This is a genomic window from Pseudarthrobacter sp. DSP2-3-2b1 (assembly GCF_049895945.1).
GTDB lineage: Bacteria > Actinomycetota > Actinomycetes > Actinomycetales > Micrococcaceae > Arthrobacter.
On sequence record NZ_JAFCTI010000003.1, the window covers coordinates 1 to 115343 of the forward strand.

Below are 115343 nucleotides of genomic sequence, written 5' to 3' on the forward strand. Positions count from 1 at the left end.
CAGGAAATTTGAGAAGGGCTGTCCTTAGTACGAGAGGACCGGGACGGACGAACCTCTGGTGTGTCAGTTGTACTGCCAAGTGCACCGCTGATTAGCTACGTTCGGATGGGATAACCGCTGAAAGCATCTAAGCGGGAAGCTCGCTTCGAGATGAGATTTCCATACACCTTGTGTGTGAGAGGCCCCCAGCCAGACCACTGGGTTGATAGGCCGGATGTGGAAGCGAGGACTAACGACTCGTGAAGCTGACCGGTACTAATAGGCCGATAACTTACACCACACACCAATGCGTGAACGGCATTCAAAAGACGTTCACACCAAGCACTGGTAAAAAGATAACAAGACTGCTTGCGTCCACTATGTGGTTCCCAACCAACAAACCCAGGTTTGATGGCCGGAACCAACAACTAAATAACAACACCACAGTTGTAACACCAGATTTCCCACCCCACGCCCCAGGGCGCCGCGGGTGCGGAGCAAGGGTTACGGCGGTCATAGCGTGGGGGAAACGCCCGGTCCCATTCCGAACCCGGAAGCTAAGACCCACAGCGCCGATGGTACTGCACCCGGGAGGGTGTGGGAGAGTAGGTCACCGCCGGAACATCATTCACGGCCAGGCCCCGACACACACGTGTCGGGGCCTGACCCATTTAAAACCCACCCCCAACCACAACGCTCTGGCACACCCCACACCAATTCCCCCGACGCTCTGGCACTACCCGCACCAATTTCCACGACGCTCTGGCACTACCCGCCGCAGCACCCCACCCGCCGCCGTCGTCCCGCCCCAAAAAAACTGCCGTGCGTCCCACCAAACGGCGCGACAACTGCCAGAGCGTCCGCCCAACCGGCGCATCAACCAAACGGCGCATCAACTGAGAGAGCGTCCGCCCAAACGGCGCATCAACTGAGAGAGCGTCGGCCGAAACGCCGCATCAACTGCCAGAGCGTCCGACGAAACGGCGCATCAAGTGAGAGAGCGTCGGCTGGGAGTGTGAAGATTCCCACGACGGCGGCCTGGGGGCGGATTCATGTAATGAGTCGCTGGGGACTCGCCTAGAATTGACTACAGATGTACGGACTTCGAAGCGCTTGATTTCGGGTTGCGTAGGATAACGAAACACGGAACGAGCGGCTGCGATTGCGCCAGTGGTCGGCTCACAACAGGAGGAATCCCCATGGCTGAGCACAACGGCGGCAACCGAGGCGGCAATGACCGCGGTCCTTTCCGCGGAGCCAACAACTCCGGCGGAGAACCGCGCGGATTCCGATCCCGTGAAGGCCGGGATTCCGAGGCCCCGAAGCGGGCGCCGGGCTCTGGCGATCGTAAGCCGTTCAGTGGTGGCGGGGAGCGGAAGCCTTATGGTGACCGCGACAACAAGTCCTTTGGTGACCGTCCCCGCCGCGAAGGTGACGGCGAACGACGCAGCTCCGGCGCAGGGGAGCGCAAGCCCTTCGGTGACCGCGACCGTAAGCCCTTCAGCGGTGGCGGCGAGCGTAAGCCTTACGGTGACCGCGACAACAAGTCCTTCGGTGACCGTCCGCGCCGTGAAGGCGACAACGACCGACGCAGCTCCGGTGGCGGCGAGCGGAAGCCTTACGGTGACCGCGACAACAAGTCCTTCGGTGACCGTCCGCGCCGTGAAGGGGACGGTGAGCGTCGGACCTTCGGTGGCGGGGAGCGGAAGCCCTTTAGCGGCGGAGCAGACCGTAAGCCCTTCAGCGGTGGCGGGGAGCGGAAGCCCTACGGTGACCGCGACAACAAGTCCTTTGGTGACCGTCCGCGCCGCGAAGGCGACGGTGAGCGTCGTGGGTTCTCCGGCGGCGAGAACCGCAAGCCCTTCGGTGACCGCCAGGACCGGGCACCGCGCAGCTTCGACCGCGGCGATTCAGGCCCCCGCCAGTTCGGCAGGGACCGTGCCGAGGACCGTCCGGCCCGTGTTCCCAACGCACGTGATCTCCGCAGCGCCAACCGCCCCGACCGTGAACGTTCCCCCCAGATCGACGAGGACGTTACCGGCAAGGAGCTTGACCGCGCCACCCAGCACCAGATCAAAACCCTGGAAGACAACAGCGCTGAGTGGGTTGCCCGCCACCTGGTGATGGCCGGACGCCTGATTGACGACGAGCCCGAGCTCGCTTTCCAGCACGCCCTCGCCGCAAGCCGCCGTGGTGGCCGGCTCGCAGCAGTACGCGAGGCCGTGGGCCTGACCGCCTACGCCGCAGGCCACTACGGGGAAGCGCTCCGCGAATTCCGTACGTACCGCCGGATCAGCGGATCGAATGTCCATCTTCCTGTCATGGCAGACTGCGAACGCGGACTCGGCCGGCCGGACCGGGCCCTGGACGTAGTGCGTTCCGAGGAAGCCAAGGACCTGGACGCTCCGGGCAAAGCCGAGCTGGCCATCGTGGCCGCCGGTGCCAGGACGGACCTCGGTCAGCTTGACGCAGCCGTTGCAGAACTCGAGATTCCCCAGTTGGACATCAACCGTGCCTTCTCCTACAGCCCCCGCCTGTTCCGCGCCTACGCTGACGCACTGGCTGGAGTAGGCCGCGGGGAGGAAGCCAAGAAGTGGCAGAAGCAGGCCGTTGTGGCTGAAAATGCCCTGGGCCTTGGTGTGGATGAGGAACCGGATATCGTGGACCTCGGCTGGGACGAGGAAGAGGAAGCCCGCGAGGAAGCACAGCGCCGGCGCCTGCTCGAACGTGCCGCCAGTGGCAGCGAATCCGGGACGGCTGGCTCAGCGGCGGCAGCCGGCGCTGCAGTGGCCGCCGCTGAAGCGGTTGAAGAACCCGCAGCAGGCGTGGATGCGGAACTCGATGACGTTGAGTCCGGCTACTTCGAATCCGACGATGCCGAGTCCGATGAGGATTCAGTGGAGAACGACGAACTGGAGTCCGGCGCATCTGACATCGAAGAACCCGGTAACGATCAGCACGGCGAAGACGGGCACCACGAAGAAGCGCACGCAGACCGCGATGACACCGGCCACTCCGAAGGACGGGACAGCTAACCCGTTATGACTGCAGTTCCACTGATTTCCCTGTTCGACGCGTTACTGGCGGACTTGGACGGCGTGGTCTACGCCGGCCCGCATGCCATTCCGGGTGCGGTGGACTCGCTCCAGCAACTTGCTGGATTGGGCATCGGCCTCGGGTATGTCACCAACAACGCGTCCCGCTCGCCCGCGCAGGTGGCTGCCCACCTGCGCGAGCTCGGGGCGCCGGCCGAAGACGAGCAGGTAGTCAGCTCCTCGCAGGCCGCAGCCGAGCTGCTGGCTTCATTGCTTGCCCCCGGAGCGAAGGTCTTGATAACGGGCAGTCCGGCCCTGGCCGAGGAAATCGAACTTGTGGGCCTGACCGCAGTCCGGAGCCAGGCGGAAGGTCCGGTGGCTGTGGTCCAGGGCTTCAGTCCTGAGATCGGCTGGAAAGACCTGGCCGAGGCTGCCTACGTGGTGTCCGGCGGTGCGCTCTGGGTGGCCACCAACACGGATATGTCCATCCCACAGGCCCGCGGGATCGCGCCCGGCAACGGGACGCTGGTGGCGGCAGTGGCGGCAGCCACGGGCGAAAAACCGCGGGTTGCCGGAAAGCCGGAGGCGCCCCTCTTCCACGCTGCCGCGAAACGGCTGGCCGCGGACCGCCCGCTGGTTGTGGGCGACAGGCTGGACACTGACATCCTGGGCGGCAACAACGCCGGCTTCTCCACGGTTGCCGTCCTCACCGGCGTCGACACGCTGGAAACGGTCCTGGCCGCACGCACGGACGAACGGCCGAACTACCTCATCGCGTCCCTGGGCGACCTCCACCAGCCCTATCCTGATGTTGACCAGAACGACGGCGTCTACCGCTGTGGCCGCGCAACGGCTCAGGTCACCGGCCAGACCGTGAGCATCCAGGGAGCCGAGGATGACCTGGACTCATGGCGTGCCGCGTGTGCGGCCTGGTGGGCCGCCGTCCCGGACACCGCTGAAGCACTGGCGCCAAAACTCGAATGGCACACTCATTAGACTGGTCCAATGACTGAGCTGAACCACAAAAACCAGCCCGAAGCAGCCCAGCCAGCACCGGAATGGCCCGAAGCCTCCGCAGAGGGCATCGACGATCCTTCGGTCGCGGCCATCGTGACCGCTCTGGACGGGGTCCAGTCCTTGCCCGTGGCTGAACATGAAACTGTTTACGGTGAGCTGCACGATGCCCTGCTGCAGGCTCTGAACGAAGACGCCCCGCTGGCCGAGGGCAGGTCCTGAGCGTGGCACGCCTCGACCAGGCATTGGTTGCCCGCGGGCTGGCGAGGTCCCGGACGCACGCGGCAACCCTTATCGCCGAGGGCAAAGTGAGTTCCGCCGGGCAGGTCCTTTCCAAGGCGTCCCTCCAGGTGGACGAGGAGAAAGAACTTGCCGTCCAGCACACCGAGGAAGACAGCTACGTCAGCCGTGCCGGCCACAAACTGGCCGGTGCCCTGGACGCTTTCCCGGACGTCACCGTTGAGGGCAAGCGGTGCCTGGACGCAGGCGCGTCCACCGGCGGCTTCACCGAAGTGCTGCTGCGGCGGGGTGCGGCACATGTGGTGGCGGTCGACGTCGGGCACGGCCAGCTGGTCCCGCAACTGCGCAGCGATGACCGCGTTGCGGTGCATGAGGGCATGAACGTCCGCTACATGACACCGGAGGACATCGGCGGACTGGCCGAACTGACCGTGGCTGACCTCTCCTTCATCTCGCTGACCCTGGTGGTCCTGCCGCTGGCCTTATGCACGAAACCGGGCGGTGACCTGGTGCTGATGGTGAAGCCCCAGTTCGAGATCGGCAAGGACCGTCTGGGACGTACGGGCGTGGTGAATTCCGAGCGGGAACGCCGGATGGCAGTGGAAAAGGTCGCCAACGCAGCGCTCGACGCCGGCCTGGACTTACGCGGCTTGGCGGCCAGCCCGCTGCCGGGCCAGGACGGAAACGTCGAATACTTCCTGTGGATAACACGCAGGATGACTCAAGACCTGCCTAAGATCGAAGAGCGCCACGCAGCCATTGAGAAGCTGCTTGGACCAATCTGGCCGAACCACTAGAAAGCGGAACCCGATGAGCAGGCGAGTACTTGTCCTTGCCCACACTGGCCGCGAGGAAACATTGAAGGCTGCCTGGGAGGCCTGCGCCCAGCTGCATGACTCCGGCATTGTCCCGGTGATGCAGGAATCCGAGCTCGCAGACATGGAGAGGTTTTTCGGGCACCTCACGCAGCCGGTGGAGGTCCTGCATGACCACGTCAAGCTGCCGGACGTTGAGCTCGTGATGGTTCTCGGCGGGGACGGGACCATCCTGCGCGCCGCGGAACTGGTGCGGGAAGTGGACGTGCCCCTGCTCGGCGTGAACCTTGGCCACGTGGGGTTTTTGGCCGAAAGTGAGCGCGCCGACCTCGCCCAGACCGTGGAATGGATTGCCCGGCGCGACTACACGGTGGAAGAGCGCATGACCATCGACGTCCAGGTCTGGGTCCGCGGCCAGAAAATCTGGCACACCTGGGCACTGAATGAGGCAGCCATCGAGAAGGGCAACCGCGAACGGATGCTGGAGGTGGTCACCGAGGTGGACGAACGGCCGCTGACCTCGTTCGGCTGCGACGGCGTGGTGCTGGCCACTCCGACGGGCTCCACTGCTTACGCATTCTCAGCCGGCGGCCCGGTGGTCTGGCCGGAGGTGGAAGCCCTGCTGATCGTTCCCATCAGCGCCCACGCGCTGTTCGCCAAGCCGCTGGTGGTGTCCCCCCGCTCGCGGCTGGCAGTGGAAGTCCTCAACCGCACTGATGCCCAGGGTGTCCTGTGGTGCGACGGCAGGCGCTCGGTAGACCTGCCGCCCGGAGCGCGTGTGGAAGTCACGAAGTCCGCCACACCGGTCCGGCTGGCCAGGACCCATCAGACGCCGTTCTCGGCCCGGCTGGTCCGCAAGTTCGAGCTCCCCATCCACGGCTGGCGGGGACCCGTTCCCCAGTCTGAAGCCATCCACACCGGGCCCATTCCGATCGTCCGGACGCCCCGGCCCATGCCCCCGCTCCAGGTGCCCTCCGGGGACCATTCAGACGACGAAACCGATCCCGCGACTGCAAAGTGAACCATGCTTGAAGAACTGAGAATCCGCGATCTGGGCGTCATCACCGACGCCACCCTGCCGCTGGGCCCGGGCCTGAGTGTCGTCACCGGCGAAACCGGTGCCGGCAAAACGATGGTGGTCACCGCCGTCGGACTCCTGCTCGGAGCCAGATCCGACGCCGGGGCCGTCCGCAGCGGGGCAAAGAGCGCCACTGCGGAAGCCGTCCTCAAGCTCGACACGGGGCACGCCGCGGTTGCCCGGGCACTGGAGGCGGGGGCGGACGTTGAAGAGTTCGACGGCGGCGCTGAACTCATCCTTGCCCGGCGCCTCGGTGCCGACGGGCGAAGCCGTGCTTTCCTCGGCGGACGTGCCGCCCCGGTGGGCGTCCTCGCCGAAATCGGCGAAACCCTGGTGGTGGTCCACGGCCAGTCGGACCAGATCCGGCTGAAAGGAACCGCAGCGCAGCGTGGCGCCCTGGACAAGTTTGCCGGCGAGGCGCTGGCGGGTCCGCTGGGAACCTATCAGGGGCTGTACAGCCACTGGAAGACCAGCCAGGCCGAACTGGCCTCGCTCCGCAGCGCCGCACGCGACAGACTCCGTGAGGCCGAATCGCTGGAAGCCGCCCTGGCTGAAATCGACGACGTGGATCCGCAGCCGGGGGAGGACGAGTCGCTCAAAGCCGAGGCCGTGAAACTTGCCAACGTTGAAGAGTTGAGGATCGCCGCAAATACCGCGCATCAGGCGCTCATCGCCGAGGACTACGGCGACGCAGGGGACGCCACCACGTTGGTGGATGCCGCGAAACGGACGCTTGAACATGTGGCCGAGCACGATGCCGAGCTGGGGCAGGCCGCAGCGCGGCTGGCCGAAGTGGGCTTCCTGCTCAACGACATCGCCACTGAGCTGGCCAGCTATCAGGCCGGCCTGGATTCGGAGGGGCCGGAACGGCTCGCCGAGATTGAGGGCCGGCGTGCTGACCTGGCCAAGCTGGTCCGCAAGTACGCCCCGAGCATCGACGAGGTGCTGCTCTGGGCGGAAAACGCCCGGGTCCGGTTCGATGAGCTGCAGGACGATTCGAGCAGAATTGAGGCGCTGGAGGCGGACGTTGCCGGCACTGAGGCTGAGCTCCGGAAGCAGGCGGCGGCCGTCAGCAAGATCCGTGCCAAGGCCGCCAAGGACCTCTCCGCCCGTGTCAGTGCCGAGCTCAAGGCATTGGCCATGGCCGATGCCACGCTGGTGATCACCCGGGAGGCAGCAGCGAACCTGATGCCGTACGGGGCGGACGAGATCACGTTCCTTTTGCAGCCCCATTCAGGTGCGCCCGCGCGTCCGCTGGGCAAGGGCGCATCCGGCGGCGAACTCTCCCGGGTGATGCTCGCCATTGAGGTGGTGCTCGCCGCCGTGGATCCGGTGCCCACATTTGTTTTCGACGAAGTGGATGCGGGCGTCGGCGGCAGGGCGGCCGTCGAGATCGGCCGCCGGCTGGCCATGCTGGCACAGCACGTCCAGGTCCTGGTTGTCACCCACCTGCCACAGGTTGCCGCTTTCGCGGACCAGCACATCACCGTCACCAAAACTTCGGTCAGGGGAGCCGACGGCGGCACCGCCACCGGCTTCACGTCCAGTGATGTTCGCCTCCTCGACGGGCCAGAACGGGTCAGGGAGCTCGCCCGGATGCTCGCCGGCCAGGAGGACTCCGAATCAGCGCAGGCGCATGCCCAGGAGCTGCTGGACGATGCAAAGCTGTTGCCGCAACGGGCCTAGCAAGGGTCATTAGGCGCGTCAACCCCTTGATCGCAGGCGTGACGCCCTGCACACTGGAGCATTTGGGGAACAGTTCCTGATCCGGGAAAGGCTCAATTGATGATAGGCTCAAATTCCGTGGTGCAGCGATCAAATTCCCGTGTAAATTCCCGGTTCCCGGGCTCATCCAAGACGACCAAACACATCTTCGTAACCGGTGGTGTGGCGTCCTCGCTCGGTAAGGGACTGACGGCTTCAAGCCTCGGTCACCTGCTGCGGGCTCGCGGCCTGTCTGTAACTATGCAGAAGCTCGATCCCTATCTGAACGTGGATCCGGGCACGATGAACCCCTTCCAGCACGGCGAGGTCTTCGTCACCGACGACGGCGCCGAGACGGACCTGGACATCGGGCACTACGAGCGCTTCCTCGACGAAAACCTTGAGGGCTCGGCCAACGTCACCACCGGTCAGGTGTACTCCACCGTGATCGCCAAGGAACGCCGCGGCGAGTACCTGGGTGACACCGTCCAGGTCATCCCGCACATCACCGATGAGATCAAACGCCGCATGCGCCTGCCCGCCGAGGGCAAGAATGCGCCGGATGTCATCATCACCGAGATCGGCGGAACGGTGGGCGATATTGAGTCCCAGCCCTTCCTCGAATCAGCCCGCCAGGTCCGCCAGGACATCGGCCGCGGCAACGTCTTCTTCGTCCACGTTTCCCTGGTCCCGTACATCGGGCCGTCGCAGGAACTGAAGACCAAACCCACGCAGCACTCCGTGGCAGCCCTCCGCTCCATCGGCATCCAGCCGGAGGCCATCGTGATCCGCTCGGACCGCGAGGTCCCGGAACCCATGCGGGCCAAGATCGGCCGCATGTGCGATGTCGATATCGAAGCGGTCATCGGCTGCCCGGACGCACCGAGCATCTACGACATCCCCAAGACCCTGCACACCCAGGGCCTGGACTCCTACATCGTCCGCGCCCTGGACCTGCCGTTCAAGGATGTTGACTGGACCAGCTGGGATAAACTGCTCGAAGCAGTCCACAACCCCAAGCACCACGTGGAAATCGCACTGGTGGGTAAGTACATCGACCTGCCCGACGCCTACCTGTCCGTGACGGAGGCCCTGCGCGCCGGAGGCTTCGCCAACGAAACCAAGGTCAAAATCCGCTGGGTGCCGTCCGACGAATGCGAAACCCACGAGGGCGCCGTTGCGTCACTGGACGGCGTGGACGCCATCTGCGTCCCCGGCGGCTTCGGCATCCGTGGCCTCGAAGGCAAGCTGGGCGCCCTGAAGTATGCGCGGGAAACCCGGCTGCCAGTGCTGGGCCTGTGCCTGGGCCTGCAGTGCATGGTGATCGAATATGCCCGCAACGTGGTGGGCCTCGAGGGCGCATCCTCCAGCGAATTCGAGCCGGACTCCAAGTACCCGGTCATCGCCACCATGGAAGAGCAGTTGGACATCGTGGAGGGTAAGGGCGATCTCGGCGGCACCATGCGCCTGGGCCTGTACGAGGCAAAGCTCGACGCCGGCTCCGTCATCGCCGAGACCTACGGCACCACCGAAGTCAGCGAACGGCACCGCCACCGCTACGAGGTCAACAACAAGTACCGCGAGCAGATCGCCGCCGAGGGCCTCGTCTTCTCCGGGACGTCTCCGGACGGCAAGCTGGTCGAATACGTTGAGCTGCCCCGCGAAGTCCACCCGTACTACGTAGCCACCCAGGCCCACCCGGAACTCAGCTCGCGCCCCACCCGGCCGCACCCGCTGTTCGCCGGATTGGTCAAGGCTGCGCTGGACCACCAGAACGCACAGGACGTGCTGGCCATCAAGCCTGTACGCACGGTTGCCGCCAAGTAAATACCGACGACCCTGAGGACGGCGCGATGCCCGGAATTCCTGAAACCCCCTCTGCTGCCCGGAGGGTTTCGGATGCACCGAGCCCGCGCCGTCTTCTGTCCACGGAAAAGGTCTACAAGGGCCGGATCTGGGACGTTGTCAGCGACAGCTTCAAGCTGAGCGAAGCGGGCGATGCCCTGACCCGCGACTACATCGACCATCCGGGTGCTGTGGCCGTCCTGCCGATGAACAGTGCCGGTGAGGTCCTGCTGATCAAGCAGTACCGCCACCCCGTGGGGATGGATCTGTGGGAAATCCCGGCAGGCCTGCTGGACGTGCAAGGCGAGGACTTTGTTGTCGGCGCCGCCCGCGAACTTGCCGAAGAGGCGGACCTTGCAGCCGCGCAGTGGAATGTCCTGGCCGACTTCTTCAACTCACCGGGCTCCTCCAGTGAAGCCATCCGGATTTACCTGGCCCGTGACCTCACGGACGTTCCCCATCACGAGCGGCACGAACGTACCGACGAGGAAGCCGAGATCGAATTCCACTGGATCAGCCTGGACGACGCCGTCGCGTCAGTCCTGGCGGGCCGGCTGCACAACCCGTCCGCCGTCGTCGGAATCCTGGCCGCCGCCGCAGCGCGCGCTGACGGCTTCGCCGGGCTGCGCCCCGCGGACGCACCCTGGCCCGCGCACCCCAGCCAGCGTTAATGTCCGCAGAAATCCAGGCAGAAGCCGCCGCGCCGCCGGCGGTGCCCCCAACCGCACCGCCCACAGCCATCGAGCGTGCCATCACGGAGTACCTCCAGCACATGGGCGTCGAGCGGGGGCTGGCATTGAACACGCTCTCGGCCTACCGCCGTGACCTGACACGCTACGCCCGCTACCTTGCGGCGGAGGGCTGCCAGGCGCCGGGCCAGATCACCCGCCATCACGTCACCGGCTACGTCATGGCCCTCACGGACGGATCCGACGGCGGCACGGCCCTGGGCATCAGATCTGCCGCCAGGACCGTGGTGGCCGTCCGGGGACTGCATAAGTTCTGGGCCCTTGAAGGCCTCACCCCTACGGATCCCGCCAGCGACGTCCACCCGCCCCTGCCCGGCAAAAGGCTGCCCAAGGCCATCAGCGTGGACGAAGTCACCAGAATACTGGAAGCAGCCGGGGCCGACACGGCCACCGGACTCCGGGACCGGGCCCTGCTGGAGTTCCTGTACTCCACCGGTGCCCGGATCAGCGAAGCCGTGGGCCTGGACGTGGACGACATCTCGCTGCAGGAACCGGAATCCGGCCCGGCCATTGTCCGGCTGTTCGGCAAGGGCTCGAAGGAACGGCTCGTCCCGCTCGGATCCTACGGGGCGCGGGCACTGGACGCCTACCTGGTCCGCGGCCGCCCGTTGCTGGCCGCGAAGGGCAAAGGCACACCCGCGCTGTTCCTTAATGCCCGGGGCGGAAGAATCAGCCGACAAAGTGCCTGGACCATCCTGAAGGCGGCGGCGGACAAAGCCAACATCACCAAGGACGTCTCCCCGCACACCCTCCGGCATTCCTTCGCGACGCACCTGCTCGAAGGCGGCGCAGACGTCCGCGTGGTGCAGGAACTGCTGGGCCATGCTTCAGTCACCACCACCCAGGTCTACACCCTGGTCACGGCCGATACCCTCCGCGAAATCTACGCCGCCGCCCACCCCCGGGCACTGGGTTAGCCATGGCAGGGGTGCCGGTCACGCTGTGCTTCCTGACCCGTGAGCTCGACGGCGTGCCACAGGTCCTGCTGGGGCTGAAAAAGACCGGTTTCGGCCGCGGCAAAGTGGTGGGGCTGGGCGGTCACGTGGAACCGGGGGAAACCGACGCCGAAGCCGCGTGCCGCGAAGTCCACGAGGAGTCCGGCGTGGTGGTCCTGCAGGAAGACCTCCGCGACGCCGGCGTAGTCACCTTCGATTTCCCGGCCCGGCCCGAATGGAACATGAGCACCCGGCTGTTCGTGGCGGCCCGCTGGGCCGGGGAGCCGGCCGAGAGCGCGGAGATCCTGCCGGAATGGTTCGACGTCGGGGCCTTGCCGGTGGAGCGAATGTGGCAGGACGCGGCGCACTGGCTGCCCCTGGCCCTGAGCGGGACGGTGCTGCGCCTCACGGTGGTCCTCAATGGGGACAGCGAAACCGTGCGGGAAGTCCTGGACTACTCAAACCTCTGAGGCAACGGTCCGCTGCAGCCAAACGAATGGCGGGCCGGCCACCCCACAAGGGTGACCGGCCCGCCGCCGGTTTTGGCGTCGTCGTACGTTCCTGTCCGATCAGGGGACGTGCCGCTCCTCAACTCCGTTGTATTCGCTCAGGGGGCGGATCAGCGAATTGGAATCGAGCTGCTCCATGATGTGGGCCGTCCAGCCGGTGATGCGGCTGGCGACAAACAGGGGAGTGAACGTCTGGGTATCAAAGCCCATGAGGTGATAAGTGGGGCCGGCAGGGTAGTCGAGGTTGGGCTTGATGGCCTTGGCCTCTTCCATGGCGCTTTCCAGGCCGTTGTACAGCCCCAGGAGCTCGGGACGGCCGTAGTGGGCGATCATTTTGTCCAGGGCAGCCTTCATGGTTGGCACCCGGGAATCGCCGTGCTTGTACACACGGTGGCCGAAGCCCATGACCTTCTTCTTCTGCGCCAGGGCATCCTCCATCCACGCCTTCGCGCGGGCAGCGGCCTCGTCCAGGGACTCTTCGGAACGGATCCCGATCTCATCGAAGGTGTGCATGACTGCCTCGTTGGCGCCGCCGTGCAGCGCACCCTTCAGGGCGCCGATAGCTCCGGTCACAGCGGAATGGAGATCCGAAAGCGTGGAGGTGATGACGCGCGCCGTGAACGTGGAGGCGTTGAAGGAGTGCTCGGCGTACAGGATCATCGAAACGTTGAATGCCTCCACAACCTCGGGCACTTGTTCCTCACCGAAGGCCATCCACAGGAAGTTGGCGGAGTACCCCAGGTCATCGCGGGGTTCCACGGCTTCCTGCCCGTGGCGGCGGCGCTGATCGTAGGCAACCACCGCGGGCATCGCCGCGAACAGGTCCACGGCCTTGGCCATGTTCGCCTCGCGTGAGGAATCCTCCGCCAGCGGATGCCGCGCACCCATGACCGAGGCCGCGGTCCGGCAGACATCCATGGGATGCGAGCTGGTGGGGAGGGCATCGACCACCTGCTTCACCACGGGGTCCAGGGCGCGCCCGGCCCGTTCGCGTGCGGTGAACTCTGCCAGCTGCTCCGCAGTGGGCAGTTCACCGTTCCAGAGCAGGAACGCCACTTCCTCAAAACTGCACCTCGCAGCGAGCTCCTGCACCGGATAGCCCCGATACAGCAGGGAATTGGTGTCGGGGTTGACCTTCGAGACGGAGGTGTAGTCCACCACGACGCCGGCGAGACCCTTTTTGATGTCCTGTTCAGCCATGCTGAAACTCCTTTGTTCCTGTCGCCTGTTGTGCCGGCCGGAGCCGGAAATGTGGGGGTGGGTCAGTTGGTTCCGGGGATCTGGAAATTGAAGACCCCCGTGTCGAAACGGTTGTAGGCCTCATAGTCAACGAGGTCGTACAAGCGCGAACGGGTCAGCATGTGTGGGACCTGTGCCTCCTGGGTTCCGTCAGCCTTAATCGATTCCAGCGTACGCTCCGCGGCCCCCATGGCACTACGGAGGAGGGTCACCGGATATATCACCATGTTGACCCCGACGCCGGCGAGCTGCTCCACGGTGAAAAGATCGCTCTTGCCGAACTCGGTCATGTTGGCCAGGACCGGCACGTCCACGGCATCGCGGATTGCCTGGAACTCGCTCAGGTCCCGCATGGCTTCCGGGAAGATGGCGTCCGCCCCCGCCTCCACCAGCGCCTTTGCCCGCGACTGCGCCGCTTCCAGCCCGTCCGTGGCGCGGATGTCCGTCCGCGCCATGATGAGGAAGTTCGGATCGCGGCGGGCATCTGCTGCGGCACGGATGCGTTTGGTGGCGGTATCCACGTCCACCACGTTTTTGCCATCCAGGTGGCCGCAGCGCTTCGGGTTGAACTGGTCCTCGATGTGGCAGCCGGCCAGTCCCGCGTTTTCGAGCTCCTGGATACTGCGGGCCACGTTCATGGGCTCGCCGAACCCGGTGTCCGCATCCACCAGGCAGGGCAGATCAGTCATCCGGGCGATCTGCCCGGCCCGGGTGGCCACCTCGGTCAGCGTAGTCAGGCCGATGTCCGGCAGGCCAAGATCGTTGGCCAGGACAGCGCCGGAGATGTAGACACCGGCGAAACCCTTTTCCTCGATCAGCCGGGCAGAGAGCGGGTTGAACGCGCCCGGGAACTGGGCGATGGTCCCGGAGGCCAGGAGTTCGCGGAGGCGGATCCGCTTCTGCTCCGGCGTGGTGCTGGAGTAGAGCATTTAGAACAGCCCCTGGGGTGCGTTGCTGAGGTCGATGACGCCGGGCGCTGCCGTGATGTTCAGCTGCTCCAGCTCGCCCGGGCCCAGGTCCGGAAGGCTTTCGGCCGCTGCGAGGAAACGCTCGATCTCCGCTTCCTCAACCAGTCCTGCGGCCAAAGTGCGGAACTTGTTGATGTACTGCTGGCGGGCGAAGGGCCGGGCACCGAGCGGGTGGGCGTCGGCCACGGCGATCTGGTCCGTGACCACCGTGCCGTCGTTAAGGGTGATCTCCACGGATCCGCCGAAGGCCTTCTCTGCGATGTCCAGGGAGTGGTAGCGGCGTGTCCACTCCGGATCCTCCTCCGTGGTGACCTTGTGCCACAGCTCCACGGTGTCCGGGCGGCCGGCGCGTTCGGGGGAGTAGGAGTCCACGTGGTGCCAGGCCCCGTCCTGCAGGGCAACGGTGAAGATGTACGGGATCGAGTGGTCCAGGGTTTCACGGCTGGCCGTGGGGCTGTACTTCTGCGGATCGTTCGCGCCGGAACCGATCACGTAATGCGTGTGGTGGCTGGTCTTGATCAGGACCTGCTTCACGTTGGCGGCATCCGTGGTTTCCGGGTGTTCCCGGTGAAGCTTCCGGGCCAGGTCAATCCACGCCTGGGCCTGGTACTCAGCAGAGTGTTCCTTGGTGTAGGTGTCCATGATGGCGCGCTTCGCCTCGCCGGCCTCCGGAAGGGGGACCTCGTAGGAGGCGTTGGGGCCGTCCAGCATCCAGGCGATCACGCCGTCTTCGCCCTCATAGATCGGCACGGGGGAGGTCTGGCCGCGCATGGACCGGTCCACGGCTTCGACGGCCATCTTGCCGGCGAACGCGGGTGCGTGCGCCTTCCAGGTGGAGATCTCGCCCTTGCGGGACTGGCGGGTGGCCGTGGTGGTGTGCAGCGCCTGGCCCACTGACTGGAAGATGGTTTCGACGTCGAGGCCCAGGAGGGTGCCGATGCCGGCGGCGGCGGAGGGGCCGAGGTGCGCCACGTGGTCGATCTTGTGCTTGTGCAGGCAGATCGCCTTGACCAGGTTGACCTGGATCTCGTACCCGGTGGCGATGCCCCGGATCAGGTCTTTACCGCCCGCACCCACGTGCTGTGCGACGGCAAGGATCGGCGGGATGTTGTCCCCGGGGTGGGAGTACTCAGCGGCGAGGAACGTGTCGTGGTAGTCAAGTTCGCGGACGGCCACGCCGTTGGCCCATGCCCCCCACTCAGGGGAAACTTTGTCCGTGATGCCGAAGACGCTCGCGCCCTTGCCGTTGGTGGTCGGTGAGTGGGTCAGGGCCTGCGCCCGGGCCGCAACAATGGGGCCGCGGTTCAGCGAGGCGATGGCAACAGAGGCGTTGTCGATCACCCTGTTGATCACCATTTCGGTGACCTCGGCGGTCACCTCCACAGGATCAGCGGCGACAACGGCGATCTTGTGTGCCAGCTGGTCCTCGCGGGCAAGGTTCTCTTCGCTTTTGTAGACACGGACGTGGTTGAGCTTGACCATGATGCTCCTCTAATGCGGGATGTGAGTTGCTTTGACGTGGGAAAGACTGCGGTGCAGGTGCATGGTGGTGGCCGCTTCGGCGAGCTTGGCGTTGCCGGCAGCTATGGCCTCGGCGATCGCTGCATGCTCCAGGGCTGCGGCGTGAAGGCGCCGGGCGTCGTCGGCGGCGAGCCGGCGGACCCGCACCAGATGGACGCGCAGGCTGCGCATAGCCTGGGCGAGGTAGGAATTTGAGATGGCGGAGTCGATCGCTTCGTCGAGCCGGCCCACCAAAGCGTAGTAGTCGTGCAGGGCAGGATCCGCGCCGGTGATGAGTTCCGGGGCACGGAGCAGTTCGGCATGCAGCTGCTCGAAGACTGCGCGCTCGCCGCGTTCGGCGGCCAGCGAAGCCGCCCGGCCCTCCAAAGTCAACCGCAGCTCGAACATCTCATCGATGTCGTCCAGGGAAATATCGGTGACGACGACGCCGCGGCCGCCCGCCGCCGTCGTCAGTCCCTCTGCGCTGAGCCGGCTGAGCGCCTCCCGGAGTGGGGTGCGTGAGACACCGAGGCGTTCGGCCTGTTCCACCTCTGCCAGGACGGTTCCCGGTGCCAGGCGCCATTCAATGATGTCATCGCGCAGTGCGGCGTAAGCCTTATCGCTGGCCCGCATCACTGCCTCCTTCATTGTTGGCTGACCGGGTGGTAATGCTCCTTAGTGTATACACAGCCTTGATATTTGGCGAGCATCCGCGTGCCTGGCCGACAAATAACCGATTTGTGTATACATAAACCCTTGTGCAGTGCTCCGCCGCCGGGCTAGCATGGGCCCCATCACAACGGAGTGGACGGGATGCAATTCATGGGTACCAAGAGCTATCAGAACAGCTACGAACAGAGCCTGGCGAAGCCTGAGGAATTCTGGCTGGGTGCCGCCGCGAAGATCTCCTGGACCGAACCGCCGCAGCAGGCCGTCGACTCCAGCACGGTGCCGCTGTTCAAGTGGTTTCCTGACGGCGTCCTGAACACTTGCTATAACGCCCTGGACCGTCATGTGGAGGCCGGGCGCGGAGGCCAGGACGCGCTCATCTATGATTCCGCGATGCTGGGGATCCAGAGGCGGTTCACCTATGCCGAACTGACCGGACTGGTGGCCCGGTTCGCGGGCGTGCTCCGCAGGCATGGAGTCGGCAAGGGCGACAGAGTGGTCATCTACATGCCCATGATTCCGGAAGCCGCCATCGCAATGCTGGCCACGGCACGGCTGGGGGCAGTGCATTCTGTGGTGTTCGGCGGCTTCGCCCCCAAGGAACTGGCGGCCCGCATCAGGGACGCCGCTCCGGCCATGGTGGTGACCGCATCCGGCGGGATCGAGCCCTCCCGCCGGATCGAATACCTTCCCGCGGTGGCGGAAGCACTGCAGCTGGCCGGAGTACCTGACCTCCCGGTGATCGTCAGGTCGCGGGAGGGCTTCACATCCTTACTCCCGGACCACGCCGGCTGGTTGGACTGGGACGCCGAGATGGCCACGGCCGAGCCGGCAGCACCCGTGGACGTCAAGGCAACGGACCCGCTCTATATCCTCTACACGTCGGGAACCACCGGCAGCCCCAAGGGAGTGGTCCGGGACAACGGCGGCCATGCGGTGGCGCTGAGCTGGACCATGGAAAACATCTATGACATCGGGCCCGGCGATGTGATGTGGACAGCCTCCGATGTCGGCTGGGTGGTGGGGCACTCCTACATCGTGTACGGCCCGTTGCTGGCCGGGGCCACCACAGTCCTCTATGAAGGAAAGCCGGTGGGCACCCCGGATGCCGGGGCCTTCTGGCGCGTGATCGAGGACCACAAGGTCAATGTGCTGTTCACCGCGCCCACCGCGTTGCGCGCCATCCGGAAGGCCGATCCCGAGGCGAAGCTGTTGCAGGATCATGACATCTCCAGCCTGCGGACACTCTTCGCGGCGGGGGAGCGGCTGGACACCGATACCTTCCACTGGGCATCGCAGTCCCTGGGCGTGCCGGTGGTGGATCACTGGTGGCAGACGGAGACCGGCTGGGCCATCTGCGCCAACCCGCGGGGGCTGGAGGCGCTCCCCATCAAGGCAGGTTCCCCCAGCGTCCCGATGCCGGGGTTCCGGCTCAACATCGTCGACGGACTCGGGGAGGAAGTCGCTGCCGGGACAGAGGGCAATATTGTGCTCGGTCTGCCACTGCCACCCGGGACGCTGACCACGCTGTGGGGCGACGACGAACGCTACGTCTCCTCTTATCTCCAGGCATTCGAGGGCGTCTACGCCACCGGTGACTCGGGCTACCGCGACGAGGACGGCTACGTCTTCGTGATGGGCCGCACCGACGACATCATCAACGTGGCAGGGCACCGGCTCTCCACCGGTGCCATGGAACAGGTCATCGGGCGGCACCCGGCGGTGGCTGAGTGCGCCGTGATCGGCCTTGCGGACCCCTTGAAAGGCCAGCGTGCCAGCGGCTACGTGGTTCTCAAATCGGGGGTGGACGTGGCTGAAGACATCCTTGTCAAGGACCTGATCGCGCTTGTCCGCCGGGACATCGGAGCTGTGGCGGACTTTAAACATGTGGCAGTGGTGGAGGCCCTGCCCAAGACCCGCTCGGGCAAGATCCTCCGCAAGACCATGCGGCAGATTGCCGACGGCGAGGAGTACGTTGTCCCTTCCACCATCGAGGACGCCGGGGTGATCGATCAATTGATCGGGACCCTGCGTCCGGGCGCCGCCGGGAACTGAGTCAGCGGCCGCTCCAGCGGTATTCATTCTCCGGCCGGCCCGGGGTGCCGTAGCGCGGCATCCGTGAGACCGTTCCGGCGTCGGCCAGGTACTCGAGGTAGCGCCGGGCGGTCACCCGGGACATGCCCAGCGCCGCCATCACCTCGGTCGCGGAGACGGCGTCGGCCTGCTGCTTCAGGAAGTCCTGGACTGACCCGAGGGTGGAGACGGAGAGCCCTTTTGGCAGCGGCAGTTCCGACGGCGCGCGGAGGCTCGCGAACGCCTGGTCCACCTCGCTCTGGGAAGCCCCTGTCCTGCCGCCGCCCGCCACCGGTGAGGCAAGTTGCTGGCGGAACAGGCGGTAGCTTCCCAGCTTGTCAGCGAACGTGGCGAACGTGAAGGGCTTGATGAGGTACTGGACCACGCCGATCGCCACGGCACTTCGGACAATCGCCAGTTCGCGGACGGCGGTGATCGCGATGATGTCCGCCAGGATTCCTGCAGCGCGCATCCGGCGGGCGATGTCCAGCCCGTGGAGGTCCGGCAGGTTCATGTCGAGCAGGACGAGCTCCACGGGGTCCCCCGAGGCCTGGAACTCGGACAGGAGCCGCAGTGCGGACTGCCCGTCGGGAGCTGTTCCCGCGAGCTTAAAACCCGGCAGCCTGCCCACATAGGCGGCGTGCGCCGCGGAGGCGACCGGTTCGTCCTCAACAACCAGGACGCGGATATCGCTCACTGGAACTGCTCCTCTTTGTCGGGTCCGGTTGCCGCAGCGGGCAGGAAGACATGGAACTGCGCGCCGTCCATGCCTGTGATCGTCATGGTACCGTCCAGCCGCTGGACGGCCTGCCGGACGAGGGCCAGGCCAATGCCGCGGCCGAACGGCCCCGAAGCCTTGGTGCTGAAGCCGTGCCGGAAAATATCGTCGACGGCGGCGGGGTCCACGCCGGGGCCTGAGTCCTTGACAGTGATATCCAGGCCCTCGGCGTCCGATTCCACTGTCAGCTCCACCTTCTTGGGTGCCGCCCCGTCCGCCGCTGCGTCGATGGCGTTGTCCAGGAGGTTGCCAAGGATGGTGACAAGGTCCTGGACTGCCAGGCCGGCAACGGATGCCGATCCTTCGGTAGCGAGTGTCAGCTTCACTCCGCGTTCGTTGGCTTCGGCGGCCTTGCCCATGATCAGGGCGCTGAGGACCGGCTCATCGACGGAACTGAGCATCTCGTCGGTCAGCTGCTGGCTGAGTTCCAGGTCCTTGGTGGCGAACTCCAGCGCCTCGCCCGTGCGGCCCAGCTCGAGGAGTGAAACCATCGTGTGGAGCCGGTTGGCGTGCTCGTGGGTCTGCGCTCGCAGGGCGTCCGAGAGGGTCCGCATGGTCTGCAGTTCGCTGCCAAGGGCTTCGATTTCGGTGCGGTCCCGGAGCGTGGCCACCGTTCCATAGACCGGCGTCCTGCCGCGCAGGCCGGGGAGTGCCGGGCCCTTGGCAGGTCCCTGGTTGACCACCAGGATCCGCGATCCGGTCAGCACAATTTCGTCGTGGGCGAGGCGGCCGGATTCGAACAGCGCCCGCAGGCCCTCGTCCAGCGGCAGTTCTGCCAGGGACGGCGGACGGGTTGGATCGTTGCTGCTCCGCTCCGCCAGGCCCAGCAGCTCGGCCGCCTGATCGTTGTACATCACCACCCGGCCCTTGGTGTCGATGAGGATCAGCCCTTCCCGCACAGAGTGCAGCACCGATTCGTAGTAGGCGAAGAGCTGGGCCAGCTGCTCCGGCCCCCAGCCACGGGTGACCCTGCGGAGGTAGCGCCCCAAAAACCACGACGCCAGCGATCCGCCGATCAGCAGGGTGAGGCCGATCGCCAACAGTGCAGGCAGCCGGCCGGCGAAGGCGACATCCACCGTCCGGACTGTGACGCCGGCGGCCACGAGCGCCCGGACGTTATTTCCCGAGTCCAGGACCGGGACGATGGTGCGGACCGACGGGCCCAGCGTCCCTGCGGTCACCTCGGTGAACACTTCGCCCCTGAGGGCGGCGTCAATGGTGCCGATGTATGGCCTGCCGAGTTCCTCACTGCGCGGATGCGTCCAGCGTGTCCTGTCCGGCGCCATGATGGTGAGGAAATCAATGCCGGCGCCGTCCATGACCTTCAGCGCATACGGCTGCAGGGAAGCAGAAGGATCCTGCTGGTCCGCGGCTTCGAGGACCAGGGGATTGGCGGCCACCGAGGCCGCCACGCCGGCCATACGCTGCCCGGCCTCTTCGTAGGCGCGGTCCCGGGCGTCGACAAAAGTTGCTGTGCCCACAATCGCAATGAAGGCCACGACAATCAGCAGGTTGGCGACAAACAGCCTGCGGGCGATACTCCAGCGGTGGATCATCAGTACCTCCCATGACCAATATGAACGCAACGGTGAGCTGCGTCACGGCGTGCCCAATGATGGATATCACACCGGACCGACGCGATGAGCCCAGAGCCTGCGCCGCAGCGTCTATCAGATTATCCACAAAGGAGACACATCATGGCCTCTCAACGAGGAGAGTCAGCAGCGCCTGCAAAGGCCGCCCGCAAGGGCCTGGACAAATCCCACTACCTCTACATCGCCGTCATCGCCGCCGTCATCCTGGGTGCCTTGGTCGGTCTGCTGTTCCCCGAGGTCGGCAAATCCCTGAAGCCGCTGGGCGACGGCTTCATCAAGCTGATCAAAATGATGATTGCGCCGATCATCTTCTGCACCATCGTCCTGGGCATCGGCTCCATCGCCAAGGCGGCAACAGTGGGCAAAGTGGGCGGGCTCGCGCTGGGCTACTTTGTCCTCATGTCCACCTTCGCCCTGGGCATCGGCCTGGTAGTGGGCAACCTGATCCACCCCGGTGAAGGTTTGAAGCTTGCGGCATACGACCCCAACAAGAAGGCAGAAGTAGACAGCACCGTTTCCTTCCTCCTGGGCATCATTCCGGGCGACATCCCCGTCCTGCCCACACTTTTCGCCGCCATCCTGGTGGGCTTCGCCCTCCAGAAGATGGGCCCGCAGGCCACTCCCATCCTCAAGGCGATCGGCCACGGCCAGGTTCTTGTCTTCCGCATCCTGATCATGATCATGTGGCTTGCCCCGGTGGGTGCCTTCGGCGCCATCGCCGCCGTGGTCGGAGCCACCGGCTTCCAGGCTATTGTCAGCATGTTCACCTTGATGGCCGCCTTCTACATCACCTGCGCCCTGTTCATCATCATCATCCTCGGCGGACTGCTGCAGGTTGTGACCGGAGTGAACATCTTCAAGCTCATGAAGTACCTGGGCCGGGAATACCTCCTGATCTTCTCCACGTCCTCCTCTGAAGCGGCCCTGCCGCGCCTCATCGCCAAGATGGAGCACCTCGGAGTCTCCAAGCCGGTTGTCGGGGTCACCGTTCCCACGGGCTACTCCTTCAACCTGGACGGCACCGCCATCTACCTGACCATGGCGTCGCTGTTCGTGGCCAACGCCATGGGCACGCCGCTGGACCTGGGCGCCCAGGTGTCCCTGCTCATCTTCATGATCATCGCTTCCAAGGGCGCAGCCGGTGTGACCGGCGCAGGCCTGGCGACGCTGGCAGCAGGGCTTCAGGCACACAAGCCCGAGCTCCTGGGCGGCGTGGGCATGATTGTCGGCATCGACCGCTTTATGTCCGAAGCCCGTGCGCTGACCAACTTCACCGGCAACGCCGTCGCAACGCTGCTGATCGGAACCTGGGTCAAGGAAATCGACAATGACCAGGTGGGACGTGTCCTCTCCGGCGAGGTCCCCTTCGACGAACAGACCATGATTGCCGGTCACGGTGACCCGGCAGACCACACTGCCACCGACGCAAAGCCTGTACCTGCCACCGTCTAGGAAGCTTCAACAGCTCCACCGGAATGCCCGTCCAGCCCTCGGCAGGACGGGCATTCCTGCGTCCAAGCACCTAACCTTCGACCTCAACCAGAGGGTCAAGGCTCAACATTTGTGCAATGTCAAGTTCCGCCGAATACCGTGTCGGCCCCTGTAGCCTTGAAAGAAGAAGGAACGGCGCTGGGTATCCAGCGGCAGGAAGTCACCGTCATCGAAAGTGTGGATAGATACGTGAGCAGCGAACAGGGTTCGGCAACTCTGGAGGGCACGGAACTCGATCTGGAAGACGCCGTGATGGGCCCCACAGGGCGTCCGTACCGCGAATTCCCGGAACCCGCGCCGCTGTCCTCCCACGGTCCGGCGCGCGTCATAGCCATGGTCAACCAGAAGGGTGGCGTCGGCAAAACCACGTCCACCATCAATCTCGCGGCGGCCCTGGCTGAATACGGCCGTAAGGTTCTGCTGGTTGACTTTGACCCCCAGGGCGCGCTCTCTGCCGGCCTCGGCATCAACCCGCATGAACTGGACCTCACGGTCTATAACGTGCTGATGGACCGGAAAGTGGACATTCGTGACGCCATCCACCACACGGGTGTTGAGAACGTTGACCTGCTGCCGGCCAACATTGACCTCTCGGCCGCTGAAGTCCAGCTGGTCAACGAGGTAGCCCGCGAACAGGTCCTGGACCGGGCCCTGAAGAAAGTGGAGGACGATTACGACGTCGTCCTCATCGACTGCCAGCCGTCACTGGGCCTGCTGACGGTCAACGCCCTGACCGCTGCCCACGGCGTCATCATTCCGCTGATCTGCGAGTTCTTTGCACTTCGCGCCGTTGCCCTGCTGGTTGAAACCATCGACAAAGTCCAGGACAGGCTGAACCCCCGCCTGCAGGTGGATGGTGTTCTCGCCACCATGTACGACTCCCGCACGCTGCACAGCCGGGAGGTCATTACGCGGCTGGTGGAGGCTTTCGGTGACAAGGTCTTTGAGACTGTCATCAAGCGTTCCATCAAGTTCGCCGATGCCACTGTTGCGGCTGAGCCGATCACCTCCTATGCGGGGAACCATATCGGCGCCGATGCCTACCGCCGCCTGGCCAAAGAGCTGATTTCCCGCGGCGGCGCACCCTAGCCACACCGTGGCCGAGACCAAACCCGGCTTCGAAGTCCGGCTGGCCAATTTCACCGGTCCCTTCGACCTCCTGCTCGGCCTGATCGCCAAGCACCAGCTGGATATCACCGAGGTGGCGATCGCCACCGTCACCGATGAGTTCATCAAATACATCCGGAACCTCCAGAAACTGGGCGAGGACTGGGCGCTGGATGAAGCGAGTGAGTTCCTGGTCATTGCCGCCACGCTCCTGGACCTCAAGGCGGCCAGGCTCCTGCCGGCCGGCGAGGTGGAGGATGACGAAGACATCGCCCTGCTCGAGGCGCGGGACCTCCTCTTCGCCAGGCTTCTCCAATACAAGGCGTTCAAACAGGTGGCCGGCCTGATGTCAGAGACCCTGGAGCAGGAGGCCCAGCGGTTTCCCCGCCAGGTGGCCCTCGAAGAACACTTTGCGGCCATGCTTCCGGAACTGGTGTGGAAGCACTCGCCCCACCAGTTCGCGCAGCTGGCCGAAGCCGCCCTGAAACCGAAAACCGCCGCGCCCACCGAAGTAGGTCTCGACCACCTGCACGGCGGCACCGTCAGCGTGAAGGAGCAGGCAGAGATCCTGGGCCTGCGGCTCCAGCTGGGGAAGCCGCTGTCGTTCCGGGCACTGATCGCCGACGCGGAGTCCACCCTTATTGTTGTGGCCCGGTTCCTGGCGTTGCTGGAGCTGTTCCGGGAAAGGGCGGTGTCCTTTGACCAGCTTTCGCCGTTGGGGGACCTCACAGTGCACTGGACGGTTGACGGCCAGGACTGGTCCGTCGAAAACCTGAGCGAAGAATATGAGGAGCAGCCGTGACCGCCGACACTTCGAACCCTGAGGACGAGGGCGTTGTGGACCTCCATGACCTTCCCGGCGGCGCGAAGGCCGCGCTTGAGGCTGTCCTCATGGTGCTGGACCAGCCGGCAACGGCAACCGAGCTGGCAGCCGGCCTGAAGCTGACGGTCGCCACCGTCGAAGGGCTCTTGGCGGAACTGCAGCGCGATTATAGCGGCTATACTGTTAAAGCCCCGGACATGGACGAGACCAGCGATGCTGCTTTCAGCGCCAGCCCCCGGGGTTTTGAATTGCGGAACATCGCCGGTGGTTGGCGGATCTACTCGCGCACGGAGTTCGCTGACATTGTCGGACGGTTCGTGCTGGAGGGACAGACAGCCAGGCTCACGCAGGCAGCGCTGGAAACACTCGCTGTCATCGCGTACCGGCAGCCTGTCTCCAGGGCCCGGGTGTCTGCGATTCGAGGAGTCAATGTCGATTCTGTCGTACGGACATTGACCCAACGCGGGCTGATCGAAGACTCGGGTCACGATCCCGAGTCGGGAGCAATCCTCTACCGGACCACGTCGTATTTCCTGGAACGGATGGGAATCGGCTCAGTGGCGGAACTTCCTCAGCTCTCACCCCATCTTCCGGGGCTGGAGGGCATCGCGGAGTTCTACGACGCCGACAGAATGTAGGCGGGCAACCGCCTGCGCGCAAGAGTATTCATAAGGGCAGATAAATTCTGCATGGCTGGCTAGGGTTGTTGTTGGACAACTTGCCGGCCAACATATCGAAGGACGGGTCATGACACAGGCGGGACGCCAGGGTTCACCACGTAACAGTTCGGGACGCAACAGTTCAGAACGCAATGCAGGACAAGGCGGCGCGAGCCGCGACGCATCGGCGAGCCGCGACGCATCGGCGAGCCGCGACGCATCGGCGAGCCGCGACGCATCGGCGAGCCGCGACGCATCGGCGAGCCGCGACGCATCGGCGAGCCGCAGTGCATCGGCCAGCCGCAATCCGGCACAGGGCGGCGCCAGCCGCAATCCGGCGCAGGGCGGCGGATTCCGCGCCGGCGCAGGCAAGCGCAACGCCGGATTCGGCGGCGGCGGAGAGCGCCCGTACGGCGACCGTCCGTACAAGGCCCCGAAGCCGCGCGAGGAGCCGTTCGTCGATCCCGGCGATGCCCCTGCCTCCCCGGCGGGCCGCGACGGATCCGACAGGAAGCCCGCAGGGCAGTCCTCACGGAAGCCCGCAGCGCGCAAGCCGGGTGCCAAAAAAGAGCCCGGAACTCCCGGTGCCCTCAAGCCAAAGCCACGCTCAGCCAGGCCCGGCGCGGCAGCATCGCGTGCTTTCGGCAGCGAACGGTTCGGGCAGAACCTTGGCCCGGTCCGCAAGCCATCGCGCAAGCGGGGCCCGCGGGGCGCTGTCCCGCAGTCTGACCTGCACGACGCCGACGGCGTCCGGCTGCAGAAAGTCATGGCCCAGGCCGGCGTGGCTTCACGCCGCGTCTGCGAGGAAATGATCGCCGAGGGCCGGGTCGAGGTGGACGGCCAGGTAGTCACCGAGCTTGGTGTCCGGATTGACCCCGAGACCGCCATCGTCCACGTCGACGGCCTGCGCATCCAGCTCGATGACAACCTCGTCTACATGGTCTTCAACAAGCCCAAGGGCGTTGTCTCCACCATGGAGGACCCGGACGGCCGTCCCTGCATCAGTGACTTCGTGCGGAAAACCCACCAGGGCGAACGGCTCTTCCACGTGGGCCGCCTGGACGTTGCCACCGAGGGCCTGCTGCTGCTGACGAACGACGGCGAGCTGGCCAACCGGCTCACCCACCCCTCCTACGAGGTCCCCAAGACCTACCTGGTCCAGGTCCGCGGCCCGTTCCCGCAGGGAATCGGCGCGCAGCTGCGCGAAGGTGTGGAACTCGAGGACGGCATCGCCTCCGTTGACTCCTTCAAGCTGGTGGACTCCACACCCGGCCACGTACTGATTGAGGTAGTCCTGCACTCCGGCAAGAACCGCATTGTACGGCGCCTCTTCGACGCCGTCGGCTTCCCCGTCCTGCGCCTGGTGCGCGTCAAGGTGGGTCCCATCGGGCTGGGTGACCAGCGCCAGGGCAGCATCCGCAACCTTGGCAAGCAGGAAGTCGGCCACCTGCTGGCATCCGTAGGGCTCTGAGGCATGTCCGCATTCCGCTCGCACGGGCGTGGACACCTCAACGGCCCGGTGGTGGTGATTGGCACCGGACTGCTCGGTGCCAGCATCGGGCTGGGCCTGCGGGGACGCGGCGTGCCCGTGTTCCTCTCTGACCCGTCGCCCACCAACCAGGCCGTCGCCGTCGACATCGGTGCAGGCCAGCCTTTGGAGCACCTCGGCGACGAAACACCCGAACTTGTGGTGGTGGCAGCACCGCCTGACGTGACGGCCGACGTCGTCGCCAAGGCCCTGGCCGGTTACCCCGGTTCAACCGTGGTGGACATCGCCAGTGTCAAGGCAGCAATCCTGGCGGAGCTCCGCGGCCGCGGGGTGGACCTCACCCGTTACGTGGGTACCCACCCCATGGCCGGACGTGAAAAGTCCGGACCGGTTGCCGCCCGCGGGGAGCTTTTTACGTCCATGCCCTGGGTGGTGTGCCCGGGCCCTGAATCCTCGGAGGCCGCTGTGCAGACGGCGCGGTCGCTGGCAACGGACCTCGGAGCCGTTGTTTCGCAGTTCAGCCCGGAGGAACACGACGAAGCAGTGGCACTGGTTTCCCACCTGCCCCAGGTGATGTCTTCGCTGCTGGCCAGCCGGCTGCAGGGAACACCCCTTCATGCGCTGTCCCTGAGCGGGAACGGGCTCCGGGACGTTACCCGGATCGCGGCAAGCGACCCCACCCTCTGGGTCCAGATCCTGGGCGGCAACGCCCGGAAAGTCGTCGATATCCTCTACGGTGTCCGCGAGGACCTGAACCGCCTCATCGGCACCCTGGAGGACCCAACGGCGCCCGGCGCGCGGCTTGATCTGGCGCAACTCATCAGCGAAGGCAACGCCGGGCAGGCCCGCATCCCGGGCAAGCACGGCGGCCCCCCGCAGGCGTATGCATGGCTGACAGTCCTTGTTGACGACAAACCTGGCCAGATCGCCAGGCTCCTCACGGAAATCGGCGAGATCGGAGTCAACGTGGAGGACCTGCGGCTGGACCACTCCTCGGGCCAGAATGTGGGCATGGTGGAACTCTCTGTACTGCCGAACAAGCACGACCACCTGATCGAAGCACTCAACGACCGCGGATGGCGGGTACTCCAGTAATGACACAGGAACTTCTTGACACCCTCCCGGCGCTGCGCGTCGGCAGGCCGCTGGTGGTCGCCATCGACGGTCCTTCCGGTTCCGGGAAGTCCAGCGTGAGCAGGGAAGTGGCCCGCCGGCTGCACCTTGCTTACCTGGACACCGGTGCCATGTACCGGGCACTCACCTGGTTCTGCGTCAACAGCGGAATTGATCTCAACGACGCCGCCTCGGTGGAGCAGGCGGCCAGGGACCTTGTGCTGGAACTGAGCACCAGCCCGCAGCAGGAATATGTGCGTGTTGACGGAGCAGACGTCACCGACGCCATCCGCGAGCCCGCCATCTCCTCGGCCGTCAGTACCGTGGCCACCACCCTGGGCGCCCGGACTGAACTTATCCGGCGGCAGCGTGAACTGATCGAAAAGCACCACCGCCGCATAGTGGTGGAGGGCCGGGACATCACCACCGTCGTCGTGCCCGGCGCCGAAGTGCGGATGCTGCTCACTGCCAGTGAAGAGGCCAGGCTTCGCCGCCGCGGCGTCCAGCTGGGCGGCAGCCAGGACGCGGAGCAGTTGGCCGCCCAGGTGACCGGGCGCGACGCCAAGGATTCCACCGTGGTGAACTTCACCCAGGCCGCCGATGGTGTTGTCACCCTGGATTCCTCTGACCTGGACTTCACCGAGACTGTGGACGCCGCCCTCGTGATTGTCACCAAGGTGCTGAACCGTGACTGACGGGGCAAGGCTGCCTTCGGGCTGGACCATGACCTGGAGCCGGCCTGTCGGCTGGATCCTGGACCACCTGGTGTACCGGACCACAGTCACCGGGAAGGACAACGTCCCCACCGGCGGGCCGGTCATTTTTGCCGGCAACCACATCAGCTTCCTGGACGGGCCGGTGATGTTCGGTGCAGCGCCGAGGCGCATGCACATCCTGGTCAAGAAGGAGATGTTCAAAGGTCCGCTCGGACAGATCCTCCGCGCCTCCGGGCAGCTCCCGGTGGACCGTTCCGGGGACCGGGCGGCGCTGCTGCTCAGCAAGGACATGCTCGACGCCGGCCGTTGCATCGGGATTCTCCCGGAAGGCACCCGGGGGAGCGGCCAGGCAACGGACATCAACAACGGGGTCGCCTGGCTGGCCCTGAACTCGGGGGCCCCCGTGGTTCCCGTGGCGATTCTCGGCACGAGGACCGGCGGGGAACACCTCGACACAGTCCCCAGGCCGGGGCGGCGGTTCCACGTCAGCTTCGGCAACGCCCTGACACTGAGCCGCAACCCCGGCGAAACAGGCCGTGCTTCAATGGACAGGGCGGCAATGGAAATCCGCTCTGCGCTAGCGGGGCACGTCCAGGACACAATCCACCACAGTGGGCAGCCTTTGCCCCATGCGGATTTCAGCACGAACCTCACAGCAGTAGCCGGGCCGCCGGCAGATGACCACTAAGGAAAGCGCAATGAGCGATACGACTCAAACCTCCGGCCACTCCGGCGCCGGCGAAGACGAATACACGCCCACCGGCACGGACCAGGTGGCCGAACGGCTGGCCGCCATTGACGACGACGAAGCGGAGATGCGCGCAGCGTCACTCCGGGCCGGCCTGGCAGACTACGACCTCGATGAGGAAGACGCCGCCCTGCTGAGCGGGGACTACGATGACGAGGACTTCAGCGGTCCGGTCAAGCTCGATCCTGTCCTTGCCATCATCGGACGCCCCAACGTGGGCAAATCCACGCTGGTAAACCGCATCCTCGGCCGCCGCGAGGCCGTGGTTGAAGACACCCCCGGCGTGACCAGGGACCGCGTGATGTACTCCGCCAGCTGGAACGGACGCAACTTCACCCTGGTGGACACCGGCGGCTGGGAGCACGATGCCCGCGGCATCCACGCCCGGGTTGCCGAACAGGCCGAAATGGCTGTGGAACTCGCCGACGCCGTCCTGTTCGTTGTTGACTCCGCCGTAGGCGCCACCGCCACGGACGAGGGCGTCATGAAGATGCTCCGCCGCAGCAAGAAGCCGGTCATCATGGTGGCCAACAAGGTGGACGACTTCGCCCAGGAAGCAGACTCCGCGACCCTCTGGGGTCTCGGTTTCGGCGAGCCGTACCCGGTATCGGCCCTGCACGGACGCGGTGTGGCAGATCTCCTGGATCACGTCATGGACACCCTTCCCGAGTTCTCCACCATTGAGGGCCTGGAACGCTCCGGCGGTCCGCGCCGCATTGCCCTGATCGGCCGCCCGAACGTGGGCAAGTCCTCCCTGCTGAACAAGCTGGCCGGGTCCGAGCGGGTAGTAGTGGACAACACCGCCGGCACCACCCGTGATCCGGTGGATGAGTTCATCGAACTGGGCGACCGGACCTGGCGCTTCGTGGACACGGCCGGCATCCGGCGCCGCCAGCACATGGCACAGGGCGCCGATTACTACGCCTCCCTCCGGACCCAGGCCGCCCTCGAAAAGGCGGAGGTCGCCGTCGTGCTCCTCGCCGTTGACGAGGTCCTCAGCGAACAGGACGTCCGCATCCTGCAGCTGGCCATTGAGTCCGGCCGGGCATTGGTCCTCGCGTTCAACAAGTGGGACCTGCTCGACGACGAACGCCGCACCTACCTGGAACGGGAAATCGAACAGGACCTGGCCCACGTGGCCTGGGCACCCCGGGTCAACATCTCGGCCCTGACCGGCTGGCACAAGGACCGCCTGGTGCCTGCCCTCGACCTCGCCCTGGAAAACTGGGACAAGCGCATCCCCACAGGCCGGCTCAATGCGTTCCTCGGCGAGCTCGTGGCCGCGCATCCGCACCCGGTCCGCGGTGGAAAGCAGCCGCGCATCCTCTTCGGCACCCAGGCCTCCAGCCGCCCGCCGAAGTTCGTCCTGTTCACCACGGGTTTCCTGGACCCGGGCTACCGCCGGTTCATCACCCGCCGGCTCCGCGAAACGTTTGGTTTCGAGGGCACGCCCATCGAGGTCAACATGCGGGTACGCGAAAAGCGCGGCAAGAAGCGTTAATTCCGACACACCCGGGGCGCGCAGGCGGCAAAGTGTCATTGGCAAGCTCCGGAATCGTGTAAGCTTTTCAAGGTGGTTCAGCCGGACTGCTGAGTGGAAATCCTGGCTAACACTTGGATGAAACGCAGCGGAGAACGGCGGAACTGACGGGCTGTAGCGCAGCTTGGTAGCGCACTTGACTGGGGGTCAAGGGGTCGCAGGTTCAAATCCTGTCAGCCCGACCAACATAGAAGCGCCCCGGAGAATCTTTCTCCGGGGCGCTTTTGTTTTGTGCCGGCTTATTTCAGGAACTTCGAGGTCCGCCGGTCCGCGAGGACCTTGCCCTTGGTCTGGCAGGTGGGGCAGTACTGCAGGGCCGAGTCCGCGAAAGACACCTCACGGACCGTATCGCCACAGACCGGGCACGCTTCGCCTGTGCGGGCATGGACCCTCATATGGCTGCGCTTGACGTCCTTGAGTTCACTGGGCGGCTTGCCCTCGGCCTCTGCCAGTGCTGTGCCGAGGATGCTGTGGATGGCGTCATAGAGCACCTGGACGGTCCCGCGGTCCAGGGACTTGCCCGTTGCAAAAGGGGAAATTTTGGCGGCATGCAGGATCTCGTCGCTGTAGGCGTTGCCGATACCCGCAATCACGCTCTGGCTTCGCAGGAGGCCCTTGATCTGTTGTGAACTGGATCCCAGGATTTCCGCCAGCGTATCGGCGTCGAATTCCTCGCTGAACGGGTCGGGCCCGAGCGCGGCGATGCCGGGAACGTCCTGCGGGTCGCGGACAACATAGACCGCCAGGCTCTTCTTGGTCCCCGCCTCCGTAAGGTCCATGCCGTGATCGCCGTCAGGGCCGCTGAACGCCAGCCGGGCGGCGATGGGGCTCTTGCCAGGCCGGACCTGGGTGCCGGTGGGGGAGTCGGTGAACCGGACCCAGCCTGCACGCGCCAGGTGGAACACGAAAGACGGCCCGTCCGTGTCGATGCTGACGAATTTGCCGAACCGCCGTACCCCGGCGACTTTGTTGCCCTCCAGCGCCGTGTAGGGCGGATCGGCCGTCTTCAGCACCGCAAAGGAAGCGATCTGGACTTTCTGGATGACCGATCCCCGCAGATGCGAGTCAAGGAATCCGGCAAGGCCTGCAACCTCGGGCAGTTCCGGCATGGCTACCTGCGGTTGGCCGGGGTGTCAGTGGCTGCCCCCGCGTCAGGATTCGTCCCGGGGGCAGCCGCTTTTGCCGCCGCCTTTGCGGCCAGGGTGCGCTCAGAGTCGGCCTTCTTCAAGGCCTTCACCTTCTTGCCGCGCTGCCGCCAGATCCTCCAGAAAATCACGCCAAGAACAAATACGACGGCGGCGGCGATGGCCGAGACCTGCGTCCAGAGCGCGAACCAGGTGGCTTCGGTGCCAAGGATGCGCTGTCCGTTGTGGGCCGCTTCGGAACTGCCGAACATGATTCCGGCAGTGAGGAGGTTGGGCGTGGCAAGTGCCACGGCTACCAGCAGAAGGGCGAGCTTCCAGCCCCAGGCCAACGACTTCCGGGTCGCCTGCCAGGCCACCATCAGAGGCACCAGCGTGAAAATGAAACCGTAAGACATCCCCATCAGGATCCCGGCCCCGAGGTCGCCCTGGACCTGATTGCGGATGACGTTTGCCCACCAGACCGGCAGGATTGCCGCCAAGGCAAAGTAGGCAATGACGAGGACCAGTAACGCTGCAGCGACAAGAATGATCCGGGCTGCCCAATTGCCCCTCTTCCTGGGCGTTTCCAGTCCACGTTCTCTCATGGGTCCCATCATGTCAGAATCCTCCTCGAACGCCTGTGGACTTGTGCCTATACTTTCACCGGCGGCTTGTTTTCCTGGCCCCGTTGACATTGGTGTTTGACCCGATGAAAGGCCCCTGATGAGCAACATTCCCGAAGACCTGTCCTATACCGCCGAGCACGAATGGGTGTCTGCACCGAACGCCGACGGTGTGGTCCGAGTGGGCATTACGGATTTCGCCCAGGACGCACTCGGGGACGTTGTCTATGCCCAGATGCCGGAAGCCGGCACCAAAGTGACCGCAAATGAAGTGGTGGGCGAAGTGGAGTCCACCAAGAGCGTGAGCGACATTTATGCCCCCGTCAGCGGTGAAATCGTGGCCCGCAATGAGTCCCTCGACACTGATTCGGCCCTGATTAATACAGATCCTTATGGTGATGGCTGGCTCATGGAAGTCAAACTCGCCGAAGCCGACGCCATGGAATCGCTGCTCAGTGCATCCGAGTACGAACAGCAGGTAGGCTGAACGTAACGGGTTACCGGGTCCGGCTGATGGATGTCTTCGCACGTCAGTGGCCGGATCGGTTCCCGTCACGGATCTGCGAGGCGCATCCGTCAGGGTAATTGTTGATTGCAGGCGTGAGAACTGCAGCGAAAGAGGAGGAATCCATGGCTGGCCATAAACAGGACCCTGCCGAAGGCAAGTACGGCAACGGTGCGGCCAGGGCTTCGGAGACCACCTCGATTCATCTGACCCCCGTCACCGACGAACCCACCATTGCCCCCAGGCTTTCCAGTGAGGAACGCCTGTCCGTGGAGGCCCTGCCTGCCGGCTCCGCGCTCCTGATCGCGCACAGCGGCCCCAATGCGGGTGCCCGTTTCCTGCTTGACTCGGACGTCACTGCTGCCGGACGCCACCCGGATGCCGATATCTTCCTCGATGATGTGACCGTTTCGCGCCGGCACGTAGAGTTCCGCCGCACACCCCGGAGCTTCGAAGTAGTGGATACCGGCAGCTTGAACGGAACCTACGTTAACCACGACCGCGTGGACAGCGTGGAACTGAAGTCCGGAAACGAAGTCCAGATCGGCAAGTTCCGACTCACCTTCTACCTGAGCCCTGCCCGCGCAGCAGGCCGCGCCTGATCCCGGGACATTCGCCTGTGGCAATGGCACAGCCGGAAAGCCGGGGACCCCAGGTTCTGAACATTGGGGAAGTCCTCGCCCAGCTCAGCGGGGACTTCCCCGGAATGACTGCATCCAAAATCAGGTTTCTCGAGGAAAAGGGCCTGATCAATCCCCGCCGCACGCCGGCAGGATACCGGCAGTACTCTGAGGGCGATGTTGAACGGCTGCGCTTCGTCCTCGCCCTTCAACGGGACCAATACCTGCCCCTGAAAGTGATCAAGGACTACCTTGACGCCATTGACAAGGGGGAGCGCCCGGAGAACCTGCCGCCCGGCGTCGTGGTTTCGCCCCGGATCGTCTCTGACGAACTGGCCGCGGAGCTCCAGAGCCGGGGCCGCAGGCTCAGCGAGGAGCAGTTGCGGACCGAATCCGGCGCCAGCGTGCCGCTGCTCCAGTCGCTGCTGAGCTTCGGACTGATCAGCCACAGCAACGGCAGCTTCGATGAGCACGCGCTGCAGGTGGCCCGTGCCTGCGTGCAATTGGAAAGCCACGGCCTGGAACCGCGCCACCTGCGGCCCTTCCAGGCTGCCGCAGAGCGTGAATTCGGGCTTGTGGAGCGGGCAGTTGCCCCGCTTGCCTCACGGAAGGACTCCGCGTCCCAGGCGCGGGCTGCCGAGGCGGCCCGCGAAATCAGCGACCTTTGCCTGACCCTGCACCGGGCATTGGTCCAGGACCATATCTCCCGTATGGACATCTGATGATCGAAGTCGAAATCGTAGGCGTTCGCATTGAACTGCCCTCCAACCAGCCGCTGGTACTCCTGCGTGAGATTCACGGTGAGCGCCACGTGCCCATCTGGATCGGCACGCCGGAAGCCAGCGCAATTGCCTTGGCCCAGCAGGGGGTTGTCCCTCCCCGCCCCATGACCCACGATCTCCTGGTGGATGTTGTGGAATCCCTCGGCCACTCCGTTGTCAGTGTGAACATTGTGGCAGTGGAAGACAACATCTTCTACGGCCAGCTTCAGTTCGAGAACGGCACCACGGTCAGCTCCAGGGCCTCGGACGCCCTGGCGATTGCACTGCGGGCCAAATGCCGCATCTGGTGTGCCGACTCCGTGATGGATGAGGCCGGCGTCCGGATCACCGAACACGATGAGGGCGAGGACGCGGAGCCGGGTCCCATCGTGGACGAAGAGAAGGAACTGCGGCGCTTCCGGGAGTTCCTGGACGACGTTGAGCCAGAGGATTTCGACGGCTGAGGTCACGTTAAGGTTAAAGTTGAGGCTGAAACTTACGACACGCCCTGGCCTAAGGCCCGACGTCTTTGACCTTGGGTCGCAGCAGGCCTAACGTCGAAGGTATCAAGCTCCCATTGCTTACAGCAGCCGCGCAAGTCACACTGTAGAGTACGACTCCCGCGAAATTACATGCATGGACTTCATGCCTGCACAGGCTGTTGCGGTGTTCCCCGGGAGTTTCTGACAAGGAGGATCCAGGTGAGTCCCAAAGGCGAAGCAGGCGGGCTGAAGCAACCCACAACCGCTGGTGTGGCTGTGCCCGCGAGCGGTGCCCAGGGCCTGCTGTTCACCGAGGACCTCCCCGTTCTGGACGAGGACGCAGGGTACCGCGGTCCCACAGCGTGCAAGGCGGCCGGCATCACCTACCGCCAGCTGGACTACTGGGCGCGCACCGGGCTGGTTGAACCGGCCGTCCGCGGTGCTGCAGGTTCAGGCTCCCAGCGCCTGTATGGTTTCCGGGACATCCTTGTCCTGAAGGTGGTCAAGCGGCTCCTGGACACCGGCGTTTCCCTCCAGCAGATCCGCACTGCCGTTGAACACCTGCGCGAACGCGGGGTGGAGGACCTGGCGCAGATCACCCTGATGAGTGACGGTGCGAGCGTCTATGAATGCACGTCCGCGGACGAGGTCATCGATCTCGTACAGGGTGGCCAGGGCGTTTTTGGCATCGCCGTCGGACGGGTCTGGCGCGAGGTGGAGGGCAGCCTGGCGTCCCTTCCCAGCGAGCACGCCGTGGAGCAGTCCTTTCCCGACGATGAACTGAGCAAACGGCGGGCCAAAAAGATCAGCTGAATAACACCCTAAACAACCAAAGAGGCCACCCCCGCGCTGAACTTCAGCGCCTGGGTGGCCGCTTTGTTGTGCGGCCACTTTATTGTGCGGCCGCTGGGCCGCTAACGCTGCGTGCGGTTCCGCAGGCCGGCGCCGGCGGCCATCACGTTGACCAGCAGGGCATCGAACAAGGCAGCGGAGGTCTTCGCCGACTCGCCGGGCCAGTGATGCACGGGATGGGCAGCACCCTGGATCTGCTGCCAGTTGGCCTGTTCGGGAATGCGCGGGCTCAGCAAGAGGTCACCGAACATCGATTCCATCTCGGCCAGCCGGTAGGTGTGCTCGGACGAGCCCGTACGCACGCGGTTGGCTACGATGCCCGCGGGGGAGAGGTTCGGGGCAAATTCCTGCCGGAAGAGCTGGATGGCCCTCATGGTCCGTTCTGTGCCGGCCACTGAGAACAGCCCGGGCTCCGCAACCAGGGCGACTTTGTCGCTGGCGGTCCATGCCATCCGCGTCAGCCCATTCAGTGAGGGCGGGCAGTCGATGAGGACCAGTTCATACCTACCGGCTGTCGCCAGGACCGCGGAGAGCCTGCGGAGATCGCGGCGGCCGAGATCGGGCCGGTCATAGATGCCTGTGTAGGCCGAGCCCACAGCAACGTCCAGGACGGCCGGGCCGGATCCGTTGGAGTGCGCCCGGGCAGTCCAGCTGCTTCCCACCACATTGTCTGCCAGCTTCGCCCGGCGCGGGCTCTTAAGCATCCGGCCGATGTCCAGCTGATCCGCCGGCTGCACGCCCAGGGCGGTGGTCGCATCCGCGTGGGGATCGAGGTCCACGACCAGTGTGGGGATGCCTGCGGCAAGCGCCGCAGACGCCAATCCTGTGGTGACGGAAGTCTTGCCGACTCCACCCTTGAGGCTGCTGATGCTGACTACTTGCACTTGTGAGACCAAAACCTAACGCCGGCTGCCGTGTTGGGGGTAATGTTTGCTCCGGCAGTGCCGAAGCCGGGCGGCTCCAGCTCCTGCCGCCCCACCCATCATATGTTGATTGTGCCGGTGAATCCTGCCTTCCGGGTACGCGGCATGGCATCGCGGAAAGTGGGTGTGGCCAGGCCTGCCGGCTTCCGTCGGACCTTGCGGGACATGACGGAGGTTTCTGTGACTGTGGCCACAATGATTTGTGTTTGTCTGCGCGGCTCCTAGACACTGTGACCACCTACCGATACACCCGCAATGATGCAGGAGAAGTATGTTTTCCAAAATTCTGGTGGCCAACCGCGGCGAAATCGCGATCAGGGCCTTCCGCGCCAGCTACGAGCTGGGCGCAAAGACCGTTGCCGTCTTTCCGAATGAAGACCGAAACTCGATCCACCGCCAGAAGGCCGATGAGGCATATCTGATCGGTGAGGAGGGCCATCCCGTCCGGGCGTACCTGGACGTGGCTGAGGTGGTGCGGGTTGCCAAGGAATCCGGCGCCGACGCCATTTACCCCGGATACGGCTTCCTGTCCGAAAACCCGGACCTCGCACGCGCAGCACAGGAAGCGGGCATCACGTTCGTTGGTCCGCCGGCAGAAGTGCTGGAACTGGCCGGCAACAAGGTGGCGGCCCTGAAGGCGGCAAAAGAGGCCGGCGTTCCTGTCCTCAAGTCCAGCCAGCCGTCCAAAGACCTTGACGAGCTGATCGCCGCAGCAGACGAGATCGGGTTCCCCATCTTCGCCAAGGCCGTCGCCGGCGGTGGCGGGCGCGGCATGCGCCGTGTGGACACCCGTGAGGCCCTGCCCGAAGCCCTCCAGGCGGCCATGCGTGAAGCCGACGCCGCATTCGGCGATCCCACCATGTTCCTGGAGCAGGCAGTGCTTCGCCCGCGCCACATCGAGGTACAGATCCTGGCCGATGCCGAGGGCAACGTCATCCATCTGTTCGAGCGTGACTGCTCCATCCAGCGCCGCCACCAGAAGGTCATCGAGATCGCGCCCGCGCCCAACCTGGACGAGGGCATCCGCCAGGCTCTCTACCGGGACGCCGTCAAGTTCGCCAAGGCACTGAACTACGTCAATGCCGGAACAGTCGAGTTCCTGGTGGATACCGTCGGTGAGCGCGCCGGACAGCACGTGTTCATCGAAATGAACCCCCGCATCCAGGTGGAGCACACCGTCACTGAGGAAGTGACCGATGTTGACCTGGTCCAGGCCCAACTGCGCATCGCTTCGGGCGAAACCCTCGCGGACCTCGGGCTCTCACAGGAGACCGTCCAGCTCAAGGGTGCGGCGCTGCAGTGCCGTATCACCACCGAAGACCCGGCAAACGGGTTCCGGCCCGACGTCGGGAAGATCACCGGTTACCGCTCCGCCGGCGGTGCCGGTGTAAGGCTCGACGGCGGCACCGTTTACTCGGGTGCCGAGATCAGCCCCCACTTCGACTCCATGCTGGTCAAGCTCAGCTGCCGGGGACGCGACTACCCGGCGGCAGTAGCCCGTGCCCGCCGTGCCCTCGCCGAGTTCCGCATCCGCGGTGTGTCAACCAACATCTCATTCCTGCAGGCGGTCCTGGACGACGCCGATTTCATTGCCGGCGACGTCGCCACCAACTTCATCGATGAGCGTCCACAGCTGCTCAAGGCCCGCGTCTCCGCCGACCGCGGCACCAAGCTGCTCACGTGGCTGGCCGAAGTGACCGTCAACAAGCCCAACGGCGAGCTGAAGGTGCACTCCGATCCGGCAGCCAAGCTTCCCGCCGTCGGTGACCGTCAGCCCTCCGCGGGTTCCCGTCAGCGGCTGCAGGAACTCGGCCCCGAGGGCTTCGCCAAGGCGCTGCGTGAGCAGACTGCAGTGGCCGTCACTGACACCACCTTCCGCGATGCCCACCAGTCGCTGCTGGCCACGCGTGTGCGCACCCGGGACCTCGTTGCCGCTGGTCCCGCTGTCACCGCTCTGCTTCCGGAACTCCTGTCCGTCGAGGCCTGGGGCGGTGCCACGTACGATGTGGCGCTGCGTTTCCTGGGTGAGGACCCCTGGGACCGCCTGGCTGCACTCCGGAAGGCGCTGCCGAACGTCTGCCTGCAGATGCTGCTCCGCGGCCGCAACACCGTGGGCTACACGCCGTACCCGGAGGAAGTGACGGAGGCTTTCGTCAATGAGGCAGCGGCCACCGGAATCGACATCTTCCGGATCTTCGATGCCCTGAACGACGTAAACCAGATGGCTCCGGCCATCCGCGCGGTCCGTGCCACGGGAACAGCTGTTGCAGAAGTGGCCCTGTGCTACACCGGCGACATGCTGAACCCGGACGAGAAGCTCTACACGCTGGACTACTACCTTGAACTGGCACAGCGGATCGTGGACGCCGGCGCGCACATCCTGGCCATCAAGGACATGGCAGGGCTGCTGCGTCCTGCCGCAGCCGCCAAGCTGGTTGCCGCACTGCGTGAACGGTTCGATCTCCCAGTCCACCTCCACACCCACGACACCGCGGGCGGCCAGCTGGCCACCCTGCTGGCAGCAGTTGACGCCGGCGTGGATGCCGTGGATGTTGCCTCCGCTTCGCTGGCCGGCACCACCAGCCAGCCGTCAGCCTCAGCCCTCGTGGCAGCCCTGGCCCACACCCCCAGGGACACCGGGCTGGACCTGGACGCCGTCAGCTCCCTGGAACCGTACTGGGAGGCTGTGCGCCGCGTCTACGCGCCGTTCGAGTCCGGCCTGCCCGGTCCCACCGGCCGCGTCTACAAGCACGAGATCCCCGGCGGCCAGCTCTCCAACCTGCGCCAGCAGGCCATGGCGCTGGGCCTGGGTGAACGCTTCGAAGCCATCGAGGACATGTACACGGCAGCAGACCGCATCCTGGGCCGCCTGGTGAAGGTCACGCCCTCCTCCAAGGTGGTGGGCGATCTCGCCCTGCACCTGGTGGGCCTCAACGCCGACCCTGCAGACTTCAACGAGAACCCGCAGAATTACGACATCCCCGATTCGGTCATCGGCTTCCTCTCCGGGGAACTCGGCGATCCTCCAGGCGGCTGGCCGGAGCCTTTCCGCACCAAGGCGCTCCAGGGCCGCAGCATCAAGGTCCGGGACGTGGATCTCAGCCCCGAGGACAGCGCCGCGCTCAAGGGAGACTCCAAGACCCGGCAGCACACGCTGAACAGGCTGCTCTTTGATGGCCCCACCAAGGATTACCTGAAGAGCGTGGAGACCTACGGCAACATTTCCGTCCTCGATACCCGCGACTACCTGTACGGACTTCAGCGCGGCGCCGAGCACGAAATCCAGCTGGAGAAGGGCGTGCGGCTGATCGCCTCGCTCGAGGCGGTCTCCGAACCGGACGAGAAGGGCATGCGCACCGTGATGTGCACGCTCAACGGGCAGTCGCGGCCCGTTGTGGTCCGGGACCGCTCCGTTGTCAGCAACGTCAAGGCCGCCGAGAAAGCCGACCCCGCGCAGCCGGGGCACGTCGCCGCACCGTTTGCCGGAGCTGTTACGGTCACCGTCAAGCCGGGTGAGACCGTCAACGCCGGTGACACTGTGGCAACCATCGAAGCGATGAAGATGGAAGCTTCCATCACGACGCCGGTGGGCGGCAAGGTCTCCCGGCTCGCCATCTCAGCCGTAGAGCAGGTCCAGGGCGGAGATCTCCTCCTGGTCGTGGAGTAGCGCTTAAACACAACGCGGGGTCACTTCCGCCAGTCCGAGTCGATCGGAAGGGCGGGAAGTGACCCCGCGTTTTTCGTTTCCGCGCTTAGCTGCGGGGAGCGCCGTACATTTCTTCGATGACGTTTTCAAAGTCCTTCATCACCTGGGCGCGCTTGACCTTCATGGAGGGGGTCAGGTGGCCGGAGGCTTCGGTGAAGTCTGACGGGACGATCCGGAAGGACTTGATGGCCTCAGCCTGGGATACGGACGCGTTCGCCTGCGTGATGAGGTCCTGCACTGCTGCCTTGACCACGGAATTATCCGTTGCCTCCTCAAGGGTTGTGGAGGCCGGAAGACCGTGGCGCTGCAGCCAGCCTGGCAGGGCTTCCTGGTCCAAGGTCACCAGGGCGCCGATGAAGGGCCGGTTGTCACCCACCACCAGGACCTGCGAAACCAGCGCATCGGCGCGGATCTGGTCCTCCAGGAGGGCCGGGATGACGTTCTTGCCGCCCGCGGTGACAATGATTTCCTTCTTCCGGCCCGTGATCCACACAAAACCGTCGTCATCGAGGCGCCCGATGTCTCCGGTGCGCAGCCAGCCGTCATCAAAGGTCTCCGAAGAGAGGTCTTCGCGGTTGTAGTAGCCACGCATCACGCAGACGCCCTTGGCCAGGATCTCGCCGTCTTCAGCGATCCGGACCGAGTTGCCTGGCAGCGGCTTGCCCACCGAGCCAATCTTGATCAGCGCGGGGGTGTTCACTGAAATGGGGGCGGTGGTCTCTGTCAGGCCGTAGCCCTCAAGGATCTGCATTCCGATGCCCTGGAAGAAATGGCCGAGCCGTTCGCCCAGGGGTCCGCCGCCGGATACCGCGTGGGCAACGTTGCCGCCCATGGCTGCACGCAGCTTGCCGTAAACGAGTTTGTCGAACAGGGCGTGGCGGAGCTTGAGGCCAAGACCAACATGGCCGGCCTGCCGGGCCTTGGAGAAGGCAATAGCGGTTTCCGTGGCCTTGTGGAAGATCGCACCCTTCCCGCCGTCCTCAGCCTTGGTCAGCGCCGAGTTGTAGACCTTCTCGAAGACGCGCGGTACGGCAAGGATGAACGTGGGCTGGTAGCTCTGCAGGTCGGCGAGAAGGTTCTTGATGTCCGGCGTGTGCGCCACTGTGGCACCGCCCGCCACTGCAAGGACGGAGATGAAGCGGGCAAAGACGTGCGCCAGCGGGAGGAACATGATGGTTTTGGAGTTCTCGTTGACGACGTCGCTGAGGATGGCCAGGGCGTTGTCGGAGAGTTCCACAAAGTTACCGTGGGTCAGTTCGCAGCCCTTGGGCCGGCCGGTAGTGCCGGAGGTGTAGATGATCGTGGCGATGTCCGTCAGCTTGGCCGACGTCCGCCGGGCCTCAAGCTCGGCATCGCTGACCCCGCGCCCGGCCTCGCGGACGGCGTCCAGCCCGCCGCCTTCAAGCTGCCAGACGTGCTGCAGCGCCGTCAGCCCCTCTGACGTGGCGGCCTGCCGGATGATGTCCTCGTGGTGGGCGGCCTCGCCGAACGCTGCGACGGCGCCCGAGTCACCGAGGTTCCAGGCGACCTGGGACGGCGATGAGGTCTCGTAGATCGGAACCGGGACCGCGCCGGCGAACCAGATGGCGAAGTCAACCAAGGCCCATTCGTAGCGTGTGCGGGACATGATGCCCACACGCTCGCCGGCCCCCACACCGCTGGCTATCAGGCCCTTTGCAAGCGCGGAGACGTCGGCCAGGAAGTCCTTGGCGGAAACATCCTGCCAGGCGCCTGCGGAGTCCAGCCGTGAGAACAGCGAAGGGTTGCTGGCCTTGCCGGCTTGCCGCAGCAGCAGATCGGTGATGTTGGTTTCCGGGGGGACCACAACCAGCGGCGGAACACTGAATTCGCGCACTATAGCTCCTTTGATATCCATAGACCCGCACAGGGTATGCCTAAAGACTAATACGCCTGCAACGTGGCCGTGCAGTATTCAACCTACTGGCGAGTAACTTAGGAGTCAACGCCCGGGGAAAGGGCTGTCCGCGCGGCCTCCGGTGGTGACCTGCCCCGCCGCATACAATGAGGGACTATGTATGCACCGCCCCACGGCGATCAGGCCGGTTCTCTACGACGTCAAGTGCCCTGGCGCCGACGGCAACAGGCGGTGCAGGTGCGGCCGGGTCTGGGGCAAGGCTTCCGCGAACACCTGCGGTTGGGGCGCAAGGGGCTGGCGATCGGCATCGATATCGGCGGTACCAAAGTGGCCGGTGGAGTGGTGGACGCTGAAGGCAGGATCCTCAGCGAAACCCGGCGCTCCACCCCCGGCAGCGATCCCCGCGCCGTGGAGAAGGTCATCGTGGAGGTGGTGGAGGAGCTGGCAGCCGGCCACCGGATCTCTTCGGTAGGTATCGGAGCAGCCGGGTGGATGGACCTCGACGCCGGCACGGTACTGTTCAGCCCGCACCTTGCCTGGCGCAATGAACCCCTGCGTGCAAACCTGCAGAGCCTGCTGCGCCGGCCCGTACTGCTGACGAACGACGCCGACGCCGCAGCCTGGGCGGAATGGCGCTTTGGTGCCGGGAAGGGTGAGGACAGGCTGGTGTGCATCACCCTGGGCACCGGGATCGGCGGCGCCATGGTGATGGATGGCCGGGTGGAGCGCGGCCGCTTTGGCGTGGCCGGCGAATTCGGCCACCAGATCATCATGCCTGGCGGACACCGGTGCGAATGCGGAAACCGCGGATGCTGGGAGCAGTATGCCTCCGGGAACGCCCTGGGACGTGAAGCCAGGATCCTTGCACGGGCCAAATCGCCGGTGGCCCACGAACTGTTGGCCGCCGTTGACGGAAACACGGACCGGATCACCGGGGTGACTGTCACCGAACTCGCCCTGGCCGGCGACGCTGCGTGCCGGGAACTCCTGGACGAAGTGGGGGAGTGGCTGGGCCTGGGCCTGGCCAACCTGGCCGCGGCCCTTGACCCGGGGCTTTTTGTGATCGGTGGGGGACTCTGCTCGGCCGGCGATCTCCTGTTGGAGCCGGCGCGCAAAGCCTTTGCCCGAAACCTAACCGGCCGGGGTTTCCGTCCTGCCGCGGGGATCGAGCTGGCAGCCCTCGGACCCAACGCCGGCCTCATCGGAGCCGCTGACCTGTCCCGCGTCAGCAGCCGGATGCGCAGCTGAGGGCAGCAGGCCGGCCAGGCACCCGTGCCGGTGGCGCCCGCTAGACGCGTGCGCCGTCGTCGTTCTCGTCTTTTTCCTGGGGGAGCTTCATGACCAGATACACCACGGCGAGGACAAACACCGCCACGATGCCCACCACCGCCAGGACAGGGGCGGACCGCCAGAACATTGCGGAAAGGACCAGCGCAATAGGCGCACCCACGGCACCCAGCCAGGCCAGCATGGTCAGCGGATCCGTTCCAGCCAGGCTCGGCGGGTCCTCGGGAACGAAAGCTCCGTCGTCGGCCTCCACCTCGTAGTCACGCGGACCTACGGAGGCGGAACTGGTGGCTTCGGAAGCCTCGTGGTGCCCGCCCGTGCCGTCCTGGTCCTCGGCGCGGGCGCCCGGCGCGGACGCGAGCCGCTCGGCGGCCGACAGTTCGGTAGGGGCAGCACCCGCGAGTCCCAAAGGATCGAAGTCGCGGAAAGTTGCTGACCGGGACGGCGCGCCCGTAGCGCTCTCATCTGCGCCGGAATCACCGGACCCCGCCTCCGCCGGCCCGCCTGCCCCGGAATCTGCCTCGAGCCGTGCCACCAGATCGAGCCAGACGGCGTCGTCCTGGTTTGCTCCCTGGTCCGGTGAGCCCGAGCCTGGCTTAGTCATGGGTGGTGCCCTTCTGCAGCAGATCAGTCGCCGGTGCGTCCGCGGGTGCCGCCTCTTCGGCCACCGTCCGGAGGAACTCGACGGACCCACGGAAGATTTCTTCGGCGTCGTTGTCCAAGGTTGCCACGTGGTAGCTGTTCTCGAGGGCGGTCAGGGTCAGCGGTGCGTGGGTCAGTCCGCGGCGCAGGGCCACGATGCTCGAGTCGGAGACCACGTGGTCCACTGTTGAGCGGAAAACCCGGACCGGGGCGGTGACACGGGGGAGCAGCCTGATGGTGTCCTTGAACATCTTGTTCATCTCATGGGCAGCAGCAACCGGCGTGCGCGGATAAGCGCCTTCATCCACGCCGGGTTTCAGGATGTCGTTGGCGATCGCCGGTGTGCTCTTGAGCACCAGCTTCAGGATCCCGGCAAGGGGAGCCCGGGGGTCATCGATGACCAGCGCCGGGTTCACCAGGACCACACCCGCAACAGGCCGGGTGGCCGCGATCCTCAGGGCAAGGGCTCCGCCCATGCTCATTCCCGCGACGAATACGTGGTCACACTGTGAATCAAGGTCAAGGTAGGCCTCGTCCAGGGCGGCATGCCACTGTTGCCACCGTGTCCTCGCAAGTTCCTGCCAGCTGGTGCCGTGGCCGGGGAGCAACGGCATGCGCACTGCGAAGCCTGCGTCCGCAAAAGACTGCGCCCAGGCGCGCAGCCCGTGCGGGCTGCCCGTGAACCCGTGCGAGAGCACTACACCGATCCGGGCGCCGTCCCCCTGGGTGGCGCAGCTGAAAGGGCTGTGGTCCGGAAGGCTTGCCATGGGGTCTCCGTGGTTTTGGGCGGCGTCCGCAGTGTCAGAGTGATCGAGGAAGAACCTGCTGGAGCGGGTGAAAATCTCCGGCGCGTCAACGTCAAGGGTTGCAACATGGCTGCTGTTGTGCAGGTCAACCACCTCCACCAGCCTCGGTCCGAGACGTTGCCGCAGGGCGGCAAGCGAGGTGGGAGGAACGACGGCGTCGGTCCGGGACTTGAAGACCTGCACCGGGGCATTGACCTGGTGCAGCCCGCGCGTTGCGGTGCCGAAGAGCTTTTTCAGTTCGTGCACTGCCGCCAGCGGCGTCCGGGTGTAGTCGCCGTCTTCGGTGGTTGCCGCCGTCGGCTTTTCCTCCTGAATGGGCAACGTGGTGCGCTGGAAATACTTCAGCACGCCGATCACGCGCACGCGGCGGTCATAGAAGCTCAGGCCCGGATTCACCACGGAAACCCCTGCCACTGGGTGCCGGGCCGCCGTGAGGAGGGCGATGGCGCCGCCCATCGAGAGGCCGGCCACAAAACACCGGTCCGTCCGGGCGGCCAGCTCGAGGTAGGCGCTTTCGAAGCTGGTGTACCACTGGTGCCAGTTGGAGCGCGCCAACTGCTGCCAATCAGTGCCGTGCCCGGGCAAAAGCGGAACCGTCACAGCAAACCCCTGGGCGGCAAGGTATTCAGCCCACGGCAGCACGCTGAGGGGACTGCCGGTGAAGCCGTGGCAGATCGCGATTCCGGTCCGCGCGTTGGGTCCGTGGCCGGGGTAGCTGAAAGCGGCAGGCCTGGGCGGGATGCTGCTTTCTGTCATGACACCATCGTGTCACTGTTCCGGACAAATCTCACTAGAGTAGGGTTGCATTGGAGTGCCTGCCTGACCCGACGTAGGGCCGGCCGGCTGGCTTCCGGAGAGGTTCTGAACGTGTTCTATTGGGTCATGAAGAGGATCTTCCTGGGGCCGGTCCTGCGGCTTCTTTTCCGTCCGTGGGTTAAGGGCCTGGACAACGTTCCGGCTGAGGGTGCGGCGATTATTGCCTCGAACCACCTGTCCTTCTCCGATTCCATCTTCATGCCGCTCATGGTCCGCCGGCCCGTGGTGTTCCTTGCCAAGTCCGAGTACTTCACGGGCACCGGCTTGAAAGGCCGGCTGACGGCCATGTTCTTCCGGCTCACCAACCAGCTGCCCATGGACCGGTCCGGCGGCGCGGCATCGGCCGTTTCACTCAGTGCCGGAATGGACGTCCTGACCTCCGGCGGGCTCCTGGGGATCTACCCCGAGGGGACGCGAAGCCCGGACGCGAGGCTTTACCGCGGAAAAGTGGGCGTCGCCAGGCTGGCTCTTCAGGCCGGAGTGCCGGTGATTCCGGTGGCCATGATCGGAACGGACAAGGTCCAGCCGATCGGCAAGAGGATGCCAAATATCCGCCGGATCGGCATGATCTTCGGCGCCCCCCTGGATTTCAGCCAGTACGCCGACCAGGCGGAAGACCGGGAAGTCCAGCGCAAAGTCACCGATGAAATCATGTTCGAGCTCATGCGGCTCTCGGGCCAGGAATACGTGGATGAGTACGCGGCCGTAGTGAAGCTCAGGCTCGCAGGCGCGGCAACCGAGGCCAAAGGCACGGGCCCGGCTGCAGGCTGACTGTGACGCCGCGCCCTGGACGCGTGACGGTGAGGTGTTCCGAAGCCCGCCGCGCCCATTAGTCTTAGATGGTGACTGAGCTATCTGCAAAACCTGTCTTTTCGCTGTCCAGCACCGCCCAGAGCGGAGCAGCCAATTATCCCGGCCTGGATGACTGGCGCGGCCTCCCCGTATCCCAGCAGCCCAGCTGGCAGGACAAGGACGTTTTCGACTCATCGGTCAAGGAACTTTCCGTGCTCCCGCCGCTCGTCTTCGCCGGGGAGGTAGATGTTCTCCGCGAACGGCTGGCAGCCGCTGCGCAGGGCAAGGCCTTCCTGCTGCAGGGCGGCGACTGCGCAGAGACCTTCGAAGCGGCTACGGCGGACAAAATCAGCGCCAGGGTGAAAACCATCCTGCAGATGGCCGTGGTCCTCACCTACGGTGCCGCCATGCCGGTCATCAAGATGGGCCGGATGGCAGGCCAGTTCGCCAAGCCGCGTTCATCCAATGATGAGACCCGCGACGGCGTGACGCTCCCCGCCTACCGCGGCGACATCGTCAACGGCTATGACTTCACCCCCGAATCCCGCGGCCACGACGCCGCCAGGATGCTGAAGGCCTACCACACCTCAGCTTCGACGCTGAACCTGATCCGGGCCTTCACCCAGGGCGGGTTCGCGGACCTGCGCTCGGTGCATCAGTGGAACAAGGGCTTCACGGAGAACCCGGCCCATGCCCGCTACGAGTCCCTGGCCCGTGACATTGACCGCGCCATCAAGTTCATGGCATCCTGCGGCGCGGACTTCGAGGCACTGAAGCGCGTCGAGTTCTTCGCCAGCCACGAGGCACTGCTGCTCGATTACGAGCGCGCCCTGACCCGCATCGATTCCCGCACCGGTTTCCCGTACGACACCTCGGCTCACTTCCTCTGGATCGGGGAGCGCACCCGCGAGCTCGACCACGCCCATGTTGACTTCCTCTCGCGCGTCCGGAACCCGATTGGCGTCAAGCTCGGCCCGTCCACAACCGGCGACGACGCCCTCCGCCTCATTGAGAAGCTGGACCCGGAGCGCGAGCCCGGCCGGCTGACCTTCATCACCCGCATGGGCGCCGCAAACATCCGCGAGAAGCTTCCCGCCGTCGTCGAGAAGGTCACAGCCTCGGGAGCGCAGGTCCTGTGGGTCACGGACCCGATGCACGGCAACACCGTCACCTCGCCCAACGGCTACAAGACGCGCAACTTCGACGACGTCATTGACGAGGTGCGCGGGTTCTTCGAGGTGCACCAGGCCCTGGGCACTGTCCCCGGTGGCCTGCACGTCGAAATGACCGGGGACGACGTCGCCGAATGCCTGGGTGGCGCCGACCCCGTCGACCAGGAATCCTTCCTGGACAAGTACGAATCGGTCTGTGATCCGCGCCTGAACCACATGCAGTCCCTCGAGATGGCCTTCCTGGTGGCCGGCGCGCTGGCGAAGCACTGACCGGACCGGCCTACATGACCTGAGCACGGTGTAGCTGGCGGAGACGCCGGCTACACCACTGTCAGCGTGATGACTGACCCTTCGGGAACTTCTTCCTCAACCGGGTCCTGGTCCCTGACCGTTCCAAAGAAGCCGCCGAGGACGTTGTTCACGCGCACCTGGAAACCCAGCTTTTCCAGTTCCCTGCGGGCTTCGCCGGCCTGTTTGCCGATAAAGCTCGGAACCTCCACGAGCTTGGGCCCCTTGGAAATTGTCAGCGTCACGGTGCCGCCCCGCGTCAGTGTTCCGTTCGCCGGCACCTGGCTGAGGACGGCGCCCCGGGGGACGTTCCTGTCGTTGACCTCGTCCTTGGCCACAACGGCTTTCAGTCCGGCCGCCTCGATGGCTTCGACTGCCTCATCCTCATCCAGCCCGACGACGGACGGGACGGCGATGGGCTCGGGGCCCTTGGAGACTGTCAGGGCAACCGGCGTCCCACGCCGGGCCGCTGTACCCGCGGCAGGGTCCTGGGCCAGGACCACGCCGGCGGCAATGCCCTCGTCGAACTGCTCCACGATGGTTCCCAAGGCCATCTCTGCCGTGTTCAGTTCGTTCTTGGCCTGATCCAGCGTCAGGCCCGTGAGCTTCGGCAGTTCAAACAGTTGTGGTCCTTTGGAGACAAACAGGGCCACAGGCTGGAATTTCCTGATCTCTGTTCCGGCGCCTGGCTCCGAGCCCACCACCAGCCCGGAGGGGACGTCGTCGTCAAAGATGTCGCGCGTGCTGGACTGGAAGCCTGCCTCGCTCAGGAGCAGCTGCGCCTGCGCCACGGTCTTATTGGCCACCGCGGGGATGGTTCCGGGGGAGCCGGGGCCCATCCCGAAGAACCAGCCTGCCCCGGTTGCGAGCAAAGCGATGATGATCAGGACCACCACCCACAGGGCCCCCCGGCGCCTCGGGTTGCCTTCCCGTAGGGATCTGAGCGGAGTGGCTGCCGCCCGTGACCTTGCTTTCTCTGCTTCCTTCTCGGCCTTCCGCTGGGCCCGCTTGGTGAGCGGAGCCGGCTCCGTGTCCGGATACGGTCCATACGCGCCGGCTGTCCGCGGGTCAAAGGCCTGGGGGGACACCACCCCGGGGAACACTGAGGTAGGGTGCTCAGCTGGCCGCCGCTGCTGCCCCAGGGGGTGTTCCTGGACCCAGGGCTGTTCCTGCACCCGTGGTGGGCGGGTGGGCGCCAGCGGCGACATGACACTGGTGGGGTTATTGGTGCGGGCGATGATTTCGGTGGGGCTCTGCGCCCCTGCCGCGATGGCTGCGGGCGGCTGGAGGTCCAGTTCGCGGTCCGTGAGGTTGGTCCGGATGTGGCGCAGTTCCTGAAGCAGGGCATTCCCGTCCACAGGACGGTTCTCCGGATCGTTGTCAGTGCACCACTGCACCAGCTCGTCCACTTCCGCGGCAAGGCCCGGAACGAGGGCCGACGGCGGGCCCACCCTCCCGTTTACGTGCTGGTAAGCGACCTGGATGGGGACGTCGCCGTCGAACGGCTGCTTGCCGGTGAGCATCTCGTAAAGCATGATTCCCACCGAGTAGATGTCGCTTCGCGCATCGGCGGGCTTGCCGAGCACCAGCTCGGGGGAGAGGTAAGCGACAGTGCCGATCAGGGCGCCGGTACTGGTGGACGTGGTGACGGCGCGGGCCAGGCCGAAGTCGCCCACCTTGATCCGGCCGTCGTCGGCGATCAGGACGTTCTCCGGCTTGATGTCCCGGTGGATCATTCCCGCCGCGTGCGCCGTTCCCAGCCCTTCAATCACCGGATCGATGAGGGCCAGGGCGAGCCGCGGAGGCAGGGCGCCCTTGGACGTGATGACGTCCCGGAGGGTATGGCCCTTGATGTATTCCATGACAAGGTAGGCGGTCTGGCCATCGTTGCCCTGGTCCAGGACGCCCACCACGTGGGGGTGGGAGAGCCGGGCCGCAGCTTTGGCCTCCCGGCCAAGCCGGCCGAGGAAGTTCTCGTCCGTGGCCAGGTGGGGGTGCAGCACCTTAAGCGCCACGTCACGTTCCAACCTGAGGTCGGTGGCAACGTAAACCGTGGACATGCCGCCGCGCGCGAGTTTGGAGCGGACGGCGTAGCGGTTATCCACCAGCGTTCCAACAAGACGATCAGACACGTATTCCTGCACCCTTCGATCCTAATCCCGCAACGAAAAAGGGTCCGAACCGATCTGCGGTCCGGACCCCTGTCCGTAGTAAGCCAATGACTGCGTCAGCAAGCCCTGGCAGCGTTGCCGGGTGCTTTAGCCGAAGTTCTTCTGGTGGGCCTTGATGGCTGCCACATACGCCTTGGTGTCGTCATACATGCCGTACTTGCTGACGGAGTACTGCCCCTGGTAGTAGCCGGCAATTGCCGTATCGAGGTCCTTGCTGGTTGCAATCAGACGCTTGATGATTGCTACACCGGCCGTCGCATTGTCGTACGGATCCAGCAGGTTCAGTTTCCGGCCTACCAGATCCGAAGCCCACTGGCCGGACGTCGGAATCACCTGCATGGTTCCGATGGCGTTCGCGGGTGAGACCGCGCGCTGGTCAAAACCTGATTCCTGGTGCGCGAACGCCTGGGCCAGGGACGGGTCCACGCCCATCTGGCGGGCGGTGTCCGCCACGATGGTGCGCATCTGAGCCCGGGAAGGGACCGGCGATGCATTCAGCAATGCCTTGTTTTCGTTCGCGGAGCTGACAACCGCCGCGGGGTAGGTGAAGCCCAGGAAGGAGCTTGGTACCAGCGGTGTCACGGCGGCGGCCGGTGCCGGAGCGGAGGAAGCGGGCTGACCCGGCGCGCCGGGAATCACCAGCTTATTGCCCGGGAAAATCAAGGTTGTCATGCTCAGCTGGTTCGCCGAGAGGAGGTCCGAAAGTTTGACGCCGTGGCGTGAGGCGATCGCAGAGAGGGTGTCACCGGCTTTGATGGTGTACGCGCCTGACGGTGCAGCTGCCGGAGCAGGGGCAGGAGCCGCAGGCGCCGCAGGTGCCGCGGGAGTGGAGGCGGGCTGGAGTGCCGGTGCGGCCGGAGCGGCAGCTTCACCGGCGCCCACCTTGACCTTCTGGCCGGGGTAGATGATGGAGCGCATGTTCAGGCCGTTCCAGCTGAAGATGTCCGCGAGGCTGACATTGTGCCGGGCCGCAATGGCACCGAGCGTGTCGCCTGACTTAACCGTGTAGCTGCCACCCGCGCTGGCCGGCGAAGCCGCAGGGGCCGCGGTTGCCGGGGCCGATTGGGCGGGCGCTGAAGCAGCCGGACCGGTCAGCTTGATCTTCTGGCCGGGATAAATGATGGTGTTCGGCTGAAGGTTGTTCAGTTTGAGGACCTCGTAGGTGTCGAGGCCGAACTTACCGGCGATACCGCTGATGGTGTCGCCCCTGGCAACGCTGTATTCGGCGGGTGCTGCCGGCTGGGCCGGCTGGAAGGCTGCCGGAATGGTGGTGGAGACGGCGGCTGCGGGGATCAGGCCGGCTTTGGCTTCGGCGGCCTGGGCCTTCATGGCGGCGGCAAGAGTGGCGGGAACCGGCCGGGCAGGGGAATGGGCTGCGGCCGGCTGGGCGAGGGCCAGTGACGACAAGACAACCGCAGGCAGAGCCGCCGTTGTAACGGCGATCATGGGCAGATTCGGCCTGGGGGGCTGCTTTGGCGAGCGGGATGTCGTCATGGAAAGAATCCTGTTCTTCAACTGCCGGGAAGGAATGAGCGTGTGACTATTGATACTAATGTTACTGAAGTTATTAGTGTTACAAATGTGATCTATGTGAATCTCTCACGAAATTCCCCATAGCACAAGAATGGAACCATGGCCGGTTCAGAAGTTTTTGTGGAGTGTCGTGGATTTTGTCCTGACGGCGTAGAAACCGACTAGGCGCAAGGGCTCCAGCCATGGCAACCTTGATCCGTGAGTAACGTAGAAAGCCTTGTGGGCGAGTGGCTGCCCCTGCCGGATGTCGCGCAGTCGTTGAACGTTTCGATTACGAAAGTCCACAGCCTGATAGATGAACGGGCCCTCGCGGCCCTGCGCGTCGGAGAGCGGCGCATTCGTTCAGTGCCGGCAGCCTTCATCCAGGACGGCCAGGTAGTCGACAGTCTTAAGGGCACCATCGTGGTTTTGGCTGACGCAGGCTATTCCGATGAAGACCTGATCGTCTGGCTGTTCACCGCCGACGATTCCCTGCGCGGCCGGCCCATCGATGCATTGCGCGAAGGCCGCAAGACCGAAATCAGGCGCAGGGCCCAGACCCTCGCCTGGTAGATCCCGGGCAGGCAGGGTCTGACCAGGTTAGCGGGCCTAACCAGCCTGCAAAGCCGAAGCTAGGACGCGCGGCTGACCGTTGCCTCCGCCAGTTTGCGCAGGGCCGTTTTCGGCAGGTCCTCCAAGGGGAGTTGTTCCAGCGCATCGAACGCCGCGGAGCCGAATTCGCTGATCAGCGCTTCGGTGGCCTGCAGCGCACCGGAATCCTCGATGATCCTGCGGATTTCGGCCACGTCGCCGTCGCCCAGCTCAGGGCTGCCAAGCGTGGCATCAATAAAAGCGGATTCGGCGGCAGAGGCCTGGTCCAGCGCCAGCGCAATCAGGACTGTCCGCTTGCCCTCACGGAGATCGTCTCCTGCCGGCTTCCCGGTGGTGACGGGGTCCCCGAAAACTCCCAGCACGTCGTCGCGCAGTTGGAAGGCCTCGCCGAGGGGCAAGGCGAAGGCCGAGTAGCCGCGCAGAAGTTCGTCCGAAGCTCCGGCGAGGGCGCCGCCGAGCGCGAGCGGATGCTCGGTGGAGTATTTGGCGGACTTGAACCTGATGATGGACTGCGCGCGGGTTACCGCTCCGGCACGGTCACGGACCGGGCCCGCTACCTCTTCCAGGATGTCCAGGTATTGACCCGCCATTACCTCAGCGCGCATGAGGTTGAAGATCAGCCGCGCCCGGCTGCCTGCAGCTGCCTCGCCGCCGATCTCCGTGAACGCCTCCTCGCTGAAGGACAAACACAGATCCCCAGTGAGGATGGCTGCAGCGTGCCCAAACCGCTCGCTGTCCAGGGCCCAGCCCTGTGCGTGGTGAAGCTGGCTGAAGCGCCGGTGAACGCTCGGCCCGCCGCGGCGGGTGTCCGAGCGGTCAATGATGTCGTCGTGGATCAGGGCGGCCGCCTGGAACAACTCCAGGGCCGATCCGGCCGTGACGATCTGTGCCGCTGACGGGTCCCCGCCTGCCCCGCGCCAGCCCCAGTAGCACATCAGCGCGCGGAGCCTCTTGCCTCCGGTCACCAGGTTGGAGATGGAGCCCATGATGGGATCGATGTCAGGCGAAATGGAGGCCATCAGGGCCTGCCGCTCGGTGAGGAAGTCCGTCAGGCCGCCGGCGACCGCAGCAACGAACGCTGTCTGTTCAACCCTGAGCTGTTCCGAAACTGTCACTGGGCAGACTCAGCTGCCACGTTGGCGCCGATGGTGAAAGTGGAAACACCTGCCGCTTCGACAACAGCGATGTTGACAGTCTCGGAGTCGTTCCGGACAAAGTCCTTGGATGCCACGGAGCCCACGGCGTCGCCCGGAACGGCTTTGAATCCCTGCGATTGAAGATGCTTGGTATAGAAATCCACGACGGCGGCCGCGGGGGAAGGAATGCTGGCCACCAGGGCCGCTGTGGCCGGCGCGCCAGCCTTGTCAAAACTGCTCGAAATCACCGTGGCTCCCGGCATCAGGGGAAGTAGCTTTTCCGGGAACCCTTCGACGATTTTCCCCACGGTAGCGGAGGTCCCCGGGGACGACGTCGGGCTTGCCGAGGCCGTGATGGTGGAGGCGCTGGAGTCCGGGGAGGCGGTGCCGGCGGAGGACGCCGCTACCTCGGGGGCCGCGGGAGTGCAGGCTGCGACGGCCAGCAGGGCACTGGCGGCGAAGGCCGCCAATCCTGTTGCCTTAAAACTTCTTATGACCGTCACAGGGACTTTCCTCCTGGGGTTGATGCCGGATTCAGCCTCCAGTTTAGTCAGTACCAACCGATAGAATTGCCGGTGTGGGGCTTGAGCGGAACAACCAGTACACCGAAGCGGGTCTTCGCGAGCTCAGGCGCAACTGCATTATGCACGTGGACATGGACGCCTTTTTTGTGTCCGTGGAGCTGCGCACCCGCCCGGAACTACGGGGGAAGCCCGTGATTGTAGGATTTCCGGCAGACCGTTCCGTTGTCCTCTCAGCGTCCTACGAAGCGCGGGCCTTCGGCGTCAAATCAGCAATGCCCATGGTGGTCGCGGCGCGTATGTGCCCCCGGGCGGTCATCATAGAACCCCGGCACAAGCTCTACTACGAGGTCTCCGGGCAGCTGATGGAGATCTTCCACTCCATTACCGAACTCGTTGAGCCGCTCAGCGTTGATGAGGCGTTCCTCGATGTCGGCGGTGCGATCCGGCGCTTGGGCCCGCCGCGCGCCATCGGTGAGCAAATCCGGCGGCAGGTGGCGGACGAGTTGGGGATCACCGCCTCCGTGGGGATCGCCGCCAGCAAGTTCGTTGCCAAGATCGCCTCCACGCGTTGCAAACCGGATGGTCTGCTGATGATTGGACCTGAGGAGACAGTGCCCTACCTTCACAGCCTGCCGGTGGGTGCCTTGTGGGGGATAGGCGCCAAGACAACGGATGTCCTTGCCCGTATGGGCATCAACACCGTTGCGGACGTGGCGGCCACGCCGTCGTCCTCCCTTAAGAAGGTCCTGGGCGCTACGGGTGAGCATGTGCACCGGCTCTCGTGGGGTATTGATCCGCGTCCGGTCACTCCGGTGAGGCTGGAAAAGAGCATCGGGGCCGAAGAGACCTTCGCGGTGGACACAGCCGATGAAGCCATCATCAGCCGTGAGTTGCTGCGGTTGGCCCATCGCACCGCAGGCCGCCTGCGGAGTTCAGGCATGGTGGCCCGGACAGTGGCGTTGAAGCTTCGGTACGCGGATTTCTCCACCATTACCAGGAGCCGGACCGTCCACACACCCGTGGACAGCGCCCAACTGATTCATGCGGTGGCGCTCCAGCTGCTCGAGTCTGTGGGACAACGGCCCATGACCGTCCGGCTGGTGGGGATCCGCGCCGAACAGCTCGAAGAGACCGCACAGACGTCTCTGCAGCTGAGCCTTGACCGCCGGGATGACAACTGGCGGGCGGCAGAACAGGTACTGGACCAGGTCAGCCGGAAGTTCGGCAACAAGTCGATCCTCCCGGCCAGTTTGCTGGACCCTGGAAAGAGTCCCTGACCCGGTTCGCATGCCGGGGGATGAGTCCGGGAAAGTCATTGCCGTCTTTCAGAACGGCCCCTGACAAACTATCCTTATATGTACATAGTTTTCAGTTACTGCCGGACCCCTTTTTGACGTGCTGCCGTTCCATCGGCTTCATGCCGGAGATTCGCTTCCCGCCATAGACGGCGGGGCGGGAACCACCTGGACATGCCAGTCGTTGTCGAATCAGTAGTACTGAATGGGACCAGCCCGGACGTTGGCCTACTTAAGGAGGTCGTGATGCCGCTCTCGGAGCACGAACAGAAGCTGCTGGAGCAGTTGGAGAAGCAGCTGCACGAGGACGATCCCAAGTTCGCGAATTCCATGGGGTCTGATCCGGGACGAACGTGGTCCACCCGGCACGTGGTAATCGGTGTGCTTTGCACCTTGGCCGGGATTGCCTTGCTCCTTGTCGGTGTCACTACCCAGCTCATCATTGTTGGAGTGCTGGGCTTTGTTGTTATGGGTGGCGGTGTCTACTTCGCAACGATGCGCAACGCGTCCGCAACCAAGCAACATCCCGGCTCGGGCACAGCGAAATCCGGGAAGCCCCGGAGTTCCTTCATGAGCAGCCTGGAGGAGCGCTGGGACGAGCGGCGCCGGGACGAATCCTGAGAGTTCTGCTCCTTAAAGGTTGACTGTTTGGCGTGATCTGTTGCTCATCTTCCGATTGCGCTGTTCTTCCGATTGCGCTGTCCACCACGTGAGCTCGGTGTGTCCAGGTAGATGGTCGAGTTCGTCGCCTGGGCTGCTCCACTTCACGCCCCTCCACTTCACGCCCCCTCCACTTCACGCCCCCTCCACTTTCCACCCTCCACATTGCTCCCCCCGGTCAGGTTGACCGCTCAGCAGACCCGCTACGGCGGGTCTTTTGCATTTAACCAGGGTTCCAGCCCCGGCTGACCTGCCTAAGCGCCCGGATCCTCCTCCACCCGACGCTTCCCGCGCCATTCCCCGTCGTTCAAAGCCAAATAACCCCGAAAAGGGGGAGCTGATGGCCGTTTTGCGTTGACTGTGGGGGAAAGTGGAGTAATGTGGAGGACATAAGAGGGTAGTTGCAACACAGGGGATGTGCAGTTCCTTTCGGCAGACGGGCGGTGGGCCAGTGTTTCTGGGCACACACTCGCCGCGTCTTGACGAAAAGGGCCGGATTATCCTCCCCGCAAAGTTCCGTGAGGAACTTGCCAGCGGTCTGGTGCTCACGAGGGGCCAGGAACGTTGCATCTACGTCTTCAGTGAGCAGGAATTTGCACGTGTTCACGAGCAGATGCGGGAGGCGCCCATTTCCTCCAAGCAGGCCCGTGACTACATCCGCGTCTTTCTCTCTGGAGCCTCGGACGAGGTACCTGACAAGCAGGGGCGCGTAACCATTCCGGCCGCTCTCCGGGAGTACGCAGGCCTCGGCAGGGAACTGGCCGTTATCGGCGCAGGCACCCGCGCCGAGATCTGGGACGCCCAGGCCTGGAATGAGTACCTGGCAGAAAAGGAAACCGCATTCTCTGAAACCGACGATGCCATTCCGGGGATCCTGTGATCACCTGAACAGCCCGGCGGACCGCTTCTTGAACGAGATCTCCAGCCGCCCATCAGAGCGTCAACCTGGCTCACTTCCCCGGAGCCAGGCCGGCGGGATGATAGGCGCGGATGGGGATCTGGATTAAGAAGCTGCAAACCACACCAACGGCAGGAAGGACGAAGGCATGAACGAAAACCCCAAGCCAACGTCTGAACGCCATGTGCCGGTCCTGAGGGACCGGTGCATCAATTTGTTGGCCCCTGGTTTTGAAGCTGCCCGTCTCCGGGGCGAGACCCCCATCGCCATTGACGCAACAGTGGGGATGGGTGGTCACTCAGAGGCGCTCCTCCAGCGCTTCGAGGACCTGCACCTGATCGGGATCGACCGTGACGAGGAAGCCCTGGCCCTGGCCGGTGAGCGGCTCGCTCCGTTCGCCTCCCGCACGGACCTCGTCCATGCGGTGTACGACGAAATAGCGGACGTCCTCGAGGACCTGGGCGTCTCCGAGGTCCACGGCATCCTGATGGACCTGGGCGTATCCTCGCTGCAGCTCGATGAGCGTGAACGTGGATTCGCCTACTCCTTCGACGCGCCGCTGGACATGCGGATGGACACCAGCCGCGGGCAGACCGCGGCAGACGTAGTTAACAACTACAGCGAAGAGGATCTCGTCAGGATCATCCGCAAGTGGGGCGAGGAGAAGTTCGCCGGCCGGATAGCAAACAGGATCGTCGCGGCCAGGGCAGTCAAGCCCTTCGCCACAACTGGCGAACTGGTGGAGCAGATCCGCTCGGTTGTTCCCGCCGCCGCTGCCAAGTCGGGAGGCCACCCGGCGAAACGGACTTTCCAGGCCCTCCGGATCGAAGTGAATGAGGAGCTTGAGGTGCTGGAGCGTGCTGTTCCCGCCGCAGTGGACGCACTTGCCCTGGGCGGGCGCATCGTCGTGATGTCGTACCACTCCCTCGAGGACAAGATCGTCAAGTCCGTCTTCCAGGCAGGCTCAAAATCCTCCGCACCGCTCGGCTTCCCGGTGGAACTTGAAGAACACAAAGCCGCCCTGAAGACACTGACCAAAGGCACCGAAGTCCCCACCGCCGTCGAAATCGCAGAAAACCCGCGCGCAGCCTCCGCAAGGTTGCGGGCCGTGGAACGCATCAGAGCCAGGAGAGAAGCATGAGCACCGCCGCCGTCAAGAACTTCCCGGTGATCTCCGGCAGCACCGCCCCGGCCATCAAAACCCCCGGGGCCGGCCGCAAGGAACGCACTCCGTTATCCGTGGTGCGCTTTTCCCCCAGGAAGCGCCGTGCTCCCTTTGTGGTGATGTGCTTCGCGATGCTTGCTGTTGCACTGGTTGCGGTGCTGGTCCTGAACATCTCCGTCTCCACATCCCAGTATCAGCTGGTCGAACTGAGGGGGCAGCAGAGCAGCCTCACCAAACAGAACCAGGATCTGACACAGCAGGTCCAGAACTTCGAGGCTCCCCAGAATCTGGCAGCGAAGGCTGCAGACTTGGGAATGGTAGCCTCCACGGTCAAAGGCCAGATCGATCTTTCCACCCTCGCCGTTACCGGCAAGGCAACGCCGGCGGTGAAGGGCGGAGCTCCTGGGTCCATTATCCCGGCTCCAGCTGTTGCGGGGCTGCTGACCGTGGTCCCGCCGGCAACCGCCGGCGAACCGCTGGCGAGCCGCAAGCCGGTCAGCGAACAGCCGGCGGCAGCACAGGCGGCTCCGGCGCAGGCTACGGCTGAAGCCGCGGCAGCCGCGGCAGCCGCTGCCGCAGCACAGGCACCGGCACCGGCGGCGCCACCGGCACCCGCCGCAGAACTCCACGGCGGGTCAGTCCCGGCCCCGGAACAAAAGGTGCCCGGCCAGTAACTGGCAGCAGCCGCCAGGCAGCACGTCAGATCGCCGGGCTCCAACCAGGCAGTCAGTCAGGCATCAGGCAGTCAACAAGGCGAGCAGCAAGGAAATCACGGTGGCGCAAAAGACCGGCAAGGCCAAAAGCGGCAAGGTGCCCAACGCCACCAAGCGGCTCCGCCTCGGCTTGGGGATCATGCTGACCCTCCTGCTGGTAGTGGGCGGCAAACTGTTCATGGTGCAGGGGCTCGACGTCGGCGGAATGGCGGCGGCAGCCCTCGATTACCGGATGCGGGAAACGTCCTTGCCCGCAGAGCGTGGAAGCATCCTGGACGCCAATGGCACCGTGCTGGCCAACAGCCTCATCCGTTACAACATGGTGGTGGATCAGGTCACCAACACGAAGACGGAGAAGTTCTGGCGCTTGGAGGAGGGCCAGGACAAGCTGGTGGAAGTCAGCCGGGACCAGGGCATCAGCGAGCTCGCGGCCGTCCTGGGGATGGACTCAGAAGACCTCCGGGCGGCCGTTACCGGTGAATCCAAGTACTACATCGTGGCCAAGGATCTGAAACCGGACGTTGAGGACCGGATCTCCAAGCTGCAGATCCCCGGCATCGTCACCGAAGGCGTGAGCAAAAGGGTTTACCCCAACGGGTCCGTCGCGGGCGGGATCATCGGTTTCCTTCAGGATGGCAGCACCGGCCAGGCGGGAATCGAACAGACCCAGGATGAGTTGCTCCGCGGGGTGGACGGGAAGCGTCTCTTCGAGATCGGCGCCGACGGCTTGCGCATACCCGTTGGCGTGGATGAACTGACGCCGCCCGAGGACGGTAAGGACGTCAGGTTAACCCTCAATGCCGATCTCCAGTATTTCGCCCAGCAGGCCATCCAGAGCCAGTCGGACAAGCAGGGAGCCGAATGGGGCGTCATCACGGTGATGGACGCCAAGACCGGCAACATCGTGGCGATGGCGGACACCAACTCCCCGGACCCGAACGATCCCGGCAGGGTGGCGGCTAAGGACCGCGGCGTGCGTTCTGTGACTGCCGCCTACGAGCCGGGATCAGTGCAGAAGATGATCACTGTCGCCGCGTTGATTGAGGAGGGAAAGTCCAGCCCACTGGACACTTTCACCCTCGGACCCTCGTACACCGTCAATGGCCAGACCTTCACGGACTCCTTCGCCCATGGCACCGAAGAACGCACACTTGCCGGCATCCTTGGCTGGTCCATGAATACGGGAACGGTGATGGCCGGAGAGCGGCTCACCAAGGAGCAACGATACGACTGGCTCAGGAAATTCGGGATCGGTGAAGCCCCGGACATCGGCCTGCCTGCCACCGCCGCCGGAATCCTCACTCCCGCTGACCAGTGGGACGGGCGCCAGGAGTTCACAGTCCTCTTTGGCCAGGGCGTTTCACAATCAACACTTCAGACGGTGCGGGCCTTCCAGGCGATCGCCAATAACGGCGTGATGCTCCAGCCCAGGCTCATCGACGCCTACATCACAGACGACGGCCAAGAGGAAAAAGTGGCCCCGCAGCCTTCCCGGCAAGTGGTCTCCGACAACACCGCCCAGCAGGTTCAGGACATCCTGGAAAGCGCGGTCACCGAAGGGCAGATCAAGGACGCAGCGATCGACGGTTACCGGGTGGGAGCCAAAACCGGAACGTCCGAATCGCCGTGCGATGACGGTAAGTCCGGATTCTGCGGCTACACAGCTTCGATTGTTGGGATGGCACCGATGGATGACCCTCGGTTTATTGTTGAGGTGGTGCTGCAGCGTCCGAAGGGCGATATCTACGGCATCACGCAGGGGCCGGTGTTCCGCTCGGTGATGAGCCAGGCACTGCGGACCTTCAACATCCAGCCGTCCACGGGTGAACCGGCCAGGTTGCCGCAGTTCGCCAAGTAGCACCAAGCCAGGCAGCAGTTCCCGCCGTGCCCGCATCCAAAAGCCGTTCCTGCGGGCACGGTCCACACCATCGGAGATTTCCTTGTCACACCAGAACGAACCAGGCAGCCACAGCGCGCCGGAAGGGGAAGCCCCCGCCAGCCGGTTCAGGCCCACCGCCGTAGCCGCAGTCCGTCTGGACAGCCTCGGGGAGGCGATCGGTGTGCCGGTCCCGGGTTCGTCCGCGGAGGTCAGTGTGACCGGCATTTCGCTGAACTCCCGCACTGTGGAGCACGGCGACCTGTACGTGGCGCTGCCTGGTGCCACCCGGCATGGCGCTGACTTCGTGTCGCAGGCGGTGGACAGGGGAGCGGTGGCGGTTCTCACGGACGACGCCGGTGCGCGGCTTCTCGCACTGTCAGCGGATACCGCCGTCCCGGTATTGGTGGTTGCCGCGCCCCGCAACGTCGTGGGGCCGCTCTCGGCCCTTATCTACCGGAGCCAGCCGTCCACCGGACGGGCGCTGCGCCTGTTTGGTGTCACCGGCACCAACGGAAAGACCACCACCACCTACTTCATCAACGCCCTGCTTCGCGCCCTCGGGCAGAAGACCGGCCTGATCGGAACCATCGAGATCCTTGCCGGCGGAAAGCCGATCCCCAGCCTGCTGACCACCCCCGAATCCACGGATGTCCATGGGTTGCTGGCGCTCATGCGGGAAAAAGGCCTGGACGCAGCTTCCATGGAAGTCTCCTCCCATGCCGTGTCCTTCCAGCGGGTGGACGGCGTGGTCTTCGATGTCGCAGGGTTCACCAACCTGACGCAGGACCACCTGGACCTGCACGGGACCATGGCGGACTACTTCGGCACCAAAGCCGAACTGTTCACACCGGAACGGGCCCGCGCCGCCGTCGTAACGGTCGACGACGAATGGGGCCGCATGCTTGCCGCCACGGCCAGGATCCCGGTCACCACCCTCACGGCCACTTCCGGCGGCGATCCCTCGCTGAAGGAAGCCGACTGGAAAGTCACGGAAACGACCGCCCGCGGGCTGGGGTCCGAATTCACCCTGCGCTGCCACGACGGCACTGCGTTGCAGATCCACACCGGCCTGCCGGGTGCCTTCAACGTCGCCAATGCAGCACTGGCCACGGTGATGGTGCTGGCCAGCGGCGTGGATGCCGCCGCCGTGCAGGCGGCCCTGGATACCCATGATCCCTTTACCGTTGCGGTGCCGGGCAGAATGCAGTTGATCTCGGACACGCCTGCCGCCGTGGTCGACTTTGCCCACAACACAGATGCTCTGGCACGGGCTCTGGAAGCCGTCCGGTCACCGCTGCCCGGCTCAAGGGTGATCGTTGTCTTCGGTGCCACCGGTCAGCGGGACCAGGGCAAACGTCCTGCCATGGGAGCAATCGCCGCGCGGCTGGCGGACGTTGTGATCATCACGGACGATGACCCCCACGACGAAGACCCAGCGGCCATCCGGGCAGACGTTCTGGCCGGTGCCAGGGCTGCCCTCGAGCAGGAGCCGCTGAGGTGTGTGATCGAGGAGGTTTATCCCCGCGACGCCGCCATCCAACGGGCTGTTGAACTCGCCGGTCCGAGCGACACCATCCTGGTGGCCGGGCGTGGCCACGAGGTCTGGCAGGAAGTCAAAGGCGTCAACCTTGCCCTCGATGACCGGGTGGAACTCCGGAACGCCTTGACAGCCAGGGGATTCACCGTTCTCCAAGACGACCGGATAGAGTCCTAGACCGAGATGATTGCATTTACTGCGGCGGAAATCGCCGAAATCACAAACGGCCGCCTGGACGCCGATCCCGGGATCACCCCTCTTTCGGTGGTCACCGATTCCCGTGAGGCGGCCCCCGGGTCGCTCTACGTGGCGAAGCCGGGAGAGAACGCAGACGGCCACGACTTCGTCGCAGCGGCCTTCAGCCGTGGTGCCGTACTGGTTCTCGCGGAGCGCCAGGTGACGGGTGCGGACGGTGAAAAATACCCCGCGGTCCTGGTCCGGGATGCCGTCCTGGCGATGGGCGCGCTGGCCGCCGAGGCAGTCCGCCGCATCCGTGCCGCCCGGGCTGGAGCCGGAGATGCCCTGACAGTTATCGGCATCACCGGCTCCGCAGGCAAGACCACCACCAAGGACCTCCTCGCCGGGATTCTCGCGCAACAGGGTCCAACCGTGGCGCCGCAGGGTTCCTATAACGGCGAGGTGGGCGTGCCGCTCACCGTCTTCGGGGCCGATGCACAGACGCGGTACCTCGTGATCGAGATGGGTGCCACCGGCATAGGGCACATCAGCTATCTGGCCGGCATGGTCAAACCGGACATCGGTGTTGTCCTGGGCGTCGGCACGGCCCACGCAGGCGAATTCGGCGGGGTGGACAACATCGCACAGGCCAAGGGCGAGCTGGTGGAAGCCCTCGGCACCACCGGAACCGCCATCGTCAACCTCGACGACGAACGCGTCGCCGCCATGCGGAGCCGCACCATGGCAACGGTGCTGGGCTTTTCCGCCGAAGGACGCAGCGACGCCGCCGTCCAGGCGCTTGACCCGGATACCAACGCTGAGGGAAACCCCGAGTTTGATTTGCTCCTGCCCGGCGGCGAGGCCGGCCTGCACGTGCGCAGCCGCCTTATCGGCGCGCACCACACCGGCAACCTCCTGGCCGCGGCAGCTGCCGCCTTTGCCGCCGGAGTGCCCGGCCACGACATTGCCGCGTCGCTCAGCACCCAGACGGCGGCGAGCCGGTGGCGGATGGAACGCACCGAACGTGCTGACGGGGTCACCGTCATCAACGATGCCTACAACGCCAATCCTGAATCCATGCGGGCCGCCCTGCGCACTTTGGCCGACCTCGGCCGGGGCAGGCGGACCTGGGCCGTCCTGGGCGCCATGCTGGAACTGGGACCCGATTCCATCCGCGAACACACAGCGGTGGGAACCCAGGTGGTCCGGCTTAACATCTCCAGGCTTGTGGTGGTGGGCCGCGAGGCGCGCGCTCTCTATGTTTCTGCCGTCCAGGAAGGATCCTGGGGTGACGAATGCGTCTTCGCGGAAACCGCTGAAGAGGCCTACTCGCTGCTCGATGCGGAGCTTGAACCCGGGGATCTGGTGCTCTTCAAGTCGTCGAACAGCGTGGGGCTGCGGCACCTGGGGGATCGGATAGCATTACCCCCACAATCCATCCAACCGGCCGACGAAGGGAGCAAACTGCTGTGATTGCACTTCTGATCGGTTCGGGACTGGCCCTGCTGTTCGCCCTGGTAGGAACCCCGCTCTTCATCCGGCTTCTGGTGAGCAAAAGCTACGGACAGTTCATCCGCGATGACGGACCCACCTCGCACCACACAAAACGCGGCACGCCCACCATGGGCGGAACCGTGGTGGTGGCTGCGGTCCTGCTCAGCTACGGCCTGACACACCTGATCATGTGGATGATGAACCCGGCATCCGCCGGTCCCTCCGCCTCAGTCCTGATCCTGCTCTTCCTGATGGTCGGGATGGGGCTGGTGGGGTTTTTGGACGACTTCATCAAGATTTCCCGGCAGCGGAGCCTCGGCCTGGACGCCAAGGCCAAGCTCATTCTGCAGGCTGCAGTTGGCATTGCCTTCGCCATCCTGGCCCTGAACTTTCCCGACGCGGACGGCGTGACGCCCGCCTCCACGAAGATTTCCCTGGTACGCGACGTGCCCTGGCTGGACCTGGCATTCGGCGGCACAGTCCTCGGGGCCATCCTCTTTGTCCTTTGGTCCAACCTGATCGTCACCGCGGCCACCAACGGCGTGAACCTTACCGATGGCCTTGACGGGCTTGCCGCCGGAGCCTCGATCATGGTCTTCGGTGCCTACACCCTGATGGGGATCTGGCAGAGCAACCAGGCCTGCGGATCGCCGCGGGAGGCCGGCAGCGGCTGCTACTCCGTCCGCGACCCCCTGGACCTCGCGCTCCTGGCGGCCATCATGAGTGCGGCCCTCGTGGGCTTTCTGTGGTGGAACACCTCGCCGGCAAAGATTTTCATGGGCGACACCGGCTCCCTCGCCATCGGCGGCGCCATTGCCGGCTTCGCCATCCTGTCCCGGACCGAACTGCTCCTGGGCATCATCGGCGGACTGTTCGTCCTAATCACCCTGTCCGTGATCATCCAGGTGGGCTATTTCAAAGCCACCGGCGGCAAACGCGTCTTCAAGATGGCGCCGCTGCAGCACCACTTTGAGCTGCAGGGCTGGGCGGAAGTGACGGTGGTTGTCCGGTTCTGGATCCTGGGCGGGCTCTTCGTGGCCGTCGGCCTGGGAGTCTTCTACGCCGAATGGGTGGTGCTGCTGTGACGGTTTCAGCCCGCCTGCAGAACCTCGTCAGCTGGGATTCCGATTGGGCCGGCCTGCGTGTAGTGGTCACCGGCATCGGCGTCTCCGGATTCGCCGCAGCAGATACGCTCATCGAACTCGGAGCCCGGGTTGTAGTTGTTGACGCCGCCACCAGCGGCACAGCCCTGGCGCAGGCCGACACCCTGAAGATCGTGGGGGCAGCGGATGTGCTCCTGGGTGAGGAGGCCGTCGCCAAGGTACCCAGAATCGACGGCGCCTTCCCGGACCTCATCGTCACGTCCCCCGGGTGGCGGCCGGACCAGGCGCTCCTCGCCGCGGCCGCACGCGCCCACATCCCGGTCTGGGGCGACGTCGAACTCGCCTGGCGCCTGCGGGTCCGGGAAGGCCACAAAACTGCTGACTGGCTGACCATCACCGGAACAAACGGCAAGACCACCACGGTGGGACTGACCGAGGCAATGCTCCAGGCCGCCGGACTGAAGGCCATCGCGGTAGGCAATGTGGGAACGCCCATCCTGGACGCCCTCCGCGACCCCGTCGAATACGACGTCTTCGCCGTTGAACTCTCCAGCTTCCAGCTGCACTGGGCCGAATCGCTCTCGCCTGTGGCCAGTGTCTGCCTCAACGTTGCCGAGGACCACGTCGACTGGCACGGTTCCTACAACTCGTATCTCGCGGACAAGGCGAAGGTCTACGAACGCACCCAGAAGGCCTGCATCTTCAACGCCGAACAGATCGAGACCGAACGGATGGTCGAGGACGCCGACGTCGTGGAGGGCTGCCGCGCCGTCGGTTTCACCACCGTGACGCCCGCCATCAGCATGCTGGGCGTCGTGGAAGGACTCCTGGTGGACCGGGCGTTCATCGCGGAGCGCAAGGACAGCGCCGCCGAGCTGGCCTCGATAAAGCACCTGGGCGAGTTTGCCCCCCGCCACATGGTGGCCAACGCACTCGCCGCCGCAGCCCTCGTCCGGGCTTACGGCGTGGATCCAAAGGCGGTGCGGCGGGGAATCCAGGCCTATGTGCCGGGCAACCACCGCATCCAGCCTGTTTCCCGGGAAAAGGGCGTGCTCTGGGTCAATGACTCCAAGGCAACCAACCCCCACGCGGCCGCGGCGTCCCTGGGGACCTTCAACAATGTGATCTGGATTGCCGGTGGTTTGTCCAAGGGCGTCAGCTACGACGACCTGGTCCGTGAACACGCAGCCCGGCTGAAAGCCGTGGTACTGATCGGCACGGACACCGCGCCGCTGGCCGAGGCCCTCGAGCGACACGCACCCGATGTCCCCGTGATCCTGCCGCCGGCGGGCGACACTGAAAACATGCAGACTGCCGCAACGGGCGGAGCCATCGCTGGCGGCTCGCCGGTTTCCGGGGAGACCGTGATGGCCCGGGCTGTTGCAGCAGCAGCGCAGCTGGCCGCATCCGGGGACACCGTCCTGATGGCCCCGGCAGCTGCTTCCATGGATCAGTTCTCTTCCTACGCTCACCGCGGCGACGCCTTTATCGAAGCTGTCCGCGAGCTGGTGGAAGGGCAGGCCAAGACCGGCGAGGAGTAACAATGGTCAGCACGCCCACCCGGCCGCCGGCGCCCCACCCTGCACTGCCTGTACGGATCAGGGGCTGGTACCGCGGCTTCTGGTCCACCCTCGAAGGGACAGGGACGTCCAGGAACGGCTCGACCTACTACCTCATCCTGGGTTCCACCCTCGCCCTGACCGCCATCGGCATCATGATGGTGCTTTCGGCCTCCAGTGTTGAATCCATCGCCGCCGGAAAGTCGCCCTACGGGGACGCCCTCAAACAGGGCATGTTCGCTGCGATCGGCATCTTCACCATGTTCGTTCTCTCGCGCATCAACGTGGTCTGGCTCAAACGCCTCGCTTGGCCAGGACTCGGCGGTGCCCTGGTCCTGCTGGTCCTGGTGCAGCTGATCGGTGATGAGGTCAACGGAAACAAGAACTGGATCGATATCGGCGGCATCACGTTCCAGCCATCCGAGGCGTCCAAGCTTGCCCTGGCGCTCTGGATGGCCACCGTCCTCGCCAGGAAAGGAAAGCTTCTCCAGAGGCTCTCACATGTCCTGATTCCCGCGGTGCCGCTGGCGGGCGGGGTGATCGGGCTGGTGCTCCTGGGCAACGACCTCGGTACAGCGATGATCATCATGATGATCGCGGCTGCGGCGCTTTTCTTCGCCGGGGTGCCCCTCTACCTGTTCGGATTCGCCGCCCTGGTGGCCGCCGCCGGTACAGCAGTCATGGCCGTCACCAGCTCAAACCGGATGTGCCGCATCACCTCATGGTGGACAGGGCAGTCCTGTGCCGACGGCATAGACGCCAACTACCAGGCAACCAACGGGATCTACGGGCTTGCCTCCGGCGGCTGGTTCGGCGTGGGCCTCGGCCAGAGCCGGCAAAAATACAGCTGGATTCCGGAAGCCCACAACGACTTCATTTTTGCCATCATCGGCGAGGAACTCGGCCTGGTGGGCACCGTCGTCGTCCTTGTCCTTTTTGCTATCCTCGGTGCAGCCATCTACCGCGTAGTGGTTGCACAGGAGGACATGTTCCACCGCGTGCTGGCCGGCACCATCATGGTGTGGCTGCTGGGGCAGGCCACCGTCAACATGGCGGTGGTGACGGGCCTGATGCCGGTCATCGGAGTCCCCCTGCCGTTCATTTCCTACGGCGGCTCGGCTCTGCTGATGTCCCTGTGCGCGGTCGGGGTGGTGCTGTCCCTCGCCCGTGAACAGATGGCTCCAGCGCTGCGGCCCAAGAAAATACTGAAGTTCGGCGCCAAGCGGGGATCCACCGGCCGCAAGAAGACCGTCAGAAAGCGTACCTAGCACCACATGAAAAACCAGAACCTCTCCATTGTCCTGGCGGGTGGCGGAACCGCCGGCCATATCAGCCCTCTCCTGGCGATCGCGGCCGCGCTCCGTTCCGCCGTGCCGGGGGCCAGACTGCTGGCTGTGGGCACACCTGCCGGCATGGAGACCCGGCTGGTTCCCGCCGCCGGTGTGGAGCTTGCCACCATCGACCGCGTGCCGTTTCCGCGGAAACCCTCCGTGGACCTGCTCCGGCTGCCTGCCCGGCTGGCCGGCGCTGTGCGGCAGTCCGGCCGCATCCTGGACGACGCTTCGGCCGATGTCCTGGTGGGGGTGGGCGGCTACGTCTGCACGCCCCTGTACCTCGCGGCCCGGCGGCGGGGAATCCCCATCGTGATCCATGAAGCCAACACGCGGCCAGGACTTGCCAACCGTGTGGGATCGTTCCTCACCCGGCACGTCGCCACCGCCTTTGACACCACCCGCCTGCGGCATGCCCGCCACGTAGGAATGCCGATGCGCCGGGAAATCTCAGGACTGGACAGGGATTCAGCCCGGGCCGCTGCCCGCGAAGCCCTGGGCCTGGATCCGGTGAAGCCCACCCTGATCGTCACCGGTGGTTCGTCCGGTGCCCAGAGCATCAACCGCGCCGTTGCTGCGTCCGTGCAGGCCCTTGCCGCTGCCGGGATCCAGACCCTGCACATCACCGGCCGCGGAAAGACTGTCCAGGGTCCCGGCGGCGGCCCGCTCGCCGCCGAAGGCTACCGGCAGGTCGAGTACGTGGATGGAATGGAACTGGTGTATGCCGCCGCGGACGTCCTGCTTGCACGGTCCGGTGCAGCGACTGTCAGCGAAGTGGCCGCCGTGGGATTGCCGGCGGTGTTTGTTCCGCTGCCCATCGGCAACGGAGAGCAGGCCCTTAACGCAGCCGGACTCGTGAATGCCGGCGGCGCTGTCCTCGTCGCTGACCGGGACTTCACCGCCCAGTGGGTGGCGAGCCAACTTATCCCACTGGTCACTGACGCGGACAGGCTTGCCGGCATGGCCGCCAACTCGCGCAGGCTTGGTATCAGAAACGCCGATCAGCTGATGGCTGATCTTGTTCTGGAAGCGGTGTCCGTATGAGCTCCGCAGGCGTCCGCAGCCAGCAATCGCTGGGCCGCGTCCACTTCATCGGCATCGGCGGCGTGGGCATGTCCGCAGTGGCACGCATTATGGTGGCACGCGGCGTGCCCGTCAGCGGGTCCGATGCCAAGGACCTTCCCGTGATGGCCGAGCTCGCTGCCGCCGGTGCGAGGATCGCCGTGGGGTACGGTGCGGCAAACCTCGGCGATGCCCAGACCGTCGTGGCCGGTTCAGCGATCCGTCCCGACAATCCCGAGCTGGTGGCCGCGCGCGCTGCCGGGCTTCCCGTGCTGCACCGCTCCGAAGCGCTGACCGCCACCATGGGGGAGGACCTGGTGGTGGCCGTCGCAGGTACCCACGGCAAGTCAACCACCACGTCCATGATTACCGTCCTGCTCCAGGGCGCCGGGCTGGACCCGTCGTTCGCCATCGGCGCCAACGTGCCCGCCCTGGGTGTCAACGCTGCCCACGGCACCTCCGGAGTTTTCGTCGCCGAGGCCGATGAATCCGACGGATCCTTCCTGAACTACCGGCCGAGGATCGCCGTTGTCACCAACGTTGAACCCGACCACCTGGATTTCTACGGCACGGCCGAGGCGGTCTACGAGTCCTTTGACCGGTTCACCATGCTGCTCCCGGCTGACGGGGTCCTGATGGCCTGCGCCGACGACGCCGGTGCCCTCGCCCTCGCTGAGCGCACCGCGGCGCGCGGCAACACCCGGGTGGTCCTCTACGGAACCTCGGACCGTTCGGACCTCGTGCTGCACGACGGCGGCCCGGGGGCAGTCTCGGTTTCCTCACCTGCGGGCCGGTTCGCCCTGGAACTCCAGGTACCGGGACGGCACAACGCCCTGAACGCTGCCGCCGCCTTCGCCGTAGCACTGGAGCTCGGCGTCGATCCCGACGCAGCAGCCCGGGCCCTGGCCCACTTTTCCGGCGCCTCCCGCCGCTTTGAACTGAAGGGCGAGGCGCGCGGTGTGCGGGTCTTTGATGATTACGCCCACCATCCCACGGAGGTCACTGCAGCGCTCACCGCCGCCCGTTCTGTTGCCGGGGGGCACCGTGTCCACGTGCTGTTCCAGCCCCACCTCTTCTCCCGCACCCGGGAGTTTGCCAAGGAATTCGCCGACGCCCTGAACCTGGCGGACACGGCCCTGGTCCTGGACATCTACCCGGCCAGGGAAGATCCCATCCCCGGAGTCAGCAGCCAGCTCATCGCCGAGCACCTGGCGCCGGGCGGACGCCTCGTGGAACCGGACACCGCGGTGGAAGCACTGGCGGCGGCGGCCGGGCCCGGAGACATCATCCTGACCGTCGGTGCGGGGGATGTCACAGCATTCGGCCCGCAGATTGTGCAGGCGCTCGATGGGTAGCCCGCGCCGGCCCACCTACGCTTCGCGGGGCAGCCGGAAGCCCGCGGCCCCGGGCCCTGAGGTGCAGGGGCTGGGCGAGCCGGAAGTCATCTCCGCTTCCAAGGCCGCACCGGAGCCGGCCGCGGCAACGGGGCCCAAACCGTCCGCCCGGTCCACGTCCGGTAGCCCGAAGAAGGGCACGGGCATCTCTGCCGGGAAACAAAAGCCGGTAAGCCCCGGCAACGTGCTGGCGTTCCCCGAGCCGCCCGCAAAGCGGCGCAAACGCAACGTCCTCGTTGTTGTGTGCACGGTGCTGGCGGTGGTTTTGGCAATTCTGGCTGCCGCAGTATTTTCTCCCATCCTGGCTGTCGGAACAGTTTCGGTGTCGGGGACCAGGCTGGTCACCGCCGAGCAGGTCAAGGCTGCCCTGGATCCGCTCAAGGGCAGGCCGCTGCCCCAGATCAGCGACGAGGAGGTGGCCCGCCTGCTGGAGCCGCTCGTCCAGATCAAGTCCGTGTCCACCCAGGCGCGGCCGCCGTCCGAGTTGGCGGTTGAAGTGCACGAACGGGTCCCGGTGGCGCTGGTGAAGCAGGGGGAGCAGTACCAGCTGGTTGATGTTGACGGTGTGGTGCTGGGGACCACTGCGGACACTGCATCGGTGTCGCTGCCTGTGATCGACGGCGGGGCGGGAACCATCGGCAAGGAGCTCTTCCAGGCCACTGCAGCGGTGCTGGGTGCGCTCCCGCTGGATGTCCTGGCGCGGCTTTCCAACGCATCGGCCCAGTCGGTGGACGCCGTCGAGCTGAAGCTGGTGGACGGCCAGACCATCGTGTGGGGAAATGCGGGGGAGAAGGAGCTTAAAGCAAGGGTGCTCGAGGCCCTGCTGAAAGTACCCGCGGATCCGAAGAACCCCGTGCGCGTCTACGATGTGAGTGCACCCCGTCACCCGGTGACACGGTGAGGTTTATATTCCGGTATTCGCGCGACACGCGGCGCCGGTTATTGAATGTCCACACCATAGGAAATAGCGTCAAGACATGAGTTACTTGACATAACTCTAACCTTCAACTCGAAGGTTAGAGTTATAAGCTTCAAGCCCGACTCCACAGTTTTAGCATCACAACACGAACAAGGGACACGTAACGTGGCAGCTCCGCAGAACTACTTGGCCGTCATCAAGGTCGTCGGCATCGGCGGCGGTGGCGTGAACGCAGTCAACCGCATGATCGAGGTCGGCCTCCGCGGTGTTGAATTCATCGCGGTCAACACCGATGCCCAGGCATTGCTGATGAGCGATGCTGACGTCAAACTCGACATCGGGCGCGAGCTGACGCGCGGCCTGGGAGCCGGAGCGAACCCGGAGGTTGGCCGGCAGGCTGCCGAGGACCACGCCGAGGAAATCGAAGAGGTCATCCGCGGCGCTGACATGGTCTTTGTCACCGCCGGCGAAGGCGGCGGAACCGGCACCGGCGGCGCGCCCGTCGTCGCCCGGATCGCCCGTTCGCTCGGTGCGCTGACCATCGGCGTCGTTACCCGTCCGTTCACCTTCGAAGGCCGCCGCCGCGCAGGCTCCGCGGAGGCCGGCATTGACGCCCTCCGCGACGAAGTGGACACCCTGATCGTCATCCCCAACGACCGTCTGCTCTCCATCAGCGACCGCAACGTCTCCGTCCTGGACGCTTTCCGCTCTGCTGACCAGGTGCTGCTGTCCGGTGTCCAGGGCATCACGGACCTCATCACCACGCCGGGCCTGATCAACCTTGACTTCGCGGACGTCAAGTCCGTCATGCAGGGCGCAGGGTCCGCCCTGATGGGTATTGGTTCAGCCCGCGGTGAAGACCGTGCCGTCAAGGCCGCGGAACTAGCCATCGCGTCCCCGCTCCTGGAGGCCTCCATCGACGGCGCCCACGGCGTCCTGCTGTCCATCCAGGGCGGCTCGGACCTCGGCCTGTTTGAAATCAACGAAGCAGCACGGCTCGTCCAGGAAGTTGCCCACCCCGAAGCGAACATCATCTTCGGTGCGGTCATCGACGACGCCCTTGGTGACGAAGCGCGGGTCACGGTCATTGCCGCCGGGTTCGACGACGTCAAGGCCACCTCGCCGTCCATGGATCAGTCACAGCCCCAGGTAGCACCGCAGCGGCCCGCCGCCGCGCCGGCACAGGCACCTGCCTCCGCCGGCAGCCACCAGCCGAACACCCAGCCCGTCCACGCCGGGGTAGGCGCGTCGGGACTCAGCAACTGGGGCCAGCAGCGCCAGTCCGCGGTCCCTGCTGACTCAGGCTTCGACGTCGACCTCCCCTCAGTGGTGGAGCCGGACCTCTCCGGAAGCCGTGCAGATGACCTGGATGTCCCTGACTTCCTGAAGTAGGGCACGGCTTGTTCCTTTGGCGGACGGAAGTCCGTCCTGGCGTGAGTGTGGCGTTCACCGACAGCCATGCGGGCAACCTGGCCCTGCATGTGGGGGACAACCCTGCTGACGTTCTCCAGCGCCGCCAGGCCCTGGAGCACGCGGCGGGTCTGGTTCCTGGTTCGCTCCGGTTTATGGAGCAGGTCCACGGCACTGCCGTTGAAATGATGGAACCGGACACGCCCGCGCCGACGGCGGACGCCATGGTATCGCAGGGCCTGCCACTCGCCGTGATGGTGGCCGACTGCATCCCGGCAGTACTCGTTGGCGAGGCGCCCGGCGGTCCGGTCCTCGCGGCAGTACACGCGGGCCGCCCGGGCATAGCCAACGGCATCCTCCTGGCTGCGGTCGGGAAAATGCGGGCGGCCGGAGCGGCCAATATCTGTGCATGGCTCGGTCCGTCAATCTGTGGCTCCTGCTACGAGGTGCCCGCTGAGCTCCGCGCGGAAGTCGCTGCGCAGGTGCCCTCCACGTGGTCCACTACCTCCTGGGGCACACCTGCCCTTGATCTGCCCGCCGGGGCGAGGAGCCAGCTGGAAGCTGCCGGGGTTAGTGTTGACTATGCAGGTCCGTGCACGCTCGAGAATGAACAGCTCTTCTCCTACCGCAGGTCCGGTACCACCGGCCGCCTTGCCGGAATCGTGTGGTCACATGAGTGAGCACGGCGCGGACGCCGGCACGGCGCGAACGGCTGAGCTTGCCGGGCGGCTGGCAGCAGTCCAGCGGCGCATCGGGGCCGCTGCCTCCGCTGCAGGCCGGGCTGCGGATCTGCCAGCCCTGATCGTGGTCTCCAAATTCCATCCTGCCGCGGACGTCAGGCGGCTGGCTGGACTCGGTATCCGGGACTTCGGCGAAAACAAGGACCAGGAAGCCTCAGCGAAAGCCGCTGAACTGGCCGATCTTAAGCTGAACTGGCATTTTGTGGGACAGCTCCAAAGCAAGAAGGCCAAATCCGTGGTCAAGTATGCCCGGGCGGTGCACTCCGTGGACCGGCTGTCACTGGTTGACGGCCTCGAACGGGCCATTTCAGCGGAACAGGCCCGGACCGGGCGCGGGTCCCTGGACTGCTTCATCCAGGTCAGCCTCGACGCCGGCGCCGGGGCTCACCGGGGCGGCGCCGATCCGGCTGAGGTGCCCATCCTGGCGGATCGGCTCGCGGCAGCGGAAGGACTGGAGCTGGCCGGTGTTATGGCCGTGGCGCCGCTGGGGGCCACGCCGGAGGATGCCTTTGAGAGACTGGCCGGCATCTCCGCAGCACTGGTATCGCGCCACCCTGCCGCCAAAGCCATCTCGGCAGGCATGAGCCAGGACCTCGAAGCGGCCATCCGCTTCGGAGCGACACACCTGCGAATCGGCTCCGATATTCTCGGATCGCGTCCTGACGTGCGGTAGCGTCGAGCTATAGGAAGTGAATGGCGGGGGATGCCAGTGCTGTCAAGTCATTGGGCGGCCCGTCTGCGGACACGATTAGGAGTCGACCATGGCCGGCGCTCTGCGCAAGACAATGATCTATCTTGGGCTCGCCGACGGCGATGAACACTATGAGTCCGAGCACACCACAACACGTAAGGACGAGGACGAATCAATGGAAGTTGACCGCGAGGAACGCCGTGCACCGGCACCGGTCCGCGATGTCAGCCGTGAAGCGTCCTACGCCCCCGAAGAGGAATACCGCGCACCTGTGACACCCATCAAGCGTGCGGCCTCGAGCCGCGAAGAAACGTCCGGGCTTCGGCAGATCACTACGATCCACCCGAGGTCCTATAACGACGCGAAGCTCATCGGAGAAAGTTTCCGGGACGGCATCCCCGTCATCATGAACGTCACAGACATGGGCGAGTCAGACGCCAAACGCCTGGTGGACTTCTCGGCAGGCCTGGTATTTGGGCTCCGGGGAAGCATTGAACGGGTCACCAACAAGGTGTTCCTGCTCTCGCCGTCGTACATTGAGGTCATCGGTGATGACAAAAAGGTCAGCGAGACCCAGGCCAGCTTCTTCAACCAAAGCTAGCCACAAAGCTTATTGCAGATGCCAGACAGGTACACCTGTCTGGCATCTGTGCTGAAATAGACACGAAACGTTGGCAGGGCACTGCGGTATCCGGAATGGACATGGAGATATGAGTTAAGTCATGGGAATTGTTTTCGGACTTGTCTATATCGCCCTGTTGCTGTTTCTGGTGGGGCTGATCATCCGGCTGGTCTTCGATTGGGTCCAGATGTTCGCCAGGGAATGGCGTCCGCGCGGTGCCGCCCTGGTGGTGGCCCACACGGTGTACTCGGTCACCGATCCGCCACTGAAGGTGCTCCGCAGGCTGATCCCTCCACTGCGTCTCGGGGGTATAACGTTGGACCTCGGTTTCCTGATCCTGTTCATCGCCGTGGGGATCGCAATGGCGGTCATCAGGGGTTTCGCGTAAGTTTCGATTAGACCTAGCAGCGCAGGTGAAGTTCCCGGAAGGAACCCAGCCTTGCGAGGCGAAGAAATCTCCGGTTTGACACCCAGTGTTGAATTAGAGGAACCAGACAATATTTAGGTACCGTAGTTTTGACGGCCGGAAGGCCTACTGACTAACTAGACCAATGAGGTGACCAGATGGCTTTGACGCCAGAAGACGTTGTCAACAAGCGCTTTCAGCCGACCAAGTTCCGCGAAGGCTACGACCAGGACGAAGTTGACGACTTCCTGGACGAGATCGTCGTGGAACTCAGGCGCCTGAACCAGGAGAACGACGAGCTCCGCAAGAAGCTTGCCGAATCCGGTAATGCCGTGCCTGCCAGTTCTGCCGCAGCCGCGCCGGTGGTCGAGAAGGTCCCCGCGCCCGTCAAGGCCGACAAGGACGACTCCGCCGCCAAGGCCGAAGCTGAGGCAAGGGCTGCTGAAGCCAGCAAGAAGAAGCAAGCCGAACAGGTTGTTCCCGTCGCTGCCGTTCCCGCGGCTGCCCCGGCCCAGTCTGCCGGAAGCACGGTTTCCGCTGAGTCCGCTGCCGGTCTGCTTGCCATGGCCCAGCAGATGCACGATCGCCACGTCGCTGACGGTCAGTCCCAGAAGGACAAGATCATCGCTGAGGCCCAGATCGAAGCCAGCAGCCTGGTCAACGACGCCCAGGAGAAGTCCCGCAAGATCCTTGGCGCCCTGGAACAGCAGCGCTCCGTCCTGGAACGCAAGGTTGAGCAGCTTCGCGGCTTCGAGCGTGACTACCGTTCACGCCTGAAGGCTTACATCGAAGGCCAGCTGCGCGACCTCGACGCCCGTGGCTCTGTTGCTGCCCCGGAAGTTGAAGCGCACTAGCTTCGTCAACAACGTATTCTGAAAGCCGGTGGCTGGGGGATTCCTCGGCCGCCGGCTTTTGTGATTAGCATCGGTTTTACAAAATGAAAGCACCATGACTGACGATCTCGCCGCGGACGCTCCACACCCCGCTCCCTCATCCGCCCGTCCATCGAGGACACTTCTGCTCTCGCTGTTTGCGGGCTTCGCGGTCTTCGCCTACGTGCTGGACCAGCTGACCAAGATCTGGGTGACTTCCTCGATGGTGGAGGGGGAACGGATCCCCGTTCTGCCGCCGCTCCTGCACTGGTATTTCATCAGGAACTCCGGCGCCGCGTTCTCCATCGGCGAAAACGTGACGTGGGTGTTTTCCATCATCATGGCGGGCGTATCCATCGCCATCCTGTTCCAGGTGCGCAAACTGGGCTCGGCGTGGTGGTCACTGGCGCTCGGGCTCCTTCTTGGCGGTGCGTTGGGCAACCTCACGGACCGGCTGTTCCGGGAGCCATCGTTCGGGATGGGGCACGTGGTGGACTTCATCCAGCTGCCCAATTTTGCGATCTTCAATATCGCGGATTCCGCGGTCGTCTCAGCTGTTTCCATTATCTGCATCCTGACTCTGCGTGGAATTTCCCTGGATGGTACCCGGCACGCCGCTGAGCCACAGAAGAAAGCCGATGATGCCTGAGCGCATCGTAGTGGCCGGGGAATTCGGCGGAACCCGGGCTGATGCAGGGCTCGCGGGCCTGATGGGAATCTCCCGCAACATGGCCGCCACGCTTATTGCTGAAGGCCACGTACTGAGCCGCGGCAAGAAGCTCGGCAAGTCAGCGCGCCTGGCTGCAGGAGACGTCCTGGAAGTAACGGTGCCTGATCGACGGGACCCGCTCGAAGTGGTGGAGGAAGTTGTGGAAGGCTTTAAGATCCTGTTGGACGACGACGACTTCGTCGTGGTGGACAAGCCTGTAGGGGTCGCGGCGCATCCTTCCCCAGGATGGGTGGGTCCCACCGTGGTGGGTGGGCTTGCCGGCGCCGGGTACCGCATTTCAACGTCAGGTTCCCCTGAACGGGCCGGAATCGTCCACCGACTCGACGTCGGGACCTCAGGCGTGATGGTGGTGGCCAAGACAGAGCGGGCCTACACGGCGCTGAAGCGGGCGTTCAAGGAGCGCACCGTGGACAAGGTGTATCACGCGGTGGTCCAGGGCCTCCCGGATCCCCTGGAAGGCACCATTGACGCGCCCATCGGGCGGCACCCGGGCCACGACTGGCGGTTTGCCGTCATCGAGGATGGCCGTCCGTCCATCACGCACTACGAGGTGCTCGAAGCCTTCGGCAAGGCCACCCTGGTGGAGGTGCACCTTGAAACAGGCCGCACCCACCAGATCCGGGTGCACTTTTCTGCCCTGCGGCACCCCTGCGCCGGGGACCTCACGTATGGCGCAGATCCGCGGCTTGCTGCCACGCTGGGGCTGACCCGCCAGTGGCTCCATGCCCGCCAGCTCGGTTTTGAGCACCCCGTCTCAGGGGAGCGCGTGACGGTCACCAGCGAGTACCCCCAAGACCTGGAGTATGCCCTGGAAGTCCTGGAATCGGGCCAGGCCTAGGGACTGGGTCGCTGCGGCGGGGACGGCCGGCCAGCGCATAGAATAGTGCGGTGACTTCCAGCAATGCCTCGTTCGTCCATCTTCACAACCACACCGAGTACTCCATGCTGGACGGCGCTGCCCGTCTGGGGGAGTTGTTTGATGAGACCGAACGCCTGGGCATGCCTGCCCTGGCCACCACGGACCACGGGTATCTGTTCGGCGCCTTCGATTTCTGGAAACGCGCAACGGACCAGGGCATCAAGCCCATCATCGGCGTCGAAGCCTATGTAACGCCCGGCACCGCACGGACGGATAAGAGCCGCGTGCGCTGGGGCGAGGAACACCAGCGAAAAGACGACATCTCCGGTGGTGGTTCGTACACCCACATGACGCTCCTGAGCTATAACAATGCCGGGATGCGCAACCTCTTCCGTGCGTCCTCGATCGCCTCCCTGGATGCCGTCTTCGGCAAGTGGCCGCGGCTGGACCGCGAGCTTCTGAACACCTACTCGGAAGGCCTGATCGCCACCACCGGCTGCCCCTCGGGGGAAGTCCAGACGCGCCTGCGGCTTGGCCAGTACCGTGAGGCCCTCGAAGCCGCCTCGGAGTTCCGCGACATTTTCGGTGCGGAGAACTACTTCTGCGAACTGATGGACCACGGCCTGGACATCGAACGCCGGGTTACGGGGGACCTGCTGCGGCTGGCCAAGGACCTCAACCTGCCCCTGGTTGCCACGAACGATCTCCACTACACCCACGAGCACGATGCCAAGGCCCACGAGGCCCTGCTGGCCATCCAGTCAGGTTCCACGCTGCTGGAGCCCACCTATGACAACGGCGGTTCCCGGTTCGCGTTCTCCGGCAGCGGCTACTACCTGAAGTCTCCCCAGGAAATGCGGGAGCTGTTCAGGGACCACCCGGATGCCTGCGACAACACCCTGCTGATTGCCGAGCGGTGCGAAGTGTCGTTCAACACCGGCGCAAACTACATGCCCCGGTTCCCCTGCCCGCCGGGGGAGGACGAGACATCATGGCTGGTCAAGGAAGTGGCTGCCGGGCTCGAATTCCGTTACCCGGGCGGCGTCCCGGACAAAGTCCGCACCCAGGCTGACTACGAGCTGGAAGTCATCACCTCGATGGGGTTCCCCGGGTACTTCCTGGTGGTGGCGGACTTTATCAACTGGGCCAAGAACAACGGCATCCGGGTGGGGCCCGGCCGTGGCTCCGGCGCCGGTTCCATGGTGGCCTACGCCATGCGGATCACGGACCTTGATCCGCTGCACCACGGCCTGATCTTCGAGCGCTTCCTCAACCCGGACCGCGTCTCCATGCCTGACTTCGACGTCGACTTCGATGACCGGCGCCGCTCCGAAGTCATCGACTACGTGACCCGCAAGTACGGCGACGAGCGCGTGGCCATGATCGTCACCTACGGCACCATCAAGACCAAGCAGGCACTGAAGGATTCGTCCCGCGTGCTTGGCTACCCCTTCAGCATGGGCGAGACGCTGACCAAGGCGCTTCCGCCTGCGGTCATGGCCAAGGACATTCCGCTCGCGGACATCCAGAACCCGGAGTCCAAGCGCTACGGCGAAGCCGGCGATTTCCGTCAGCTCATCAGCACAGACCCGGAGGCCGCAAAGGTCTTCGAGACCGCCCTGGGCATTGAGGGGCTGAAGCGCCAGTGGGGCGTCCATGCGGCCGGGGTGATCATGTCCTCGGACCCCATCATCGACGTCATCCCCGTGATGCGCCGCATCCAGGACGGCCAGGTGATCACGCAGTTTGATTACCCCACCTGTGAAGGCCTGGGCCTGATCAAGATGGACTTCCTGGGTCTGCGGAACCTGACGATCATTTCCGACGCCCTGGAGAACATCAAGCTCAACCGCGGCCACGAGCTCGACCTCGACACCCTGGCACTGGACGACGTCCCGTCCTACGAGCTGATGGCCCGGGGTGACACCCTCGGGGTGTTCCAGCTCGACGGCGGGCCCATGCGCGCCCTGCTGAAGCTGATGAAGCCTGACAACTTCGAAGACATCTCCGCCGTGCTTGCCCTCTACCGCCCGGGACCGATGGGCGCGAATGCGCATACCGATTACGCGCTGCGCAAGAACGGGATCCAGGAAGTCATTCCGATCCACCCTGAGCTTAAAGAGCCTCTTTCCGAGATCCTCGGCGGGACCTACGGCCTGATCGTTTACCAGGAACAGGTGATGGCCGTGGCGCAGAAACTTGCCGGCTATTCACTGGGCCAGGCAGATATCCTGCGCCGGGCCATGGGCAAGAAGAAGAAATCCGAGCTGGACAAGCAGTTCGCCGGCTTCTCCCAGGGCATGCAGGACAACGGCTACTCCATGGAAGCCGTGAAGACGCTGTGGGACATCCTTCTTCCGTTCTCCGATTACGCCTTCAACAAGGCGCACTCCGCCGCCTATGGCGTGATTTCCTACTGGACCGCCTACCTCAAAGCGCACTATGCCCCGGAGTACATGGCCGCCCTGCTGACATCGGTGGGTGACGACAAGGACAAATCAGCCATCTACCTCAACGAATGCCGCCGCATGGGCATCACCGTGCTGCCGCCCGACGTTAACGAGTCGGCGCTGAACTTCACGCCAGTGGGCAACGACATCCGCTTCGGCATGGGAGCCATCCGCAACGTGGGCGTCAACGCCGTCGAAGCCATGGTGGCCGCCCGCGAAAAGGAAGGCGCCTACACGTCCTTCAAGGACTACCTGGTGAAGGTTCCCGCAGTTGTCTGCAACAAGCGGACCATCGAGTCGCTCATCAAGGCCGGCGCCTTCGATTCACTGAACCACCACCGGCGCGCGCTGGCGATGATCCATGAAGAGGCCATCGACTCGGTCATTACGCTCAAACGCAATGAGGCGATCGGCCAGTTCGATCTCTTCGCAGGCTTCGACGAGGCTGAATCTGAAGCGTCGCTGAGCATCGAGATTCCCGACCTGCCTGAATGGGAGAAGAAGGACAAGCTCTCCTTCGAACGGGACATGCTTGGCCTGTACGTCTCGGACCATCCGCTGCAGGGGCTTGAGGGGCTGCTCAGCCAGCACGCGGACCAGAGCATCACATCTGTGATCGCCGAGGACGGGCCGCACGACGGCGCCATCATCACCATTTCGGGCATGATCACTTCGCTGAGCCGCAGGATCGCCAAGGCGAGCGGCAACGCCTACGCCCGCGCGGAAATCGAAGACCTCGGCGGCTCAATGGAAGTGATGTTCTTCGGCCAGGTCTACGGCCCCATCGCCTCCGTCCTGGCGGAAGACCTCATTGTGGTGGTCAAGGGCCGCCTCCAGCGGCGCGACGACGGCGCTGTGGCCCTGAACTGCATGGAGCTCTCCGTTCCCGATCTCAGCGAGGGCACGAACGGACCTGTACTCATTTCCATGCCCACGCATAAGGCCACCGAGGCGGTGGTCACTGAGCTCGGGGATGTCCTGCGGAACCACCGGGGAAACTCGGAAGTCAGGCTGCACCTCCAGGGCGACACCCGGACGGAAGTCATGGGGCTGCCCGTTCACTTGCGGGTCAACCCGAGTCCTTCGCTGTTCGGCGACCTGAAGGTACTCCTCGGGCCCACCTGCCTCGATAACTAGATTTCGTAGTCCAGCGGGACAGGCTGGCCGTAGGCGCCGGCGTGATAGAGGAGCGGGGAACCGTCGTCGCCAACCTCACCGTCCACCACTTCAACAACAACCACGGCGTTGTTTTCGAAGGAAAGACGCATCTGGATTTCCCCGATGAGCCAGCCGGCGACGCCCTTGAGGATCGGGACATCATGGGGGCCAAGTTTCCAGTGGTCTCCGCCGAAGCGGTCCTTGGTGCGCGCGAAGCGGTCGGCCAGCTCCTGGTTTTCCAGGCCCAGCATGTGGACGCCCAGGTGGGTGGTGTTGGCGATCGCCGGCCACGAACTCGAACTCCGGGCCATGTTGAACGTGAACCGGGGTGGCTGGGCGGACAACGATGCCACGGACGTCGCAGTGAAACCATACGGCTCGCCTTGGTAGTTCACCGTGATGATTGCCACGCCGGCCGCGTGCCGCCGGAACATTTCCTTGAACGTGTTCTCGTACGCCGTCTTGTCTGTCATAGGGGGAACTGCTCCTGAAACGCGGGCTGGATTTCGGACTCTGCATTAAGCCTATGGCTCCCGCGCAGGCCGGCGGAATCGCCCGACCCGCCACGTCATTTGATCGGGAGGGGCGAACATTTGTTAAGGTTTGTTAAATGAGTCAACACTCCGCCGGCCGCCGGTCTTCCCGCCTGCCGTGGAAGTGGTTTGCGGTTGCAGCGGCCGCTGGTGGCCCCACGGGGCTGCTCTGGTGGCTGCTGGCCCCGGGCGGACTGAACCTGATCACCCGTGACCCTGAATTCGCGAGCGGGACCAACCCCGAACTGTGGCTGCCCCGTGACCTCACCCTCGCAGGCCTCTTCGTGTTCGCCGGATGCATGGTGGCCGTACTGCTGACAGACAGGGACGGGCGCGCTGCCCAGGCGGCCTTCCTGCTCAGCCTCGCCGGCGGTTTGGCAGGCGCGGTTGTGGCTTGGCAGGGCGGCATCCTTGCGGCCCAGCTCTGGGGCGGGCCAGCCGATACCTCCGTCAATCCAAGCGTGGCCTTTTCGCTCCGCTCCCTGTCCGTGCTGCTCCTGTGGCCGGCGGCAACGGCCGTGTCCGTCTTTGCACTGAGCCTGTTGCACCTTCTCCGCAGGGAGCCGGAGGCTGGCAGCACGCCGTTAGCCGGAGGCACCTCGCCGGGTGCGTAAAATGGACCGGTGACCATTACTCCTGAAGTTCCTGCCCCTGCTTCTGCCGCAGCGCTTAGTTTCCGTACGGTCGATCTTCGCGGACGGGACCTTACACTGGCCGGTTTGCGGGCGGCAGTTCCCCGCGCGCAGCACCAGACCGTGGCGGACGCGGAGCAGAAGGTCCTGGACATCATCGGGGCCGTCCGCACCCGAGGTTTCGCGGCCCTCAATGAACTGGCGCTGAAGTTTGATGGTGTTCAGCAGGAGCACCCGCGGGTCCCGGCCGAAGCTTTGGCGAATGCCCTGGTGGAGCTGGATCCTGCGGTCCGGAGCGCCCTGGAGGAATCGATCAGCCGCGCCCGGCGGTTCGCGGATGGACAGCGGCCCCGGAATATCGACGTCGAGCTCGGGGACGGCGCCCTGGTGAGCCAAAACTGGGTTCCGGTAGCGCGGGTCGGCCTGTATGTCCCCGGCGGCCTGGCCGTCTACCCGTCATCGGTGATCATGAATGTGGTCCCGGCCCTCGCCGCGGGCGTGGAGTCCATTGCCCTGGCCTCGCCGCCGCAGAAGGACTTCAACGGACTCCCGCACCCCACCATCCTCGCGGCAGCGGCCCTGCTCGGCATTGACGAGGTGTACGCCATCGGCGGGGCACAGGCCATCGCCGCCTTCGCCTATGGTGTCGAGGCCACTGACGCCGGACCGGCGCTGGAGCCCGTGGATGTTGTGACCGGTCCGGGAAACATCTTCGTGGCCACCGCGAAACGCCTCGTCAAAGGGGTGGTGGGGATCGACTCCGAGGCAGGCACCACGGAGATCGCCATTCTGGCCGATTCCTCCGCCCAGCCTGCCCTCGTGGCTGCGGACCTGATCAGCCAGGCCGAGCACGATCCGCAGGCCGCGTCAGTACTGATCACCGACTCCGAGGACCTTGCCGCTGCCGTCAGGGTGGAACTGGAGCGGCAGTCGGCCGGAACCAAGCACAGCGCGCGGGTCCGTGAGGCACTCGCCGGCCCCCAGTCCGGAGTTGTCCTGGTGGAGGACGTGGAACAGGGCATCGCCGCGTGTGACGCCTACGCCGCTGAACACCTTGAAATCATGACGGCGGACGCGCCGGCTGTGGCCGCCCGGATCCGTAACGCCGGTGCCATCTTTGTGGGGGACTACAGTCCCGTCAGCCTGGGGGACTACTGCGCAGGCTCCAACCACGTGTTGCCCACCAGCGGCACTGCCGCGTTTTCCTCCGGGCTGAACGTCACCACCTTCCTGCGTGCAATCCAGGTGGTGAACTACAGCAAGGCGGCGCTGCAGGAGGTCAGCGGCCACATCGTGAGCCTGTCCGGCGCCGAGGACCTGCCCGCCCACGGCGAAGCGGTGACCGCACGGTTCCAGCAGGACTCCTGACCGATTCACGCAGGGCGGCAACCGGGGCGGCGCCACTACATGTAGTAATTACAGGATTGTTATTCCGCTATATGTAGTCGTAGACTGATAAACGGCCACAAGAAACAACAGGGAGGGGACACCGTGTATTGTCCGTTCTGTCGTAATCCGGACTCCCGCGTTGTGGACAGCCGCATGGCCGACGACGGCTCAGCCATCCGGCGTCGCCGTCAGTGCCCAGAATGCGGCCGCAGGTTCACCACCGTGGAAACAACCAGCCTCTCGGTCATCAAGCGTTCCGGTGTGGGCGAGCCCTTCAGCCGGAGCAAGGTCATCAACGGAGTACGCAAGGCCTGCCAGGGCCGCCCCGTCAGCGAGGATGACCTGGCGCTCCTTGCCCAGGAGGTTGAGGAGCAGATCCGCGCCTCCGGTGCAGCGGAAATTGACGCCCACGAGGTGGGGCTGGTCATTCTTGGACCCCTGCAGAAACTCGACCAGGTGGCCTATCTGCGCTTCGCCAGCGTCTACCAGGCCTTCGAATCACTTGAGGACTTCGAGACAGCCATTGCGCTGCTCCGTCACGAGTCAGCCGAAGAGGCCCCTGAAGAAACCGTCAAGGGCACCAAGAGCTCCGAGAAGACCCCCCTGTAAAACTTCCGGTGGTGGCAGCGGAGGGGAAGCCGCTGCCGCCACCGGCACTCACGCCTATTTGGTCAGCTTGTGCTTGATGGCAATTTCGACGGCGGCGCCAACAATTCCGGCCTCATTCTTCAGCTTCGCGGGAACAATGGGGGTGCGCAGCCTGAGGTTGGGCAGGTATTCGTCGGCACGCTTGGAGATGCCGCCGCCCACGATGAAGAGTTCGGGGGAGAAGAGGAACTCGACGTGGGAGAAGTAGCGCTGCAGCAGCACGCTGTACTCATCCCAGCTGAGCCCGTCCCGCTCCCGTGCCACCGCTGAGGCCTTGCTTTCGGCGTCAAAGCCGTCAATCTCAAGGTGGCCCAGCTCAGCGTTGGGGACCAGGCGGCCGTCGAAGATGAACGCGGAACCGATTCCGGTGCCCAGGGTGATGACCAGGACGGTGCCTTCCACGCCGGCCCCGGCGCCGTAGCGGGCCTCAGCCAGCCCGGCGGCGTCGGCGTCGTTAATGACCTCAACCGGCCGGCCCAGGCGGGCGGTCAGCAGAGAGTCGATGTCAATGTTGAGCCAGCTCTTGTCCACATTGGCCGCCGAATGGACAACGCCATGCTGGATGATGCCGGGGAACGTGACGCCGACCGGCGAATCGGCCGCCGGGGCCTCCGGGCGGGCAGACAGCTCGGCCACTACCTGGGCCACTACCTCTGCGACGGCCTCAGGGGTGGCCGGCTGGGGCGTCGGCACCCGGAACCGCTCACCGAGGAGCTTGCCTTTTTTCAGGTCGACAATGCCGCCCTTGATTCCCGTTCCGCCGATGTCGATTCCGATCAGCGGGGAGTTCTTGTGCGACTTCTCGTCCTTCTTGGCCAATGTGGTTCCGTTCGTGGAAGGGCGTGCGGGGCGGCCTGGTGGCTGACCAGCACGGATTTCAGGGCAGGGTGAGGATTTCGGCGCCGGACTCGGTCACCAGCAGGGTGTGCTCGAACTGCGCCGTACGCTTGTGGTCGCGGGTGACTACCGTCCAGTCGTCCTCCCACATGTCCCATTCAACCGTACCGAGCGTCAGCATGGGTTCGATGGTGAAGACCATGCCAGCCTCGATCACTGTGTTGTAAGCGGGGGCGGCATCGTAGTGCGGGATGATGAGCCCGGTGTGGAAGGCTTCCCCGACGCCATGGCCGGTGAAGTCCCGCACCACACCGTAGCCGAAACGCTTGGCGTACGAGGCGATGGCGCGTCCGATCACATTGATTTCGCGGCCGGGAGCTACGGCCTTGATGGCCCGGTTCAGTGACTCGCGGGTGCGTTCGACGAGCAGGCGCGACTCGTCGTCGACGTCGCCTGCCAGAAAGGTGTAGTTGGTGTCGCCGTGGACGCCGTTGATGAAGGCGGTGATGTCGATGTTGATGATGTCGCCGTCCTGCACCACGGTGCTGTCCGGGATGCCGTGACAGATCACTTCATTCAGGGACGAGCACAGCGACTTGGGGAATCCGCGGTATCCGAGAGTGGACGGGTACGCCTGGTGATCCAGGAGGAATTCGTGCCCCACCTTGTCCAGCTGGTCCGTGGTCACCCCGGGTTCGATGTGTTTGCCGACCTCCACGATGGCCTGCGCGGCGATCCGGCTGGCGATCCGGATTTTTTCGACGGTTTCGGCCGACTTGATTTCCGAGCCGGTGAACCTGGCCGGGCCGGGCTTGCCCACGTACTCAGGGCGGGGGATGGACGCCGGTACAGGGAGCTGCGGGCTGACGGTTCCCCTGGTCAGGGTTCCGGTGGGTGCAGTTGAGGCTAGGGAAGGCATAGATTGATCATATAAGGGACCGCAGAACGCCAAGTAACTTCAAGCCCAACCTGTCCGCATCCGCGTATTAAGTTACGCGGATCACAGAAAGGCCGTTGCAGGCCGGAACGAGGAGCACCGATGACGGAGTACTGGTACAACGTGAACACCCACGAGGTGGAAGAAGATGCGCTCTCGGACTGGAGCCAGCTGATCGGCCCCTACAAGACGCGGGAGGAAGCTGAACACGCCCTGGAGAAGGTCCGGGCGCGGAACGAGGCCTGGGAAAAACAGGACGACCAGGACTGAGGCGCCAAGGGAGCGCGCCGGCCGTTAGAAGGAGTGCTCGGGCCCGGGGAACTGGCCTGAGCGTACGTCGTCGCCGTAGGACTTCGCGGCGTCGCTGAGGGTGCTGCGGAGATCGGCATACTGCTTGACGAACTTGGCCATCCTGCCCCCGCGGAGTCCCGCCATGTCCTGCCACACCAGAACCTGGCCGGTGGTGGCGTTGCCCGCACCGATACCCACTGTCGGCACGCTGACCGCCGCGTCCACGGCGGCAGCGGTGTCCGCCGGAACCATTTCCATCAGGACGCAGAACGCCCCCGCCTCGGCCAGCGCCACGGCGTCGTCGATCAGGCGCTGGGCGTCATCGCCGCGTCCCTGGACACGGTAGCCGCCAAGGGCGTGCTCGCTCTGCGGGGTGAAGCCGATATGGGCCATGACCGGGACGCCCGCCTGGACCATGGCGCGGACGGTTTCAGCGTAGTACCTGCCGCCCTCGATCTTGACGGCATGGGCCAAGCCTTCCTTGAGGAAACGGACGCCGGTTTCCACGCCCTGCTGTGCTGAGACTTCGTAGCTGCCGAACGGCAGGTCTGCCACTACCAGCGCCCGCTTGGCGGACCGCGCCACGGCGCGGCAGAGCGGGAGGAGCTCATCTACAGTGACGGGCAGGCTGGTCTCGTTGCCAAAAACGTTGTTGGACGCTGAATCGCCCACCAGGAGCACCTCGATGCCGGCCTGGTCAAAGATCTCCGCACTGTACTGCTCATAGGCGGTCAGCATCGCGAACCGCGTGCCGTCCCTCTTGGCCTGCTGCAGGTGGTGGATCCGCACCCTGGCAGCGAGCTTCGCGGAACCTTCCGACGACGGCGCCGGCACCTTTGCCGGGCCGTTTCCGTAAGGTGCGGGTACTTCAGCGGACGCGCTTGAGTCAGGGCTGTTGGTTGTGGCCATGCCAAGAGCGTAGTGCTGTACCGGCGCTGCAAGCTACCGGGGAGCGGGCGGAACGCCGTGATCCGCGTCATATTCGGGTGCGCCGCGGTGTTAACGCTGTGTTACGTGCGGTGCAGGCTCCCGCATTGGAGCCGATTGCTTAGTAAAGTGATGGTGAGCTGCTGCCGGCTGCCGCTTCCGCGGACCCGGGGCAAGAACGTTGACCGGAGAAGAGGCCTTCATGGACCGCCAGCAAGAGTTTGTCCTGCGCACAATCGAGGAGCGCGACGTACGGTTCGTACGCCTGTGGTTCACCGACGTCGTGGGGTCGCTCAAGTCGGTGGCTCTCGCCCCGGCCGAGGTGGAGGGCGCCTTCGAGGAAGGCCTGGGTTTCGACGGCTCCGCCATCGAGGGCCTGGCCCGGGTTTTCGAGTCCGACATGCTGGCCCAGCCGGATCCCTCCACGTTCCAGATCCTGCCGTGGCGCGGCGAGACCGAACAGACCTCGCGGATGTTCTGCGACATCCTTACCCCGGACGGCGAGCCGTCCGCCGCGGACCCGCGCAATGTCCTCAAGCGCACCCTGGCCAAGGCCGCAGACATGGGCTTCACGTGCTACACGCACCCTGAAATCGAGTTCTACCTCCTCAAGTCCCAGGATCCGGGCCCGGACGGCGCGCCGGTTCCGGTGGACGAAGGAGGCTACTTTGACCATGTCCCCGGCGGCGTGGCCCAGGACTTCCGCCGCACCGCGGTGACCATGCTGGAGTCCGTTGGCATCTCCGTGGAGTTCAGCCACCACGAGGCAGGCCCCGGCCAGAACGAAATCGACCTCCGCTACGCGGACGCCCTCCAGACCGCGGACAACATCATGACGTTCCGGACGGTCATCAAGGAAGTTGCGCTGCAGCAGGGCACCTACGCAACCTTCATGCCCAAACCCTTCACCGCGCACCCCGGGTCCGGCATGCATACCCACTTCTCGTTGTTCGAGGGTGACACTAACGCTTTCTACGAGGCAGGCGCCGAATACCAGCTGTCCAAAACAGCACGCCAGTTCATCGCCGGAGTCCTTAAGCACGCGCCGGAGTTCACGGCCGTGACCAACCAGTTCGTCAACTCTTACAAGCGGCTCTGGGGCGGCGGGGAAGCACCCAGCTACCTGAGCTGGGGCCACAACAACCGTTCTGCACTGGTACGGGTGCCGCTGTACAAGCCCGGCAAGGGCCAGTCGGCGCGCATCGAGTACCGCGGGATCGACTCCGCAGCCAACCCCTACCTCGCCTACGCAGTTCTGCTTGGCGCGGGCCTGAAGGGAATCGAAGAGGGCTATGACCTCCCGGCAGCTGCCGAGGACGATGTCTGGTCGCTCAGCTCCGCCGAACGCCGTGCGATGGGGCATGACCCCCTGCCGGCGAGCCTCCACGATGCCATCCGTTCCATGGAGGATTCGGACCTGATGCCGCAGATCCTGGGTGAGCAGGTCTTTGAGCACTTCCTGCGCAACAAGCGTGCCGAATGGCAGGACTACAGGCTCCAGGTCACGCCGTACGAACTGCAGCGCAACCTGGGCATTCTCTAGGCGGCGGCTTTGAGCCTTGCCCGCCGCCTCATCTCTGCCGGCTTCAGTGACCTGGAGAAGGGCGAGCGGTTCCTCGCTGCCGCGGAACTGGACGGGCTGGACCAGGACAGGATCTTCGCCGGACTGGCGATGGCGGCAAACCCGGACACCGCCCTGCAGTCCCTGGTCAGGCTGATTGAAAAGCACCCGGCGCTCCGGGACCTGGCTGCGGCTGATCCGGAGACCAGCGAGCCGCTCTACCGGGTGCTGGGGGCCTCGGAAGCCCTGGGGGAGTTCCTTATCCGGCATCCGGAGCACCTCGTGGCGTTCGAGGTAACGGCAAGCCCCGAACCAAGCCCGGCGGACCCGGAACAACTCCGTGCAACGCTGCTCACCTCCGTGCGGGCTGACCCAGGGTCAGCGCGCCCGGTGGCTGGAATAACGGGAGCTGAAGCCTACGCGGCGCTGCGAACGGCCTACCGTCGCGGGGTGGTGGATCTTGCGGTCAAGGATCTTTGTGCGGTTGACCCGCTGGACTTCATGCCCGCAGTGGGGGCGGAACTTGCCGATCTGGCGGGTGCCGCCATCGAGGCCGCGCTGGCCGTATCCAGGGCCGAAGCGGCGGAGCAGTTCACCGCTGAGGAAGTGGCCGGCGTCGGCCTTGCCGTTATCGGCATGGGCAAATGCGGAGCCCGCGAACTGAACTACATTTCCGACGTCGACGTCATTTACGTGATGGACGCCGGGGACCTTGACGACGCCCGCGCCAGCACAGTTGGTACGGCATTGGCCACCGGCATCTCCCGGGCCATTTTCTCCGTGGCGCGCGAGCCGGGCCTGTGGGAAGTGGATGCCAACCTGCGGCCGGAGGGCAAATCGGGACCGCTGGTCCGCACGTTGGCCTCCCATGAAAGCTACTACGCCCGCTGGGCCGAGAGCTGGGAATTCCAGGCGCTGCTGAAGGCCCGGACCATCGCCGGGGACAAGGATCTGGGGGAGCGCTACGAACAAGCGGTGGCGCCCCTGATCTGGAGTTCCGCCGGCCGTGACGGGTTCGTCGAATCGGTGCAGGCCATGCGCCGCCGGGTAACCGAACACATCCCTGCGGCCGAGGAACAGCGGCAGATCAAGCTTGGCCGCGGCGGCCTCCGCGACGTCGAGTTCACCGTGCAGCTGCTGCAGCTGGTGCACGGAAAATCCGACGAGTCGCTGCGCCGCCGGGACACCACCTCGGCGATTGCGGCCCTTTCCGCCGGCGGCTACATCGGCCGTACCGACGCCGCCGCATTCGATCATGCCTACCGGTACCTGCGGCTCCTGGAACACCGGATCCAGTTGTTCCAGCTCCGCCGGACACACCTGATGCCCGTGAACGAGGCTGCCCTGCGCGCTCTGGCGAAGGCGGTCCTTGGGCCGTTTTCGAACGACCGGCCGCCACCGGACGCCCTGTTGGCCGCCTGGCAGAAGACCAAGCGTTCAGTCCGGGAACTGCACGAACGCATCTTCTACCGGCCGCTGCTCAATACCGCCGCCAAGCTCAGCACCGAGGACGCCAGGCTGACTCCGGAGGCAGCGCAGGGCCGCCTTGCCGCGCTTGGTTACAGCGACCCCCGCGGGGCGATGCGGCACATCGAGGCGCTCACTGCGGGTGTCAGCAGGCGGGCCGCGCTGCAACGCCAGCTGTTGCCGATTTTGCTGGACTGGCTCGCCGAAGGTGTTGATCCCGACGCCGGGCTCCTTGCGTTCCGACGCGTCAGCGAGGCACTGGGCACCACCCACTGGTACCTGGGCATGCTCCGTGATTCCACAGCGGCCGCCGAGCGGCTGTGCCACGTCCTCTCCAACTCCAGGCTGATTGCGGACCTTCTGGAGGTGTCGCCGGAATCGGTGGCCTGGCTGGGCAATGACAAGGATCTTGCACCCCTGGGCTTTGAGGCACAGTGGCAGGAGATCACGTCCAAGATGTCCCGCCACTCGGACCCGGAGAGCGCGATGCGGCTGATCCGGCTGATCCGGCGCCGGGAGATCCTCAGGATTGCCATTGCGGATTCCGCCGGACTGCTCAGCCAGGAGCAGGTGGGCATGGAACTCGCCAGCACCGACCGGGCGGCCGTACTGGGCGCCCTGCGTGTAGCCGAAGGCATCGCTTCCGCTGATGGGCCGCTGAAGACTGCAGTGCTGGTGGTTGCCATGGGCCGGCAGGGCGGCCGGGAGATCGGCTACGGCTCCGACGCGGACGTGATGTACGTCCACCGGGCGCTCCCTGGCCACTCCGAGGAGGAGGCACAGGAACAGGCCCAGCGGATCGTTTCCTCGCTCTCCAACCTCCTGACCCAGCCGCTCAAGCCGGCCATCATGGCCGAGCGGGTCCTGCAGATGGACGCTGACCTGCGGCCGGAGGGCAAGAACGGCGCCATGGTACGGTCCCTGGATTCATTTGCGGAATACTACCGCCGGTGGTCCCTGATCTGGGAGGCGCAGGCGTTGCTCCGGGCCCGGCCGATGGCCGGAGACGACGCTTTGGCCCAAGACTTCCTGGCACTGATAGACCCGATCAGGTACCCCGCAACCATTTCAGAGAACGACGTCAGGGAGGTTCGCCGGGTTAAGGCACGGGTGGAATCAGAGCGACTGCCGCGAGGCGCCGATCCTGCCCGCCACCTGAAGCTCGGCCGCGGCGGGCTCAGCGACGTCGAGTGGCTGGTGCAGCTGCTTCAGCTCCAGCATGCAGGCAAGCACCATGAGCTGCGGACAACGTCCACGATCGAAGCACTTGATGCGGCTGCTGCCCTGCACCTGCTCTCCGGGGCCGATGCGAAGCTGCTTGCCGACGCGTGGCGGCTCGCCAGCAGGATCCGTTCGGCCAACGTTATCTGGAACGGCAAAGCTTCGGATCTTCTGCCCTCCTCACGGCGGGATCTCGAGGCGGTGGCACGCTGGTGCGGCTACGAACCGGGGCATGCGGCCGCGCTGGAGGAGGACTACCTCCGCCTGAGCCGGCGGGCACGCGCTGTGTTCGAACGGGTGTTCTACGGTCACTAGCCGGTTGCCTCGCGTCCGTCCCGCCGGGCTGCAGACAGCCACGGCGGACCGGTGCTAACTTGGGGGCCATGGCTACCCAAATCTATGTGAACCTTCCCGTCAAGGACCTCAAGCGGTCGGTGGACTTTTTTACGGCCCTGGGCTTCTCCTTCAACCCGGACTACACGGATGAGAATGCCACCTGCATGATCATCAACGAGAACGCCTTTGTCATGCTCCTGGTGGAAGGATTCTTCAAGACCTTCACGTCCAAGGACGTGGCCGATGCCACCGGTGCCACCGAGGCCATCACCGCTTTCTCCGTGGACAGCAAGGAAGCTGTGGACGAGACGGTGCGCAAGGCCCTTGCCGCGGGCGGCAGGCCGTCCCAGGAGGTCCAGGACTACGGGTTTATGTACAACCACAGTTTCCAGGACCCGGACGGGCACCTCTGGGAAGTGTTGTGGATGGATCCGGCGGGCCCGCCTGCGGACGAGTCCGCTCCCGCCGCCGACGAGGGCCGCTGACCTGGGACGAACGCCTGCTTCTGTTTGGCTGATTGCCCTTGATGACCTCGACGCCGATTCCCTCGCCATCCAGCTCGGTGAGGTCGCCGGCCTCGAACTCTCGCCGGGCCAAAGCACCTTTGTTGGTGACCCGCTCCGGATGGCACTGGCAGGACTGGCCGAGGACTCGCGGTTTCCTTATGTCATCGAGGCGGACGGTTACGCCGTCGGCGTGCTGACCCTGCAGGCCGGTGCGGCGGGCCTTGCCGGCTGGCCGGACGAGCATTCCGCCTGGTTGCTCCGCGGATTCCTCATTGACCGGCGCCACCAGGGCAAAGGTCTCGGCCCTCTGGCCGCGGCGTCCGCCGTGGACACCGCTGCGAAACTGACCGCACGGCTGGGAACGGCCGAGGCCGGCGTCGTCCTTTCCGTCAACGAGGGAAATCCGGCGGGGCTGTCCGCGTACCGGCGTGCGGGCTTTGAAGACCGTGGGCAATATCTGGGCGGCGGTTCCGGTCCGCAGCGGACCATGTACCGGGCGTTCGCGGAATAACACGTACTCCAACGTAAACATCCGTCCACGACACCCGGGATGCATTTGCCTGACGGCCCGCATTGGCACATCATGTGGATTGGCGGTGTTCCCACACCTTGTTGGGGGGAAGGCTAAAACAGTCTTCGTCTCGGGGGCACACGTCAGGGGGCCGGCTCCTGGTCTCAGCACGTCTGGAGCCGGCCTCCGCCTTAACAGCAAAAAGTCCGCCCGGCTGCAAAGCAAAACTTGCAGCCGGGCGGACTTTTGATGGACTGAACGTGCTCAGCCCAGGGGGTTGCTAGACGCCGTAGTAGAGCTCGAACTCGTACGGGTTCGGGCGCAGGGACAGCGGGCGGATCTCGTACTCGTACTTGTACTCAATCCAGGTGTCGATCAGGTCCTGCGTGAACACGCCGCCGGCCTGGAGGAACTCGTTGTCCTCAGCCAGGGCCTCCAGGGCTTCCTCGAGGGTGCCGGGGGCCTTGGGGATGTCCTTGGCTTCCTCGGCGGGGAGCTCGTAGAGGTCCTTGTCGATCGGAGCCGGCGGTTCGATGCGGTTGCGGATGCCGTCGATGCCGGCCATCAGCTGGGCGGCGAACGCCAGGTACGGGTTGGAGGAGGGGTCCGGAGCGCGGAACTCGATGCGCTTGGCCTTGGGGTTCGAACCCGTGATCGGGATACGGATACCGGCGGAGCGGTTGCCCTGCGAGTAAACCATGTTGACCGGAGCTTCGAAGCCCTTGACCAGGCGGCGGTAGGAGTTCACCGTCGGGTTGGTGAATGCCAGCACGGCGGAGGAGTGCTTCAGCAGGCCGCCGATGTACCAGCGGGCGGTGTCGGACAGGCCGGCGTAGCCCTTTTCGTCGTAGAACAGCGGCTCGCCGTTGGTCCACAGCGACTGGTGGCAGTGCATGCCCGAGCCGTTGTCACCGAAGACGGGCTTCGGCATGAAGGTCACAGACTTGCCCCAGGCGTCGGCAGTGTTCTTGACGACGTACTTGAACTTCTGGAGATCGTCTGCGGCGTGGGTCAGCGTGGTGAACTTGTAGTTGATTTCAGCCTGGCCGGCGGAACCGACTTCGTGGTGGCTGCGCTCGACCTCAAGGCCTGCTTCGTCCAGGGCGACACACATGGCGTCGCGGAGGTCGGCCTGCTTGTCGGTGGGGGAAACCGGGAAGTAGCCGCCCTTGATGGGGGTCTTGTAGCCGAGGTTTCCGCCCTCTTCTTCGCGTCCGGTGTTCCAGTGTGCTTCTTCGGAGTCGATCTTGTAGAAGCTGCCCTCCGGGGAGGACCGGTACTGGACGTTGTCGAAGACGAAGAACTCGGCCTCGGGAGCGAAGAACGCGGTGTCTGCGATGCCGGTGGACGCGAGATAGGCCTCAGCCTTCTCGGCTACGCCGCGGGGGTCGCGGTGGTAGGGGTCTCCGGTGCGGGGGTTGACGATGGAGAAGTTCAGCGCCAGCGTCTTTTCCATGCGGAAGGTGTCCACGAATGCAGTGGTGACGTCCGGGATGAGCTGCATGTCGGATTCGGCAATGCCCTGGAAGCCGCGGATGGAGGATCCGTCGAACAGTTGGCCGTTGACGAAGAAGTCCGCGTCCACGCTCTTGGCCGGAACGTTGAAGTGCTGCTGCACACCCGGGAGATCGGTGAAGCGGATATCGACGAACTTGATATCTTCGTCCTTGATGTACTTGAGGACTTCGTCCGCATTCTTGAACATCTATGCTCCTTACGCATATGTAATATCTGGCTGCAAGCCATCTGGTCCAGCGCAATCCGAAGGGCAGGGAGACAATGTTTCCCTGCTTGGGGTTTGCTTGAAACTGCACCAAGCCTATGGACAAGGCATTTCCCGTCCATGTCCACATTGTTTCGGGCAGGTTACAGAATGCCCTGATGGGGCAACGCTAGCGGGTGTCCAAAGTGTGGTCCAGCGGGTTCCACTCTGTGAGCGGCGGTGAGTTCGTTCGAGCCCCTGCCGCTTCACGGGACGCGCGGGGACAGCGAGGCAGACTCGGTAAGCTTGGACAGTGGTAGATCGCAAAGACATTGGCTCCTGGCTCAGCGGACCGGACACGTCCGGCATTTCCAAGTACCCGGGGGAGCGGCTGGGGCTTCCCGAGTCCGGGCCGGGATCCATCGCAAGGGCCGGCCGGCGCATTGTGGCGATTCTCGTCGACTGGGGAATCGCCCTGCTGATCAGCAATGCAGCGTTCGGTGGCGACTCCTGGGCCACCCTGGCCATCTTCGCCGCTGAACAGATGCTGCTGGTGGGCACCCTGGGTTACAGCATCGGCCACCGGCTGGTTGGGATCCATGTGGTCCGGCTTGGCGGCGGTCCCGCAGGACCCCTCGCCGGTGCTGTCAGGGCGGTGCTACTGTGCCTGGTGATTCCCGCTGTAATCTTCGATCCGGACCACCGCGGCCTGCATGACAAAGCCATGAACACCATCCTGGTCCGCAGGTAGCTCCGGAGCTGGCTCTGAAGGTAACTTCAGCGGCGCGGGTCAGACCGTTGCGTTGTCCTTGGCGCCGGCTTCCGTGGCGTCTTTGGCAGCCGCGCGGGGCGTGAGGTAGCCGCGTTTTCCGGCCCACCGCTCAAAAGCGACGGTGGCAAAGGGGAATACCGCCGACAGCCCGGCGAAAAACGCCACGGCGAACGGCCACCGCTGGAGCCGCCACAGAACCAGCGCGGCGATGCCGTACCCCACAAAAAGTGCACCGTGTACCGGGCCGGCCAGTTCCACGCCTACCTCGGTGGTGCGCGCGATCCACTTGAAGTACATGCCCGTCAGCAGCGCGGCCCAGCTGAATGCTTCGGCGACGGCCAAAATGCGAAAGGCCCGGATCGCAAAGGTCTTATTGGTAATCGTCACGCGGTGTCTTCCAATCTCATTCGTTCGAATGTCACAGGATGTTCCCACCCGGACAAAAAACCGCCCCGGTTCCAGCCGAGCCGGAACCGGGGCGGTCCAATGGTTCTAGCGTCCGCGGTTGGGACGCGCCTTGTAGGGATCAATTCCCTTGGGAATAGGGAGGCGGTTGCCAAGGGAGGAGATGCGCTTGGAAACAGCGTTGACCTCCAGCTTGGTCAGTTCCTTCTTCAGTTTGGTCATCTTCTTGGCCACCTGGCTGATGGGAACCTGGCCCTCGGCGCGGCCGCTTTCAATCACATGGACAGTGACGTTCGGAAGGATGCGGGCAAGGCGTTTGCGCTCGGCATCGAGCATCGGCTTGACGCGGACAGTGGGGCCTTCGCTGACAAGGACCACGCCGGGGCGGCCGATGGCACGGAAGACGGCGTCCTGGGTGCGGGGGTTCACAGCAACGGGCTGGTCCTCGGTGATCCAGCCGCGCTTGAGCGTGCCCAAAGCTGCGCCTGAGGCGCCGGGCTGGTTCTCGATCTGCGCGAAGGCGGCGCGTTCTGCCCGCCGGGAGAGGATGAAGGTTGCGCCGAGCAGGCCCAGCGGGATGCCGATGATAAGGCCGGTGATCCAGTTCTCCAGCCAGAAGCCCACCAGGAAGCTGAGCGCCACAACGCCCAGGAACACCAGCAGCATCAGCCACGGGACCATGGGGTCATGCCGGCGGGTCATGTTGAAGACTTCGCCGATCTGCTTGAGCCGGCTGGGCTTTTTGACCTTCGCTACTTTGGGCTTGCGCGAGAAGAGGCCACGCTTCGGGGCGTCTTCAGCCGCGGGCGTTGTGTTACTGGAATCAGGGGATTTCGCCATAGTGCCACAATTCTACGCGATTTAAGCCTGAAGGCCGGACGCCGGGAATGGCCCGGTGCCGGCCCTCAGGAATGGAAGATGCAGGCTCAGGCCCGGGCTGCGAGCAGTGAGCTGGCTTCCTGGCGGGTGCTGCCGGAGGACTCGATGTGGGCGAGTTCGGCGGGGATTTCCCAGCCTTTCTTCCGCATCGCGGTGGCCCACAGCCGGCCCGCACGGTACGAGGACCGGACCAACGGACCACTCATCACACCGAGGAAGCCGAGCTCGGTGGCCTCGTCCTGGAGGTCCACGAATTCCTGCGGCTTGACCCAGCGGTCCACCGGCAGGTGCCGCTCGGACGGGCGCAGGTACTGGGTGATGGTGATCAGGTCACACCCTGCCTCATGCAGGTCCTTGAGGGCTTCGGAGATTTCCTCGCGGGTCTCGCCCATGCCCAGGATCAGGTTGGACTTGGTCACCATGCCCAGGGCCCGGCCCTGGGTGATCACGTCAAGGGACCGCTCATACCGGAAGGCCGGCCGGATCCGCTTGAAAATCCGCGGGACCGTCTCCACGTTGTGCGCGAACACCTCAGGCTTCGAATCGCAGATCGCCGCGATGTGCTCGGGTTTGCCGGAGAAGTCAGGGATCAGCAGCTCCACACCGGTGCCCGGGTTCAGCTCATGGATCTTCCGGACCGTTTCCGCGTACAGCCACACCCCCTCATCGGCGAGGTCATCCCGGGCCACCCCCGTCACCGTGGCGTAGCGCAGCTGCATCGCCAGGACCGAGCGGGCCACCTTCGTGGGCTCGAACATGTCCACCGGGGACGGCTTACCGGTATCGATCTGGCAGAAATCACACCGCCTGGTGCACTCGGACCCGCCAATCAGGAACGTGGCCTCCTTGTCCTCCCAGCACTCAAAAATGTTCGGGCAGCCGGCCTCCTCACACACCGTGTGCAAGCCTTCCTTCTTGACCAGGTTCTTCAGCTGCACATACTCCGGGCCCATCTGGACCTTCGCCTTGATCCACTCAGGCTTCCGCTCCACGGGAACCGCCGAGTTACGCTGCTCAACCCGGAGCAGCTTGCGGCCTTCTGGTGCCAGTGTCATCGGAGAGCTCCTTCGTGGGTGGCGACTAGTGCGTCTTCATTTTTCTGCAGTTCTTCGGTGACGCGAGCAACGAGGTCCGCGGGGGTGACATCGAGGCCGGTCTCCTGCGCGATGGTGGTCACGCGGGCGTCGGTGATGCCGCAGGCAATGATCTGGCCATAGGGGGCCAGATCGTTGTTGCAGTTGATCGCGAACCCGTGCATGGTCACGCCTTCGCTGACGCGGATGCCGATGGCCGCGATCTTGCGGGCAGGCCCTTTGGCGTCAGCGTTGAGCCAGACCCCTGCCCTGCCCTTGATCCGCTCAGCCACGATGCCGTAGTCAGCCAGGACGGCGATGATCACAGCTTCCAGGCGTTCAACGTAATCGCGGATTCCTGCCGGGTTTTTCAGTTTGATGATGGGATACCCCACCAGCTGTCCGGGGCCGTGCCAGGTCAGCTTGCCGCCGCGGTCCACGGCCACCACGGGGGTTCCGTCGAAGGGGCGTTCGTGGTCCTCGGTGCGCTTGCCTGCGGTGTACACGGCGGCATGCTCCAGCAGGAGCACCGTGCTGGGGGCAGTGCCGGCCAGGACGGCGTCGTGGAATTCGCGCTGGAGGTCCCAGCCGCGCGAATATTCTACGAAGTCCGGGGCAAGACCCACCTGTGAAAACTCAAGAGTCATGCCTTCCAGCTTAGACCCCGGGCAGCGGCGCCTCCCTTTAAGTGTCAAACCTCTCACCGAACCGCTGAGGCGGGCTCTGGAGGCGGCCAGGTCCGGCCTGGCCTGTGGATAACTTCTGCAGGGGCGCCGGGATTCCGTTAGACATGAGTCATGACAAACATCACTGTCCCGGAGGTCCCCGGTTTTGAGGTGGGGCGTGTGCTGGGCCGGGGCGGAAGCGCAACCGTGTGGCTTGTCACCGAGGAGAAGACCGGCCGCGATTTCGCGCTGAAATGTCTCGGGAGCGCGGGCGGTACCCGGGCCCGGGTCAGGGTGGCCGGGCTTCCCGGTCCGGCGGGTGAGGAAGCCATCCGCCGGGAAATCCGCATCCTCTCCGTTCTGGACCATCAGCATCTCATCAAGGCCCATGACGCCGTCCACTTCGTCGGGTCACGGGGCTCAGGGGAGTCCGGCGGTGGAACAGGCCTGCTCCTGGATTATGCGCCAGGTGGCTCGCTGGCGGATTTGGTGGGCAGCCGGGGGAAGCTCACGGTTGGGGAGACGGTGACGGTCCTGACTCCCATTGCCCAGGTACTTGGCTATCTTCACGGCAAAGGATTTACCCATGGCGATGTCTCGCCCGGGAACGTCCTGTTTACGGGACACGGGAAGCCGATGCTCTCCGACGTCGGCATCGCCAGGATGGTGGGAGATGTTGCCTCTGTGCCGGACCACGGCACCGCAGGGTTTATGGACCCCGCACCGGTGGACGCTGTCCGGGCCGGACTGCAGCCGGAGCGTGATGTCTACGCCGTGGCTGCCCTCGGGTGGTACTGCCTGACAGGGGAGCCGCCCCGGCGGACGGCAGACCGGCCGCCCATGTCACTGCTGCTCCCGGACGTTCCCCCCGAGCTCGCCGCAGCCTTGGAGGCGGGCCTCAACGAGGACAGGCGGCTGCGGCCTACGGCCGTTGAGCTGGCGACGGCGGTCTACCGGAGTGCGCCGCCGCTGCCGGTGGACCTTGCCTCCTCAGTCCACCCCACAGTCCTCCCTCAGTTACTGACCCGGCGACGCGTTCCGGAGCGACGCGGGGACGCGGTCCGCAACGGTTTCCGGGCGTGCGGCCGCAGGATCTCGACGTCGCGCTGGTCCGGCCTGGTCCGGGCTCACCAGGTTCTCCCGTTTCCGCAGGGCGAGCATGCGGTACCGCCACAGCGCCGGACGGAGGGCGTGGCCCGCCGCAAACACGCCCGGGCCGCCACAAGGGGACCAGGCCGGGGGACCGTGCTGCTGGCTGCGGGGGCCGCCGCAATGGTCGCCGCGGCAATCTGGACAGCCAGCGCCTTCGGGCCCGGGGGACCATGGGCGGCGGAGGCAGGGTCCGGTGCACTGCCGGTCAGTTCGGAAGCCGCCAAGGGCGGGGACGCAACAGGCAGCCAAGACGCTGCTGGGAACGGCCCCAAGCCGGCGGACTCCCTGATGCCTGAGGAGGTCACCACGCAGTTGCACTCGACTGACCCTGCTGAGGCCGTCCGGGGGCTGGCCGCCGCGCGGTCCCTGGCGCTCAGCTCCGGCCGCCTTGAGCTTCTGGATCTCGTCAACGCCCCGGGCTCCGCTGCCTCGGTGGCGGACACGCGCATCAGGGACGAACTTCAGGCATCGGGAAACATCCTCGCCGGGTTCACCAGTACGGTCTCGGATCTGCAGGTCCAGCCTGGAAGTTCCGCCGGCCAGGCAGTCGTGGCGGTCACTTCCGCCACGTCGTCCTATGAGGAAAGGGACGGTTCCGGGGCCTTGGTGGCCAGCGCTCCGGAGGGAGCGGAGCAACAGCTCCGCCTCGTGCTGGTTGCTGTCGATGGGAAGTGGCGGATCACCGATGTTTTGCCGGGGCTCTGAACCCCCGGCCCGCCCTTAAGCCAGACGCTTCTGAGCAGGAGGCCGTCAGCCAAGACTGCCGCCTACGTGCCAGACCCAGCCGCCTGCCTGCCAGACCCAGCCGCCTGCCTGCCAGACCCAGCCTCCTGCCTGCCGGTGCGCAGCGCCCTCAGCCCTTTGCGGCAACCCACGCGGTGGCCTGGGAAAGGGTTGGGTGCTTCCACGTGAAGCCTGCCTCAGCCAGGGCCGTCGGCTCCATCCGCTGGCTGCCCAGCAGGAGTTCGTTGGCCAGCTTACCCATCACCAGCCGCAGGACCGGCGCCGGAACACGGAACAGCGCAGGCCGGTGGAGCGCCGCGGCCAGGTTTGCAATGAGGGCATTGACGTCCGCAGCCTCGGGGGCGCAGACGTTGACCGGGCCTGATACCGGGGATTCGAGCAGGAAGCTGAACGCTGAGGACACATCGGGAAGCGAAATCCAGGGCCAGTGCTGGCGGCCGTTGCCCAGCGGACCTCCTACGCCAAGCCGAAGCAACGGCATGAGCCGGCCCAACGCGCCTCCTCTCCTGCTGAGGACTACGCCCGTCCGGGGCGTGACTACCCGGACTCCGGCCGGGGCACCATGGGCGGCTGCTTCCCACTCGCTGCAGATCTGCGCCATGATCCCAGTGCCGTTCGGGGAACTTTCGCGAAGGACCGCCGCTCCGCGATCACCGTAATAGTTGGAGCCCGACTGGCTGACGAAAACCTTGGGCGGGCTGTCCACTTTTGCCATCACCGAGGCCAGGGTCCGGGTGGGGTCCAGCCGTGACCGGAACAGTTCGTCAATCCGGGCGCGGGTCCAGGGCCGGTCTCCAATGCCGGCGCCGGAAAGGTTGATCACGGCATCCGCGCCCTCAAGGTGGGCCGGGTCAAGCTCCCCGGCGGCCGGGTCCCAGCGCAGTTCCAATGGTGAAGCGGGCGCCCGCCGCACCAGGCGGAGGACCTCGTGGCCGTTCGAACGCAGGTGGGCGGCCATGTGGCTTCCGATGAGGCCTGAAGCTCCGGCCATGATGATTCGCATGTTCCATCTCACCACGCCTGGAACAGCGGCGGAACCTCCCTCGACGTCGGGCGGAGGTGACTATGATCGTACGATGACTTCTTCGAGCTACCTTCGGTTTCCGCATGTCCACGGCGATCTGGTCACGTTTGTGGCTGAGGACGACGTCTGGATTGCGCCGCTCAGCGGTGGCCGGGCGTGGCGCGTTTCGTCGCTGCAGCTGCCGGCCCGCAACCCCCGTTTCACCCCTGACGGAAAGCGGCTCGTCTGGACGGTCGTCCAGGGGACGTCGCCGGAGGTGGTTTCGGCCGAGGTGGACGGCGGGGGCTACCGCCAGCTGACCTACTTCGGCCACGCCACCACCAAGGTCAAGGGCTTCACCGCACGCGGCGAGGTAGTGGTGACCAGCGCCTTCCGCCAGGCCGAAAGCCGGCACACCTATGCGTACCGCCTGCCGGTGGACGGCGGCTGGGCAGAGGAGCTCCCGTTTGGCCCGGTCGAGTCGGTCGCGTTCGGTCCCGAAGTAGGGGACGAGCGTCCCGTTGTGCTGGCCAGTGTGCTGTCCCGCGAACCCGCCTGGTGGAAGAGGTACCGCGGCGGCACCGCCGGCAAGCTCTGGATCGACTCTGACGGCAACGGGGAGTTTGAGCGCCTGGTTCCCCACCTTGACGGGAACCTCACGGACCCCATGTGGGTGGACGGGCGGATTGCCTTCCTCTCGGATCATGAGGGCTACGGAAACCTCTATTCCGTCCTGCCCGGCGGGGCCGGCCTGCGGCGCCACACCGATCACGAGGATTTCTACGTCAGGCACGCTGCCAGCGACGGCAAGCGGGTCATTTTCGAGTCCGCCGGTGAGCTCTGGGTCCTGCATGACCTGGATTCCGACGCCGTCCGGCTGGACATCTCGCTGGGCTCTGCCTCGCAGTCGCGCCGCCCGGCCCTGCTGAAAACCGCCAAACACCTGGGCGAGGTTGTGCCCGACTCAACCGGGTCTGCCAGTGCCGTGGAAGCGCACGGGACAGTGCACTGGGTCCGGCACAAGGACGGTCCGTCCCGCATCGTGGAGGCCACTCCGGGTGTCCGCGCCCGGCTCCCCAGGGTGCTCGACGGCGGCCGGCTCGCCTATATTGCCGATCACGGCGGTGCCGAAGCAATCCACATCAGGGAAATCGCCGCGCAAATCCCTGGCCACGCGGTTGCTGCATCGCCGGAGGCACCGGTGATCGGTGCGGACACCGCCCCGGACACCGGCGAATCCCACCTTCCCAGGCCCGTTCCCGCCGCTTCATCGGCCGGCGGCGTGACTGCCGACGTCGTCGTATCAGCCCCCGCCGGTCCACGGGCCGATGATTCAGAGGCTGACGGAACGCCAACCGACGTCGCGGACAACGCGGCCCAGGTCACCGCCGCTACCGAGACTCAGGCAGCAGGATCACGCATCGACTTCCCGAAGCCCTCACGCACCAGCGCCATGGAAGCGAGCCCCGACGGCCGCTGGCTCGCGTTGGGCACGTCCTTCGGCGACGTCTACCTTGCGGACACCAAATCCGGTGAACTTTCCCTGGTCACCACTATCGGCGAGGGAGCGATCGAGGAGTTGGCGTGGTCGCCCGACTCAGAATGGCTGGCTTGGTCCGAGCCCGTCACCTCGTTCGGGTCGCGCAGCAGGCTCCGGCTGGCCAGCGTCACGGGCTTCGCCGATGGCATCGTGGAGGTCACCGACGGCCGTTTCCGCGACGAGTCACCCAGCTTCACCCCCGACGGAAAATTCCTGGCCTTCCTCTCCAACCGCAGCTTCGACCCGGTGTACGACGGACATTCCTTCGACCTGTCCTTCCCGAGCCCCATCAAGCCCTACCTCGTGGCACTGGCCGCCGCAACGCCGTCGCCCTTTGGTCCGACCGTTGACCTGGAACCGGCCGTGACCCCGGAGGGGACGGCCGGCACAGACACCCCAGCAGGTATCCCCGCGGTCCTGGTGGATCCGGAGGGGCTGGCTCACCGGGTCATCAGCGTCCCCGTTCCGCAGGGCAACTACACCTCCCTGACCTCCACTGAGGATTCACTGCTTTGGCTGGACTGGGCCCTTGCCGGCGTAACCGGCGATGGCAAGGCAAGCAAGGACGACAAGGACGCGAGGCCGAGCCTTGTCCGTTTCGACCTGGCACGGCGGAAATCAGCCTCCCTGGTGGAAGCATTGGACAGCTACCGGCTCTCCGGCGACGGCAAAAAAGTGGTGCTGATCAACGACAAGCAGGTCACTGTGGTCCCGGCCTCTGCCAAGGCGGACGAGGATTCCGGCCAGCTGGTCAAGGTTGATCTGGGCAGGATCCGGGTGATGATGGACCCCGTCAGCGTCTGGGGACAGGCATTTGACGAAGCCTGGCGCCTGCAGCGCGACTTCTTCTGGACCGAGGATATGGCAGGGCAGGACTGGGAATCGATCCGCAACAGGTACCGCCCGCTGGTGGACAGGCTGGGGTCCCACGATGACCTGGTGGACCTGCTCTGGGAACTCCACGGTGAACTCGGTACGTCCCATGCCTACGTTAAGCCGGCGGCCGTGACCGAAAATGGCAGCAACGGCCAGGGACGGCTTGGCGCCGACCTCGCCCTGACTCCGGCCGGCTGGGAGATCAGCCGTGTCCTGGCCGGCGAATCGTCGGATCCGCTGGCCACCTCCCCGCTCACCCGGCCCGGTGCCGGCGCCCTGGCGGGAGACGTGTTGCTGGCCATTGACGGCGTGCCGCTGTCCGCCACCGTGACACCGGCCATGCAGCTGGTGGGTGCCGCCGGCCGGGCGGTGGAACTCACACTCCGCAACGGGCCCGGCCATGGGGCCAAAGCGGGGGAGCAGCGGCGTATTGCCGTCATCCCGGTCAGGGACGAGGAACGCCTCCGCTACCAGGAGTGGGTCGCCGCCAACCGCCGGACCGTCCGGGAGGCCTCCGGAGGGCGGTACGGCTACCTCCACATCCCGGACATGATGGCCAACGGCTGGGCACAGCTGCACCGGGACCTCGATACCGAAACCGCCCTCGACGGCCTGATCGTGGACGTCCGCCGCAACCGCGGCGGCCACACGTCGCAACTCGTGGCCGAACTGATCGGCCGCAAGGTCACCGGCTGGAGCATGCCCCGCGGCGAACGCCCCCGGACCTACCCGCACCATGCCCCTCGGGGTCCGGTGATCATCCTCGCGGACGAATTTGCCGGGTCCGACGGCGACATCATCACCCAGGTTTCCAAGCTTCGCGGCATCGGGCCGGTCATCGGGACGCGCACCTGGGGTGGGGTGGTGGGGATCGACAACAGGTTCTCCCTCGCCGACGGCACCGGCGTGACCCAGCCGCGGTATGCGAACTGGTTCAGCGGCGGGGTGGGCTGGTCGGTGGAGAACTACGGCGTGGATCCTGACATTGAGGTGGCCTACCCGCCGCACGCCTACGCCGCCGGCCGGGACCCCCAGCTGGAATACGGCATCGGCGCGCTCAAGGAAATGATCCAGGAGCTGCCCACGGACACGCCGCCTGCACGGGAAGGCTACCGCAGCCTGCGGCCGGCACCGCTTCCCGCGCGTGCCAAGGCGCCCGAGGTCCGCTGACGCGAACAAAGAAAGGCCCTGCCCCCTCCGGATGAACCGGAAAGGGGCAGGGCCAACTTTTTATCACTTAGGCGTCGAGCGTGGCTTCCATGGTGATGTTAATGCTGGCAAGGGCTCCGGAGACCGGGCAGCCGGTCTTGGCCTCGCCGGCGATCCGCTGGAAGTCCTCTTCGGAAATCCCCGGGATCCGTGCTGCGACGGTCAGGTGGCTGCCGGTGATACCGGTGCCGGGAACGAACGTCACGTCCGCTTTGGTGCGCACCTCTTCGGGCGTGTGGCCGGCCTGGGCGAGCATGTTGCTGAAAGCCATCGAAAAGCAGCTGGCGTGGGCTGCGGCAATGAGTTCTTCGGGGCTGGTCTTACCCTCGGCCGCTTCGGTGCGTGCCTTCCAGGTGACGTCGAATGTTCCCAAGCCGGAGCTGTCCAGCGTGGTCTGTCCCGCGCCTGTGAAGAGGTCGCCGTTCCATACTGTGTGCGCTGTGCGTGTTGCTGCCATGTCCACTCCTTGATGTCGGTTCGAACCGGGGCCGGCCGCTGCCTGGCCCCGCCGGTTCCCATCCTAGGGATTCCCCGGCGGCCACGCACACGGTGTCCGCTCTCAGTGGATAAACGACGACGGCGCCGCTCCCCATCTGCGGGGAGCGGCGCCGTCGTTGGTGGCTCAGTGACCGGTCAGTTCCAGAGCGTGGCGAGGGCTACGTTGACCAACGCCAGCCCGCCGACACCATGGGCGAGCCCCTTGCTGACGTCCTCGCCGTTCTTGTACTTGCGGCGCCCGATGAAGGCGAGTACGCCCACGGCCAGGGCGACCGCAAACTTGATGCCCAGTTTGAAGTAGTTCGCATCCATGTCCAGCGCCGGGATCAGGCCCATCAGGGCGATGCCGGTCAGGAGCTGCAGCATTGCGCCGTCGAACTGGCGCGGGTGGACGGTGGGTTTCTTCATCTGGCCGATCCAGATACCCACAATCATGGCGGCGCCGACGATGTGCAGGAAGACCACGATGTTATAGACAATTTCCATGGCCCCAGTCTAGCCAGAAGTTTCTACGCATCGTAGTAGGACCCGCCCGCCTTCGCCACCGCCTGAAAGGCAAGAAAATGGCGACGGCGGCACGGTCCTTCGGTGGTTTCCCACCGATGTCCGCACCGCCGTTGCCGTTGGAGCCTAAAGCAACCTTCGGAGGTTAGAGCCCGAGGTCGGCCTCGAAGGCGCCCTCTTCAAGGCGGGCCTTCAGGGTCTGCAGGAAGCGTCCTGCGTCGGCGCCGTCCACCAGGCGGTGATCGTACGTGAGCGACAGGTACATCATGGAGCGGATGGCGATCGAGTCGTCACCGTTCTCATCGGACACCACGACCGGGCGCTTGACGATCGCTCCGGTGCCGAGGATGCCCACCTGCGGCTGGTTGATGATCGGGGTGTCGAACAGAGCGCCGACCGATCCGATGTTGGTGATGCTGAACGTACCGCCGGACAGTTCATCCGGGCCGATCTTGCCGTCGCGGGTACGGCTTGCGACGTCGGCAATCTTGCCTGCCAGGCCGGCCAGGTTCAGGTTGCCGGCGTCCGTGATGACCGGAACCAGCAGGCCCTTGTCAGTGTCCACGGCAATCGCCAGGTGCTCGGCGTTGTGGTACGTGATCTCCTGCTTGCCTTCGTCGTACGCAGCGTTGAGCTTGGGGTGCTGCTTCAGGGCCTCGGCAACAGCCTTGGCGATGAAGGGGAGGAACGTGAGCTTGGTGCCGTTCTGGGCCTGGAAGGAGTTCTTGGCCTTGAGGCGGAGCTTGGCCACCTTGGTCATGTCCACTTCGTGCACCTGCGTGAGCTGGGTGGAGACCTCAAGGGACTCGCGCATGCGGCGGGCGATGACCTGGCGGATGCGGGGAGCCTTCTGCGTGGTGCCGCGCAGCGAGGAGGCAGCCGGTCCGGCGGGGGCAGTGGATGCTGCCGGTGCCGATGCGGCGGGAGCCGATGCAGCCGGGGCTGCCTTGGCTTCAGCTGCAGCCATGACGTCCTGCTTGCGGATACGGCCGCCCACACCGGTGCCGGCGAGGGAAGTGACGTCCACACCGTGCTGGTTGGCCAGTTTGCGGACCAGCGGCGTGACGTAGCCGGACTCGCCGCCGGCTGCGGACTCCGCGGCCGGAGCCGGTGCCGCGGCGGGGGCTGCTGCGGGAGCGGGTGCTGCCTCAGCCTTGGGTGCTTCGGGAGCGGGAGCTTCGGCTTTGGGGGCTTCGGGAGCCGGAGCTGCAGCCGGTGCAGGTGCTTCGGGCTTGGCTTCGGCTGCGGGAGCCGGAGCGGCCGGTTCTGCTGCCGCGGGGGCAGCTGTACCGGAGCCGATGACGGCGAGGACAGCGCCTACTTCTGCTGTTTCGTCCTCGTTGACACGGATTTCCTGCAGCGTTCCTGCAACCGGGGAGGGGATCTCGGTGTCCACTTTGTCAGTGGATACTTCCAGCAGCGGCTCGTCGACCTCGACGGTGTCGCCGATGGCCTTCAGCCAGCGGGTCACGGTGCCTTCGGTGACGCTTTCGCCGAGTGCGGGGAGAGTGACATCATGGCTTTCGCCACCGGATGCTGCGGGGGCCTGCTGGGCGGGGGCGGCTTCTTCGGCGAGAGCCTGCTCTGCGGGTGCTTCGGCCGGAGCTGCCTGAGCGGGCGCTGCTGGGGCTTCCTCGGCGGGGGCGGCTTCTTCGGCCGGTGCGGCTGCCTCGGGGGCAGCGCCTCCGCCGGAGCCATCACCAATGCGGACCAGGGGAGCGCCTACCTCGGCGGTCTCGTCCTCGGCAACGAGGATTTCTTCGATGATGCCGGCTATCGGAGAGGGGATTTCGGTGTCTACTTTGTCGGTGGAAACCTCGAGCAGCGGCTCGTCCACCTCTACCCGGTCACCTACCTGCTTGAGCCAGCGGGTGACGGTTCCTTCGGTGACACTCTCACCGAGGGCGGGCAAGTTAACGGATTCAGACATGTCGTCCCCGTTCTCCTTATTGATCTTGTGCGGATGGTTGCTGCCTTGGTTTTGAGCTTAGTGCACCCGGCAATTCGGGCCGGGCGCACTAAGCCCAGGGTCTTGCTGTGGTGCGGGCGGGGCTGGTCAGCCGTGCAGGGCCTTGCCTGCCAACGCCAGGTGTGCTTCGCCGAGTGCCTCGTTCTGGGTCGGGTGAGCGTGCAGCAACTGGGCCACGTCCTCCGGGTAGGCTTCCCAGTTCACGATCAGCTGGGCTTCACCGATCTGCTCACCCATGCGGGAGCCGATCATGTGGACGCCTACTACGGGGCCGTCCTTCTGGCGGACCAGCTTGACCAGACCGCCGGTGCCCAGGATTGAGCTCTTGCCGTTGCCGGCGAGGTTGTACTCCTGGATCTCCACCTGGTCCTCGCCAAACTTCTCCTTGGCACCCTTTTCGGTGTAGCCCACGGTGGCGATTTCGGGTTCGGAGTAGGTGACCTTGGGGATGTTGACGTCCTCGACGATGACCGGCTTCAGGCCGGCGATCTCTTCGGCGACAAAGATGCCCTGCTGGTAGCCGCGGTGGGCCAGCTGGACGCCCGGGACGATGTCGCCCACGGCGTAGACGTTGCCGACACCGGTGTGCAGGCGCTCGTTGGTGATGACGAAGCCGCGGTCGATGGTGACGCCGGCTTCTTCGTAGCCGAGGTTGGCGGTGACCGGTCCGCGGCCCACGGCCACGAGGAGGAGGTCCGCTTCGAAGGTCTTGCCGTCGACGAGGGTGACCTTGACGCCGTCGTCGTTCTGTTCGACTCCCTGGAAGAAGACGCCGGTGGAGAACTTGATGCCGCGCTTCTTGAACGCGCGCTCAAAGTTCTTGATGATCGCAGCGTCCTCGTTGGGGACGAGTGAGGGCAGGCCCTCAACAATGGTGACGTCCACACCGAAGGACTTCCAGACGGACGCGAACTCGACGCCGATGACTCCGCCGCCGAGGATGATGGCGCTCTTGGGGATGTAGTCCATGGTGAGCGCTTCGTCGGAAGTGATGACCTTGCCGCCGATTTCCAGGCCCGGCAGGGTGCGGGAGTAGGAACCCGTGGCGAGGACGATGTTCTTGCCCTTGTAGGCTGTCCCGTTCACCACGACGGTGTCGGTGCCCTGAAGCTTGCCCTCACCTTCGATGACGGTGATGCCCTTGGACTTGATCAGGCCCTGCAGGCCCTTAAACTTGCCGGCGATGATGCCGTCTTTGTAGGCGTTGACAGCGGTGATGTCGATGCTGTCCAGGGTGACGTTCACGCCGTATTTGGCGGAGTCACGGGCGTGATCGGCCAGTTCTGCCGAGTGGAGCAGAGCCTTGGTGGGGATGCAGCCGTTGTGGAGGCAGGTGCCGCCCAGCTTGCCCTTCTCCACGAGGCCCACGGTGAGGCCGAGCTGTACGGCCCGCAGGGCGGCAGCGTATCCGCCGCTGCCGCCACCGAGTACCAGGATGTCGAATTCTTGCGCAGTTGCCTGATCGGCCACTTAGACGCTCCCTCGCGTGAATGATGACGCGAGAGTACGCATCATCTGGTCTTGGAACTTGTACTGCCGTGATTATGCCAGCAGGCAGGTTCTCTTGCATTTGTGACTACCGTTGTTCACCTTAGCGAACCACTTATCCATGCTCCACCTTGCCACTGCGTTTGTGGAGCGCTTGTGTCCAGTGTCACGCGGCTTTAACCCAGGAGGTCTTCCACGTAGGCCACCAGGGTCCGGACCGTGCAGCCGGTGCCTTGTTTGTGGGTGTAACCGTAGGGGCTCCCGTTGTTGAAGGACGGGCCCGCGATGTCGATGTGGGCCCAAGGGATCTGTTCCCCGTCCTTACCCTTGCCCACGAACTCGCGCAGGAAAACAGCGGCGGTCATCATGCCGCCGTGCCGTTCGCCGATGTTGGCGAGGTCCGCAACCTGGGAGTCAATGCTCGGACGCAGTTCCTCCGGCAGCGGCATCGGCCACACGAGTTCGCCCGCACGGTCCGCGGCCGCCTTGAGGGGGCCTGTGACGCTGTCCGAGCCCATCACTCCGGCGGTCCGGTTGCCCAAGGCAATAAGCTGGGCGCCGGTGAGCGTGGCGACGTCGATGATTGCGTCCGGGTATTCCCGGCTCGCCGCGACGATTCCGTCAGCCATGACCAATCGGCCTTCGGCATCAGTGTTCAGCACTTCAACGGTCTTTCCGCCGAACATGGTCAGGACGTCGGCGGGCCGTGAGGCAGCGCCGCCAGGCATGTTTTCGGCAATGCAGAGCCACGCTGTGGCCTTGACCGGCAGGCCAAGTCCGGCGATGGCCAACACAGTGTTAAGGACGACGGCGGCTCCGGCCATGTCGCTCTTCATGTCGCCCATACCCAGTGCCGGCTTGAGGGAGATGCCGCCGGTATCGAACGTGATGCCCTTGCCAACAAGGGCGATCTTCGAAGCCGCCTTCGCGGGGGAGTACTCCACCTTGACCAGGCGCGGCTGCCGGGAGGAGCCCTTGCCCACGCCCATGATGCCGCCGAAACCTTCTTTTTCGAGGCGCTTCTCGTCCCAAACAGTCACCTTTACAGGCAGTCCCTTGGACAGTTCCTTCGCGGCCTCGGCAAATGACTCCGGGTAAAGGTGGCTGGGCGGCTGGTTGACCAGGGAGCGGGTGGCGTTCACGGCCTTGCCGATCAGAGCGGCCCGGGTCAGGGCTGTTCGCAGTTCCTGGCTGTCCGCAACCGCCGTATGGATCACGGCGCTGCGGACCGGGTCCTTCAACCCGTCGGCAGAGGACCGGTATTCGGTAAAGGAATAGGCGCCCAAAGCGGCACCTTCGGCGACGGCCGCGACGTCGGAGGTTCCCGCCGTCGGGAGCGCGAGAACAACGGTGGTCAGCCCTGCCAGCTGGCGGACAGCGGAACCGGCGGTGCGCCTGAGTGCCTCGGCGGTCAGTGCACGGTCAGCGGCGACTTTTCCCACACCGGCAAGGACAAGGACAGCCGCGCCCGTTTCCGGGAGGCCTGGGAGCCGGACGATCTGGTCCGCCGCGCCGGTGACGCCGAGTGCTTTGAGCGAACCGGCCAGGACGCCGGCGGATTTCGCGGTCAGCGGGTTGTTGAGCAGGACCGGGCCGTCAGTGCCCTGACCCACGCCAATGACCACGGCGTCGCTGGGGGTCCCCCTCAGGTCCTTGGTGAGGGTACTAAGGTTGATTTCAGCATTCTTGACCACGGGTAAGTCCTCAATTCTCGAAAAGGCTGCTCGCGCTGGTGGATGTCAGGCGCACGGCCAGGGAAGTTCGGCGGCCGTCCGGTCCGAACCCGGCCGGGGTGCCGGCAAAGCCCGTCCGGAAGGCCATTGTCGATCGTAGCCGTTGCGGGCCCCGGCCGCCGTATTTCCGGAGACCTGCGCCACATCCGCGCTTCGCGGAATGCCCGGGTGCCCGGCTGTGTTGTAGAAGATATCCACCCGAACCCTCGAAAGGAAGACGCCGTGCTTGAACGGATTTCCGGCTCCCTGCTGGACCCCGATGCGCTCTATGCGAGCAACATCGAACTGTTCCACAGCCCGGCACTCCGCGGGCTGAACCTGGTGATGGGCTTTACCGGCTTCGCCGACGCCGGCCACGTTGTCAAACAGATTAACGCGGAGCTGCTGGACACCCTCAACGCCGAGACGGTGGCAGTTTTCGACGCCGACCAACTCATCGACTACCGCTCCCGCAGGCCCCACGTATCCTTCGTGGAAGACCACCTGCAGGACTATCGGGAGCCGAAGCTTGCGCTGTACAAACTCACGGACGGACTCGGCAGCCCGTTCCTCCTGCTGGCCGGCTTTGAGCCTGACCTTCAGTGGGAGCGTTTTGCCCGCGCAGTGGTCGGCATCGTCGAGAAGCTGGACGTGAACCTTGTTGCCTGGATCCATTCCATTCCCATGCCGGTACCGCACACGCGCCCTGTGGGTGTGACCGTCCATGGCAACCGTCCGGAACTGATCGAGGGAATTTCCGTCTGGAAGCCCACGGTGGAAGTCCCGGCCGCTGTGGGACACATCCTGGAACTGCGGCTCATGGAAGCCGGACGGAACGTTGCCGGTTACGTGATCCACGTGCCCCACTACCTCGCTGAGGCGGAGTACCCCACAGCAGCCGTAGCCGGACTTGAGTTCCTCGGTGCGGCCACGTCGCTGATGTTGCCTACGGACCGGCTGCGCGAAGCGGGCAGGGAAGTGGGCCGGCAGATCGCCGAGCAGATCGAAGCTTCCGAGGACGTACAGCAGGTGGTGGCCCGCCTGGAGGCGCGGTACGACGAAAAGGCCGAGGGCACCGTCCGGCGGTCACTGCTGGCTGACGAAAACGACGAATTGCCCAACGGTGACGAGCTGGGGGCCGCTGTCGAGGCTTACCTGGCCAGGGAGAACCCCGGCACGTAATCCTGTCCACGGGGCTGCCGGCGGCGTCCGCCCGGGAGCCCCGTGGAATGTCTCCCCGCAGTGCCCCGGGCATAATGAGTGAGTGACTGCACCCCGCGCCTGGCTCATCTGGACCATCGGAATCTTCGCGTATCTGGTTGCCGTCTCCCAGCGCACATCGTTCGGGGTGGTGGGACTTGAGGCCACCGAGCGCTTCCACGCCGGCGCCTCGGCCATCTCCTTCTTTACGGTGCTTCAGCTGCTGGTCTACGCAGCATTGCAGATTCCCGTTGGGCTCCTGGTGGACAGATTCGGTTCGCGGGCGATGATCGCCGGCGGGGCGGTCCTGATGGGCCTCGGGCAGCTGCAGCTGGCCTTCGCGGACAGCATCCCCGGGGGAGTGGCGGGGCGCGTCCTGGTAGGCGCCGGGGACGCGATGACCTTCATCTCCGTTATCCGCCTGATTCCGCTGTGGTTCTCCCCGGCGCGGGTACCTTTGGTCACCCAGCTCACCGGCATGTCCGGGCAGCTGGGGCAGCTCATCAGCGTGGTCCCTTTTGCCTTTGTGCTGCACTCCTTCGGCTGGACGCCCGGCTTCCTGATGCTCGCGGGCATGTCCGGACTTGCAGTGGTCCTGGTGGTGGTGCTGCTCCAGGACCACCCGCCCGGAGCAGCCGTCCCCCGCCCGCAGCAGGGGCTCAAAGCCACTGGGGCGACGCTCGCACGGGCCTGGCGGCAGCCGGGTACCCGGCTGGGGATGTGGAGTCACTTCACGATCCAGTTCAGCGGCACGGTGTTCGCCATGACCTGGGGTTATCCCTTCCTGATCTCGGGCCAGGGCCTGGACGCCCCAACCGTGGCCGGCCTGATGTCGCTGTACGTTGCCGCGGCGATGGCCGTTGGCCCCTTTTTCGGCCGGTTCGTTTCCCGCCACCCGCTTCGCCGCTCCACCATGGTGTTGCTCATCGCCGGGTCAACCGCCGCTGCCTGGGCCGCGGTGCTGCTGACGCCCGGCCGCGCCCCGCTGTGGCTGCTGGCCTGCCTGGTGGTGGTCCTGGCAATCGGCGGCCCGGGCTCGATGATCGGCTTCGATTTCGCCCGGACCTTCAACCCGGCGCACAGAATCGGCACCGCCACGGGAATCGTGAACGTGGGCGGCTTCATCGCGGCACTCGTGGCCATCTTCCTGATCGGGCTCGTCCTGGACGTCCTGCTGGCCAGCGGTTATTCCCAGGGCGTTCTCTACGGCCTGGACGCGTTCCGGATTGCGCTCAGCGTCCAGTTCCTGCTCCTGGGTTTCGGTGCGGCCATGATGCTTGCCTGCCGCCGCAAGGTCCGGCGCCAGATGGCGGCCCAGGGCGTTGTGGTGGCACCTCTCCTGCAGGCCATGGCGCAGCAGCGGCGCGCGAGCCTGGCCCAACGGCGCCACCGGGACAGCACTGACAGCACTGACAGCACGGACTAAGGCTGGCACTTGTCCTCCACATAGGTTGTTTCAGGAGGATTGTTCACATAGGAAAGCCGGCTCTTCAGACCAGGGAGGACCCGGCCGAAGCTGGAGTCATGACACCTCCAGAACACCTGACCGTCCGGGGCCCCGAAGACATCCTCGGATTCATTCCGCATTCCCTTGGGTACTGGCCGGCGGACAGCCTCGTGGCCATGACCATGCAGGGGAAACGCCTGGGTGCAACCCTGAGGCTTGATTTGCCCGGTCCGGAAACGCTGGCGGACCCCTGGGGTTACGCCCGCACAGTGCGTGACTACCTCGAGGCGGATCAGCTTGCCGACGGCGCACTCCTGGCTGTCTTCACCAACGACGGCTGGATGGAACCACCTGGAACCTACAGCGGCCTCCTGGGTGCGCTGGAGGACGTCCTGGACTCTGCGGGCCTGACCGTTCGGGACGCATGGTTCGTCGGGGACGCCTACTGGCGTGACGCCCACTGCACCGACCAGGACTGCTGCCCGTTTCCGGGCCGTCCGGTCCAGGCGATCCGTGACAGCATGCTCAACGCAGAAATGGTCTACCGCGGCAGCAGCGTAGGTCCGGCACCTGCCGAGGCTTCCCACCCCCGGTCCCCGGTGGCCGACGCGGAGCGTGATGTCGTCCTGGCCTCGGAGGCAGCGTGGGCCGCGCAACTGGAGCGCCGCCGGGGGAGCGAGGAGCAGTTCTGCCGGCTGATGGTGCACTGGGAAGCGCTGCTGGCCAACCCGCCTGCGGAACCGCTGGCGGCACAGGACGTCGCCTACCTGCGGGCCTCACTGGCGGTCCCCGCGTGGCGGGACGCTGTCCTGGTGATGGCAGCAGCAGGCCGGCCGGCAGCCGTGACGGGCGCTGCTGCCTTTGGCATCTTCGACGCCGGATGCACGCTCGAGCCAGTCGGACCGGCACATTCTGAACGGGAACATCCTGAACCGGCGCCGGGAGACGGTTCCGGGATCCCCGGCTACGGTGAGGTCCTGCTGGGACGCGAGCCCGTGCTCCCGGCCTGGTCCAGGCTGAACAGCCTGGACCAGGTCCTTGAGCAGTTGTGGCCCTGCGGCGGGACGGCCGGCGCTGCCGCCCTGACAGGCCAGGGATGGATCGCCTGGTGCAGGGGGCGCGGCTCCTACGCGGCGGCCTATCTCGGCAGGGCCCTGGAAGAAGAACCGGGCTACCGGCTGGCGGAACTGCTGCTCGAACTCGTCCGGCGGGGCACGCTCTGCGGCTGGGCTGCCCGCAAGGAAGCGTCCTGGCGCAGGTTCGAACCAGATGCCGCCTAGGGGTGCCGCTTGAGGTCCTGCACGCAAAACCGTGAGACAATGGTTGCCGAGACCCGGTTGGGTCCGTGAATCAAGTGCTTGTTTTGAACCCTTTTCGGGAACATTACAGCCGCTCCGTCAGTTCTACTTGTAGACTCTGCCGGCCGTGGTTGCACCTGATGTTCATCACGGACTTGACAGGGTCATAGTGGTGTTGCCCGTATGGTGATTCCACAGACCGCCGCTAGAAAGGTTTTCTGTGACCCCGTCTTCCGCGAAGAAGGAACCCGCCACTCAGGACGATTTGTCCCCTGAGGAGAAGCAGGCTGCAACCAACGCCAAGCGAGCAGCGACGCGGGCAGCCAATAAAGCCGTTAAGGATGCCGCCGGTGATTCAGCCGTAGCCGGCAAGCCTGAGCCCAAAAAACGCGGGCCCAAGCCCGGCGCCAAAGCCGCCGCCGAGGCCGCTGGAAAGTCCGCGCGTGACTCCGACGACGACGACGTCGAGGAAGATCTCGATGACATCGTCATTGAAGCCGGCGAGGACAGCGAGATCGATGCTGCGAAAGCCGCCTCAGCCGCCACAGGCAAGGGCTTTGTATACTCGGACGCCGATGACGACGACGCCCCTGTCCAGCAGGTAATGTCTGCCGGCGCTACCGCCGATCCCGTCAAGGATTACCTC

The 115343-nt window shown here is 65.1% G+C and carries 98 protein-coding genes, 1 tRNA gene, 2 rRNA genes and 2 pseudogenes (1 of these 103 running past the window's edge); 71 read left to right on the forward strand and 32 right to left on the reverse strand.

Annotation, left to right across the window (positions count from 1 at the left end; translation table 11 throughout):
• The 12 genes from ACP7AX_RS05100 to ACP7AX_RS05155 form a co-directional block, all read left to right on the forward strand.
• A 23S ribosomal RNA gene (locus ACP7AX_RS05100) occupies window positions 1-280 on the forward strand; the annotation flags it as partial.
• A gap of 204 nt (window positions 281-484) precedes the next feature.
• Window positions 485-601 (forward strand): 5S ribosomal RNA (rrf, locus tag ACP7AX_RS05105).
• A gap of 577 nt (window positions 602-1178) precedes the next feature.
• The gene (locus ACP7AX_RS05110) at window positions 1179-3014 is read left to right on the forward strand and encodes a hypothetical protein (protein ID WP_426225640.1); all 1836 of its coding nucleotides are present in this window, start codon (window positions 1179-1181) and stop codon (window positions 3012-3014) included.
• Between the two features lie 6 nt (window positions 3015-3020).
• Window positions 3021-4010 carry an HAD-IIA family hydrolase gene (locus tag ACP7AX_RS05115; protein WP_426225641.1) on the forward strand — a complete coding sequence of 330 codons (990 nt, stop codon included), beginning with the start codon at window positions 3021-3023 and terminating at the stop codon, window positions 4008-4010.
• A 9-nt stretch (window positions 4011-4019) separates the two neighbouring features.
• Window positions 4020-4250 carry a hypothetical protein gene (locus tag ACP7AX_RS05120; RefSeq protein WP_131681858.1) on the forward strand — a complete coding sequence of 77 codons (231 nt, stop codon included), beginning with the start codon at window positions 4020-4022 and terminating at the stop codon, window positions 4248-4250.
• Window positions 4251-4252: 2 nt separating this feature from the next.
• Entirely contained in the window at window positions 4253-5065 is an 813-nt protein-coding gene (locus tag ACP7AX_RS05125) for a TlyA family RNA methyltransferase (protein WP_426225642.1), read from the forward strand.
• A gap of 13 nt (window positions 5066-5078) precedes the next feature.
• Window positions 5079-6104: an NAD kinase gene (locus ACP7AX_RS05130; RefSeq protein ID WP_131681856.1), complete on the forward strand. Its 1026-nt coding sequence runs from the start codon at window positions 5079-5081 to the stop codon at window positions 6102-6104.
• 3 nt (window positions 6105-6107) lie between these two features.
• Entirely contained in the window at window positions 6108-7847 is a 1740-nt protein-coding gene (gene recN / locus ACP7AX_RS05135; protein ID WP_426225643.1) for a DNA repair protein RecN, read from the forward strand.
• Window positions 7848-7946: 99 nt separating this feature from the next.
• Window positions 7947-9692 carry a CTP synthase gene (locus ACP7AX_RS05140; RefSeq protein ID WP_426225644.1) on the forward strand — a complete coding sequence of 582 codons (1746 nt, stop codon included), beginning with the start codon at window positions 7947-7949 and terminating at the stop codon, window positions 9690-9692.
• A 26-nt stretch (window positions 9693-9718) separates the two neighbouring features.
• On the forward strand, window positions 9719-10381 hold the full coding sequence (locus tag ACP7AX_RS05145) for an NUDIX domain-containing protein (RefSeq protein ID WP_426225645.1): 663 nt from the start codon (window positions 9719-9721) through the stop codon (window positions 10379-10381).
• A complete protein-coding gene (gene xerD, locus ACP7AX_RS05150; protein WP_426225646.1) occupies window positions 10381-11376 on the forward strand; it encodes a site-specific tyrosine recombinase XerD in 996 nt (331 codons plus the stop codon). Before ACP7AX_RS05145 ends, xerD begins: the two co-directional genes overlap by 1 nt.
• 2 nt (window positions 11377-11378) lie before the next feature.
• The gene (locus tag ACP7AX_RS05155) at window positions 11379-11864 is read left to right on the forward strand and encodes an 8-oxo-dGTP diphosphatase (RefSeq protein WP_426225647.1); all 486 of its coding nucleotides are present in this window, start codon (window positions 11379-11381) and stop codon (window positions 11862-11864) included.
• 99 nt (window positions 11865-11963) lie between these two features.
• On the opposite strand, the gene ACP7AX_RS05160 is transcribed toward ACP7AX_RS05155, so the two are convergent.
• From ACP7AX_RS05160 to ACP7AX_RS05175, 4 genes and pseudogenes are all read right to left on the reverse strand, one after another.
• Window positions 11964-13103, reverse strand: a complete 1140-nt coding sequence (locus ACP7AX_RS05160; RefSeq protein WP_131681851.1) for a bifunctional 2-methylcitrate synthase/citrate synthase — start codon at window positions 13101-13103, stop codon at window positions 11964-11966.
• Between the two features lie 62 nt (window positions 13104-13165).
• Entirely contained in the window at window positions 13166-14071 is a 906-nt protein-coding gene (gene prpB, locus ACP7AX_RS05165) for a methylisocitrate lyase (protein ID WP_426225648.1), read from the reverse strand.
• Entirely contained in the window at window positions 14072-15592 is a 1521-nt protein-coding gene (locus tag ACP7AX_RS05170) for an MmgE/PrpD family protein (RefSeq protein WP_426225649.1), read from the reverse strand. It abuts the gene before it with no gap.
• Window positions 15588-16243, reverse strand: a pseudogene (locus ACP7AX_RS05175) (GntR family transcriptional regulator); the annotation flags it as partial. The pseudogene ACP7AX_RS05175 and the gene ACP7AX_RS05170, both read right to left, overlap by 5 nt.
• 189 nt (window positions 16244-16432) lie before the next feature.
• Between ACP7AX_RS05175 and ACP7AX_RS05180 the strand changes: the two are divergent.
• Entirely contained in the window at window positions 16433-18334 is a 1902-nt protein-coding gene (locus tag ACP7AX_RS05180) for a propionyl-CoA synthetase (RefSeq protein WP_426225650.1), read from the forward strand.
• A 1-nt stretch (window position 18335) separates the two neighbouring features.
• Here the strand turns inward: ACP7AX_RS05180 and ACP7AX_RS05185 are convergent, their stop codons facing one another.
• Both ACP7AX_RS05185 and ACP7AX_RS05190 read right to left on the reverse strand, forming a co-directional pair.
• Window positions 18336-19049 carry a response regulator gene (locus tag ACP7AX_RS05185; RefSeq protein ID WP_426225651.1) on the reverse strand — a complete coding sequence of 238 codons (714 nt, stop codon included), beginning with the start codon at window positions 19047-19049 and terminating at the stop codon, window positions 18336-18338.
• Window positions 19046-20686, reverse strand: a complete 1641-nt coding sequence (locus ACP7AX_RS05190; protein WP_426225652.1) for a sensor histidine kinase — start codon at window positions 20684-20686, stop codon at window positions 19046-19048. The genes ACP7AX_RS05185 and ACP7AX_RS05190 overlap by 4 nt, the downstream gene beginning before the upstream one ends.
• Before the next feature lie 141 nt (window positions 20687-20827).
• Between ACP7AX_RS05190 and ACP7AX_RS05195 the strand changes: the two genes are divergently transcribed.
• The 10 genes from ACP7AX_RS05195 (at window position 20828) to ACP7AX_RS05240 (ending at window position 30596) form a co-directional block, all read left to right on the forward strand.
• On the forward strand, window positions 20828-22177 hold the full coding sequence (locus ACP7AX_RS05195) for a cation:dicarboxylate symporter family transporter (protein ID WP_426225653.1): 1350 nt from the start codon (window positions 20828-20830) through the stop codon (window positions 22175-22177).
• A 228-nt stretch (window positions 22178-22405) separates the two neighbouring features.
• Complete coding sequence (locus ACP7AX_RS05200; protein WP_131681916.1) at window positions 22406-23305, forward strand: AAA family ATPase; 900 nt, start codon at window positions 22406-22408, stop codon at window positions 23303-23305.
• Window positions 23306-23312: 7 nt separating this feature from the next.
• Complete coding sequence (locus tag ACP7AX_RS05205; protein WP_426225654.1) at window positions 23313-24125, forward strand: segregation and condensation protein A; 813 nt, start codon at window positions 23313-23315, stop codon at window positions 24123-24125.
• Window positions 24122-24784, forward strand: a complete 663-nt coding sequence (gene scpB / locus ACP7AX_RS05210) for an SMC-Scp complex subunit ScpB (protein ID WP_131681842.1) — start codon at window positions 24122-24124, stop codon at window positions 24782-24784. Before ACP7AX_RS05205 ends, scpB begins: the two co-directional genes overlap by 4 nt.
• Before the next feature lie 109 nt (window positions 24785-24893).
• Window positions 24894-26276, forward strand: coding sequence for a pseudouridine synthase (locus ACP7AX_RS05215; RefSeq protein ID WP_426225655.1), 1383 nt, complete (start codon window positions 24894-24896; stop codon window positions 26274-26276).
• A 3-nt stretch (window positions 26277-26279) separates the two neighbouring features.
• Window positions 26280-27389 carry a prephenate dehydrogenase gene (locus ACP7AX_RS05220; protein WP_426225656.1) on the forward strand — a complete coding sequence of 370 codons (1110 nt, stop codon included), beginning with the start codon at window positions 26280-26282 and terminating at the stop codon, window positions 27387-27389.
• Window positions 27389-28102, forward strand: coding sequence for a (d)CMP kinase (gene cmk, locus ACP7AX_RS05225; RefSeq protein WP_131681839.1), 714 nt, complete (start codon window positions 27389-27391; stop codon window positions 28100-28102). Before ACP7AX_RS05220 ends, cmk begins: the two co-directional genes overlap by 1 nt.
• A gap of 28 nt (window positions 28103-28130) precedes the next feature.
• Window positions 28131-28811, forward strand: coding sequence for a lysophospholipid acyltransferase family protein (locus ACP7AX_RS05230; protein ID WP_426225828.1), 681 nt, complete (start codon window positions 28131-28133; stop codon window positions 28809-28811).
• 10 nt (window positions 28812-28821) lie between these two features.
• Entirely contained in the window at window positions 28822-30372 is a 1551-nt protein-coding gene (gene der / locus ACP7AX_RS05235) for a ribosome biogenesis GTPase Der (RefSeq protein ID WP_131681838.1), read from the forward strand.
• Window positions 30373-30519: 147 nt separating this feature from the next.
• Window positions 30520-30596, forward strand: a tRNA-Pro gene (locus ACP7AX_RS05240).
• A 54-nt stretch (window positions 30597-30650) separates the two neighbouring features.
• Here ACP7AX_RS05240 and ACP7AX_RS05245 read toward each other — a convergent pair.
• A complete protein-coding gene (locus ACP7AX_RS05245; protein WP_131681837.1) occupies window positions 30651-31520 on the reverse strand; it encodes a DNA-formamidopyrimidine glycosylase family protein in 870 nt (289 codons plus the stop codon).
• Window positions 31521-31522: 2 nt separating this feature from the next.
• Complete coding sequence (locus tag ACP7AX_RS05250) at window positions 31523-32140, reverse strand: hypothetical protein (protein WP_426225657.1); 618 nt, start codon at window positions 32138-32140, stop codon at window positions 31523-31525.
• 118 nt (window positions 32141-32258) lie between these two features.
• On the opposite strand from ACP7AX_RS05250, the gene gcvH reads away from it, so the two are divergent.
• From gcvH to ACP7AX_RS05275, 5 genes are all read left to right on the forward strand, one after another.
• Window positions 32259-32645, forward strand: a complete 387-nt coding sequence (gene gcvH / locus ACP7AX_RS05255) for a glycine cleavage system protein GcvH (RefSeq protein WP_108599458.1) — start codon at window positions 32259-32261, stop codon at window positions 32643-32645.
• 143 nt (window positions 32646-32788) lie between these two features.
• Window positions 32789-33265 carry an FHA domain-containing protein gene (locus ACP7AX_RS05260; protein WP_131681836.1) on the forward strand — a complete coding sequence of 159 codons (477 nt, stop codon included), beginning with the start codon at window positions 32789-32791 and terminating at the stop codon, window positions 33263-33265.
• Window positions 33266-33288: 23 nt separating this feature from the next.
• The gene (locus ACP7AX_RS05265; protein WP_131681835.1) at window positions 33289-34005 is read left to right on the forward strand and encodes a MerR family transcriptional regulator; all 717 of its coding nucleotides are present in this window, start codon (window positions 33289-33291) and stop codon (window positions 34003-34005) included.
• Complete coding sequence (locus ACP7AX_RS05270) at window positions 34005-34508, forward strand: bifunctional nuclease family protein (RefSeq protein ID WP_426225658.1); 504 nt, start codon at window positions 34005-34007, stop codon at window positions 34506-34508. Before ACP7AX_RS05265 ends, ACP7AX_RS05270 begins: the two co-directional genes overlap by 1 nt.
• A gap of 237 nt (window positions 34509-34745) precedes the next feature.
• On the forward strand, window positions 34746-35339 hold the full coding sequence (locus ACP7AX_RS05275) for a MerR family transcriptional regulator (RefSeq protein ID WP_131681834.1): 594 nt from the start codon (window positions 34746-34748) through the stop codon (window positions 35337-35339).
• A gap of 101 nt (window positions 35340-35440) precedes the next feature.
• On the opposite strand, the gene ACP7AX_RS05280 is transcribed toward ACP7AX_RS05275, so the two are convergent.
• A complete protein-coding gene (locus ACP7AX_RS05280) occupies window positions 35441-36262 on the reverse strand; it encodes a ParA family protein (protein ID WP_426225659.1) in 822 nt (273 codons plus the stop codon).
• Window positions 36263-36572: 310 nt separating this feature from the next.
• On the opposite strand from ACP7AX_RS05280, the gene ACP7AX_RS05285 reads away from it, so the two are divergent.
• The gene (locus tag ACP7AX_RS05285; RefSeq protein ID WP_426225660.1) at window positions 36573-39968 is read left to right on the forward strand and encodes a pyruvate carboxylase; all 3396 of its coding nucleotides are present in this window, start codon (window positions 36573-36575) and stop codon (window positions 39966-39968) included.
• An 85-nt stretch (window positions 39969-40053) separates the two neighbouring features.
• Here the strand turns inward: ACP7AX_RS05285 and ACP7AX_RS05290 are convergent, their stop codons facing one another.
• Entirely contained in the window at window positions 40054-41862 is a 1809-nt protein-coding gene (locus ACP7AX_RS05290; protein WP_131681831.1) for an AMP-binding protein, read from the reverse strand.
• 177 nt (window positions 41863-42039) lie between these two features.
• On the opposite strand from ACP7AX_RS05290, the gene ACP7AX_RS05295 reads away from it, so the two are divergent.
• Window positions 42040-43131 carry an ROK family glucokinase gene (locus tag ACP7AX_RS05295; protein WP_426225661.1) on the forward strand — a complete coding sequence of 364 codons (1092 nt, stop codon included), beginning with the start codon at window positions 42040-42042 and terminating at the stop codon, window positions 43129-43131.
• Window positions 43132-43171: 40 nt separating this feature from the next.
• Here the strand turns inward: ACP7AX_RS05295 and ACP7AX_RS05300 are convergent, their stop codons facing one another.
• From ACP7AX_RS05300 to ACP7AX_RS05310, 3 genes and pseudogenes are all read right to left on the reverse strand, one after another.
• Window positions 43172-43774 carry a hypothetical protein gene (locus ACP7AX_RS05300; RefSeq protein ID WP_426225662.1) on the reverse strand — a complete coding sequence of 201 codons (603 nt, stop codon included), beginning with the start codon at window positions 43772-43774 and terminating at the stop codon, window positions 43172-43174.
• Window positions 43767-44579, reverse strand: a complete 813-nt coding sequence (locus tag ACP7AX_RS05305) for an alpha/beta hydrolase (RefSeq protein ID WP_426225829.1) — start codon at window positions 44577-44579, stop codon at window positions 43767-43769. The genes ACP7AX_RS05300 and ACP7AX_RS05305 overlap by 8 nt, the downstream gene beginning before the upstream one ends.
• A 36-nt stretch (window positions 44580-44615) precedes the next feature.
• A pseudogene (locus tag ACP7AX_RS05310) lies at window positions 44616-45374 on the reverse strand (alpha/beta hydrolase); the annotation flags it as partial.
• A 111-nt stretch (window positions 45375-45485) separates the two neighbouring features.
• On the opposite strand from ACP7AX_RS05310, the gene ACP7AX_RS05315 reads away from it, so the two are divergent.
• Together ACP7AX_RS05315 and ACP7AX_RS05320 are read left to right on the forward strand one after the other, a co-directional pair.
• A complete protein-coding gene (locus ACP7AX_RS05315) occupies window positions 45486-46205 on the forward strand; it encodes a 1-acyl-sn-glycerol-3-phosphate acyltransferase (protein WP_131681828.1) in 720 nt (239 codons plus the stop codon).
• A 68-nt stretch (window positions 46206-46273) separates the two neighbouring features.
• Window positions 46274-47668, forward strand: a complete 1395-nt coding sequence (locus ACP7AX_RS05320) for a class II 3-deoxy-7-phosphoheptulonate synthase (RefSeq protein ID WP_426225663.1) — start codon at window positions 46274-46276, stop codon at window positions 47666-47668.
• Window positions 47669-47718: 50 nt separating this feature from the next.
• On the opposite strand, the gene pknB is transcribed toward ACP7AX_RS05320, so the two are convergent.
• Window positions 47719-49830 carry a Stk1 family PASTA domain-containing Ser/Thr kinase gene (gene pknB / locus ACP7AX_RS05325; RefSeq protein ID WP_131681826.1) on the reverse strand — a complete coding sequence of 704 codons (2112 nt, stop codon included), beginning with the start codon at window positions 49828-49830 and terminating at the stop codon, window positions 47719-47721.
• Between the two features lie 114 nt (window positions 49831-49944).
• Window positions 49945-51351: a LysM peptidoglycan-binding domain-containing protein gene (locus tag ACP7AX_RS05330; protein ID WP_426225664.1), complete on the reverse strand. Its 1407-nt coding sequence runs from the start codon at window positions 51349-51351 to the stop codon at window positions 49945-49947.
• Between the two features lie 237 nt (window positions 51352-51588).
• Here ACP7AX_RS05330 and ACP7AX_RS05335 point away from each other — a divergent pair, with 237 nt between their 5' ends.
• Window positions 51589-51942: an Rv2175c family DNA-binding protein gene (locus ACP7AX_RS05335; RefSeq protein ID WP_426225665.1), complete on the forward strand. Its 354-nt coding sequence runs from the start codon at window positions 51589-51591 to the stop codon at window positions 51940-51942.
• A gap of 59 nt (window positions 51943-52001) precedes the next feature.
• On the opposite strand, the gene ACP7AX_RS05340 is transcribed toward ACP7AX_RS05335, so the two are convergent.
• Together ACP7AX_RS05340 and ACP7AX_RS05345 are read right to left on the reverse strand one after the other, a co-directional pair.
• Window positions 52002-53096 (reverse strand): polyprenyl synthetase family protein, encoded by a 1095-nt coding sequence (locus ACP7AX_RS05340; RefSeq protein WP_131681824.1) that lies wholly within the window; start codon window positions 53094-53096, stop codon window positions 52002-52004.
• Window positions 53093-53620 carry a hypothetical protein gene (locus ACP7AX_RS05345; protein ID WP_426225666.1) on the reverse strand — a complete coding sequence of 176 codons (528 nt, stop codon included), beginning with the start codon at window positions 53618-53620 and terminating at the stop codon, window positions 53093-53095. The genes ACP7AX_RS05340 and ACP7AX_RS05345 overlap by 4 nt, the downstream gene beginning before the upstream one ends.
• A gap of 140 nt (window positions 53621-53760) precedes the next feature.
• Here ACP7AX_RS05345 and dinB point away from each other — a divergent pair, with 140 nt between their 5' ends.
• The 23 genes from dinB (at window position 53761) to dnaE (ending at window position 80744) form a co-directional block, all read left to right on the forward strand.
• Complete coding sequence (gene dinB / locus ACP7AX_RS05350; protein ID WP_426225830.1) at window positions 53761-54918, forward strand: DNA polymerase IV; 1158 nt, start codon at window positions 53761-53763, stop codon at window positions 54916-54918.
• A gap of 264 nt (window positions 54919-55182) precedes the next feature.
• On the forward strand, window positions 55183-55557 hold the full coding sequence (locus ACP7AX_RS05355; protein WP_131681822.1) for a DUF3040 domain-containing protein: 375 nt from the start codon (window positions 55183-55185) through the stop codon (window positions 55555-55557).
• Between the two features lie 490 nt (window positions 55558-56047).
• The gene (mraZ, locus tag ACP7AX_RS05360; RefSeq protein WP_108599862.1) at window positions 56048-56476 is read left to right on the forward strand and encodes a division/cell wall cluster transcriptional repressor MraZ; all 429 of its coding nucleotides are present in this window, start codon (window positions 56048-56050) and stop codon (window positions 56474-56476) included.
• 166 nt (window positions 56477-56642) lie between these two features.
• Window positions 56643-57635 carry a 16S rRNA (cytosine(1402)-N(4))-methyltransferase RsmH gene (gene rsmH, locus ACP7AX_RS05365; RefSeq protein ID WP_426225667.1) on the forward strand — a complete coding sequence of 331 codons (993 nt, stop codon included), beginning with the start codon at window positions 56643-56645 and terminating at the stop codon, window positions 57633-57635.
• Entirely contained in the window at window positions 57632-58333 is a 702-nt protein-coding gene (locus ACP7AX_RS05370) for a hypothetical protein (RefSeq protein ID WP_426225668.1), read from the forward strand. Before rsmH ends, ACP7AX_RS05370 begins: the two co-directional genes overlap by 4 nt.
• A gap of 100 nt (window positions 58334-58433) precedes the next feature.
• A complete protein-coding gene (locus tag ACP7AX_RS05375) occupies window positions 58434-60230 on the forward strand; it encodes a peptidoglycan D,D-transpeptidase FtsI family protein (protein WP_426225669.1) in 1797 nt (598 codons plus the stop codon).
• 82 nt (window positions 60231-60312) lie between these two features.
• The gene (locus ACP7AX_RS05380) at window positions 60313-61965 is read left to right on the forward strand and encodes a UDP-N-acetylmuramoyl-L-alanyl-D-glutamate--2,6-diaminopimelate ligase (protein WP_426225670.1); all 1653 of its coding nucleotides are present in this window, start codon (window positions 60313-60315) and stop codon (window positions 61963-61965) included.
• A 6-nt stretch (window positions 61966-61971) separates the two neighbouring features.
• Window positions 61972-63438: a UDP-N-acetylmuramoyl-tripeptide--D-alanyl-D-alanine ligase gene (locus ACP7AX_RS05385; protein ID WP_426225671.1), complete on the forward strand. Its 1467-nt coding sequence runs from the start codon at window positions 61972-61974 to the stop codon at window positions 63436-63438.
• Window positions 63435-64544 carry a phospho-N-acetylmuramoyl-pentapeptide-transferase gene (gene mraY / locus ACP7AX_RS05390; protein WP_131681817.1) on the forward strand — a complete coding sequence of 370 codons (1110 nt, stop codon included), beginning with the start codon at window positions 63435-63437 and terminating at the stop codon, window positions 64542-64544. The genes ACP7AX_RS05385 and mraY overlap by 4 nt, the downstream gene beginning before the upstream one ends.
• On the forward strand, window positions 64526-66103 hold the full coding sequence (murD, locus tag ACP7AX_RS05395; RefSeq protein ID WP_426225672.1) for a UDP-N-acetylmuramoyl-L-alanine--D-glutamate ligase: 1578 nt from the start codon (window positions 64526-64528) through the stop codon (window positions 66101-66103). Before mraY ends, murD begins: the two co-directional genes overlap by 19 nt.
• A 2-nt stretch (window positions 66104-66105) precedes the next feature.
• Window positions 66106-67389 carry a putative lipid II flippase FtsW gene (gene ftsW / locus ACP7AX_RS05400; RefSeq protein WP_426225673.1) on the forward strand — a complete coding sequence of 428 codons (1284 nt, stop codon included), beginning with the start codon at window positions 66106-66108 and terminating at the stop codon, window positions 67387-67389.
• A 6-nt stretch (window positions 67390-67395) separates the two neighbouring features.
• The gene (murG, locus tag ACP7AX_RS05405; RefSeq protein WP_131681814.1) at window positions 67396-68496 is read left to right on the forward strand and encodes an undecaprenyldiphospho-muramoylpentapeptide beta-N-acetylglucosaminyltransferase; all 1101 of its coding nucleotides are present in this window, start codon (window positions 67396-67398) and stop codon (window positions 68494-68496) included.
• The gene (murC, locus tag ACP7AX_RS05410; protein ID WP_426225674.1) at window positions 68493-69869 is read left to right on the forward strand and encodes a UDP-N-acetylmuramate--L-alanine ligase; all 1377 of its coding nucleotides are present in this window, start codon (window positions 68493-68495) and stop codon (window positions 69867-69869) included. The genes murG and murC overlap by 4 nt, the downstream gene beginning before the upstream one ends.
• Window positions 69862-70809 (forward strand): cell division protein FtsQ/DivIB, encoded by a 948-nt coding sequence (locus tag ACP7AX_RS05415; protein WP_426225675.1) that lies wholly within the window; start codon window positions 69862-69864, stop codon window positions 70807-70809. The genes murC and ACP7AX_RS05415 overlap by 8 nt, the downstream gene beginning before the upstream one ends.
• A 183-nt stretch (window positions 70810-70992) precedes the next feature.
• The gene (gene ftsZ, locus ACP7AX_RS05420) at window positions 70993-72219 is read left to right on the forward strand and encodes a cell division protein FtsZ (RefSeq protein ID WP_131681811.1); all 1227 of its coding nucleotides are present in this window, start codon (window positions 70993-70995) and stop codon (window positions 72217-72219) included.
• A gap of 8 nt (window positions 72220-72227) precedes the next feature.
• The gene (locus ACP7AX_RS05425; RefSeq protein ID WP_131681810.1) at window positions 72228-72917 is read left to right on the forward strand and encodes a laccase domain-containing protein; all 690 of its coding nucleotides are present in this window, start codon (window positions 72228-72230) and stop codon (window positions 72915-72917) included.
• Window positions 72910-73650: a YggS family pyridoxal phosphate-dependent enzyme gene (locus ACP7AX_RS05430; RefSeq protein ID WP_426225676.1), complete on the forward strand. Its 741-nt coding sequence runs from the start codon at window positions 72910-72912 to the stop codon at window positions 73648-73650. The genes ACP7AX_RS05425 and ACP7AX_RS05430 overlap by 8 nt, the downstream gene beginning before the upstream one ends.
• A gap of 88 nt (window positions 73651-73738) precedes the next feature.
• Window positions 73739-74269, forward strand: coding sequence for a cell division protein SepF (locus tag ACP7AX_RS05435; protein WP_131681808.1), 531 nt, complete (start codon window positions 73739-73741; stop codon window positions 74267-74269).
• A 121-nt stretch (window positions 74270-74390) separates the two neighbouring features.
• Window positions 74391-74678 carry a YggT family protein gene (locus tag ACP7AX_RS05440; RefSeq protein WP_131681807.1) on the forward strand — a complete coding sequence of 96 codons (288 nt, stop codon included), beginning with the start codon at window positions 74391-74393 and terminating at the stop codon, window positions 74676-74678.
• Between the two features lie 176 nt (window positions 74679-74854).
• Complete coding sequence (locus ACP7AX_RS05445) at window positions 74855-75550, forward strand: DivIVA domain-containing protein (RefSeq protein WP_426225677.1); 696 nt, start codon at window positions 74855-74857, stop codon at window positions 75548-75550.
• Window positions 75551-75644: 94 nt separating this feature from the next.
• Window positions 75645-76217 (forward strand): signal peptidase II, encoded by a 573-nt coding sequence (gene lspA / locus ACP7AX_RS05450; protein WP_131681805.1) that lies wholly within the window; start codon window positions 75645-75647, stop codon window positions 76215-76217.
• Complete coding sequence (locus ACP7AX_RS05455) at window positions 76210-77136, forward strand: RluA family pseudouridine synthase (protein ID WP_426225678.1); 927 nt, start codon at window positions 76210-76212, stop codon at window positions 77134-77136. Before lspA ends, ACP7AX_RS05455 begins: the two co-directional genes overlap by 8 nt.
• A gap of 50 nt (window positions 77137-77186) precedes the next feature.
• On the forward strand, window positions 77187-80744 hold the full coding sequence (gene dnaE / locus ACP7AX_RS05460) for a DNA polymerase III subunit alpha (protein WP_131681803.1): 3558 nt from the start codon (window positions 77187-77189) through the stop codon (window positions 80742-80744).
• Here dnaE and ACP7AX_RS05465 read toward each other — a convergent pair.
• The gene (locus ACP7AX_RS05465) at window positions 80741-81238 is read right to left on the reverse strand and encodes a flavin reductase family protein (RefSeq protein ID WP_108597213.1); all 498 of its coding nucleotides are present in this window, start codon (window positions 81236-81238) and stop codon (window positions 80741-80743) included. The two genes, dnaE and ACP7AX_RS05465, sit on opposite strands and share 4 nt — an antisense overlap.
• A gap of 137 nt (window positions 81239-81375) precedes the next feature.
• Here ACP7AX_RS05465 and ACP7AX_RS05470 point away from each other — a divergent pair, with 137 nt between their 5' ends.
• The 3 genes from ACP7AX_RS05470 to nrdR all read left to right on the forward strand — a co-directional run bounded on the left by ACP7AX_RS05470 (window position 81376) and on the right by nrdR (window position 83928).
• Window positions 81376-81912: a hypothetical protein gene (locus ACP7AX_RS05470; protein ID WP_426225679.1), complete on the forward strand. Its 537-nt coding sequence runs from the start codon at window positions 81376-81378 to the stop codon at window positions 81910-81912.
• A 9-nt stretch (window positions 81913-81921) separates the two neighbouring features.
• Window positions 81922-83298, forward strand: a complete 1377-nt coding sequence (hisD, locus tag ACP7AX_RS05475; RefSeq protein WP_131681801.1) for a histidinol dehydrogenase — start codon at window positions 81922-81924, stop codon at window positions 83296-83298.
• Window positions 83299-83421: 123 nt separating this feature from the next.
• Window positions 83422-83928, forward strand: a complete 507-nt coding sequence (gene nrdR, locus ACP7AX_RS05480) for a transcriptional regulator NrdR (RefSeq protein WP_131681800.1) — start codon at window positions 83422-83424, stop codon at window positions 83926-83928.
• Between the two features lie 54 nt (window positions 83929-83982).
• Here the strand turns inward: nrdR and ppgK are convergent, their stop codons facing one another.
• Together ppgK and map are read right to left on the reverse strand one after the other, a co-directional pair.
• Complete coding sequence (gene ppgK, locus ACP7AX_RS05485) at window positions 83983-84786, reverse strand: polyphosphate--glucose phosphotransferase (RefSeq protein WP_131681799.1); 804 nt, start codon at window positions 84784-84786, stop codon at window positions 83983-83985.
• A 58-nt stretch (window positions 84787-84844) separates the two neighbouring features.
• Window positions 84845-85723: a type I methionyl aminopeptidase gene (map, locus tag ACP7AX_RS05490; protein WP_426225680.1), complete on the reverse strand. Its 879-nt coding sequence runs from the start codon at window positions 85721-85723 to the stop codon at window positions 84845-84847.
• Window positions 85724-85843: 120 nt separating this feature from the next.
• On the opposite strand from map, the gene ACP7AX_RS05495 reads away from it, so the two are divergent.
• Window positions 85844-86011: an SPOR domain-containing protein gene (locus ACP7AX_RS05495; protein WP_131681797.1), complete on the forward strand. Its 168-nt coding sequence runs from the start codon at window positions 85844-85846 to the stop codon at window positions 86009-86011.
• Between the two features lie 24 nt (window positions 86012-86035).
• Here the strand turns inward: ACP7AX_RS05495 and panB are convergent, their stop codons facing one another.
• A complete protein-coding gene (gene panB / locus ACP7AX_RS05500) occupies window positions 86036-86941 on the reverse strand; it encodes a 3-methyl-2-oxobutanoate hydroxymethyltransferase (protein WP_426225681.1) in 906 nt (301 codons plus the stop codon).
• A gap of 220 nt (window positions 86942-87161) precedes the next feature.
• Here panB and glnA (ACP7AX_RS05505) point away from each other — a divergent pair, with 220 nt between their 5' ends.
• From glnA (ACP7AX_RS05505) to ACP7AX_RS05520, 4 genes are all read left to right on the forward strand, one after another.
• Complete coding sequence (gene glnA / locus ACP7AX_RS05505) at window positions 87162-88502, forward strand: type I glutamate--ammonia ligase (protein ID WP_131681795.1); 1341 nt, start codon at window positions 87162-87164, stop codon at window positions 88500-88502.
• Window positions 88503-88511: 9 nt separating this feature from the next.
• Window positions 88512-91523: a bifunctional [glutamine synthetase] adenylyltransferase/[glutamine synthetase]-adenylyl-L-tyrosine phosphorylase gene (locus ACP7AX_RS05510; protein WP_426225682.1), complete on the forward strand. Its 3012-nt coding sequence runs from the start codon at window positions 88512-88514 to the stop codon at window positions 91521-91523.
• A 68-nt stretch (window positions 91524-91591) separates the two neighbouring features.
• Window positions 91592-92029, forward strand: a complete 438-nt coding sequence (locus ACP7AX_RS05515; protein ID WP_426225683.1) for a VOC family protein — start codon at window positions 91592-91594, stop codon at window positions 92027-92029.
• A 1-nt stretch (window position 92030) separates the two neighbouring features.
• Complete coding sequence (locus ACP7AX_RS05520) at window positions 92031-92561, forward strand: GNAT family N-acetyltransferase (RefSeq protein WP_131681910.1); 531 nt, start codon at window positions 92031-92033, stop codon at window positions 92559-92561.
• 280 nt (window positions 92562-92841) lie between these two features.
• On the opposite strand, the gene glnA (ACP7AX_RS05525) is transcribed toward ACP7AX_RS05520, so the two are convergent.
• Window positions 92842-94266, reverse strand: coding sequence for a type I glutamate--ammonia ligase (glnA, locus tag ACP7AX_RS05525; RefSeq protein WP_131681792.1), 1425 nt, complete (start codon window positions 94264-94266; stop codon window positions 92842-92844).
• Between the two features lie 310 nt (window positions 94267-94576).
• Here glnA (ACP7AX_RS05525) and ACP7AX_RS05530 point away from each other — a divergent pair, with 310 nt between their 5' ends.
• Window positions 94577-95014 (forward strand): RDD family protein, encoded by a 438-nt coding sequence (locus ACP7AX_RS05530; RefSeq protein ID WP_131681791.1) that lies wholly within the window; start codon window positions 94577-94579, stop codon window positions 95012-95014.
• A 39-nt stretch (window positions 95015-95053) separates the two neighbouring features.
• Here the strand turns inward: ACP7AX_RS05530 and ACP7AX_RS05535 are convergent, their stop codons facing one another.
• The 4 genes from ACP7AX_RS05535 to lipB form a co-directional block, all read right to left on the reverse strand.
• Entirely contained in the window at window positions 95054-95416 is a 363-nt protein-coding gene (locus ACP7AX_RS05535) for a DUF3817 domain-containing protein (protein WP_426225831.1), read from the reverse strand.
• 111 nt (window positions 95417-95527) lie between these two features.
• Window positions 95528-96280 (reverse strand): DUF4191 domain-containing protein, encoded by a 753-nt coding sequence (locus ACP7AX_RS05540; RefSeq protein ID WP_426225684.1) that lies wholly within the window; start codon window positions 96278-96280, stop codon window positions 95528-95530.
• Between the two features lie 86 nt (window positions 96281-96366).
• A complete protein-coding gene (gene lipA, locus ACP7AX_RS05545; protein WP_131681788.1) occupies window positions 96367-97374 on the reverse strand; it encodes a lipoyl synthase in 1008 nt (335 codons plus the stop codon).
• Window positions 97371-98039 (reverse strand): lipoyl(octanoyl) transferase LipB, encoded by a 669-nt coding sequence (lipB, locus tag ACP7AX_RS05550; protein ID WP_426225685.1) that lies wholly within the window; start codon window positions 98037-98039, stop codon window positions 97371-97373. The genes lipA and lipB overlap by 4 nt, the downstream gene beginning before the upstream one ends.
• 150 nt (window positions 98040-98189) lie before the next feature.
• Here lipB and ACP7AX_RS05555 point away from each other — a divergent pair, with 150 nt between their 5' ends.
• Complete coding sequence (locus ACP7AX_RS05555) at window positions 98190-99914, forward strand: protein kinase domain-containing protein (RefSeq protein ID WP_426225686.1); 1725 nt, start codon at window positions 98190-98192, stop codon at window positions 99912-99914.
• Between the two features lie 148 nt (window positions 99915-100062).
• Here the strand turns inward: ACP7AX_RS05555 and ACP7AX_RS05560 are convergent, their stop codons facing one another.
• Window positions 100063-100956 (reverse strand): TIGR01777 family oxidoreductase, encoded by an 894-nt coding sequence (locus ACP7AX_RS05560; RefSeq protein ID WP_131681784.1) that lies wholly within the window; start codon window positions 100954-100956, stop codon window positions 100063-100065.
• Between the two features lie 73 nt (window positions 100957-101029).
• On the opposite strand from ACP7AX_RS05560, the gene ACP7AX_RS05565 reads away from it, so the two are divergent.
• Entirely contained in the window at window positions 101030-104542 is a 3513-nt protein-coding gene (locus ACP7AX_RS05565) for a S41 family peptidase (RefSeq protein WP_426225687.1), read from the forward strand.
• 67 nt (window positions 104543-104609) lie between these two features.
• Here ACP7AX_RS05565 and ACP7AX_RS05570 read toward each other — a convergent pair whose 3' ends face one another.
• The 5 genes from ACP7AX_RS05570 to ACP7AX_RS05590 form a co-directional block, all read right to left on the reverse strand.
• Window positions 104610-105038: an OsmC family peroxiredoxin gene (locus ACP7AX_RS05570; protein WP_131681782.1), complete on the reverse strand. Its 429-nt coding sequence runs from the start codon at window positions 105036-105038 to the stop codon at window positions 104610-104612.
• Window positions 105039-105214: 176 nt separating this feature from the next.
• Window positions 105215-105565 carry a hypothetical protein gene (locus ACP7AX_RS05575; protein ID WP_426225688.1) on the reverse strand — a complete coding sequence of 117 codons (351 nt, stop codon included), beginning with the start codon at window positions 105563-105565 and terminating at the stop codon, window positions 105215-105217.
• A 163-nt stretch (window positions 105566-105728) separates the two neighbouring features.
• Window positions 105729-107513 (reverse strand): 2-oxoglutarate dehydrogenase, E2 component, dihydrolipoamide succinyltransferase, encoded by a 1785-nt coding sequence (sucB, locus tag ACP7AX_RS05580; protein WP_426225689.1) that lies wholly within the window; start codon window positions 107511-107513, stop codon window positions 105729-105731.
• Window positions 107514-107639: 126 nt separating this feature from the next.
• Window positions 107640-109022 carry a dihydrolipoyl dehydrogenase gene (gene lpdA, locus ACP7AX_RS05585; RefSeq protein ID WP_426225690.1) on the reverse strand — a complete coding sequence of 461 codons (1383 nt, stop codon included), beginning with the start codon at window positions 109020-109022 and terminating at the stop codon, window positions 107640-107642.
• 194 nt (window positions 109023-109216) lie between these two features.
• Window positions 109217-110734 (reverse strand): leucyl aminopeptidase, encoded by a 1518-nt coding sequence (locus tag ACP7AX_RS05590; RefSeq protein ID WP_426225691.1) that lies wholly within the window; start codon window positions 110732-110734, stop codon window positions 109217-109219.
• A gap of 261 nt (window positions 110735-110995) precedes the next feature.
• Here ACP7AX_RS05590 and ACP7AX_RS05595 point away from each other — a divergent pair, with 261 nt between their 5' ends.
• The 4 genes from ACP7AX_RS05595 to ACP7AX_RS05610 all read left to right on the forward strand — a co-directional run.
• Entirely contained in the window at window positions 110996-111934 is a 939-nt protein-coding gene (locus tag ACP7AX_RS05595; RefSeq protein WP_108598709.1) for a proteasome assembly chaperone family protein, read from the forward strand.
• Window positions 111935-112016: 82 nt separating this feature from the next.
• A complete protein-coding gene (locus ACP7AX_RS05600; RefSeq protein WP_131681777.1) occupies window positions 112017-113378 on the forward strand; it encodes an MFS transporter in 1362 nt (453 codons plus the stop codon).
• A 98-nt stretch (window positions 113379-113476) separates the two neighbouring features.
• Window positions 113477-114679, forward strand: coding sequence for a DUF4192 domain-containing protein (locus ACP7AX_RS05605; RefSeq protein WP_426225692.1), 1203 nt, complete (start codon window positions 113477-113479; stop codon window positions 114677-114679).
• 238 nt (window positions 114680-114917) lie between these two features.
• On the forward strand, window positions 114918-115343 hold the 5' end (the start) of the coding sequence (locus ACP7AX_RS05610; protein WP_131681775.1) for an RNA polymerase sigma factor. The gene runs 882 nt beyond the window's last position; the window shows 426 of its 1308 coding nt (coding positions 1-426); the start codon lies at window positions 114918-114920; its stop codon lies beyond the right edge, outside the window.

Excerpts from the sequence above, each read along its gene's own strand:
- ACP7AX_RS05495 (WP_131681797.1), top strand. The coding sequence starts at position 85,844 with ATGACGGAGTACTGGTACAACGTGAACACCCACGAGGTGGAAGAAGAT.
- ACP7AX_RS05160 (WP_131681851.1), bottom strand. The coding sequence starts at position 13,103 with ATGGCTGAACAGGACATCAAAAAGGGTCTCGCCGGCGTCGTGGTGGAC.
- ACP7AX_RS05470 (WP_426225679.1), top strand. The coding sequence starts at position 81,376 with ATGAGTCAACACTCCGCCGGCCGCCGGTCTTCCCGCCTGCCGTGGAAG.
- lipB (WP_426225685.1), bottom strand. The coding sequence starts at position 98,039 with ATGACTCTTGAGTTTTCACAGGTGGGTCTTGCCCCGGACTTCGTAGAA.
- ACP7AX_RS05385 (WP_426225671.1), top strand. The coding sequence starts at position 61,972 with ATGATTGCATTTACTGCGGCGGAAATCGCCGAAATCACAAACGGCCGC.
- ACP7AX_RS05120 (WP_131681858.1), top strand. The coding sequence starts at position 4,020 with ATGACTGAGCTGAACCACAAAAACCAGCCCGAAGCAGCCCAGCCAGCA.
- ACP7AX_RS05230 (WP_426225828.1), top strand. The coding sequence starts at position 28,131 with ATGACCTGGAGCCGGCCTGTCGGCTGGATCCTGGACCACCTGGTGTAC.
- ACP7AX_RS05155 (WP_426225647.1), top strand. The coding sequence starts at position 11,379 with ATGGCAGGGGTGCCGGTCACGCTGTGCTTCCTGACCCGTGAGCTCGAC.
- lspA (WP_131681805.1), top strand. The coding sequence starts at position 75,645 with ATGACTGACGATCTCGCCGCGGACGCTCCACACCCCGCTCCCTCATCC.
- ftsW (WP_426225673.1), top strand. The coding sequence starts at position 66,106 with ATGGTCAGCACGCCCACCCGGCCGCCGGCGCCCCACCCTGCACTGCCT.
- ACP7AX_RS05145 (WP_426225645.1), top strand. The coding sequence starts at position 9,719 with ATGCCCGGAATTCCTGAAACCCCCTCTGCTGCCCGGAGGGTTTCGGAT.
- ACP7AX_RS05370 (WP_426225668.1), top strand. The coding sequence starts at position 57,632 with ATGAGCACCGCCGCCGTCAAGAACTTCCCGGTGATCTCCGGCAGCACC.
- ACP7AX_RS05190 (WP_426225652.1), bottom strand. The coding sequence starts at position 20,686 with ATGATCCACCGCTGGAGTATCGCCCGCAGGCTGTTTGTCGCCAACCTG.
- ACP7AX_RS05515 (WP_426225683.1), top strand. The coding sequence starts at position 91,592 with ATGGCTACCCAAATCTATGTGAACCTTCCCGTCAAGGACCTCAAGCGG.
- murC (WP_426225674.1), top strand. The coding sequence starts at position 68,493 with ATGAGCTCCGCAGGCGTCCGCAGCCAGCAATCGCTGGGCCGCGTCCAC.
- cmk (WP_131681839.1), top strand. The coding sequence starts at position 27,389 with ATGACACAGGAACTTCTTGACACCCTCCCGGCGCTGCGCGTCGGCAGG.
- ACP7AX_RS05195 (WP_426225653.1), top strand. The coding sequence starts at position 20,828 with ATGGCCTCTCAACGAGGAGAGTCAGCAGCGCCTGCAAAGGCCGCCCGC.
- glnA (WP_131681792.1), bottom strand. The coding sequence starts at position 94,266 with ATGTTCAAGAATGCGGACGAAGTCCTCAAGTACATCAAGGACGAAGAT.
- ACP7AX_RS05455 (WP_426225678.1), top strand. The coding sequence starts at position 76,210 with ATGCCTGAGCGCATCGTAGTGGCCGGGGAATTCGGCGGAACCCGGGCT.
- panB (WP_426225681.1), bottom strand. The coding sequence starts at position 86,941 with ATGGCCACAACCAACAGCCCTGACTCAAGCGCGTCCGCTGAAGTACCC.
- ACP7AX_RS05300 (WP_426225662.1), bottom strand. The coding sequence starts at position 43,774 with ATGACTAAGCCAGGCTCGGGCTCACCGGACCAGGGAGCAAACCAGGAC.
- ACP7AX_RS05430 (WP_426225676.1), top strand. The coding sequence starts at position 72,910 with ATGAGTGAGCACGGCGCGGACGCCGGCACGGCGCGAACGGCTGAGCTT.
- gcvH (WP_108599458.1), top strand. The coding sequence starts at position 32,259 with ATGAGCAACATTCCCGAAGACCTGTCCTATACCGCCGAGCACGAATGG.
- recN (WP_426225643.1), top strand. The coding sequence starts at position 6,108 with ATGCTTGAAGAACTGAGAATCCGCGATCTGGGCGTCATCACCGACGCC.
- ACP7AX_RS05215 (WP_426225655.1), top strand. The coding sequence starts at position 24,894 with ATGACACAGGCGGGACGCCAGGGTTCACCACGTAACAGTTCGGGACGC.
- lipA (WP_131681788.1), bottom strand. The coding sequence starts at position 97,374 with ATGACACTGGCACCAGAAGGCCGCAAGCTGCTCCGGGTTGAGCAGCGT.
- murG (WP_131681814.1), top strand. The coding sequence starts at position 67,396 with ATGAAAAACCAGAACCTCTCCATTGTCCTGGCGGGTGGCGGAACCGCC.
- ACP7AX_RS05415 (WP_426225675.1), top strand. The coding sequence starts at position 69,862 with ATGGGTAGCCCGCGCCGGCCCACCTACGCTTCGCGGGGCAGCCGGAAG.
- glnA (WP_131681795.1), top strand. The coding sequence starts at position 87,162 with ATGGACCGCCAGCAAGAGTTTGTCCTGCGCACAATCGAGGAGCGCGAC.
- ACP7AX_RS05605 (WP_426225692.1), top strand. The coding sequence starts at position 113,477 with ATGACACCTCCAGAACACCTGACCGTCCGGGGCCCCGAAGACATCCTC.
- der (WP_131681838.1), top strand. The coding sequence starts at position 28,822 with ATGAGCGATACGACTCAAACCTCCGGCCACTCCGGCGCCGGCGAAGAC.
- ACP7AX_RS05465 (WP_108597213.1), bottom strand. The coding sequence starts at position 81,238 with ATGACAGACAAGACGGCGTACGAGAACACGTTCAAGGAAATGTTCCGG.
- ACP7AX_RS05440 (WP_131681807.1), top strand. The coding sequence starts at position 74,391 with ATGGGAATTGTTTTCGGACTTGTCTATATCGCCCTGTTGCTGTTTCTG.
- ACP7AX_RS05170 (WP_426225649.1), bottom strand. The coding sequence starts at position 15,592 with ATGGTCAAGCTCAACCACGTCCGTGTCTACAAAAGCGAAGAGAACCTT.
- ACP7AX_RS05305 (WP_426225829.1), bottom strand. The coding sequence starts at position 44,579 with ATGGCAAGCCTTCCGGACCACAGCCCTTTCAGCTGCGCCACCCAGGGG.
- ACP7AX_RS05245 (WP_131681837.1), bottom strand. The coding sequence starts at position 31,520 with ATGCCGGAACTGCCCGAGGTTGCAGGCCTTGCCGGATTCCTTGACTCG.
- ACP7AX_RS05140 (WP_426225644.1), top strand. The coding sequence starts at position 7,947 with ATGATAGGCTCAAATTCCGTGGTGCAGCGATCAAATTCCCGTGTAAAT.
- ACP7AX_RS05560 (WP_131681784.1), bottom strand. The coding sequence starts at position 100,956 with ATGCGAATCATCATGGCCGGAGCTTCAGGCCTCATCGGAAGCCACATG.
- ACP7AX_RS05260 (WP_131681836.1), top strand. The coding sequence starts at position 32,789 with ATGGCTGGCCATAAACAGGACCCTGCCGAAGGCAAGTACGGCAACGGT.
- ACP7AX_RS05130 (WP_131681856.1), top strand. The coding sequence starts at position 5,079 with ATGAGCAGGCGAGTACTTGTCCTTGCCCACACTGGCCGCGAGGAAACA.
- ACP7AX_RS05180 (WP_426225650.1), top strand. The coding sequence starts at position 16,433 with ATGGGTACCAAGAGCTATCAGAACAGCTACGAACAGAGCCTGGCGAAG.
- ACP7AX_RS05570 (WP_131681782.1), bottom strand. The coding sequence starts at position 105,038 with ATGGCAGCAACACGCACAGCGCACACAGTATGGAACGGCGACCTCTTC.
- ACP7AX_RS05220 (WP_426225656.1), top strand. The coding sequence starts at position 26,280 with ATGTCCGCATTCCGCTCGCACGGGCGTGGACACCTCAACGGCCCGGTG.
- ACP7AX_RS05540 (WP_426225684.1), bottom strand. The coding sequence starts at position 96,280 with ATGGCGAAATCCCCTGATTCCAGTAACACAACGCCCGCGGCTGAAGAC.
- ACP7AX_RS05355 (WP_131681822.1), top strand. The coding sequence starts at position 55,183 with ATGCCGCTCTCGGAGCACGAACAGAAGCTGCTGGAGCAGTTGGAGAAG.
- ACP7AX_RS05115 (WP_426225641.1), top strand. The coding sequence starts at position 3,021 with ATGACTGCAGTTCCACTGATTTCCCTGTTCGACGCGTTACTGGCGGAC.
- ACP7AX_RS05435 (WP_131681808.1), top strand. The coding sequence starts at position 73,739 with ATGGCCGGCGCTCTGCGCAAGACAATGATCTATCTTGGGCTCGCCGAC.
- ACP7AX_RS05265 (WP_131681835.1), top strand. The coding sequence starts at position 33,289 with ATGGCACAGCCGGAAAGCCGGGGACCCCAGGTTCTGAACATTGGGGAA.
- map (WP_426225680.1), bottom strand. The coding sequence starts at position 85,723 with ATGCCTTCCCTAGCCTCAACTGCACCCACCGGAACCCTGACCAGGGGA.
- xerD (WP_426225646.1), top strand. The coding sequence starts at position 10,381 with ATGTCCGCAGAAATCCAGGCAGAAGCCGCCGCGCCGCCGGCGGTGCCC.
- ACP7AX_RS05445 (WP_426225677.1), top strand. The coding sequence starts at position 74,855 with ATGGCTTTGACGCCAGAAGACGTTGTCAACAAGCGCTTTCAGCCGACC.
- ACP7AX_RS05270 (WP_426225658.1), top strand. The coding sequence starts at position 34,005 with ATGATCGAAGTCGAAATCGTAGGCGTTCGCATTGAACTGCCCTCCAAC.
- sucB (WP_426225689.1), bottom strand. The coding sequence starts at position 107,513 with ATGTCTGAATCCGTTAACTTGCCCGCCCTCGGTGAGAGTGTCACCGAA.
- ACP7AX_RS05320 (WP_426225663.1), top strand. The coding sequence starts at position 46,274 with ATGGTGACTGAGCTATCTGCAAAACCTGTCTTTTCGCTGTCCAGCACC.
- ACP7AX_RS05575 (WP_426225688.1), bottom strand. The coding sequence starts at position 105,565 with ATGGAAATTGTCTATAACATCGTGGTCTTCCTGCACATCGTCGGCGCC.
- ACP7AX_RS05250 (WP_426225657.1), bottom strand. The coding sequence starts at position 32,140 with ATGAGAGAACGTGGACTGGAAACGCCCAGGAAGAGGGGCAATTGGGCA.
- murD (WP_426225672.1), top strand. The coding sequence starts at position 64,526 with ATGGGTGGTGCTGCTGTGACGGTTTCAGCCCGCCTGCAGAACCTCGTC.
- ACP7AX_RS05565 (WP_426225687.1), top strand. The coding sequence starts at position 101,030 with ATGACTTCTTCGAGCTACCTTCGGTTTCCGCATGTCCACGGCGATCTG.
- ACP7AX_RS05295 (WP_426225661.1), top strand. The coding sequence starts at position 42,040 with ATGTATGCACCGCCCCACGGCGATCAGGCCGGTTCTCTACGACGTCAA.
- ACP7AX_RS05110 (WP_426225640.1), top strand. The coding sequence starts at position 1,179 with ATGGCTGAGCACAACGGCGGCAACCGAGGCGGCAATGACCGCGGTCCT.
- rsmH (WP_426225667.1), top strand. The coding sequence starts at position 56,643 with ATGAACGAAAACCCCAAGCCAACGTCTGAACGCCATGTGCCGGTCCTG.
- ACP7AX_RS05285 (WP_426225660.1), top strand. The coding sequence starts at position 36,573 with ATGTTTTCCAAAATTCTGGTGGCCAACCGCGGCGAAATCGCGATCAGG.
- ACP7AX_RS05330 (WP_426225664.1), bottom strand. The coding sequence starts at position 51,351 with ATGACGACATCCCGCTCGCCAAAGCAGCCCCCCAGGCCGAATCTGCCC.
- ACP7AX_RS05555 (WP_426225686.1), top strand. The coding sequence starts at position 98,190 with ATGACAAACATCACTGTCCCGGAGGTCCCCGGTTTTGAGGTGGGGCGT.
- prpB (WP_426225648.1), bottom strand. The coding sequence starts at position 14,071 with ATGCTCTACTCCAGCACCACGCCGGAGCAGAAGCGGATCCGCCTCCGC.
- dinB (WP_426225830.1), top strand. The coding sequence starts at position 53,761 with ATGCACGTGGACATGGACGCCTTTTTTGTGTCCGTGGAGCTGCGCACC.